General features: G+C 60.0%; 85 protein-coding genes (1 of these 85 running past the window's edge). 30 read left to right on the plus strand and 55 right to left on the minus strand.

Going from position 1 to position 102,079, the window contains the following annotated elements; translation table 11 throughout:
• The 3 genes from AC13Q5_RS30525 to AC13Q5_RS30535 all read left to right on the plus strand — a co-directional run.
• Positions 1-422, plus strand: the 3' portion of a protein-coding gene (locus AC13Q5_RS30525; RefSeq protein ID WP_075850635.1) for an acyloxyacyl hydrolase. The gene continues 187 nt to the left of window position 1, outside the view; the window shows 422 of its 609 coding nt (coding positions 188-609); its start codon lies beyond the left edge, outside the window; the stop codon is at positions 420-422.
• 171 nt (positions 423-593) lie between these two features.
• Positions 594-2,825: a phosphoribosylformylglycinamidine synthase subunit PurL gene (gene purL, locus AC13Q5_RS30530; protein WP_488504218.1), complete on the plus strand. Its 2,232-nt coding sequence runs from the start codon at positions 594-596 to the stop codon at positions 2,823-2,825.
• Positions 2,826-2,839: 14 nt separating this feature from the next.
• Positions 2,840-3,073 carry a BolA family protein gene (locus AC13Q5_RS30535; RefSeq protein ID WP_004108912.1) on the plus strand — a complete coding sequence of 78 codons (234 nt, stop codon included), beginning with the start codon at positions 2,840-2,842 and terminating at the stop codon, positions 3,071-3,073.
• Here AC13Q5_RS30535 and AC13Q5_RS30540 read toward each other — a convergent pair.
• Both AC13Q5_RS30540 and AC13Q5_RS30545 read right to left on the minus strand, forming a co-directional pair.
• Positions 3,059-4,258 carry a hypothetical protein gene (locus AC13Q5_RS30540; protein WP_488504219.1) on the minus strand — a complete coding sequence of 400 codons (1,200 nt, stop codon included), beginning with the start codon at positions 4,256-4,258 and terminating at the stop codon, positions 3,059-3,061. The genes AC13Q5_RS30535 and AC13Q5_RS30540 overlap by 15 nt on opposite strands.
• Before the next feature lie 223 nt (positions 4,259-4,481).
• The gene (locus AC13Q5_RS30545) at positions 4,482-4,784 is read right to left on the minus strand and encodes a hypothetical protein (RefSeq protein WP_457881139.1); all 303 of its coding nucleotides are present in this window, start codon (positions 4,782-4,784) and stop codon (positions 4,482-4,484) included.
• A 382-nt stretch (positions 4,785-5,166) separates the two neighbouring features.
• Here AC13Q5_RS30545 and grxD point away from each other — a divergent pair, with 382 nt between their 5' ends.
• The 3 genes from grxD to AC13Q5_RS30560 all read left to right on the plus strand — a co-directional run bounded on the left by grxD (position 5,167) and on the right by AC13Q5_RS30560 (position 8,171).
• Entirely contained in the window at positions 5,167-5,502 is a 336-nt protein-coding gene (grxD, locus tag AC13Q5_RS30550; protein ID WP_047633128.1) for a Grx4 family monothiol glutaredoxin, read from the plus strand.
• Positions 5,503-5,641: 139 nt separating this feature from the next.
• Entirely contained in the window at positions 5,642-6,874 is a 1,233-nt protein-coding gene (locus tag AC13Q5_RS30555) for a multidrug effflux MFS transporter (protein ID WP_075850639.1), read from the plus strand.
• 13 nt (positions 6,875-6,887) lie between these two features.
• Positions 6,888-8,171 (plus strand): multidrug effflux MFS transporter, encoded by a 1,284-nt coding sequence (locus AC13Q5_RS30560; RefSeq protein ID WP_488504220.1) that lies wholly within the window; start codon positions 6,888-6,890, stop codon positions 8,169-8,171.
• 14 nt (positions 8,172-8,185) lie between these two features.
• Here AC13Q5_RS30560 and AC13Q5_RS30565 read toward each other — a convergent pair whose 3' ends face one another.
• The 12 genes from AC13Q5_RS30565 to AC13Q5_RS30620 all read right to left on the minus strand — a co-directional run bounded on the left by AC13Q5_RS30565 (position 8,186) and on the right by AC13Q5_RS30620 (position 19,452).
• Positions 8,186-9,115, minus strand: a complete 930-nt coding sequence (locus AC13Q5_RS30565; RefSeq protein ID WP_488504221.1) for an adenylate/guanylate cyclase domain-containing protein — start codon at positions 9,113-9,115, stop codon at positions 8,186-8,188.
• A gap of 117 nt (positions 9,116-9,232) precedes the next feature.
• Complete coding sequence (locus AC13Q5_RS30570) at positions 9,233-10,057, minus strand: inositol monophosphatase family protein (protein WP_457889920.1); 825 nt, start codon at positions 10,055-10,057, stop codon at positions 9,233-9,235.
• Between the two features lie 16 nt (positions 10,058-10,073).
• The gene (locus AC13Q5_RS30575) at positions 10,074-10,901 is read right to left on the minus strand and encodes an inositol monophosphatase family protein (RefSeq protein WP_488504222.1); all 828 of its coding nucleotides are present in this window, start codon (positions 10,899-10,901) and stop codon (positions 10,074-10,076) included.
• A gap of 73 nt (positions 10,902-10,974) precedes the next feature.
• A complete protein-coding gene (gene ttcA / locus AC13Q5_RS30580) occupies positions 10,975-11,862 on the minus strand; it encodes a tRNA 2-thiocytidine(32) synthetase TtcA (protein WP_488504223.1) in 888 nt (295 codons plus the stop codon).
• A 61-nt stretch (positions 11,863-11,923) separates the two neighbouring features.
• Entirely contained in the window at positions 11,924-12,853 is a 930-nt protein-coding gene (locus tag AC13Q5_RS30585; protein WP_075850645.1) for a glutaminase, read from the minus strand.
• Between the two features lie 71 nt (positions 12,854-12,924).
• Complete coding sequence (gene rpsD, locus AC13Q5_RS30590) at positions 12,925-13,542, minus strand: 30S ribosomal protein S4 (protein WP_075850646.1); 618 nt, start codon at positions 13,540-13,542, stop codon at positions 12,925-12,927.
• 231 nt (positions 13,543-13,773) lie between these two features.
• Entirely contained in the window at positions 13,774-15,291 is a 1,518-nt protein-coding gene (locus tag AC13Q5_RS30595; RefSeq protein ID WP_488504224.1) for a helicase HerA domain-containing protein, read from the minus strand.
• Positions 15,292-15,421: 130 nt separating this feature from the next.
• Positions 15,422-16,567 (minus strand): alpha-hydroxy acid oxidase, encoded by a 1,146-nt coding sequence (locus AC13Q5_RS30600; protein WP_488504225.1) that lies wholly within the window; start codon positions 16,565-16,567, stop codon positions 15,422-15,424.
• Between the two features lie 72 nt (positions 16,568-16,639).
• Complete coding sequence (locus AC13Q5_RS30605) at positions 16,640-17,104, minus strand: GNAT family N-acetyltransferase (RefSeq protein ID WP_075850649.1); 465 nt, start codon at positions 17,102-17,104, stop codon at positions 16,640-16,642.
• Between the two features lie 3 nt (positions 17,105-17,107).
• On the minus strand, positions 17,108-17,908 hold the full coding sequence (gene murI, locus AC13Q5_RS30610; RefSeq protein ID WP_488504226.1) for a glutamate racemase: 801 nt from the start codon (positions 17,906-17,908) through the stop codon (positions 17,108-17,110).
• Complete coding sequence (locus tag AC13Q5_RS30615) at positions 17,889-18,731, minus strand: RNA methyltransferase (protein WP_488504227.1); 843 nt, start codon at positions 18,729-18,731, stop codon at positions 17,889-17,891. The genes murI and AC13Q5_RS30615 overlap by 20 nt, the downstream gene beginning before the upstream one ends.
• A gap of 115 nt (positions 18,732-18,846) precedes the next feature.
• Positions 18,847-19,452 (minus strand): hypothetical protein, encoded by a 606-nt coding sequence (locus AC13Q5_RS30620; RefSeq protein ID WP_488504228.1) that lies wholly within the window; start codon positions 19,450-19,452, stop codon positions 18,847-18,849.
• A gap of 229 nt (positions 19,453-19,681) precedes the next feature.
• Between AC13Q5_RS30620 and AC13Q5_RS30625 the strand changes: the two genes are divergently transcribed.
• Both AC13Q5_RS30625 and AC13Q5_RS30630 read left to right on the plus strand, forming a co-directional pair.
• Positions 19,682-20,896, plus strand: coding sequence for an NADP-dependent isocitrate dehydrogenase (locus AC13Q5_RS30625; protein ID WP_488504229.1), 1,215 nt, complete (start codon positions 19,682-19,684; stop codon positions 20,894-20,896).
• A gap of 123 nt (positions 20,897-21,019) precedes the next feature.
• Positions 21,020-21,646, plus strand: a complete 627-nt coding sequence (locus tag AC13Q5_RS30630; RefSeq protein ID WP_488504230.1) for a glutathione S-transferase family protein — start codon at positions 21,020-21,022, stop codon at positions 21,644-21,646.
• A 46-nt stretch (positions 21,647-21,692) separates the two neighbouring features.
• On the opposite strand, the gene AC13Q5_RS30635 is transcribed toward AC13Q5_RS30630, so the two are convergent.
• From AC13Q5_RS30635 to recA, 3 genes are all read right to left on the minus strand, one after another.
• Positions 21,693-22,538 carry an AraC family transcriptional regulator gene (locus tag AC13Q5_RS30635; RefSeq protein ID WP_488504231.1) on the minus strand — a complete coding sequence of 282 codons (846 nt, stop codon included), beginning with the start codon at positions 22,536-22,538 and terminating at the stop codon, positions 21,693-21,695.
• Positions 22,539-22,675: 137 nt separating this feature from the next.
• Entirely contained in the window at positions 22,676-25,336 is a 2,661-nt protein-coding gene (gene alaS / locus AC13Q5_RS30640; protein WP_488504232.1) for an alanine--tRNA ligase, read from the minus strand.
• A gap of 171 nt (positions 25,337-25,507) precedes the next feature.
• Positions 25,508-26,596: a recombinase RecA gene (recA, locus tag AC13Q5_RS30645; RefSeq protein WP_075850656.1), complete on the minus strand. Its 1,089-nt coding sequence runs from the start codon at positions 26,594-26,596 to the stop codon at positions 25,508-25,510.
• A 239-nt stretch (positions 26,597-26,835) separates the two neighbouring features.
• Here recA and AC13Q5_RS30650 point away from each other — a divergent pair, with 239 nt between their 5' ends.
• Positions 26,836-27,780, plus strand: a complete 945-nt coding sequence (locus AC13Q5_RS30650) for a carbohydrate kinase family protein (RefSeq protein WP_488504233.1) — start codon at positions 26,836-26,838, stop codon at positions 27,778-27,780.
• 46 nt (positions 27,781-27,826) lie between these two features.
• A complete protein-coding gene (locus AC13Q5_RS30655) occupies positions 27,827-28,753 on the plus strand; it encodes a pseudouridine-5'-phosphate glycosidase (RefSeq protein WP_488504234.1) in 927 nt (308 codons plus the stop codon).
• Positions 28,754-28,817: 64 nt separating this feature from the next.
• Here the strand turns inward: AC13Q5_RS30655 and trpS are convergent, their stop codons facing one another.
• Both trpS and cckA read right to left on the minus strand, forming a co-directional pair.
• Positions 28,818-29,837, minus strand: coding sequence for a tryptophan--tRNA ligase (trpS, locus tag AC13Q5_RS30660; protein WP_488504235.1), 1,020 nt, complete (start codon positions 29,835-29,837; stop codon positions 28,818-28,820).
• Between the two features lie 250 nt (positions 29,838-30,087).
• Positions 30,088-32,706 carry a cell cycle histidine kinase CckA gene (gene cckA / locus AC13Q5_RS30665; protein WP_075850660.1) on the minus strand — a complete coding sequence of 873 codons (2,619 nt, stop codon included), beginning with the start codon at positions 32,704-32,706 and terminating at the stop codon, positions 30,088-30,090.
• Positions 32,707-33,097: 391 nt separating this feature from the next.
• Here cckA and AC13Q5_RS30670 point away from each other — a divergent pair, with 391 nt between their 5' ends.
• Entirely contained in the window at positions 33,098-34,036 is a 939-nt protein-coding gene (locus AC13Q5_RS30670) for a flagellar biosynthetic protein FliO (RefSeq protein ID WP_488504236.1), read from the plus strand.
• A gap of 93 nt (positions 34,037-34,129) precedes the next feature.
• Here AC13Q5_RS30670 and dksA read toward each other — a convergent pair whose 3' ends face one another.
• On the minus strand, positions 34,130-34,549 hold the full coding sequence (gene dksA, locus AC13Q5_RS30675) for an RNA polymerase-binding protein DksA (RefSeq protein ID WP_004109001.1): 420 nt from the start codon (positions 34,547-34,549) through the stop codon (positions 34,130-34,132).
• 281 nt (positions 34,550-34,830) lie between these two features.
• On the opposite strand from dksA, the gene AC13Q5_RS30680 reads away from it, so the two are divergent.
• From AC13Q5_RS30680 to AC13Q5_RS30695, 4 genes are all read left to right on the plus strand, one after another.
• Positions 34,831-35,322 carry a SixA phosphatase family protein gene (locus tag AC13Q5_RS30680; RefSeq protein ID WP_488504237.1) on the plus strand — a complete coding sequence of 164 codons (492 nt, stop codon included), beginning with the start codon at positions 34,831-34,833 and terminating at the stop codon, positions 35,320-35,322.
• Positions 35,323-35,445: 123 nt separating this feature from the next.
• Complete coding sequence (locus AC13Q5_RS30685; RefSeq protein ID WP_488504238.1) at positions 35,446-36,921, plus strand: YcjX family GTP-binding protein; 1,476 nt, start codon at positions 35,446-35,448, stop codon at positions 36,919-36,921.
• The gene (locus AC13Q5_RS30690; protein ID WP_488504239.1) at positions 36,918-38,009 is read left to right on the plus strand and encodes a YcjF family protein; all 1,092 of its coding nucleotides are present in this window, start codon (positions 36,918-36,920) and stop codon (positions 38,007-38,009) included. Before AC13Q5_RS30685 ends, AC13Q5_RS30690 begins: the two co-directional genes overlap by 4 nt.
• A gap of 105 nt (positions 38,010-38,114) precedes the next feature.
• Complete coding sequence (locus tag AC13Q5_RS30695; protein ID WP_075850664.1) at positions 38,115-38,666, plus strand: hypothetical protein; 552 nt, start codon at positions 38,115-38,117, stop codon at positions 38,664-38,666.
• 77 nt (positions 38,667-38,743) lie between these two features.
• Here the strand turns inward: AC13Q5_RS30695 and folK are convergent, their stop codons facing one another.
• From folK to folP, 3 genes are all read right to left on the minus strand, one after another.
• Positions 38,744-39,271 (minus strand): 2-amino-4-hydroxy-6-hydroxymethyldihydropteridine diphosphokinase, encoded by a 528-nt coding sequence (folK, locus tag AC13Q5_RS30700; protein ID WP_457881121.1) that lies wholly within the window; start codon positions 39,269-39,271, stop codon positions 38,744-38,746.
• Positions 39,255-39,626, minus strand: a complete 372-nt coding sequence (gene folB, locus AC13Q5_RS30705) for a dihydroneopterin aldolase (RefSeq protein ID WP_075850666.1) — start codon at positions 39,624-39,626, stop codon at positions 39,255-39,257. Before folB ends, folK begins: the two co-directional genes overlap by 17 nt.
• A gap of 61 nt (positions 39,627-39,687) precedes the next feature.
• Positions 39,688-40,557 carry a dihydropteroate synthase gene (gene folP, locus AC13Q5_RS30710; RefSeq protein ID WP_488504240.1) on the minus strand — a complete coding sequence of 290 codons (870 nt, stop codon included), beginning with the start codon at positions 40,555-40,557 and terminating at the stop codon, positions 39,688-39,690.
• Positions 40,558-40,649: 92 nt separating this feature from the next.
• Here folP and AC13Q5_RS30715 point away from each other — a divergent pair, with 92 nt between their 5' ends.
• Entirely contained in the window at positions 40,650-41,273 is a 624-nt protein-coding gene (locus AC13Q5_RS30715) for a DUF922 domain-containing Zn-dependent protease (protein WP_488504265.1), read from the plus strand.
• Between the two features lie 444 nt (positions 41,274-41,717).
• Here AC13Q5_RS30715 and AC13Q5_RS30720 read toward each other — a convergent pair whose 3' ends face one another.
• Positions 41,718-42,038, minus strand: coding sequence for a 2Fe-2S iron-sulfur cluster-binding protein (locus AC13Q5_RS30720; RefSeq protein ID WP_075850668.1), 321 nt, complete (start codon positions 42,036-42,038; stop codon positions 41,718-41,720).
• A gap of 148 nt (positions 42,039-42,186) precedes the next feature.
• Positions 42,187-42,555: an Hpt domain-containing protein gene (locus tag AC13Q5_RS30725; protein WP_075850669.1), complete on the minus strand. Its 369-nt coding sequence runs from the start codon at positions 42,553-42,555 to the stop codon at positions 42,187-42,189.
• Positions 42,556-43,047: 492 nt separating this feature from the next.
• Between AC13Q5_RS30725 and AC13Q5_RS30730 the strand changes: the two genes are divergently transcribed.
• A complete protein-coding gene (locus tag AC13Q5_RS30730; protein ID WP_488504241.1) occupies positions 43,048-49,935 on the plus strand; it encodes an apolipoprotein A-IV repeat region-like domain-containing protein in 6,888 nt (2,295 codons plus the stop codon).
• A gap of 135 nt (positions 49,936-50,070) precedes the next feature.
• On the opposite strand, the gene AC13Q5_RS30735 is transcribed toward AC13Q5_RS30730, so the two are convergent.
• The 10 genes from AC13Q5_RS30735 to AC13Q5_RS30780 form a co-directional block, all read right to left on the minus strand.
• Positions 50,071-50,397 carry an RcnB family protein gene (locus tag AC13Q5_RS30735; protein WP_075850671.1) on the minus strand — a complete coding sequence of 109 codons (327 nt, stop codon included), beginning with the start codon at positions 50,395-50,397 and terminating at the stop codon, positions 50,071-50,073.
• 129 nt (positions 50,398-50,526) lie between these two features.
• Positions 50,527-52,137 (minus strand): glycoside hydrolase family 43 protein, encoded by a 1,611-nt coding sequence (locus AC13Q5_RS30740; protein WP_488504242.1) that lies wholly within the window; start codon positions 52,135-52,137, stop codon positions 50,527-50,529.
• An 80-nt stretch (positions 52,138-52,217) separates the two neighbouring features.
• The gene (gene mgrA, locus AC13Q5_RS30745) at positions 52,218-53,249 is read right to left on the minus strand and encodes an L-glyceraldehyde 3-phosphate reductase (protein WP_075850673.1); all 1,032 of its coding nucleotides are present in this window, start codon (positions 53,247-53,249) and stop codon (positions 52,218-52,220) included.
• Between the two features lie 69 nt (positions 53,250-53,318).
• Positions 53,319-54,452, minus strand: a complete 1,134-nt coding sequence (locus tag AC13Q5_RS30750) for a Gfo/Idh/MocA family protein (RefSeq protein WP_075850674.1) — start codon at positions 54,450-54,452, stop codon at positions 53,319-53,321.
• Positions 54,453-54,463: 11 nt separating this feature from the next.
• The gene (locus AC13Q5_RS30755) at positions 54,464-55,225 is read right to left on the minus strand and encodes a sugar phosphate isomerase/epimerase family protein (protein WP_488504243.1); all 762 of its coding nucleotides are present in this window, start codon (positions 55,223-55,225) and stop codon (positions 54,464-54,466) included.
• 78 nt (positions 55,226-55,303) lie between these two features.
• Positions 55,304-57,781, minus strand: coding sequence for a beta-mannosidase (locus tag AC13Q5_RS30760; protein WP_488504244.1), 2,478 nt, complete (start codon positions 57,779-57,781; stop codon positions 55,304-55,306).
• Between the two features lie 55 nt (positions 57,782-57,836).
• Complete coding sequence (locus AC13Q5_RS30765; protein ID WP_457881114.1) at positions 57,837-58,928, minus strand: ABC transporter ATP-binding protein; 1,092 nt, start codon at positions 58,926-58,928, stop codon at positions 57,837-57,839.
• A gap of 3 nt (positions 58,929-58,931) precedes the next feature.
• A complete protein-coding gene (locus AC13Q5_RS30770; protein ID WP_457881113.1) occupies positions 58,932-59,828 on the minus strand; it encodes a carbohydrate ABC transporter permease in 897 nt (298 codons plus the stop codon).
• Positions 59,829-59,840: 12 nt separating this feature from the next.
• Positions 59,841-60,731 (minus strand): carbohydrate ABC transporter permease, encoded by an 891-nt coding sequence (locus AC13Q5_RS30775; RefSeq protein ID WP_457881112.1) that lies wholly within the window; start codon positions 60,729-60,731, stop codon positions 59,841-59,843.
• 91 nt (positions 60,732-60,822) lie between these two features.
• Positions 60,823-62,061, minus strand: a complete 1,239-nt coding sequence (locus AC13Q5_RS30780) for an ABC transporter substrate-binding protein (RefSeq protein WP_075850680.1) — start codon at positions 62,059-62,061, stop codon at positions 60,823-60,825.
• A gap of 462 nt (positions 62,062-62,523) precedes the next feature.
• On the opposite strand from AC13Q5_RS30780, the gene AC13Q5_RS30785 reads away from it, so the two are divergent.
• A complete protein-coding gene (locus tag AC13Q5_RS30785; protein ID WP_075850681.1) occupies positions 62,524-63,555 on the plus strand; it encodes a LacI family transcriptional regulator in 1,032 nt (343 codons plus the stop codon).
• Positions 63,556-63,614: 59 nt separating this feature from the next.
• Here AC13Q5_RS30785 and gndA read toward each other — a convergent pair whose 3' ends face one another.
• Entirely contained in the window at positions 63,615-65,042 is a 1,428-nt protein-coding gene (gene gndA, locus AC13Q5_RS30790; RefSeq protein ID WP_075850682.1) for an NADP-dependent phosphogluconate dehydrogenase, read from the minus strand.
• A gap of 295 nt (positions 65,043-65,337) precedes the next feature.
• Between gndA and AC13Q5_RS30795 the strand changes: the two genes are divergently transcribed.
• Complete coding sequence (locus tag AC13Q5_RS30795) at positions 65,338-65,736, plus strand: SRPBCC family protein (RefSeq protein WP_488504245.1); 399 nt, start codon at positions 65,338-65,340, stop codon at positions 65,734-65,736.
• Positions 65,737-65,742: 6 nt separating this feature from the next.
• On the opposite strand, the gene AC13Q5_RS30800 is transcribed toward AC13Q5_RS30795, so the two are convergent.
• The 7 genes from AC13Q5_RS30800 to AC13Q5_RS30830 all read right to left on the minus strand — a co-directional run bounded on the left by AC13Q5_RS30800 (position 65,743) and on the right by AC13Q5_RS30830 (position 73,023).
• Positions 65,743-66,357 carry an ABC-type transport auxiliary lipoprotein family protein gene (locus AC13Q5_RS30800; RefSeq protein ID WP_075850684.1) on the minus strand — a complete coding sequence of 205 codons (615 nt, stop codon included), beginning with the start codon at positions 66,355-66,357 and terminating at the stop codon, positions 65,743-65,745.
• A gap of 38 nt (positions 66,358-66,395) precedes the next feature.
• Positions 66,396-67,766, minus strand: a complete 1,371-nt coding sequence (locus AC13Q5_RS30805) for an MlaD family protein (protein ID WP_075850685.1) — start codon at positions 67,764-67,766, stop codon at positions 66,396-66,398.
• A 9-nt stretch (positions 67,767-67,775) separates the two neighbouring features.
• Positions 67,776-68,639 (minus strand): ABC transporter ATP-binding protein, encoded by an 864-nt coding sequence (locus AC13Q5_RS30810; protein ID WP_075850686.1) that lies wholly within the window; start codon positions 68,637-68,639, stop codon positions 67,776-67,778.
• Between the two features lie 12 nt (positions 68,640-68,651).
• Positions 68,652-69,812, minus strand: a complete 1,161-nt coding sequence (locus AC13Q5_RS30815) for an ABC transporter permease (RefSeq protein WP_075850687.1) — start codon at positions 69,810-69,812, stop codon at positions 68,652-68,654.
• Positions 69,813-69,961: 149 nt separating this feature from the next.
• The gene (locus AC13Q5_RS30820; protein ID WP_075850688.1) at positions 69,962-71,179 is read right to left on the minus strand and encodes an MFS transporter; all 1,218 of its coding nucleotides are present in this window, start codon (positions 71,177-71,179) and stop codon (positions 69,962-69,964) included.
• A gap of 168 nt (positions 71,180-71,347) precedes the next feature.
• A complete protein-coding gene (locus AC13Q5_RS30825; RefSeq protein WP_113345589.1) occupies positions 71,348-72,154 on the minus strand; it encodes a UDP-2,3-diacylglucosamine diphosphatase in 807 nt (268 codons plus the stop codon).
• A gap of 113 nt (positions 72,155-72,267) precedes the next feature.
• The gene (locus AC13Q5_RS30830; protein WP_488504246.1) at positions 72,268-73,023 is read right to left on the minus strand and encodes a glycerophosphodiester phosphodiesterase; all 756 of its coding nucleotides are present in this window, start codon (positions 73,021-73,023) and stop codon (positions 72,268-72,270) included.
• 259 nt (positions 73,024-73,282) lie between these two features.
• Here AC13Q5_RS30830 and AC13Q5_RS30835 point away from each other — a divergent pair, with 259 nt between their 5' ends.
• Together AC13Q5_RS30835 and AC13Q5_RS30840 are read left to right on the plus strand one after the other, a co-directional pair.
• On the plus strand, positions 73,283-75,559 hold the full coding sequence (locus AC13Q5_RS30835) for an NADP-dependent malic enzyme (protein WP_488504266.1): 2,277 nt from the start codon (positions 73,283-73,285) through the stop codon (positions 75,557-75,559).
• 196 nt (positions 75,560-75,755) lie between these two features.
• Positions 75,756-76,508, plus strand: a complete 753-nt coding sequence (locus tag AC13Q5_RS30840; protein WP_488504247.1) for a hypothetical protein — start codon at positions 75,756-75,758, stop codon at positions 76,506-76,508.
• A 50-nt stretch (positions 76,509-76,558) separates the two neighbouring features.
• On the opposite strand, the gene AC13Q5_RS30845 is transcribed toward AC13Q5_RS30840, so the two are convergent.
• The 3 genes from AC13Q5_RS30845 to AC13Q5_RS30855 form a co-directional block, all read right to left on the minus strand.
• On the minus strand, positions 76,559-78,310 hold the full coding sequence (locus tag AC13Q5_RS30845; RefSeq protein ID WP_488504248.1) for an ankyrin repeat domain-containing protein: 1,752 nt from the start codon (positions 78,308-78,310) through the stop codon (positions 76,559-76,561).
• Between the two features lie 163 nt (positions 78,311-78,473).
• A complete protein-coding gene (locus tag AC13Q5_RS30850) occupies positions 78,474-79,301 on the minus strand; it encodes a TolB family protein (protein ID WP_075850694.1) in 828 nt (275 codons plus the stop codon).
• 28 nt (positions 79,302-79,329) lie between these two features.
• On the minus strand, positions 79,330-81,009 hold the full coding sequence (locus AC13Q5_RS30855; protein WP_457877781.1) for an NAD+ synthase: 1,680 nt from the start codon (positions 81,007-81,009) through the stop codon (positions 79,330-79,332).
• Positions 81,010-81,168: 159 nt separating this feature from the next.
• Here AC13Q5_RS30855 and AC13Q5_RS30860 point away from each other — a divergent pair, with 159 nt between their 5' ends.
• Both AC13Q5_RS30860 and AC13Q5_RS30865 read left to right on the plus strand, forming a co-directional pair.
• The gene (locus tag AC13Q5_RS30860; protein ID WP_488504249.1) at positions 81,169-83,130 is read left to right on the plus strand and encodes an LTA synthase family protein; all 1,962 of its coding nucleotides are present in this window, start codon (positions 81,169-81,171) and stop codon (positions 83,128-83,130) included.
• Positions 83,131-83,323: 193 nt separating this feature from the next.
• Positions 83,324-83,860 (plus strand): DUF1003 domain-containing protein, encoded by a 537-nt coding sequence (locus AC13Q5_RS30865; RefSeq protein ID WP_488504250.1) that lies wholly within the window; start codon positions 83,324-83,326, stop codon positions 83,858-83,860.
• Between the two features lie 3 nt (positions 83,861-83,863).
• Here AC13Q5_RS30865 and AC13Q5_RS30870 read toward each other — a convergent pair whose 3' ends face one another.
• From AC13Q5_RS30870 to rpiA, 5 genes are all read right to left on the minus strand, one after another.
• Entirely contained in the window at positions 83,864-84,289 is a 426-nt protein-coding gene (locus AC13Q5_RS30870; RefSeq protein WP_075850699.1) for a GFA family protein, read from the minus strand.
• Between the two features lie 155 nt (positions 84,290-84,444).
• Positions 84,445-85,818, minus strand: coding sequence for a class II 3-deoxy-7-phosphoheptulonate synthase (locus AC13Q5_RS30875; protein WP_488504251.1), 1,374 nt, complete (start codon positions 85,816-85,818; stop codon positions 84,445-84,447).
• 153 nt (positions 85,819-85,971) lie between these two features.
• Positions 85,972-87,357 (minus strand): glutathione-disulfide reductase, encoded by a 1,386-nt coding sequence (gor, locus tag AC13Q5_RS30880; RefSeq protein ID WP_488504252.1) that lies wholly within the window; start codon positions 87,355-87,357, stop codon positions 85,972-85,974.
• A 183-nt stretch (positions 87,358-87,540) separates the two neighbouring features.
• Positions 87,541-88,095 carry a DUF2059 domain-containing protein gene (locus AC13Q5_RS30885; protein ID WP_075850702.1) on the minus strand — a complete coding sequence of 185 codons (555 nt, stop codon included), beginning with the start codon at positions 88,093-88,095 and terminating at the stop codon, positions 87,541-87,543.
• Positions 88,096-88,108: 13 nt separating this feature from the next.
• Positions 88,109-88,810, minus strand: coding sequence for a ribose-5-phosphate isomerase RpiA (gene rpiA / locus AC13Q5_RS30890; protein ID WP_075850703.1), 702 nt, complete (start codon positions 88,808-88,810; stop codon positions 88,109-88,111).
• A gap of 195 nt (positions 88,811-89,005) precedes the next feature.
• Here rpiA and AC13Q5_RS30895 point away from each other — a divergent pair, with 195 nt between their 5' ends.
• Positions 89,006-89,680, plus strand: coding sequence for an HAD family hydrolase (locus AC13Q5_RS30895; RefSeq protein ID WP_488504253.1), 675 nt, complete (start codon positions 89,006-89,008; stop codon positions 89,678-89,680).
• A gap of 173 nt (positions 89,681-89,853) precedes the next feature.
• Complete coding sequence (locus tag AC13Q5_RS30900; RefSeq protein WP_488504254.1) at positions 89,854-91,032, plus strand: TIGR02281 family clan AA aspartic protease; 1,179 nt, start codon at positions 89,854-89,856, stop codon at positions 91,030-91,032.
• An 88-nt stretch (positions 91,033-91,120) separates the two neighbouring features.
• On the opposite strand, the gene AC13Q5_RS30905 is transcribed toward AC13Q5_RS30900, so the two are convergent.
• Complete coding sequence (locus AC13Q5_RS30905; RefSeq protein ID WP_488504255.1) at positions 91,121-93,019, minus strand: L,D-transpeptidase family protein; 1,899 nt, start codon at positions 93,017-93,019, stop codon at positions 91,121-91,123.
• A gap of 403 nt (positions 93,020-93,422) precedes the next feature.
• Between AC13Q5_RS30905 and fumC the strand changes: the two genes are divergently transcribed.
• The 4 genes from fumC (at position 93,423) to AC13Q5_RS30925 (ending at position 98,531) form a co-directional block, all read left to right on the plus strand.
• Positions 93,423-94,814, plus strand: a complete 1,392-nt coding sequence (gene fumC / locus AC13Q5_RS30910; RefSeq protein WP_488504256.1) for a class II fumarate hydratase — start codon at positions 93,423-93,425, stop codon at positions 94,812-94,814.
• Positions 94,815-94,934: 120 nt separating this feature from the next.
• Positions 94,935-95,495 carry a nucleotidyltransferase family protein gene (locus AC13Q5_RS30915; protein WP_488504257.1) on the plus strand — a complete coding sequence of 187 codons (561 nt, stop codon included), beginning with the start codon at positions 94,935-94,937 and terminating at the stop codon, positions 95,493-95,495.
• 162 nt (positions 95,496-95,657) lie between these two features.
• Positions 95,658-97,265, plus strand: a complete 1,608-nt coding sequence (locus AC13Q5_RS30920; protein WP_075850708.1) for a fumarate hydratase — start codon at positions 95,658-95,660, stop codon at positions 97,263-97,265.
• A 198-nt stretch (positions 97,266-97,463) separates the two neighbouring features.
• A complete protein-coding gene (locus AC13Q5_RS30925) occupies positions 97,464-98,531 on the plus strand; it encodes a GGDEF domain-containing protein (RefSeq protein WP_488504258.1) in 1,068 nt (355 codons plus the stop codon).
• A gap of 54 nt (positions 98,532-98,585) precedes the next feature.
• On the opposite strand, the gene AC13Q5_RS30930 is transcribed toward AC13Q5_RS30925, so the two are convergent.
• A complete protein-coding gene (locus tag AC13Q5_RS30930; RefSeq protein WP_488504259.1) occupies positions 98,586-99,194 on the minus strand; it encodes a pyridoxamine 5'-phosphate oxidase family protein in 609 nt (202 codons plus the stop codon).
• 58 nt (positions 99,195-99,252) lie between these two features.
• Positions 99,253-100,218: an alpha/beta hydrolase gene (locus tag AC13Q5_RS30935; protein WP_488504260.1), complete on the minus strand. Its 966-nt coding sequence runs from the start codon at positions 100,216-100,218 to the stop codon at positions 99,253-99,255.
• 45 nt (positions 100,219-100,263) lie between these two features.
• Between AC13Q5_RS30935 and AC13Q5_RS30940 the strand changes: the two genes are divergently transcribed.
• Complete coding sequence (locus tag AC13Q5_RS30940) at positions 100,264-100,749, plus strand: MarR family winged helix-turn-helix transcriptional regulator (protein ID WP_488504261.1); 486 nt, start codon at positions 100,264-100,266, stop codon at positions 100,747-100,749.
• On the opposite strand, the gene AC13Q5_RS30945 is transcribed toward AC13Q5_RS30940, so the two are convergent.
• A complete protein-coding gene (locus AC13Q5_RS30945; protein ID WP_488504262.1) occupies positions 100,743-101,942 on the minus strand; it encodes a low temperature requirement protein A in 1,200 nt (399 codons plus the stop codon). The genes AC13Q5_RS30940 and AC13Q5_RS30945 overlap by 7 nt on opposite strands.
• Between the last annotated feature and the right edge of the window lie 137 nt (positions 101,943-102,079).

Here is a 102,079-nt window from a genome sequence, read left to right on the forward strand (position 1 = left end):
ACGAGAGCGGCGTATTCCCGGATGTCCAGGTACTCTTCAATCCGTTCGGCTATAATCCTACTGCCGACTGGAAGGATCAGCTAACCCATCCGCGTATTCACGTCGGCACATCGATCGGCACTTCAGGCTCCGCGACGCAGGTGTATGGTGGCCTCTCCTGGACGCTCACCCACAGCAACGGCATCTTCACCGAACTCGGCTTTGGCGGCACGGTGCACACTGGCAATCTGGACGATTGGAGAGAACACGGGCCGATGCTCGGCTGTCGCTTGCTCTTCCACGAATATGCCGGCCTCGGCTACAATTTCGACGACCACTGGAACGTGATGGCGCAGATCGCGCACTCGTCGCACGCCAATCTCTGTGACGGACCTAACGGTGGCATGACGCGCGCCGGCATCATGGTCGGCTACAAGTTCTGATCTCGCATGGCGGTCGGCGATGGCCGCGCGCTTGATTTCCCCAGCATCAATACCGGCGTGTTGTGAGCGCCGGTGATTTTCCTGTCGCACGACAGGTTGACTTGCGCTAAAGAGACCACGATCCCCTGACCGGCCTTCAAACCCTTTCCAGGCAAGGACCCTCGAGCGCCCATGACCATTTCCAATTCGATCCAGATCACCCCCGAACTGATTGCCGCCCACGGCCTCAAGCCGGATGAATATCAGCGCATTCTGGATCTGATCGGCCGCGAGCCTTCCTTCACCGAGCTCGGCATCTTCTCGGCCATGTGGAACGAGCACTGCTCGTACAAATCCTCCAAGAAGTGGCTCCGCACCCTGCCGACCAAGGGACCGCGCGTCATCCAGGGTCCCGGCGAAAATGCCGGTGTCGTCGATATCGATGACGGCGACTGCGTCGTCTTCAAGATGGAGAGCCATAACCACCCGTCCTACATCGAGCCTTATCAGGGCGCTGCGACCGGCGTCGGCGGCATCCTTCGCGATGTCTTCACCATGGGCGCCCGCCCTGTTGCCGCCATGAACGCCCTGCGCTTCGGCGAGCCGGATCATCCGAAGACCCGCCACCTCGTCTCTGGCGTCGTTGCCGGCGTCGGCGGCTATGGCAATTCCTTCGGCGTTCCGACTGTCGGCGGCGAAGTCGAGTTCGATGCACGCTACAACGGCAATATTCTGGTCAACGCCTTCGCGGCCGGCCTTGCCAAGTCCAATGCGATTTTCCTGTCGGAGGCCAAGGGTGTCGGCCTGCCGGTCGTCTATCTCGGCGCCAAGACCGGCCGCGACGGTGTCGGCGGCGCGACCATGGCTTCGGCGGAATTCGACGAATCGATCGAGGAAAAGCGCCCGACCGTTCAGGTTGGCGACCCCTTCACCGAAAAGTGCCTGCTGGAAGCCTGCCTGGAACTGATGCAGACGGGCGCCGTCATCGCCATCCAGGACATGGGTGCGGCCGGCCTCACCTGCTCCGCTGTCGAAATGGGCGCCAAGGGCGATCTCGGCATCGAACTCGATCTCGACAAGGTGCCGGTGCGCGAAGAGCAGATGACGGCCTATGAAATGATGCTGTCGGAAAGCCAGGAGCGCATGCTCATGGTGCTGCAGCCGGAAAAGGAAGCCGTCGCCAAGGCGATCTTCGTCAAGTGGGGCCTGGATTTCGCCATCGTCGGCAAGACGACCGACGACCTGCGTTTCCGCGTCATCCATCAGGCCGAGGAAGTCGCCAACCTGCCGATCAAGGATCTCGGCGATCAGGCGCCGGAATATGACCGCCCCTGGCGCGAATCCGACAAGCGCGCCGCCCTGCCCGCCGATCTCGTGGCAGCTCCCGAAGATTACGGCCAGGTACTGCTAAAGCTCGTTGGTTCCGCCAATCAGTCCAGCCGCCGCTGGGTCTACGAACAATACGACACGCTGATTCAGGGCAACTCGTTGCAACTGCCCGGCGGTGATGCCGGCGTCGTCCGCGTCGAAGGCCATCCGAGCAAGGCTCTCGCCTTCTCCTCCGACGTCACGCCGCGTTATGTCGAAGCCGATCCGTTCGAAGGCGGCAAGCAGGCGGTAGCGGAATGCTGGCGCAACATTACGGCAACCGGCGCCGAGCCGCTGGCCGCAACGGACAATCTGAACTTCGGCAACCCGGAAAAGCCTGAGATCATGGGCCAATTCGTCGGCGCCATTAAGGGTATCGGCGAAGCCTGCCGCGCGCTGGATTTCCCGATCGTTTCCGGCAACGTCTCGCTTTACAACGAAACCAACGGTGTCGCTATCCTGCCGACCCCGACCATTGCCGGCGTCGGCCTGCTGCCGGATTGGAAGGCGATGGCTCGCATCGGTTCCGCTTCGGAAGGCGATCATGTCGTCATGATCGGCCTCGACGGCAGCCATCTCGGCTCTTCGATCTATCTTCGCGATATCATCGGCTCGACCGACGGCCCGGCTCCGGAAGTTGATCTCTTTGCCGAACGCCGCAATGGCGATTTCATCCGCTCCGCCATCCGCAATGGTCAGGTCACGGCCTGCCACGACATCTCATCCGGCGGTCTCGCACTCGCCCTGGCAGAAATGGCGATGGCATCGGGCAAGGGCCTGCGCATCAACCTCAGCGAAGGACGGACGCTACCGCATGCAGCACTTTTCGGGGAAGATCAGGCCCGCTACGTGATCGCGGTTCCGGCCGATGTCGCTGATTTCGTCTGCATCAACGCAGAAAGTGCAGGCGTACCCTTCCGCCGTCTCGGTACGGTCGGCGGTGACGCGCTCGTTGTCGATGGGCTGTTAACGCTTCCGGTTGAACAGTTGCGCGAGGCGCATGAATCGTGGTTTCCTGCCTTCATGGACGGCAGCGCGCTCGCTGCCGCTGAATAATCGAGGTACCACTCATGCCCATGAACCCCGGCGACATCGAAGACATGATCAAGGCCGGCATTCCCGGCGCCAAGGTGACGATTCGCGACCTGGCCGGGGATGGCGATCATTACGCAGCCGAAGTTGTCGCGGAAGCCTTCCGCGGCAAGAGCCGCGTGCAGCAGCACCAGATGGTCTATGATGCCCTGAAGGGTAATATGGGCGGCGTGCTGCACGCCCTTGCGCTACAGACGTCAGCGCCCGACTGAGAGCGCCTGCGCCTCTTCGCCGGGGTTGAAGCTCAGCTCCGGCATTCTCTTCGGTGAGAATTCAGCGAAATCCGAGGCCGGCAGCGGACCGGCCGTCATCAGCGTGAAATCGAAGAATGCCCTTACATCGGGGCCGAGCACATATTGCCGGTGAACCCGCAGGAAATCGCGCTTGATCTTCTTGTAATGCTTCTCCGACAACATCTGCTTGAACCGCACGAAGAGGATCGAAGCCTGCCGAGCATCCTCATGCCCGCAAACGGCGGCGACCTTTGTCTTGTAAAAATGGATCGCATCGGTCAGACAGTGCACGTCGAGCCAGAAGATCTCCTTGCAGCGCGCGATCAACCCCACGCGTGAGCGCAGCACCTGTGCCGGCCGCATGAGGGCGCATTGCAGGATAGCGCTGCCGAGCGTCGTAAACACCACGCGCTTGCCCTGCAGCAATTCCGGCTCGCGCTCAAGCAACAGGCCGACCACGTGAGCTGCCACGGACGAGCCCATGCTATGCGAGGAGATGACGAATTCTTCGACGTCGGGCTCATCCAAGGCTTGCCGGACGCTGATGGCGCTCGCTTCCAGCCATTGTTCGGCGCCGATTCCGTTCAACCCTGCCATCGCGACCGCCATCTCCCAGTCGGAGAAAAGGTGCAGAGTATGCAGCTTCTCGGCCTGCGGCAGGAAGACATAGACGAAGAAGAAGACCGCGAGCGCGATGCTGCCGATATGACTCCACGCCGGCAGCCCGAAGAGGAATGGCGTAAATGCGATCGACAGGCTGAGAATCAACCCTGCGAGCATCAGCAGAAAGGGAAAGATGAAGAACAGGCCGAAGCGCCACGCATGGCGGAAATAACCGGTCATGCCGCCCGAAATGGCAACTCTTGCGGCAGCTAGATAGCCCTGCATGAGCCGCGTGAAGAATGGCCTGCCGTTCAGGACGGCAACCAGATCATTATGGTCGATGACATGAATGCGGCTTTGGGTATGCCAGCCCGCCGCCGTCGCCATGACGTCGAAGTACGGCGCCCGACCGAAATTCTTCAACTCATCTACGGAGACGGAAAAATCCCAGGCGGCGGCACTCTGCCGGGCTGAACGCTCATAGCGAGCCCGATGCGCGGCAGCATCCAGCGGCTCGAAGCCAGGGAAGTGGAGAACCACCCTCTTCTTGATAGGATTCATATTGTAGTCTGTCCCCGGGGCGCCAGCATCAGTCATAAGAAGTGGAGATCGCCATGAACACACCCTGCCGGCTTTTTCATGGCAGACTGCAACAAATCATCCGAAAAACAAAAAGATAGGCACAAACGTTTACAACCATGTCAACCCGCATAACGGACGCACAATCGTCCCCGGCCAGCTTGCTCGCCGTGCCAAGGGGTAAAAACTCCACGGTTCCGACATGTCAGCACTCCCGGCCCGGATATGGGGAGACTTCAGCACAAGGGTCCACCGGCGGTGCCGTCATGATTTTCTCGACTATCGGCGGCATGGCTGGTTGCGGCGTCGGTGCGGTCGAGGCACGATAGCCGAAGGCCATGCTGAGAATGAGCACGATCGCACCCACGGTCACAGTGCTGTTTAGGATCGATGCCCGTGGCGTGCGCACATGCTCGTAATATTCCCGCTCGCCTTCACTCGTATCTTCAGAGCTATAAAATTCCCGCTCTTCACCAACCTGCCCGTCTGAATAGTGATGGTGGCTCATGGAGTCCGCTCCCTCAAAAATGCGAATGCAATGCTCACAAGGGACCGATACGCGCCAAACCGCATCAATCGACGAACTCTAACAAACATACCGACCGCTTGTAAATTAGATAGCAGCCTAATATTAATCATCCCTTGCTTCGAATTCATGTGTGTTGTTCAGGCATGGAGTTGAAGGGGTATTTCCAAAACGCACTGTTCAGAAAATCTGGTCAATGAGCCATTTCCATCATCATCCTTAGCCATGGATACTGGAAGTCCATTCATGCGATGAAAAAGACGGCGCGTATGTTTTGCGGCTGGAAATCTTGTCGGCCGCTTGCTATTTAAGGAACAGATGTAACGCTGCGGATCTTGACCCCGCATGTGAAAGGAACTGGACAATGAGCGGCATTCAGGAATTCATCGCCAACGAAGTTAAGAACAACGACGTCGTTCTCTTCATGAAAGGCACGCCCCAGTTCCCGCAGTGTGGTTTCTCCGGCCAGGTGGTCCAGATTCTCGACTATATCGGTGTCGACTATAAGGGCATCAATGTCCTGGCCGACGCCGAGATTCGCCAGGGCATCAAGGACTACTCCAATTGGCCGACCATCCCGCAGCTTTATGTCAAGGGCGAGTTTATCGGCGGCTGTGATATCGTGCGCGAAATGTTCCAGGCGGGCGAGTTGCAGCAACACCTCCAGGAACACGGCATCAGCGTTCGCGGCGCCGCCTGACCGGGCACCGGGCTCCTCGTCCGGTTTCCATAGTTCAATTTGATCGATAAGGCGCTGCCACCGGGCGGCGCCTTGACATGTTTATGGGAATAAAACCGTGACGACTACATCCCAGGCTATGTCCCATGGGCAGTTGCCCATGGGCAAACGTGAGTTCATCGCACTCGCGGCCTTTCTGATGGCGATCAATTCGCTCGCAATCGACATCATGCTCCCCGCACTGCAGCAGATCGGCTCCAGCCTCGGCGTCATGAATGAAAATCACCGGCAATATGTGGTGACGGCCTATCTGATCGGCTTCGGCTCGGCGCAGCTTATCTACGGCCCTCTGTCGGATCGCTTCGGCCGCCGCAAGCCGCTCCTGGTTGGCATCATCATCTACGTGATTTCGGCATTCGGCATAGCCCTCATTCCGTCCTTTGCCGGATTGCTGGCGCTCCGCTTCATCCAGGGCCTCGGCTCGGCAGCAACCCGCGTTATCACGGTCTCCATCGTCCGCGACGTCTTCGGCGGCCGCCTGATGGCCGAAGTGATGTCGCTTATCATGATGGTCTTCATGATCGTTCCGGTCATCGCACCGGGCAGCGGCCAGATCATCATGCTCGTCAGCACCTGGCACATGATCTTCGTCTTCATCGGCACCATGGCGACGCTCGTGGGTGCCTGGATGTATTTCCGACTTCCCGAGACGCTGAAGCCTGAAAATATCCGTCCCCTCACCGTCAGGTCGGTTGCCTCAGGCTTCAAGATCGTTCTGACGGACCGGGTAGCGCTCTGTTACACCCTGGCGAGCACGTTCCTGTTCGGCGCGTTGTTCGGCTTCATCAATTCCGCCCAGCAGATCTACAACAATATCTACGGCCTCGGCGTCTACACGCCGCTGGCGTTCGGCGGCGTGGCCGCGTTCATGGCCCTGTCGTCCTTCGTCAACTCTCAGTTCGTCGGCCGGTTCGGCATGCGCCGGCTGTCGCACACGGCCCTGCTCGGCTTTGTCGCCATCACCTTCTGTTGGCTGCTGGTGCAGCTCTACGGGCCTGCGCCGATGCCGTTCCCGCTGTTCATGGTCTTTTTCGCACTGGCCATGTTCCAGTTCGGCTGGATCGGCTCCAACTTCAACTCTCTCGCGATGGAGCCTCTCGGCCACGTCGCCGGCACAGCATCCTCCGTACTCGGCTTCATGAGCACGGTCGGCGGCGCATCGATCGGCGCCTGCATCGGTCAGTTCTACAACGGCACGGCAACACCGATGGTCATCGGCTATTTCACCGTTTCCCTTATTGGTGTCGTCTTCGTGCTGATCGCTGAGAAGGGAAGGCTGTTCCGCCCACATAACGCACCGCCGCCGGCCGATCAGTCCCTCGCTTTACATTGACAGGCATATTCGAATGACAACCCCGCCTCAGTCCCAGCAGCCGGCGCAGTCCGGCTCCAGCCGCATCGGCCTTGGCATCGTGGAATTCATCCTCACGATCGCCCTGATGACGGCCAGCATCTCCATGGGCATCGACAGCATGCTGCCGGCACTGCCGAATATCGGTCAGTCGCTGCATGTCGCCAATCCGAATGACACCCAGCTCGTCATCGGCGTCTATTTCCTCGGATTCGGCATCTGCCAGCTTTTCTTCGGCAGCCTGTCGGATACCTATGGCCGACGGTACATCCTTCTCGGTGGCCTGGCCTTCTATACGGTGACGCTCTTTGCCGCCGCGTGGAGCGGCAGCCTGTTTGCCCTGCTGGCGATGCGTTTTGCGCAGGGCGTCGGTGCTGCAGCCGTGCGTATCACCACGCTTGCTATCGTGCGCGATTGCTTCGGCGGCCGCGAAATGGCTCGCGTCATGTCTTATGTCATGATCGTCTTCATGATCATGCCGATGGTCGCGCCCTTCGTCGGCCAGATGATCGTCGCCTATTCGAACTGGCAGTGGATTTTCATCCTGCTCGGCATCGTCAGCGCCGGCCTTTTCCTGGTCGCCTTCTTCCGCATGAAAGAGACGCTGCCGGTTGAAGAGCGCCTGCCGCTCTCGGTCGCATCGGTTCTTTCCGGCTTCAAGACCGTGCTGACCAACCGCATCACCTGCGGTTACATGATCGGCCTGACGCTCTATACCGGCGTCATCTGCGCCTACATTGTCTCCGTGCAGCAGGTTTTCGGCGAGGTCTACGGTCTTGGGGACACGTTCCCGATCGCCTTTGCAGCAACGGCAGCCGGCACGGCCGTCGCACAGTTCGCCAATGGCTATTTCGTCCGCAGCTTTGGCATGCGCCGCATTTCCCATGCTGCCATGATCGTTTTCACCGTTTTGGGCGCCATCGGCTACATCGTCGGCATGTTCGGTCAGCCGAGCTTCACCTTCATTTACGTGCTGATCTCGGTGATGCTGATGATGTTCGCAGTGATCACCACCAACTGCATGGCGATCAGCTTGGAGCCTATGGGACACCTTGCAGGCACGGCAGCCGCCATCACCAGCTCGGTCTCCACCACGGTCGGCGTCCTGCTCGGCGGCATCGTCGGCCAGATGTTCGATGGCACGGCGCAGCCGCTGCTGGCCGGTTTCACGGTGTTCGGTCTGCTGTCGATCCTGGCGACGCTCTGGGCGGAGCGCGGCAAGCTCTTCACCCATCCCGGCGATACGCCGGCGCTGGAGCCTGGTATGGGTCACGTCTGAGCGACGTGACCTCCTTAAACACCGCTGCGCGGGCGACTGACCCAGCGCAGCGCAGCGGCAATTGCAAGGCCGAACAAGGGCCACATCGCCCAAGGCGTGCCGTGCCAGGTGAAAAGATTGATCATAACGATGCCGATGCCGGTGATGACAAGGCTGGCGATCGCCATATCGATCTGCCTGTTACTGCGAACATAGCGGAACGCCGCAACCCATAGAATGGCGAGTATGGGCCATTTCGCCCAGAACTCCCCGTGCCAGGTCAGTCCGTTGAGTATGGCAAGCCCGATACAGACGATAAGTGGCGCAGCGTAGCTCCGGCGCCAGTCCTGCAGCGCAGGCTCCTGCACCACAGGCTCAGGCGCCCGTGCAGGAGCCGGCTTCGGAGCCGAGTGATAATCGGATGTGGTATCGACAACCTGTACGCCACCGATCCGCACCGCATAGCTCGGCACGCCACCCTCGATATTCTTGACCTCGAGCTGGCCAAGGAAATCGAAACCGACCGCCACCTTGTTGCGAACCTGGTCGTAGACGGTGTTGGAGATGACGATGCCGCCAGGCACGGCGCGCGATTGCAGCCGAGCGGCAATATTGACGCCGTCGCCATAGATATCGTCGCCATCCGCGATCACATCGCCGAGATTGAGGCCGATACGGAAGAGCATCTGCTTGTCGGGATCGGTTACGGCATTGTAGCCGGCAAGCTCATTCTGCGTGTCGATTGCAGCCCGCACGGCCTCGACGACGCTTGGAAACTCGGCGAAGACGCCATCGCCCCAGGTATTGATCACCCGGCCGCCATGCGCTTCGATCAGCCGCTTCATCGCGTCGCGATAACGGCGAAGGGTCGAAAGCGTCCCTTCCTCGTCCTTCCCCATGAGGCGCGTGTAGTCCTGCACATCGGCGCAGAAGATGGTGGTCAGCTTGCGGCTCGTCTCGGACATTTGTCTCATCCTCGCGGCAAGCGCCGACCAAGGCTCTTGCCTGTTGCAGCAAAGATAGCCCTCCAGCCGTTACTTTCCAAGGGGCCACGCCGGCAATCGTAGCGCGCGCGGCTCACCTCAGAGGGTAAAAACCTCGCGCCGCAGCAATTCCCAGGTGTCCTTGTCCACGGCGATCAGCAGCCCGCCATCGAGATGATGCGGCAGATAGGCGGAACCGTCAAAGCGGCGGACATAAGCGCCGGCTTCGGCTGATATCAGCGATCCCGCCAGATGATCCCAGGGCATCAGCTTGTTGTACATGAGATAGTGCACATAGCCGCCCGCGAGCGTGCGGTATTCATGCGCCGCGCAACGATAGCAGGTCGTGTAGCGCACCTTGGCGAGATTACCCATGATCTCGGCGCGCTTTCCCTTGGGCAGGAAGCCGGTGGCCGCCATGCCGACCAGCTCTTCCAGCGCAACCGGCTGCCCTACCTTGAGACGCAACGTCTCGCCATCGGGCCGGCGCAGCCATGCACCGCTACCGCGCTCCGCCAGCACCCAATCGTCGCCCATCGGATCGAAGATGATGCCGGCAACGGTTTCGCCCTTCGAGACCACCGAGGCCATGACGCCGAAGGCCGGAATGCCGGCAGCGAAATTGAATGTCCCGTCGACGGGGTCGACGATGATGGCAAGATCGGCGTCGGCAAGCTTCGTCAATAGCGACGGGTCGGCGGCAACCGATTCCTCGCCGATGAACAAAGCTTCCGGCCAAAGCCGTGCAACCTCGGCCTTTATCATATGTTCGGCACGCTCATCGGCTTCCGTCACCAGATCCGTCGCCTCGCTCTTGGCGCGGACATCGTCGCTGCCGAGCCTGCGAAACCGCGGCAGGATCTCCGTCTGTGCCGCGCGGCGCAGCACATGAGCAAGCGTGGTAACGTCAACGAGCGATGTCATGTTTTTTCCTTTCGCGTCAGGCGCCGATAATCTCGCGACGGATCATCCGCCAGCTTTCCTCATCCGGCGCAGAGATGATGCCGCCCGTCGTTTCGCCGGGTCTGTAGGGCGTACCGTCGAATTTGGCGGTATAGCCGCCTGCTTCCTGATGCGCCAGCACGCCGGCAAGATGATCCCAGGGCATCAGCTTGGAATGACCGATAAAGTGCCACTTGCCTGAAGCCACCATCCAATATTCATAAGCCGAGCAATTCACTGAGAAAACCATGCGGGTCCTGGACAGGTTGCCGCAAATGCGCGACCGATCCGGCTCGTCCATGTGACCCCAGGATATCGCGCCCGTCATCGCGCTTAACGGCGCGGGTGCGGCAACGGCGAGCCGCCTCGCCTGCCCGGTTTGCCGGCGCAGGAAGGTGCCGCCGCCCTTCACGGCCGTCAAAGTGTCGCCGAGCACGGGATCATGGATGATGCTTGCGATCGTCTCGCCATTGGCGATGACGGCCACTATCGTCCCGAAGACCGGCAATCCCGCCGCGAAATTGAAAGTGCCATCCACCGGGTCGATGGTGAAAGCCAGTTCCGCACGCGTCAGCGCCGGCACGACGGACTTGTCGGTCTCATAGGCTTCTTCACCGACGATCAAGGCGTTTGGAAAACGTGCCTTCAGCGCCGTGGTGATGTGGCGCTCGGCCAGAAGATCAGCCTCGGTCACGAGGTCGATAGCCGACGTCTTTTCCGATATGTCGCCATCCTCCAGATTGCGGAAGCGCGGCATGATTTCCTTTGACGCCGCTTCGGCAACGATCGTCATCACATAGTCGAAATCCGTATCGGAGAAGGTCATCGGAAGCCTCTGTTTTGAAAGGGCTTCCTCTTATGCCCGATTCGATGACATCGGTGTGGCAAAAGCGCTGAATTTACGCCGGATCGCTGGACGATCCCTGTGTCATCAAGCCAGCGAAATCGAACAGCTTGGGGTCGAGCAGGTGCGACGGGTTCACATGCGCCAGAGCCCGCAGCATCGTATCCTTGCGCCCCGGCATGCGCCGTTCGATATCGGCAAGCATGTCCTTCATCGCATTGCGCTGTAGCCCATCCTGCGAGCCACAGAGATCGCAGGGAATGATCGGAAACTGCATGGCTACCGCAAACTTCGCGAGATCATCTTCCGCCGCATAGGCGAGCGGGCGCAGCAGCATCAGGTCGCCTTCGTCATTGAGCAGCTTCGCCGGCATGGAGGCCAGGCGGCCGCCGTGGAAGAAGTTCATGAAGAAGGTTTCGAGAATATCCTCGCGATGATGGCCGAGCACCAGCGCATCGCAACCTTCCTCCCGGGCAATGCGATAGAGATTGCCGCGGCGCAGGCGCGAACAGAGCGAACAGTAGGTTGCGCCTTCCGGCACCTTCTGCTTCACGATCGAATAGGTGTCGCGATATTCGATGCGATGAGTGACGCCGATCTTCGTCAGATAGTCCGGCAGAACATGCTTTGGAAAATTCGGCTGGCCCTGATCGAGATTGCAGGCGACCAACTCCACCGGCAGCAGACCGCGCCATTTGAGGTCGAGCAGCAGCGCCAGCAGACCGTACGAATCCTTGCCGCCGGAAAGGCCGACGAGCCAGCGCTTCTGGCCCTTCAGCATCTGGAAATCATCCATAGCCTGACGCACCTGCCGCAGCAGGCGCTTGCGCAGCTTGTTGAAGGAGACGGATCGCGGCGCGTCGGAAAACATCGGATGCGCGGCAGAGCCGCCATCTTCAGCCTCTATATCGATTTCGTCATTCACCGTGGTCGCGATATTCATTCCGTCATTCCTTGCATCTCGCCACGCTGATAGCAGAAAGCGGCGCGAGAAGACATGGGTCTCAATCGCCGAACACCGACCAGCCGGTGCGGGCCGCCAGCATTTCCAGCGCCACCGCGCCAAGCTGGGAATTACCGACCTTGTTCAAGCCCGGCGACCAGGCCGCAATCGAGCCGATGCCTGGCGCCACGGCGAGAATGCCGCCGCCGACACCGCTCTTGCCCGGCAGGCCGACGTGATAGGCAAAATCGCCAGACCCATCATAATGGCCGCAGGTCAGCATCAGCGCGTTGATACGCCGCGCCCGCTTCGGCGAGACCACGGAATGGCCTGTGATCGGATTGCTGCCGCGGGCGGCGAGATAAAGCCCCGCCTTGGCAAGCTGCTGGCAGCTCATCGCAAGCGCGCATTGATGGAAATAGACGCCGAGCACATGCTCGACCGGATGGTGGATGTTGCCATAGGCGCGCATGAAATTGGCGAGCGCGAAATTGCGATAGCCCGTCTGCGTCTCCGAACGCGCGACCTTGTCATCAATGCTGATCGTCTCATCGTCGGCCACATAGCGCACGAAGCGCAAAAGCTCGCCGATCGCCTCGCGCGGCTCGTGTCCCGCCAGCACGACGTCGCTGATCGCGATCGCGCCTGCATTGATGAAGGGATTGCGAGGAATACCCTCTTCGCGCTCCAGCTGGACGATGGAATTGAAGGCCGTACCGGACGGTTCGCGTCCCACCCGATTCCAAAGGCTTTCCCCGATCTTGCCGAGCGCGAGCGTCAGCATGAAGACCTTGGAGATACTCTGGATGGAAAAGGGAACCGCGGCGTCGCCGACGCTGTAGACATCGCCGCCGACCGTGGCGATCGCCATGCCGAACTGTTGCGGATCGACTTTTGCCAGTTCGGGAATGTAATCGGCAACCTTGCCTTCACCGATACGTGGCGAAAGCTCCGCATGAATGCCGTCGAGAATGGCCTGCAAATCCGTCATGAGGCGCTCCAAAGACAAAAAAGCCGCTCGAACCGAGCGGCTTTTCATTCATCAAGAAAGTTATCCGCTTATTAACGCGAATAGAATTCGACGACCAGATGCGGTTCCATGACGACGGCGTAAGGCACGTCGGCGAGAGCCGGGATGCGAGCGAAGGTCGCAACCATCTTGTTGTGGTCGGCTTCGATGTAGTCCGGAACGTCGCGCTCAGCGAGCGAAACCGCTTCCAGAACCGTTACGAGCTGCTTGGACTTTTCGCGAACTTCGATAACGTCGCCAGCCTTGCAGCGGTACGAACCGACGTTGACGCGAACGCCGTTGACCGTGACGTGGCCATGGTTGACGAACTGACGTGCAGCGAAGACGGTCGGAACGAACTTGGCGCGGTAGACGATCGCGTCGAGGCGCGATTCGAGCAAGCCGATCAGGTTTTCCGAGGTGTCGCCCTTGCGACGGTCAGCTTCAGCGAAGATGGCGCGGAACTGCTTCTCACGCAGGTCGCCGTAGTAGCCCTTCAGCTTCTGCTTGGCGCGCAGCTGCACGCCGAAGTCGGAGAGCTTGCCCTTGCGGCGCTGGCCGTGCTGGCCCGGGCCGTATTCGCGACGGTTAACCGGGGACTTCGGACGACCCCAGATGTTTTCGCCCATACGGCGGTCAATTTTATACTTGGACGATTCGCGCTTGCTCATCGCATTTCCTTTCAAACGTTGCCGCGGCCCGTTGCCGAACCGCGAAGGAAACACGCCCTCCTCTGAACTCCGTTTTCGAGCTCTGACAGGCTTCTCACGTTAGCGAACGGCGAAGCCACGGGACATGTCAAATGAAACACCGGACATTTCTGCCCGGCGTTGGCGCGGTCTGTAAGGGGTTGTCATGGAATTGTCAACAGCGCCAGGTGCGCTTTGCCGAGAATACGGCAGCTATTCCGCTGCCGCCTGCTCGCCACCGTCCAGATCGGGCGCATTGGCATCGCCAGGTGCGGTCTGAGACCCCATATCCGGGAAGGCAACGATACGCTTGCCCGAGAAATCCGTGTGAACGACAACGCTGCCCTGCTCCTCGAAATAGCTCAGCAGTCGGCGCGCGCGACGGGCGGAATGCGTGCCGTAGGCGCGGGCGATACGGGCATCGGAAGGGCACGGCTCGCCGCTGATCGCCGCCTTGGCAAGCATCAGGAAGACGCCCTGCAGATCGTCGGTAACACCGGTCGAAAGCGAAAGCGCCGTTGCCCACTGATCCGTCGCCATGACCTCTTCGTCCGCGCCGGAACGGGCGATCGCCACACGTCGGCGGAACTCGGAAAGGCTCATCGGCGCCCCGGGAACGCGGCGCATGCGCAAACGTACGAGAAATTCCTGATAAAGCACCGAATCCGTGCGGAAGCCAGAGGCCGGATCATCAAGGATCTCGGAAAGCACAGCACTCACCCTCGCCTCGCGATCCTCGCTCGATAGTTCCGGCTGGCTGACCTTCGGTTCTGTCGGCGCCGGGCTCGCGGCTGGCACGGAACGGGAAAGTTCTGCCAGAATATCGGTCGTCGGGCGCGGTGCCGGCGTGGTACGGCGGACAGCGGCGCGCGTAAACTCTTCCGGATCCGGCGTGAAAATCAGATCCTCGACATCCTGCGGCGCATCCGGCAGCGGCATCAGCTTCGGGCTGGAAGAGCGCGCAGAGGTTTCGACCGTGCCGATGGTGATCGGCAACGGCCGGCGCGAGAGTGCGGGCCCGAGCGCTACGAAATTACCGCGCTTCAGGTCGCGGAACATTTCCGCCTGCCTGCGGTCCATACCGAGCAGATCGGCGGCGCGGGCCATGTCGATATCGAGGAAGGTGCGGCCCATCAGGAAGTTGGAGGCTTCCGCCGCAACATTCTTGGCGAGCTTCGCCAGGCGCTGCGTGGCGATGACGCCGGCAAGACCACGCTTTCGGCCACGGCACATCAGATTGGTCATGGCGCCGAGCGACATCTTGCGCGCATCTTCCGAGACGTCGCCCGCGACCGAAGGCGCGAACATCTGCGCCTCGTCGACCACGACCAGCACCGGATACCAGAATTCGCGATCGGCATCGAACATACCATTGAGGAAGGCGGCGGCGGCGCGCATCTGCTGCTCGATATCGAGCCCCTCCAGCGTCAGCACGCAGGAAACGCGATGCTGGCGGATACGGTTGGCAATGCCGGCGAGTTCCGCCTCCGTGCGCTCGCCATCGACAACCACATGCCCGAACTTGTCGGCCAGCGTGACGAAATCGCCTTCGGGATCGATGATAACCTGCTGCACCCACTGCGCGGACTGCTCCAGCAGCCGCCGCAGCAGATGAGACTTACCGGAGCCGGAATTGCCCTGCACCAGGAGACGCGTCGCCAGCAGCTCCTCGATATCGAGCTGGGCGCTGGTCCCGCCGGACGCCGTTCCCATGTCGATGCCGACCTGCAATGCACTTCCCCTATGAGCGAGAATCAAACGTGGATGCGTCCCATCTTTCTGAAAGGAGGCGCATCCGTCTAGCAAAGATTTCCAAGCTTCGCGCCCGTGGATTGAGAAAACCCACAGGCGATTGCAGATGTCAGCGGAAGCGCAGGTTTGCCCGCGAAAGCTGGCTGACCGAGGTGCAGCCCATCAGCTTCATGTCGCGCTCGACTTCGGTACGCAGATGCCTAAGCGCCCGCTCCACACCCGCCTGACCGGCAGCAGCCAGCGGATAGAGATAGAAACGGCCGAGACCGACGGCCTTCGCACCGAGCGACAGAGCCTTCAGCACATGCGTGCCGCGCTGAACGCCCCCATCCATCATGACGTCGATACGATGACCGACAGCGTCGACGATCTCGGCCAGCTGATCGAACGCGGAGCGCGAGCCGTCCAGCTGGCGGCCGCCATGGTTCGACAACACAATGCCGGTGCAGCCGATGTCGACGGCGCGCTTGGCGTCTTCGACCGACATGATGCCCTTGAGGCAGAACTGACCGTTCCAGTGCTTCACCATCTCGGCGACGTCGTTCCAGTTCATCGACGGATCGAGCATCTCGGTGAAATATTTGCCGATCGACATGGCGCCGCCGCTCATATCCACATGCTCGTCCAGCTGCGGCAGGCGGAACTTCTCGTGCGTCACATAGTTCAGCGCCCAGGCCGGCTTGATGGCGAACTGGGCAAGACCCGCGAGATTGAGCTTGAACGGAATGGAAAATCCGGTGCGAAGATCGCGCTCGCGATTGCCGCCGGTAATGCTGTCGACCGTCAGCATCATCACGTTGACGCCGGCTTCCTTCGCCCGCTCCATCATCGCGCGGTTCAGGCCGCGATCCTTATGGAAATAGAACTGGTAAACCTGCGGCCCCGCATGTTTCTTACGGATTTCCTCGAGGCTGACCGTGCCGAGCGAGGAGACGCCGAACATCGTTCCAAGCGAGGAGGCTGCTGCCGCCACCGCATTCTCACCCTGATGATGGAACAGCCGCTGCAGCGCCGTCGGCGAGCAGTAGAAGGGGGTCGCGAGCTTTTGTCCCATGACGGTGACAGACATATCTATCTCGCTGACACCGCGCAGGACGTTGGGAACGAGATCGCAGCTTTCGAAGCTCGACGTGTTCCGCCGCAGCGTCACTTCGTCGTCGGCAGCGCCATCGATATAGTTGAAGATCGGGCCGGGAAGACGCTTTTTCGCGAGAAGGCGAAAATCATGGAAGTTGTGGCACTCACGCAAGCGCATGGCTGACCTCGGCATTCTCAAAAGACATCAACTATCGAACTCCCAATAAGCGGCCATTCAGCTCGGCTTCAACTAAAGCCGGTGCAGGCGTGCCTCCCATTTGTAAAGCAGATCCGGCTCCTTCTCCTCATTGCCTGCCCCGTCCGACTCGTCAACCACGAAGAAGCCGTGCTTTTCGTAAAAGCGGCGCGCTGGCTCATTTCTCTGGAATGACCAGAGCGACAGCACCGGATAGGTCGATTTGGCAATATCGAGCAGACGGCTACCGATACCGCGCCCCTGCGCCTCGGGCAGGACGTAAAGCTGGTCGATCCAGTCCTCGAGAAAGGCAATGACGCCGACGAGACGCCCGCCCTCTTCCGCACCCCAGATCTCGCAATCCTTGTAGACGACGGCGGTCCAGAAGCCGACATCCTCTTCCGGCGTATGAACCCCTGCGAGCGTCGGCAGCCTTTCGTTGAAGGACGCGCGATGGACGGCCGCGGCCGCAGGCATGTCCGCGAGATCGAGTTTACGCAATGAAATCTTGTCAGTCATTCATCAAGCCTTGAGCCCAAAACCCTGCATCAGCCGGCGGGTGGGAAAATCCGGCGCACCCGAGGTGAACACCGCAAAGTCGAGATTATCGGGATGAACGGCATCGGCCGCCTGCGGCACCAGGCTGCGGGCACGCCTCGCGATCGCCTCGGCTGGATCCAGCCAATCGACCGGCCAGGGCGCAAGCCTGCGGAAAATATTGGCCATGAACGGATAATGCGTGCAGGCAAGCACCACGATGTCGGTCTTGCGGCCGTCCATCTCGACAAAGCACTGCTCGATCTCGGTCATGATAGCCTCATCGCCGACGACATCGCCACGAATATAGGCTTCCGCAAGACGGGCGAGGTTCTGTGATCCGACAAGCCGAACATGGCATTGCGTGGCGAAGGACTGGATTAGGTCGCGGGTGTACGCGCGTTTGACCGTGCCCGGGGTCGCAAGCACCGATACCAGGCCGGAGCGGGTCCGCTCGGCGGCCGGCTTGATCGCCGGCACGGTACCGACGAATGTCATCTGGGGAAAAGCGGCGCGCAGAGCGGCGCCGGCCAGCGTGAAAGCCGTGTTGCAAGCGATGATGCAGACTTCCGGATCATATTTCACCAGCAGTTTCGCGAAGAGATCGACGATGCGCTCCTTCAGCGCCGCTTCTTCCCAACTGCCGTAGGGGAAACCGGCATCGTCGGCGATGTAGATGAAACCGCGTTCCGGCATCAGCACCCGCGCTTCTCTAAGCACGGTCAAACCGCCGATCCCTGAATCGAAAACAAGGACCGGTTTCAGCTCATTCGCCGTTGCTGTCATCGCTGGTGGTTTCCTTGGGTGCTTTAACGGACCTGGGATGCGAACCGCTGCCGCGCGGAGACTTCCGCGTGAAGCGGTCGAGAGACGAGATCACTCCGCGAAGAACGCTGATTTCCTGTTCGGTAAACGCCCGGCGCGAGAGGACAGCCCGGAGATTGTCGACCATTTTCGGCTTTTTCCCGGCAGGATGGAAATAATTGCGCGCATCCAGCGCCTCTTCGAGCTGGTCGAAGAGACCGAAAAGCTGATCCTTCGTCGATGGCCGCTGCTCGATCGCCTGGAACGGCACATCGCCCAGATCCTCCATACCCGATTTCATCCACTCATAGGACATCAACAGCACCGCCTGCGCGATGTTCAGCGATGCGAAGGCCGGATTGACCGGGAAGGTGACAATCTCGTCGGCCAGCGCCACTTCCTCGTTCGTCAGACCCCAGCGCTCGCGCCCGAAGAGAATGCCGGTGCCCTCGCCCGCCTTGAACTTTGTGCGAAGGGTCTCAGCCGCGACGACAGGCGAACGCACAGGCTTGTAGCCATCACGCTCGCGCGCCGTCGTCGCATAGACGAAATTGAGATCCGCGATCGCCTGCTCCAGCGTGTCGTAGACCTTCGTCGCCTCGATGATGTGATCTGCCTTCGAAGCGGTTGCCTGCGCCCTTTCGTTCGGCCAGCCATCGCGCGGATTGACAAGGCGCAACTCGACAAGCCCGAAATTCGCCATGGCACGCGCCACCATGCCGATATTCTCACCCATCTGCGGCTCGACGAGAATGATGGCTGGCCCTTCGGCCAGAAGTGGACGTTCGCTGTTCGTGCCTGCCATGATGCCTAAATCTCCGCGCGCGAACCCTGTCGCACCAGTTACGGGTGGCAATAGCGAGACACCGGCCGATCGGCAAGGTTTTTACGCATAAGCCGCGGAATGAAGCGCGCCCAATTTATTGCGGGTTGGCCGGCTTCTGCTGGTCCGAGGGCTGCTGCGTCTGGTCTGTCGGCTGTTGCTGCTGCTGTTTGACGAGATCCTGCATGACGCTCTTGAGCGAGCTCGGATTGCCGTTGTCATCATTGGTGATGATATCGTCGACGACGAGCTTTCCGCCTTCTTGGATGACTTCGAAGCGAACCGTCGTCGTCTTCTGATAGTCTGCATCCGAGCCCATGCAGGTGGATTTCTTGAAGGTCGCCAGCACCTCGGTCACATTGTTCTTGGGCGGCTGGGCGGCAATCTTCACATCCTCGAGCGGACAGGCATCCTGCGCATTGACGATCACGTCATAGTCGAAAGGCGAGATACCGTCCTCGTCGGCAGCGGGAAACTGCGCGGCCGCCTGATATTTCGCCCCGAAATCCTTGCTGTAGATATCCTTCAGCTTGCTCTCGTCGAAGATATCCTGCCAGTCGCTGTCGCCGCCCGCCCAGTTCGAGACGGTCGCATCCATGATGGCCTTGACCGGCGTCGTCGCATCGGCAGCGAGCGCCACATGCGCGCCAAGCGAGAACTGAAAAAGCGTAAGAGCAAAAGCGGAGGCGGCAAATTTCTGCATGACGTGATTCCATGACATGGGGCAACGGGCAAAACCTGCGCGACATTAGACCCGTGGACTGCTTTGGCAATGGCCCGATCGTAAAAAGCGGGTGATGTCGTGAATGATCAAAAACGCGACGCGCGAGGCTCTATCGGCTTTGCGTTCCGTCCTTGCGGTGCTATAGCCCTCGGGACTTCCTATTACCCACAGGACCATCCGGTCCCATCAGCTTAAACGAGGCAGAAGCATGAAGAAGATCAAGGTCGCAAATCCCGTTGCCGATCTCGATGGCGACGAAATGACTCGCATCATCTGGCAGCTCATCAAAGAAAAACTGATCTTCCCCTACCTCGACATCGACATCGACTACTACGATCTCTCGGTCGAAAACCGCGACGCCACCAACGACCAGGTGACCGTCGATGCCGCCAACGCCATCAAGAAGTACGGCGTCGGCATCAAATGCGCCACGATCACGCCGGACGAAGCCCGCGTGAAGGAGTTCAACCTCAAGGAAATGTGGAAGAGCCCGAACGGCACGATCCGCAACATCCTCGGCGGCGTCATCTTCCGCGAGCCCATCATCTGCAAGAACGTTCCGCGCCTGGTTCCAGGCTGGACGCAGCCGATCGTTGTCGGCCGTCACGCTTTCGGCGACCAGTATCGCGCCACCGACTTCAAGTTCCCCGGCAAGGGCAAGCTGACCATCAAGTTCGTCGGCGAAGACGGCACGGTCATCGAGAAGGAAGTCTTCAACGCTCCGGGTGCAGGCGTTGCCATGGCCATGTACAACCTCGACGAGTCGATCCGCGAATTCGCGCGCGCCTCGATGATGTACGGCTTGATGCGCAAGTGGCCGGTCTACCTGTCGACCAAGAACACCATCCTCAAGGCCTATGACGGCCGCTTCAAGGACATCTTTGAAGAAGTCTATCAGACCGAATTCAAGGCGCAGTTCGACGAAGCCGGCATCACCTACGAGCATCGCCTGATCGACGACATGGTCGCCTCCGCCCTCAAGTGGTCCGGCGGCTACGTCTGGGCTTGCAAGAACTACGACGGCGACGTCCAGTCCGACACGGTTGCCCAGGGCTTCGGCTCGCTCGGCCTGATGACCTCGGTTCTGCTCACCCCGGACGGCAAGACGGTCGAAGCCGAAGCCGCGCACGGCACGGTGACCCGTCACTACCGCCAGCACCAGAAGGGCCAGGAAACCTCGACAAACTCGATCGCCTCGATCTTCGCCTGGACTCGTGGCCTCGCTCATCGCGCCAAGCTCGACGACAATGCCGAACTGGCAAAGTTCGCGTCCACGCTGGAAAAGGTCTGCGTCGACACCGTCGAAGCCGGCTATATGACCAAGGATCTGGCGCTGCTGATCGGCCCCGATCAGCCGTGGCTCTCGACCACCGCCTTCCTCGACAAGATCGACGAAAATCTCAAGAAGGCCATGACTGCCTAAGCCTTGCCGTCATCTAGACATGCGAAAACCCGGCCTCTCAGCGCCGGGTTTTCTTTTGCCCGGAATCTTGCCGCCGGGGCTAACCAGTGGCAACAATGCGCGCAACAAAAGGGAGAGAGACAGATGGCCGAGGAACTCGTTTTCTATACCAATCCGATGTCGCGCGGACGCATCGCCCGCTGGATGCTCGAGGAGATCGGCCAGCCCTACCGCACCGAGTATCTCGACTACGGCACGACGATGAAGGCGCCGGAATATCTGGCGGTCAACCCCATGGGCAAGGTGCCGGCCATCAAGCACGGCGATACCGTCGTCACCGAAGGCGCCGCCATCTGCGCCTATCTTGCAGAAACCTTCCCGCAGGCGGGGCTTGCCCCGACGGCGGCCGAGCGTGGCCGCTACTTCCGCTGGATGTTCTTTGCAGCCGGACCGTTCGAAATGACGATCACCAATCGCGCCCTCGGCTTCGAAGTCCCGCCGGAACGCTTGCGCATGGCCGGCTGTGGCAGCTTTGCGAATGTGCTTGATGCCATGGAGCACGCCGTCACGACCTCGCCATTCATCGCCGGCGATCGCTTCACCGCAGCCGATGTCTATGTTGGCTCGCATGTCGGCTACGGTCTCAATTTCGGAACGATCGAAAAGCGCCCAGCCTTCATCGACTACTGGAGCCGGGTCAGCGACCGCGATGCCTATCGCCGCGGCAACGAGATCGACAATGCCGCCATGCCGAAGCCGGCTAATACCTGACAATACAAGATATTAGGAGGAAATCTTCGATCGCGCTCATATGCCGCTATTGCAGCGGCATATAGATATCGGTCAAAAGCTCCGTCGGCGGCACGTCGCGCGGATTGTTGATGTATTCCTCGAACATGACGGTATCGCGCAGTTGCCGCCCGGAAGTCGGCAGCCATTGCGCATAGAGCCATTGATAGGCCTTGTGCATGTTTGCATAGGGACCCTTGTGGCGCAGCACGGCATATTCGCCGCCCTCAAGCGAGCGTCTTTCCAGAGGCGCATCGGCAGCGACGGTCTCGCCGGCGGTGACGCAGGCGTAGGAGCGCAGCTTGTCCGCCTCAACGACATCGGGATCGTCGAGATAGATGCCGATCATGCGCATATCGGGGCCTGCAAGCCTGCGGGCAAAGATCGTGCCGAAGAGTGTTTCGAAAGCCTGGCCGATCTGCATATAGGAGCCGCGATGGGCGACACCGATCAGTGACATCGGGGAAATGGTGCGAAGCGTAACGTCGAACATGACCGTGATCCTTCCTTGGGTGCTGGGTTCGAAGATCGTATGGCTTCCCTCATTCCGATATCGCGCCGGCGGCATGCCGTAGACGGATCTGAAGATGCGGTTGAACGACTGGAGGTTGGGATAGCCCGACCGCTTTGCAATGTCGCTGACGGATAGACGGGTGTTGACGAGATCGCCGGCGGCACGGTGCAGCCGCTTGACGGTTGCCGCCGCCGTCTCGCCATAGATCGCCCGATAGATCCTGTGCCAGTGATAGCTGGACATGCAGGCGATTTCGGCGAGCTTTTCCATATCGAGTTCATCATCCAGATGCTCATGGATATAGGCCGAAACTCGCCGCAACCGGGTCTCGTAAAGCGTCCACGCCGTTCCACCACTCATGTCAAACCCCTTGCAAATCGATCGGCCCGACAAGAGCATAACCCGATTTGACAAATCCTGCGGAGTTATCCGGACAAAAGAAAATGGCGGACACCGAAGCATCCGCCATTCTTGATTACCAATCGGAAATCAACGCCTTAGCCGGCAAGGGCCGCAGCAATGGCCTCGATAGCTTCATCAGCCTTGGCGCCATCCGGGCCGCCGGCCTGGGCCATGTCGGGACGACCGCCACCGCCCTTGCCGCCGAGAGCAGCCGAGGCGACGCGAACGAGGTCAACGGCACTGAAACGACCTGTCAGGTCTTCGGTAACAGCGACGACGGCGCTAGCCTTGCCATCTTCCGACACGCCGATCAGCGCGACGACGCCCGAGCCGAGACTTGCCTTGGCTTCATCCGCCAACCCCTTGAGATCCTTGGGATCGACGCCGGAAACAGGCTTGCCGAGGAATTTGACACCATTGACCTCCCGGACAGCATCAGCCGAGCCGCCCTGGCCGCCGCCCATGGCGAGCTTGCGCTTGGCATCGGCCAATTCGCGCTCCAGCTTGCGGCGCTCATCCATCAAGGCTTCGACGCGCGAGACGACATCGGCCGCCTGGACCTTCAGCGTCGAGGCCAGGCTCTTCACGCGGTCGTCCTGCTCGGCAAGATAATCACGCGCGGATTCACCGGTCACGGCTTCGATACGGCGCACGCCGGCGCCGACGGCACTTTCGCCGAGGATGCGTACGAGGCCGATCTGGCCCGTAGCGGAGACATGCGTGCCGCCGCAAAGCTCGACCGAGTAAGGCTTACCGGACTTGGCGCCGCGAACACCCTGCCCCATCGACACGACGCGGACTTCGTCGCCATACTTTTCGCCGAACAGCGCCATCGCGCCTTCCGCGATCGCATCGTCGACACTCATGAGGCGGGTCGTGACCGGAGAATTCTGCAGAACGATCTCGTTCGCCATCTCCTCGACAACCTTCAACTCCTCTGCCGACATGGGCTTCGGATGAGAGACGTCGAAACGCAGGCGCTCGGGCGCAACCAGCGAGCCCTTCTGGGCGACATGGGTGCCGAGCACTTCGCGGAGAGCTTCGTGCAGCAGGTGGGTGGCGGAGTGGTTGGCGCGCAGGCGCGAGCGCCTGTTATGATCGACCGTCAGCACGACGGCGTCGCCGACCTTGATCTTGCCTTCCGACACTTCCGAGCTGTGAACGAAAAGGCCCTCGCCCTTCTTCTGCGTGTCACCGACGGTGAGCTTGCCGTGATCGCTCGCAATCATGCCGGTATCGCCCATCTGGCCACCGGATTCGCCGTAGAACGGCGTCTGATTGACGACGATCTGCACCTTGTCGCCGGCAGAGGCGCTTTCGACGGCAACGCCGTCCTTGACGATCGCCTGGATGACGCCTTCGGCCGTTTCCGTGTCGTAGCCGAGGAATTCGGTCGCGCCGAGCTTTTCCTTGAGCTCGAACCAGATGGTCTCGGTCGCCTTGTCGCCGGAACCGGTCCAATGCGAGCGCGCCTCGGCCTTCTGGCGCTCCATGGCATCGGTGAAGCTGGAGATGTCGACGCCGATGCCGCGGGCACGCAGCGCGTCCTGCGTCAGGTCCAACGGGAAGCCATAGGTGTCGTAGAGCTTGAAGGCGGTCTCGCCGTCCAGGCTGTCACCCTTGTGCAGGTCCGAAGTAGCATCGTTGAGCAGCGAAAGGCCGCGCTCCAGCGTCTTGCGGAAACGGGTCTCTTCGAGCTTCAGTGTCTCGGAGGTCAGCGCCTCGGCGCGCACCAGTTCCGGATAGGCGCGGCCCATCTGCTGGATCAGCGCCGGCAGCAGCTTCCACATCAACGGTTCCTTGGCACCGAGCAGCTGTGCGTGGCGCATGGCACGGCGCATGATGCGGCGAAGCACATAGCCGCGCCCTTCGTTCGACGGCAGGACACCGTCGGCGATCAGGAAGGCGGAGGAGCGCAGATGATCGGCGATGACGCGGTGGCTGGCGCGATGCTCGCCCTCGGCCTTGACGCCCGTTGCCTCTTCCGAGGCTTCGATCAGCGCGCGGAACAGGTCGATATCGTAGTTGTCATGCTTGCCCTGCAGCACGGCGGCAACGCGCTCAAGACCCATGCCGGTGTCGATCGACGGACGCGGCAGGTCGACGCGCTGTTCCTTGGTGATCTGCTCGAACTGCATGAAGACGAGATTCCAGATCTCGATAAAGCGATCACCGTCTTCCTCCGGAGAGCCGGGAGGGCCGCCCCAGATGTGATCGCCGTGATCGTAGAAGATTTCCGAACAGGGACCGCACGGGCCGGTATCCCCCATCGCCCAGAAATTGTCGCTGGTGGCAATGCGGATGATCCGATCGTCGGAAAGGCCGGCGATCTTCTTCCACAGATTAAAGGCGTCGTCGTCGGTATGATAGACCGTGACCAGCAGGCGCTTGGCATCGAGGCCGAATTCCTTGGTGATCAGGTTCCAAGCAAGCTCGATAGCGCGTTCCTTGAAATAATCGCCAAAGGAGAAGTTGCCAAGCATTTCAAAGAAGGTGTGATGGCGCGCGGTATAACCGACATTATCAAGGTCGTTATGCTTGCCGCCGGCGCGAACGCATTTCTGCGCCGTCGAAGCCGTCGTATAGGGACGCTGCTCCAGGCCGGTGAACACGTTCTTGAATTGCACCATGCCGGCGTTGGTGAACATCAATGTCGGATCGTTGCGCGGCACCAGCGGGCTCGACGGCACGATCTCGTGGCCGTTTTTCTTAAAATAGTCGAGGAAGGTCGACCGGATTTCATTCACACCGCTCATAGGGGGCCCTTCAGTCCTGCGCTCAGCAACTTGCGTCAAAGTCAGAGGCTTTTATCGTTCGCTCCCGGCGCTGTCCAGCCGCACGAACAAAACCGGCCGCACATCCCTTGGACAATACGGCCGGTTCAAGCATTCAATTCATATCAAGCCGGGAATTGCTCCCGAAATTCGTTATTCGCCGCCAGCGTCGCCGTCATCGCCAGAATCGGGACCACCGTTCTGCAGGAAGCGGTCGGCGATCAGGCCGGCGTTCTGGCGCAGAGACAGTTCGATCTCGCGGGCGAGATCCGGGTTGTCGCGCAGGAAGATTTTCGCGTTCTCGCGGCCTTGGCCGAGGCGCTGGCTATTGTAGGAGAACCAGGCACCCGACTTCTCGACGATGCCGGCCTTGACACCGAGGTCGACCAGCTCGCCGGTCTTGGAAACGCCTTCACCGTACATGATGTCGAACTCGACCTGCTTGAAGGGAGGGGCCATCTTGTTCTTGACGACCTTGACGCGGGTCTGGTTGCCGATCACCTCCTCGCGCTCCTTGACGGCGCCGATGCGGCGAATGTCAAGGCGAACCGAGGCATAGAACTTCAACGCATTACCGCCGGTCGTCGTTTCCGGCGAGCCGAACATGACGCCGATCTTCATGCGGATCTGGTTGATGAAGATCACCATGCAGTTGGACTTCGAGATCGAAGCCGTCAGCTTGCGCAGCGCCTGGCTCATCAAACGGGCCTGCAGGCCTGGCAGGCTGTCGCCCATCTCGCCTTCGATTTCGGCGCGCGGCGTCAGGGCCGCAACGGAGTCGACGACGAGAACGTCGATCGCGCCGGAGCGCACCAGCGTATCGGTGATTTCAAGCGCCTGTTCACCGGTATCGGGCTGCGAGATCAACAGGTTCTGCAAGTCGACGCCGAGCTTGCGGGCATAGACCGGATCGAGCGCATGTTCCGCGTCCACGAAGGCACAGATGCCGCCCTTCTTCTGCGCTTCTGCAATGGTCTGCAGCGCCAGCGTCGTCTTACCCGAGCTTTCCGGCCCGTAGATTTCGATGATGCGCCCCTTCGGCAAGCCGCCAATGCCAAGCGCGATATCGAGGCTCAGAGAGCCGGTGGAAACCGTTTCGATTTCGACCACGTTCTCGTTAGAGCCGAGCTTCATGATCGAGCCCTTGCCGAACGACCGCTCAATTTGAGAGAGTGCCGCTTCAAGTGCCTTGCTTTTATCCACCGATTTGTCCTCTACAAGCCGCAAAGAATTCTGAGACATTCGATCCACCTTTAGGTTATTGAAGCCGCTCTAGCAATGTCGCCGCTGATGAGAATTGTGTACTCGATTTGTTCTCATATCGCAAGAGCACAACAAGCGATTGAAAGAAAAAGGTAAAATGAATTCTGTTCTATTTTTGTTTTCTTCTTTCTTCCCAGGCACTTACATGTCCGAAACGGTGAATTGCGAGATGTTTGCGGCTCGCTCGATTCGCCTTTTCGGCTGCTGAGGATAACCCTATGGCGAAAAAGATTCTCGTTCTTGGTGGCGCCCATATCGATCGTCGCGGCCGCATCTTCGGCGACACGGCACCCGGCGCCAGCAACCCCGGCGCATGGTTCGAGGAGCCCGGCGGCGGCGGCTTCAATGCGGCCCGAAATCTTGCCCGCCTTGGCTTCGACGTAAAGCTGATTTCTCCACGCGGCGGCGACCCCTCTGGCGAGATGGTAGCGGAAGCCGCCAGCCATGCAGGCATCGATGACAAGCCCTTCGTCTTCCTCGATCGCAAGACCCCGAGCTATACGGCCATCCTCGAGAATGACGGTAATCTCGTCATCGCGCTCGCCGATATGGAGCTCTACAAGCTGTTCGTTCCGAGACGCTTGGCGATTCGTGCCGTTCGCGACGCGTTCGAAGAGACAGACCTTATTCTTTGTGACGCCAATCTGCCCGCTGAGACCTTGGCGGCGATTGTGGCAAGGGCAGCCTTTTGCGGCAAGCCGGTCGCGGCCATCGCCATCTCACCGGCCAAAGTCGTGCGGCTAAAGCCGAGTCTCGCCGGCATCAGCCATCTGTTTCTCAATGAGGCCGAAGCTGCCGCACTAACCGAAATCCGTCCGGAAGACCCGCGCGAATGGGTAAGCGCATTGCACGCGCTCGGCCTGCGCAACGGCGTCATCACCCGCGGCAAGCGCCCGCTGATTGCCTTCTCACCGGATACCGTCGTCAGCCTGCAGCCGCCTGTGGTCGAGGATGTGGCCGATGTCACCGGAGCGGGAGATTCACTTGCCTCGGGCGTTCTCTCCGCTTTGCTCGCCGGCCACGATCTCGCGGAAGCCGTCCGCCATGGCGCCGCGGCAGCCGCGATCACCGTGCAATCCCCCTTTGCCACGGCGGAAAATCTCTCTCCCGAGCTGCTAAAGACGATGCTGGCCCTTGTTCCCACGGCCGAAATTCTGTCATGAAGCCTGTTCAAAACGCGTATAATGTTTCAGTGAATTGGAAACGACAATGACCCAGCCTATCTCGCCACTGCTTCCGATCTCCTATTCAAAGGAAGTCGCCGCCGCAAAGCTGCGTGGCGCACCGCTCGTGGCACTGGAATCGACGATCATCACCCATGGCATGCCCTATCCCGGCAATATCGAGATGGCGCGTAGCGTCGAGGCAATCATCCGGCAGGAGGGCGCAGTCCCGGCGACGATCGCTGTCATCCACGGCACCCTGCATATCGGCCTCGAGCCGGAAGAGCTGGAAACCCTCGCCAAGACGCAAGGCGCGATGAAGGTCTCGCGCGCCGATATCGCCTTTGCGATTGCCGAGCGCCGCAGCGGCGCAACCACCGTTGCCGCCACGATGATCGCCGCAGCCCGCGCCGGCATCAAGGTATTTGCCACCGGCGGCATCGGCGGGGTACATCGCGGCGCCGAAGAAAGCTTCGATATTTCGGCCGACCTTGAAGAACTGTCCCGCACCGGCGTCATCGTCGTCTGCGCCGGCGCCAAGGCGATCCTCGATATTCCAAAGACTCTCGAAGTGCTGGAAACCCGCGGCGTACCAGTCGTCACCTACGACAGCACTGAGTTCCCGGCCTTCTGGTCGCGCTCCTCCGGCCTGACGAGCCCGCTGACGCTGAACAGCCCGGCTGCGATCGCCAACTTCCAGACGACGCGTGAGCAGCTCGGCATCGATGGCGGCATGCTGATCGCCAATCCGGTTCCGGAAGCCGACGAGATCCCGCGCGAAGAAATGGAAATCTATATCGAGCGCGCCCTCGACAGCGCCGAGCGGGATGAAATCACCGGCAAGGCAGTCACGCCGTATCTGCTGAGCACGATCTTCGACATCACCGAGGGCCGCAGCCTCAAGACCAACATCGCGCTTGTCGAAAACAATGCGCGCCTGGCCGCAGAAATCGCTGTCGCTTTGGCGGAATAATCAGAGCCGCAATTAAGAGAACGGCCGGGCGCTTCAAAAGATCGCCCGGCCGTTCTTTTTTGTTTCAAGCCAGGGAGAACAGGCCCAGGGCAGATCGCAGCTCCGTAAGCGTTGCCTCCGTCCGCTCCCTCGCCTTTCGCGTGCCCTCACGCACGATCCCCATCACGTAATCCGGCTCGGCGGCGTAACGCGCACGGCGCTCGCGGATCGGTGCGAGCAGCGATTGCAGGACCTCCTCCAGATGTCTCTTCAGGGTGACGTCGCCAAGGCCGCCACGGCGGTAATGTGCCTTCATCTCATCGACCAGCTGCCTATCCTCACAGAAGGCATCGAGATAGGTGAAGACGATATTTCCTTCCACCTGGCCGGGATCGCTGACGCGCAGGTGATCCGGATCGGTATACATGCGCCGCACCGCATCGCTTATTTCACCCGGCGATGCCGAGAGCGGAATGGCATTGCCCTGCGATTTGCTCATCTTCGCCTTGCCGTCGACACCAGGCAGGCGCCCTACCTTCGGCACCATGGCAGCAGCTTCTACAAGGATGTCTCGTCCGATCTGCCGATTGAGACGGCGAACGATCTCGTTGGTCTGCTCGATCAACGGCGCCTGGTCCTCCCCGACCGGAACGATCGTCGCCTTGAAGGCGGTGATGTCGGCAGCCTGCGCGACCGGATAGCAGAGAAAGCCGGCCGGTACGTCTCGCTCGAAACCGCGTAGCTGGATTTCCGTCTTGATCGTCGGATTGCGCTCCAGGCGACTGACCGTGACGAAATTCAGATAAAGCAGCGTCAGCTCCGCCAGCGCCGGCAAGGCTGATTGCACGCAGATCGTCGTCAGCGACGGGTCAATGCCAACAGCGAGATAGTCCGTTGCGACTTCAAGGACGTTGCGTCGTACTTTCTGGGGATCATGGGCATTGTCGGTCAGCGCCTGCGTATCCGCCAAAAGCAGGAATTGCTGGTGGCTATGCTGAAGCACGACACGGCTCTTCAGCGAGCCGACATAATGGCCGAGATGGAGCGGACCGGTGGTCCGGTCGCCCGTCAGGATGACGGGGCGAGTATTGGTATCGGAATGCATTTTTTAGCTCCGCAAAAGGAGCCGCCGCAATCGGGAAGGGAAAACGGAAATGGACCAATGCCTGCCGGATCACGGCGGCAGGGTCGATTTCAAGACATGACGACTGCCGCTCCTAGAAGGAGCGCCACCACATACGGTAAATGGGCTTGGCAAGGTCGATCATGCGCAGGCTGATAGCATCTTTGTGCTGCAATCGGCAACAAGAGAGGTGAAAATCGCCCCTCACCTGTACACTCTTGCGCAATACGCGTCAGTTCTTGTCCAGCGTCTCGCGCACGACGACGGCAAGTTGCTTCAGCGAGAACGGTTTCGGCAGGAAGCCGAATTGCGCATCGGCCGGCAGATTTCGGGCAAAGGCGTCCTCGGCATAGCCGGAGACGAAGATGAACTTCAGATCCGGATATTTCTTGCGCAGCTCCCGCAGCAGCGACGGCCCGTCCATTTCGGGCATGACGACGTCAGATACGACGACATCAACCTGTCCGTCGAGCTCCTCCATGATGTCGAGCGCCTCAACACCGGAGCCGGCCTCGTGGACGGTGTAACCACGCGTCTCGAGCATGCGCTTGCCGCCGCGACGCACCGCTTCCTCGTCCTCGACGAGCAGCACCACGGCGGACTTGCCGGTCAGGTCGGCCGGCTCTTCCGTCGAGGCGGCCAGACCGACGCTCTGGTCCATGAGCGCGACGTCACGGCTTTCCGGCGCTTTCGCTTCCGTCACGGCAGGCATTTCGACGATGTGGCGGGGCAGGAAGATGCGGAAGGTCGTTCCCTTGCCCACTTCCGATTCCGGCTGGATGTAGCCGCCGGATTGCTTGATGATGCCGTAGACCATCGCAAGACCGAGGCCGGTGCCCTTGCCCACTTCCTTGGTCGTGAAGAACGGCTCAAAGATCTTGTCCATGATCTCCGGCGCAATGCCGGTGCCGGTGTCGCTGACCTCGACGAGAACCATGTCCTCATGCGGCAGATAAGGATAGTTGAAGGCGCTGACATCGGACGCAAGCAGATTGCGGGTGCGCAACGTCAGCGTACCGCCGCCGGGCATGGCGTCGCGGGCATTGACGCACAAGTTGATGAGCACCTGCTCGAATTGCGAGAGGTCGGTTTTGACAGGCCAGAGATCGCGGCCATAGTCGACATCGAGCTTGACGTGCGTGCCGGACAGAAGCCGGTCCACCAGCATGCGCAAATCGCCAATCACATCGGTCAGATTGAGAACTGTCGGTCGCATGGTCTGCTTGCGCGAGAAGGCGAGCAGCTGCCGCACCAGCACGGCGGCGCGATTGGCATTGCGCTTGATTTCCATCAGATCCGCGAAGCTGGCGTCTGACGGCCGCGCCTGCAGCAGCAGATGGTCGGACGAGAGCAGGATCGCGGTCAGAACGTTGTTGAAGTCATGCGCGATGCCGCCGGCAAGCGTACCGACGGCATTGAGCTTCTGCGTCTGCGCCATCTGCGTCTCGAGTGCCTTCTGCTCGGTCACCTCGACGGCATAGACGATGGCGGCCTCTTCCGGCGCCTCGTCGGTCTGGTCGATGACGGCATTGATATAGAAGCGGAAATGCCGCGTGTCGTCCTTCGGATTGCGGGAGTCGATCGGCGGAATGTCGCCCTGTCGATCCTTGGCGGCCGCCAGGGCCTGATGCAGGCTAGGCCTGTCGCTTTCATTGACGATGGTCTCAAGAGCAGCGCCGCGCTCGATATCGTCGCGGGATACCAGTTCCGAGAAGAGTTTCAGGAAGGGTGCATTCGTCCGCAGAATGCGACCGTTGCCGTCAACAGAAGCGATCGCCATCGGCGTATTGTTGAAGAAACGGCTGAAACGCATTGCGGCTGCGGAAGCCGATTGCTCCGTGTCTGCCCCGTTCTGCCGGGTCAGGACGATGGTGCGGCTCTCACCGGGAGCGCCGTCGCGCATCGATGTTACGCTGTGAACGATCTGCACCGGCAGGCTCTGGCCGTTGGCGCGGCGCAGATCGAGATCGAGCGTGACCGTCTTCTTTAAACCAGGCTCCGCCTGAACGGACTGGATCAGCGCCAGTCCCTCGCCGGCCACCAGATCGCCGATCGTCATCGAGCCGGGAACGAATTTTGTGAGATCAAAGCCCAGCCATTCCGCGAGCGTCGCATTGAGATAGAAAATCTCGCCCTTGCGCCCGGCGGAAAAGAAGCCGGCCGGCGCATGGTCGAGATAATCGATCGCGTTCTGCAATTCCTTGAAGAATCGCTCCTGATCATCGCGCTCGGAGGTGATGTCGGTGATCTGCCAAATATGCAGCGTTTTGTTGCTATCCTGTTCCGCCGACAGCACCCGCGCTTTCAGGCGATACCAATGGGCTCCCTGACCGATCCCGTTGAAGGGACCGAGCGGCTTCAGCAACCGGAACTCCTCCGATCCCTCCTTGCCATCGCGCAAGCCATTCGCGAGCCGGTAGAGAGCCTCGTTGGACTCACGGTTTCGCGACAGCAGCATCTCCAGCGACTGTACTTCCGTCGCCTTGGTCGCACCGGTCAGGCGGCCATAGGCGGCGTTGGCATAGACGATGCGGCCCTTCTCGTCGGTAATAAGCGTCCCGTCGGGGTGGCTGTTGAGGAAGGAGCGCGCCAGGCTGTCCGACTGCGGCTGCGGCATGACCTCGACGAAACCGATGATCGAGGAGACCAGGAAGAATATGCCGACCATGGCAAGAATGCCGAGGCCGCCGAGGACGGCTTCATTATCAAGCTGGCTCTTGAAGATGACAAAGGCCGCCGCGGCAGCGACGAGAACCAGCGCAAGCAGAATGATGCGCAGCACAGTTCCCGAACGAACTCCGCGATCCACCAGCGGCACGCTATACTCGTCGGACGGACGCTGCTTCGTCATAAACCCCTCTTGTCAGCCGTTCTCCTCGCGACATGTCATACACGTTGGGGTCGCCGGAGTCGGACCTTTCGAATCTTCTTTATCAATTTGCGTCATCCGCAAAAAGCTTTGCCGGGCCAGAAAGGCTTGAATTCACAAGCAATAGAATATGACAGCCTGCAATCGCATCTTGTCTCCGGCGCAATCCTGTTCATATGATCGCCGTATAGAAGGGTCATGGTCAAAGCTTTACCCGCCGCAGTTGCGCCTACTGCATAATTCCTTAATTCGGAATCGATTTAAGGATAAAATTATGCGGTAGATTTAAAGTACTACAGCGACCTTTGCGCGTCACATGTGACGCGCGGCGCTGTAGACCGCGACATCGGGGACAATTACGGAGTATCTCGACATGTTGGACGATATCGCCGGAGCCTATGGCAGCCGTTTCTTTCTTGCAGCTGGCGGAGTTGGCATTGCCCTGCTCGTGCTGATCGGCATTTTGTGGATCATGCGCAACCGCGCTCCTTCTCCCTTCGTGCGCGGCGGCAAGAACCGCCAGCCTCGCCTGCAGGTGCTGGACGCCGCCGCCGTCGATGCCCGCCGCCGTCTCGTGCTCGTGCGACGCGATGGGATCGAGCATCTGATCATGATCGGCGGCCCGACAGACATCGTCATCGAATCTGGCATTTCCGATGCCACGCGGGCTGGAAGCACCGCGACGCCGGTCGAGATCCCCATGGTATTTGAAGAGCGGCAACAGCCGCAGCAGAAGGCGGCGGCTGTGGAAGCACCTCCAGCAGCGCTTCCGCAGCGCCAGCAATCGGCCGAGGACAAGATCGAAGCCTATTTGCGCAATGAGCCCCGCCTTGCACCTGTGGCGGAACCCGATCCGGTGCCGCAGGTGGCCGAACGCCCACAACCCGCCGCTGTCAAGCCGCCGCAACCGACCCCTCAGCCCGCTCCGTCAATCAGCGAGGCCGAAGCAGCCGACATACTGGATGCTGCTCGCCACGTCGTCCTGCCGCAGCAGCAGCCTGCTCCCGCGCGCCCGGCGCCAGTCGAACCCACCCTCGCACCGACGCCTCCTGCTGCCGAACCCGATAATGATTTCCAGCGTATACTGGAAGCTGAAATGTCGAAGAACCTGACCGCCGAACGGATCATTCCGAACGCGCCGGCACCACGGCAGGTGCAGCAGCAACCGAATGCTGCAGCATCCCCAACCCCAATCCCTAGCCCGGCAAAACGTGTCGAACCCGAACTTGCTCCGATGACGGGAGCCGACAGCGCTCTTCAGAAAGAAGTCGCTCGCATCTTCGGTGAAATGAGCGTCAGCCGCGACAAATAGGACGCGGCCTCTCAAACGCTGGAATCGAAAAAGGCACGACGGATATCTCCGTCGTGCCTTTGTTCCATGAGCTCGGTCGAAACCGAACCGCCATCACTCGTCGCGATAAACCTTCTCGCGGCGCTCGTGACGTTCCTGTGCTTCGATCGACAAGGTAGCGATCGGACGAGCGTCCAGACGCTTCAAGCCGATAGGCTCGCCGGTTTCCTCGCAATAGCCGTAGGTACCATCTTCAATACGCTGCAAGGCGGCATCGATCTTGGAAATGAGTTTACGCTGGCGGTCGCGAGCCCGAAGTTCAATGGCTCTGTCGGTTTCCGAAGAAGCCCGATCGGCAAGATCGGGGTGATTTGCGCTTTCTTCTGCCAGATGATCCAGGGTTTCGCGCGCTTCTCTAAGGATATCGTTTTTCCATGCTATCAGCTTCGCTCGAAAATAAGCTCGCTGATTCAGATTCATGAACTCCTCGTCTTCCGAGGGCACATAGTTACTAAGATCGATCTTCTCACTCAACGCGATTCTCCTGAAGAACATCTCATATGGCTGGGGTGTATATCCCAACCAATAGTGCCGATTCAAGCCAAATAGATGCTGTCAACTGATTTTTAAATTTGTCATAAAATTCGGCTAAGGGTCTATTTTTTCATCACTTCTTCCCGTCAGCCCCGATTCTCGGCGCTCGTAACCTTCCCGTGAAGGTGGGGCATTTCGCCTTCGCACGGATCGCCTCGCAGTTGACGACACATGCGAACAGACGCTACCTCATTGGAGAAATCGAGCCTCGGAATTTCGCCATGATCAAAATTTCGCCGCCGCCCTCCAGGATCTATCTTCTGCGCCATGCCGAGGCCCGACAGGCTGCGCCTGGGCAGAAGGATTTCGACCGTCCCCTGAGTGATAATGGCTATGCCGCAGCCGAGATCGTCGCAGAGAAAGCGGTCGACAAGGGCTATAAGCCTGACCTCATCATTTCCTCCACCGCCATGCGCTGTCGCCAGACTGCTGCAGCCATGCGCCGCGCCGTCACGCCCTCGACGGAGTTCCGCTTTGTCGATGCACTCTATAACGGTACGCCCGATATCTACCTGTCGCTCATCTCGGCGCAGACCGACCAGGCCTCGGTCATGCTGGTCGCGCACAATCCGATCATCGAGCTGACGCTTGCCGCGCTGGTCGGACATGAAGCCTTCGCCGATGCTCTCCCACATGGCTTTCCGACGGCCGGCCTTGCTGTGATCGATGCGACACCGTCGGGTTGGACCCTGACGGATTTTGTCACCGAATAGGGATTTCTTCGATATGGGCAGCGACCGCGCTCGCCGGTAATTGCAGACAGATATCCGCTCATCTTTTCGGCGCGAGTTTCGATCCCTATATTCACGGCCACGCTGTCATCCAGGGATCCCGCCTTGCCCCCAAGCCTGACCTCTTTTACCGACGACGCCCTCATCGCCTTTGACAATTTCGCCGATCGCGCCGCCGGCCTCGTCAATCCGACAGTTCGTCTGGGCGTTACGGGCCTCTCCCGTTCGGGCAAGACCGTCTTCATCTCCTCGCTGGTGCATAATCTCCTGAATGGTGGCCGTCTGCCGTTGTTCGAGCCCGTGCAGTCCGGTCGCGTTTCGGCTGTCCGCCTCGAACCGCAGCCGGATGACGCCGTGCCGCGCTTTCAATACGAAGATCATATCCGCGCGTTGGTCAAAGACCGCATCTGGCCGGATTCGACGCGGGCGATCTCCGAGCTACGCATCACGCTGGATTATCAAAGCGCCAGCGGCTGGAACCGCCTGTTCTCACCCGGGCGCCTCTCCATCGATATCGTCGATTATCCCGGCGAATGGCTGCTCGACCTGCCATTGCTCGCCAAGGATTTCCGCACCTTCAGCGAGGAAACGCTTGCGCTGGCAAACACCGGCATTCGCGCCGAGCTTTCACGTCACTGGGTGGCGATGACCGAGGAAGCCGACATCGCTGAAACCGCGGATGAAATGAAGGCACGTGACCTCGCCACCGCCTTTGCCGATTACCTCAAAGCCTGCAAATCCGACGAGCGCTCGCTCTCGACTTTGCCACCCGGCCGCTTCCTCCTGCCGGGCGATCTCGATGGCTCGCCCGCCCTCACCTTTGCACCGCTGAAGCTTCCGGCCGAAGGCAGCGCGCCGAAAGGGTCGCTATGGGCGATGATGGAGCGCCGCTACGAGGCTTATAAGTCCGTCGTCGTCAAACCCTTCTTTCGCGAACATTTCGCCCGCCTCGACCGGCAGATCGTTCTCGTCGATGCCCTGCAGGCCATCAATCGCGGCCCGGAAGCGGTGCAGGATCTGGAAAGGGCGCTGACGGATGTGCTGGCCTGCTTCCGCCCCGGCACGAATTCGCTCCTCTCCTCCCTGCTCGGCCGCCGCATCGACCGCGTGCTGGTCGCCGCAACCAAGGCCGACCATCTCCACCATGAAAGCCACGACCGGCTGGAAGCATTGACGCGCCGTCTGGTCGAGCGTGCCATCGAGCGCATCGGCATGGCCGGCGCCGGCATCGAGGTCATGGCCATCGCGTCGGTGCGCGCGACACGGGAGGCGACCGTGACCCGCGACGGGCAGACGCTTCCCGTCATCGTTGGCACGCCAATGGACAAGGAAACCATCGCCGGCGAGACTTTCGACGGCAATCGCAAGACGGCGGTCTTCCCCGGCGATCTCCCGGAAAATCCCCGCTGGCTGTTCGAAGCCCTTGAATCCAATGGGGCACAGGTCCATTTGCCCGAGGTGAACGTCGTGCGGTTCCGCCCGCCCGAGCTCGATGAAACCGGTGAAGGGATTAAGCTTTCGGTGCCGCATATCCGCCTCGACCGCGCCATGCAGTTCTTGTTCGGAGACCGTCTCGCATGACGAAATCGACCGAAAACGAGCCGAACGGCAACCGCCGCCCCGCCGCCTTCACGCTGGAACCGGAGCTGTCTGGCAAAGGGTCGAACAACAAGGCAGCGCCACCGGTGGTGCGTAAACCGCAAAGCTTCGATACCGACGTCGTGCTCACGCCCGATGCGGAAGACCCATTCATCAATCCGGCTCTCGGTGCTGATCCGGATGCAAATGCCATCGCCAAGCCCCGTCGCAAGGAATTCTCCTTCGGCAAGGTGGCACTCAGCGCGCTTGGCATCCTGGTGTCGCTCGCCTTCGGCCTCTGGACGGATCAGCTCATCCGCGATCTGTTCAGCCGGGCCGATTGGCTCGGCTATACCGCCCTTGCCGTCGTCGCCGTCGGCATACTTGCCGTGCTTGCCATCGTGATCCGCGAGACGGCCGGCATGATGCGGCTCGCAGCCGTCCAGACCATCAAGGCCGAGGCGGAAGCAGCCGTCCTGGAGACCAGGCCGGCCCGCGCCAAGGCCCTGGTCAAGCGCCTCTGCGCGATCCTGGAAGTAAATCCTGACACGGCCAGAGGCCGCGCAACCCTGAAGGCGGCCGAAGACGACATTATCGACCCGCCACAGCTGATCGACCTTGCTGAACGCGAACTGCTCGGCCCGCTCGACCGACGTGCCCGCGCATTGATTCTCGGTGCCTCGAAGCGGGTTTCGGTCGTAACTGCCGTCAGTCCCCGCGCCCTCGTCGATATTCTCTATGTTCTTTACGAAGCCGCGAAATTGGTTCGTGCCATGGCGGAGCTCTATGGCGGCAGGCCCGGCACGGTCGGCATGGTCAGGCTGATGCGCGATGTGATCGCCCACCTCGCCGTCACCGGCTCCATCGCCGTCGGTGACAGCATCGTCCAGCAATTGATCGGCCACGGACTAGCGTCGAAACTGTCAGCCCGCCTCGGCGAAGGCGTCGTCAACGGCATGATGACAGCAAGGATCGGAATAGCCGCGATGGATCTCTGCCGGCCGCTGCCCTTCAAGGCACTCAAGCGACCGGGCATCGCCGATTTCGCCGGCGACCTCACGCCCAGCATCACCGGTCGCAACCCGGCGTGATGACTTGCAAATTAGGGACCTCAGCACGTCCGGAAACCAAGCATTAACCATTCTAGGGCAAAAGTGACAACCAGTTTCACGGTTTCGCCTCGCTAGGGAATGTCCATGTTTTCGCGTCGAATTCTTCTTGTAAGCAGCCTTGCCGCCGCAGCCATCTCCACCGGCGTCTGGACGCAATCAGCTGACGCGGCACCCCGCGACAAGGCCTTCTTCCAGTCGATCTCGGGCACATGGAGCGGTCCCGGCGAGATCGTTGCCGGCAAGTACAAAGGCACGAAGTTCACCTGCAGTCTCACGGGCAAGCCGTCTGACGGCGGCAGCGCCGGCGTCAAGCTCGACGGTACCTGCCGCGTTGGCGTCTTCCAGCAGCCGATGTCGGCAGAAATCACGCAGAGTGGCGGTTCCTATAGCGGAAAGTTCCTCGATGGCGCAGCCGGCAAGGGTCTCGATGTCACATCGGGCACCGTCAACGACAACACCGTCGTTCTCGGCTTGAACCGCCAGAAGCTGAACGGTGCCATGATCGCCCGTGTCCCGGACAGCAAGTCGATGAACGTCACCATCTCGGTGAAGGTCGGCGAACAGATGGTGCCCGTCATCGGCGTCACGCTGAAGCGCGCCGACGTCGACCAGATGGCGGTCGGCTCGATCCAGTAAGCATCGGACAATAGTTCATAAAGAGAAAGGCCGGCAATTTTGCCGGCCTTTCTCTTTATATAATCATATCGTCCAGTTCAGGCCGACCGCCACCAGTCACGGCTTTCATCCGCGACCTCGATGCCTTCGACGTCGACATCGTGCAACCAGTCGCTGATCGTACGGCCGTTCACGATGAGGTCGGCGGCAAAATCGGCAAGCGGCATCAGCACGAAACCACGCTCGACCATTCGCGGATGCGGAATGGTAAGCAACGGCTCGGCCTGTTCCAGATCCCCATAGGTCAGCATGTCGATATCGATCGTCCGCGGCCCCCAGCGCTCGATCCGCACCCGCTTCATCTGCCGCTCTATGTCGAGGCACACATCGAGCAGCGCTTCCGGGGTGAGCGTCGTATCGACGGCAGCACAGGAATTGTAGAAGAAGGACTGGTCCGTCTTGCCCCAGGGCGGCGTGCGATAAAGCCGCGACACCGAGACCACCTGGCAATCGGCGCGCCCGTCCAGCGTGCGCAAGGCCAGCGCCATGGCACGGACCGGGTTGTCCAGATTGCCACCCAAACCGAGCGTCGTCCGCACGGCTACACCTTCAGGCAAAATGCTCAATGCTCACCTGCACATAATCGAGAACGCCCGGAACCGGGGCATTGGGCTTGCGTACCGTGATTTTGGCGCGGCGGATACTCGGAAAACGACGGCATAGCTCCTTCGCCACATCGAGCGCCAGCGCCTCGATCAGGTAGCGTCGGCGCCCGGTTACGATTTCCTCGATGACGCTGAATGCGATGCCGTAATTGACAGTGTCGTCGATCGAATCGCGCTCCAGCGCATCGCCAGCCTCGACATCGAGTTCGGCATCGACGAAGAAGCGCTGGCCGAGGAACTCCTCCTCATCATGCACGCCATGCCGGGCAAAGAAGGCGCAATTCTGCAGAGTAATGGTGTATGTCACAGCGCTCATGGCGTCTCTCCGTTTCGAACAGGCGCGATCGGGTCCGAAAACCGCTCCCTGGATTCGAGCATTATGCTTTAAGTCTCGCGCGCGTCCTCAGAATAGCATCCGCAACCGCCAGCGCGTCCCTGTTGATTGCGACATTGTGTACGCGGAATATCGCAGCCCCCTGCAGTCGCAGGATCGCGCTGGTTGCCGCAGTGCCGACATCCCGGTCAGCCGCTTCGCGACCCGTTATAGTGCCGACGAACCGCTTGCGCGAGGTGCCGACCAGCAGGGGCAGCTCGAAGCGCAGCAGAGCATTGAAACGCGCCATCAGCTCCAGATTTTCCTCGGCATTCTCCTTGGCAAAGCCAAAACCTGGATCGAGCACGATCGTCTGCCTGTCGACGCCGGCCGCGGCGGCAATCTCCAGCGAGCGATTGAGAAAGAAAAGCTGATCGTCGATCACGTCAGGCAGCTTCTGCCGGTCACGTCCCGTATGCATGATGCACAGACCGGCGCCCGTTTGCGCCGCCACGGTAGCGATATCAGGCTCGCGCTGCAGACCGAAGACGTCGTTGACGATATGCGCGCCGGCCCCGATCGCCAGCCGCGCCGTGTCGGCGCGATAGGTATCGACCGAGATCAGCGCGTCGGTCTTACCGCGCAAGGCCTCGATGACGGGCAACACCCGCCCCTGCTCCTCGCTGGCATTGACGGCGGCGGCACCTGGCTTGGTCGATTCGCCGCCGATATCGATGATGGCAGCCCCGTCCTCGACGCAAGCCAGCGCATGGGCAACGGCCGCATCCACGGCCTCATAGTGACCGCCATCTGAAAAGGAATCCGGCGTCACATTGACGATAGCCATGATGACGCTCTGACCGCCGACGTCGATGCTGCGGCCATGCGCGACATGCCAGGTTTGGCTGCGAAGCTCAGTCACGAACCGTCCCATCCCATTGAAAAGGAAAAAACCTCGCGCTTGATATTGCGCTCACAGTGGCTATGCCGCAAGGTTCACAGAAGTTCAACATGGTAGCGACACGAATGCCGCTTGCATCCCATAAGTTCAGTCTTTCGTGTGCATTGTTGCTCGCGTTCTGCATACACGATGTGGCCAACGCCGAAGTCATTGCCCGCAAATCCATTTCCTATTTCGACATCAAGGGCAGCACCGCCGACGAGCTCGATGCTGCCTTGAACCAGCGTGGACCGCTGGCGATCGGTTCCAGTAGCCACCATCCCGGTGCGACGAAGATTCGCTTCGGCGGCAATGCGACCTATAGCGAAGCAAACGGGCGTTGCTATATCTCCGGCGTCAAGGTTACCGTTGATACGGAAATCATTCTGCCGCGCTGGCGTGACCGGCGGCATGCCAGCAAGCAGCTTTCCATGATCTGGGATACCTTGGCCGCCGATATCCGGCGCCATGAGGACCGGCATGTCGAAATCGCCCGTCAGCATGCGCGGCAGATGGAAAGGCAGATCCTGTCTCTGCCATCCGCCGGCAATTGCGATGCGCTTCAGGAAAAGGCAAACGAGGTGACGTCGCGGGAAACCGAGCGACACGATGCCGATCAGGCACGCTTCGACCGCATCGAAGCGATCAATTTCACGAGCCGGATGCAGAGGCTGCTCTACTACCGCAGCCGCCAAGGTACCCAGCAGTAGCCTGTCGAAGAACTACCTTCGGCGCAAAAGGCAATGAAGAAGAGCCAACTGTGGGAAATCAGCCACTATATCCTGTGAATCGTTCGATCTCGTCGCTCTTTGAACTTTACGAGAATCTGAAATAGGTTTTTCCTATCAATTACAGAGACAAACGCACTGGTTGATTCGAAGAAGACCGGGCGGATGTCGCAAAAGGATCGATTTTGAGTACCTGCGTTGGCGGGTTTCTTCGCTCTTCGGCGCAGTCAGGGTTTGTTTTTCAAAGCATGCGCTAAGTGTTCTCCTGGCGCGTCCTGAAGCTGCAGGTGTTTCCTCCCTTGCCTGCAGTGATGCGCCCGCCTCGCCTCGCTCGCTGCACCAGCTGAGCGAGGCATCTTTTTTGGGCATTTGGCTTTCAGCCGGATTATCGCAACGGACCGGGCGGGACGTGCCCAAGGCCCGGCGTCAGGCCTGGCGTTCCGGCACGTGGACGACAAGGCCATCCAGTGCGCTCTTCATCTTGATCTGACAGGAGAGCCGCGAGTTCGGGCGGACGTCGAAGGCGAAGTCGAGCATATCTTCTTCCATGGCTTCCGGGCCGCCGACCCTTTCGGTCCATTCCTCGTCGACATAGACATGACAGGTGGCACAGGCGCATGCACCGCCGCATTCCGCTTCGATCCCTGGAACGGAGTTGCGCACGGCATTTTCCATTACCGTGGAGCCCTCGTCGACATTGAGGTCAAAGCGCGTGCCGTCGAAGGCGACGATGGTCAATTTGGTCATGTGGGTGAATTCCGAATTGCGTGAATGAAGGACGATCGGAATTTTACTTCCAACAAATCGTTGGGGCAGTCAACATTTGCGCCGCCGAAACGGTTTATCCCGTCTGGCGGCGCAAGAATGCACATCATTGATCTTCGAGCGGATCAGCTCAGCGCGAGAGCTTCAAAATGAAGTTTTCGGCCTCAATGACGCTGGTTGTGACCGCTGCCATGTGAGCGGCGTCGCCGATATTGCTTTCGAGCGCTCCAGCCGCATCAGCGACGCGGAAAGCGCCAACGGCGCTCGCAGCGCCCTTCAGCTTGTGTGATGCCGCCTCCACGCGCTTCGGATCGCCGCTGCCGATCTCCTGCAAGCAGGAACGGGCCTGCCTGGCGAACATCTGCAGCACCTCGACCTCCAGCGCCTTATCGCCCATCGTCTGCTTGCCGAGATGGACGAGATCGATCGCCCGCTCCCGAGACGGGGCCGCGCCCCGCGAATTGTCCGGAGATTCAAATGCGATGTTCAAAGCTGCCATGTGCCAATGCTCCCGTCATTTATCTATGACTGTTTTAGGGACCTGCCGCATAGTTGCGGCCCGGGCATGGCCATCCAGTTAAATTTTGGCACATTCAGGGCCGAAAACTCCAGACATGGTTAACGTGCGTTAAACATGCTCAAAATCTTGGGTTTTCATGGCGTTGAACGGGTAAATAGGGTTAATGACACCTTAATGATCCACTGGCTTTAAGGTGGAATTAATTGTCATGACTGGGGGAATGTGTCACTACGATACTAGTAAATTGGGTAGATGGCACATGCCTTTGCCCCGGAAGTGGATGATGGTAATGTTTTCATAACATCCGTTTGAAAAACCAGTTATCCACTCTGAATGTAATGGGAAATCCAAGCTCGATCTTGATCGGAGGCGGAAGACCCTACGGGAGGCAGGGTTCGTCTTTTCCGGACACGGCGGAATTACCGGAAAAGACACGGCAAGCCCGAGTGAGTTGTAACGAGGCGTAACCGCATGGCGAACAAAAAGTACATCGAGTCGGTCGAGGACAAGGCCTTTCAGGCATTGGACGAAGCTCTGCAGATCGATTTCAGTGACGAGAGCTTGGAGTCCCGCAGCGGCACTACGCCCGATGTCCCGGAGCGAAATGTGTCTGAACCGCCGAAACAGCCGATAAAGCAGACCAGGGATGATGCCGCCCACAAGAATGGCGCCGCGCGCAGCACCGCTGCCCCTGCTACGCCGCCCCGCCCCGTCGAGGCGCCAAAGAACCCGAACCTTGCAGCCGCCAATGACGGCAGCCGGGCGAGTTCCGCAAGCATATTGAGGGCGCTCGACGGCGCCTCGCAAAGCCACGCCGTGCGAAACGCCACGATCTTCTCGCTGTTCTGGATCATCGGCGGCGCCGGCCTCGCCTTCATGCTTTACGGCACCCAGATCCGAAACATCCATTCGATCGCGGATCTCGCGGCCCTTCCGGGCGTCATCGCCTGCATCGTTGGCATCATCGTTCCGGTGCTGCTCTTCTACGCTTTCGGCATGATGATCTCGCGTGCGCACGACATGCGCAATGCTGCCCGCTCCATGGCAGAAGTCGCCCTGCGCCTCGTCGAGCCGGAAACCGTCGCTTCCGAGCGCATCATGACGGTCGGTCAGGCCGTGCGCCGCGAAGTCTCGGCGATGAACGAAGGCATCGAACGCACCATTGCACGCGCCACTGAGCTCGAAACACTCGTTCATACCGAAGTCAATGCGCTGGAGCGCAGCTACGCCGACAACGAATTGCGCGTGCGCAGCCTGGTCCACGAACTGGGTACCGAGCGTGACGCCATCGTCAATCACGCCGAGCGGATCCGCTCGTCGATTTCAGGCGTGCACGATCAGATCAAGGAAGACCTGTCGCTGGCGACCGAAGAAATCGCCGTGCGCCTCTCCACCTCCGGCGAAGCCTTCGCATCGATGATCGATACGCGTGCCGCCGCCCTGATGGAGAAGTCGGATTCGGCTGTTCAAGCCCTCGGGACCCTGCTTTCCGCCAAGACCGACAGCCTGCTGCAAAATCTGAACGCTTCGGGCCTCGCTCTCAGCCATGAATTCGATACCCGGCTGGAATCCCTATCGTCGACCCTCACCGAACGCGGCAACGCGCTGCTCGGCCAGTTCGAAACCCGCGCCTCGACACTCGATGCGAACACCGAAAAGCTGAACTCCGCACTGAATGAACGTGCACGCCAGCTCAACGAGACGCTGGTCGCCCGCACGCGAGAAATCAGCGAGAGCCTCACCGGCGGCGAGCGGTCCATTACGGGCACGCTCGACAATGTTCTGTCCCGCCTCAACACTGCACTCGACGAAAAGGGCGCGAGCTTCCGTCAGAGCCTGCAATCGACGGCCGATGATGCCATCATGGATATCGACCTGCGTTCCGGCTTCTTCGACGAGCGCTTCCAGTCGACGATCGCACAACTTTCGACGACCTTCGACGAACGCGTATCGGAGTTCACCTCGGCCTTCGACAAGCGCGCCGGCACCCTGGACACCAAGCTCTCGGAGAGCCTCACCCGCATCAACCAGTCGCTCGGCAGCAATTCGGATGCGCTGGAAGGCATCTTGACCTCCAGCATCGAGCGCCTGGGTTCACACCTCACCGACCAGTCCTTCGCTCTGGCAACGACGCTGGCAACCGGCCAGGAAGTGCTGGAAAGTGCGATCGGTTCCAAGGCGAACGAGATCACCTCCGCGCTTCAGAACGCAACGACGGGCATTTCTTCCGCCCTGACTTCGGGCACGAGCGAACTCAACACCACGCTCGCCTCTCATGCCGGCGCCTTCACCTCTGCCGTGCAGGGTGTCACGCGCGACGTCTCCGCTGCCCTGCAAAGCGGCACGGAAGAACTGACCTCGGCCTTCACCGGCCGCGCCAACGACATCAACAACACGCTTTCCGCCCGCACCAGCGAGATCACGCAGGCCCTGGGTTCCGCTCATGAGCGCGTCGATGCCGTGATGGCCGCCCGCAGCAACGCCTTGTTCGGCGCCCTGGCGGAAAACCAGTCCCGTTTCGAGCAGACGCTTGCCGAGCGTTCGGAAGCGATTACAAGCGCTGTCAGCGGCTCCCACGAACATCTGACCGCCGCCCTCGACGAGCGCACGTCGATGCTGGCCATTTCGCTGGCTGAAAGCCAGCTCCGCCTCGAAAACACGCTGGCGAGCCGCTCTGACGCCATCAATAGCGCCATGGCCGATACCCACAGCAAGCTGGCCGACACGCTCGACGACAAGACGATGGCACTTGCCATCGCGCTTTCCGAAAGCCAATCCCGCCTGGAAGACACAGTTTCCGGTCATGCCGAACACGTTGCCGGAACGCTGGATGCCAAGACCAAGGAACTTGCGCGCGCGCTCGCCGAGGGTCAGGCTCGTCTCGAAAGCACTGTCTCCGGCCATGCCGAAAGCGTCACCAATGCCCTCGACGACAGGACGATGGCGCTCGCTATCGCGCTTTCTGAGAGCCAGGCCCGGCTGGAAGAAACCGTTGCTGGCCACGCCGACCGCGTCACCGATACATTCGAAGGCAAGACCAGTGCCCTCGCCGCCGCGCTGACCTCAGGCCAGTCACGTCTTGAGGAAACCCTCGCCAACCGCGCCGAGGCGATCATCAGGGCATTTGCAGGCAACCACAACGCCTTGACCGAAGCGCTGGACGACAGAACGATGGCACTCGCCATCGCGCTCAGCGAAAGCCAGTCCCGCCTGGAAAGCACCATCGCCGGGCACGCGGAAAGCGTTGCAAGCACTTTGGATGACAAGACGATGGCATTGGCCGTCGCTCTTTCCGAAAGCCAGGCCCGCCTTGAAAACGCCGTTTCCGGCCACGCGGAAAGCGTCGGCGCCACGCTGGACGACAAGACGATGGCACTCGCCATCGCGCTGTCGGAAGCCCAGGCCCGTCTCGAGGATACCGTTTCCGGCCATGCCGAGCGCGTTGCCGATACGCTCGAAGGCAAGACACGGGCACTCTCCGATGCGCTGACCTCCGGCCAGTCGCGCCTCGAAGCAACGCTTGCCAACCGCGCCGAGGCGATCACCAACGCGTTTACCAGCAACCACAATGCACTTGCCGACGCACTGGACGACAAGGCGATGGCGCTTGCGATTTCGCTCTCCGACACCCAGTCGCGGCTTGAGGATACGGTATCAAGCCGTCTTGACGCCCTCTCCGAAACCGTTGCCGGCACCCACGACAGGATCGTCAACAGCCTCGACGACCGGACGATGGCATTGGCTATCGCCCTTTCGGAAAATCATGCGAAGCTCGAAGACACTCTTTCCAGTAGCGCCAAGGCCATTGCCCATACCGTGACCAGCGGTCACGAAGCACTGACCAACACGCTCGACGATAAGAGCATGGCCTTTGCGATCTCGCTCGCCGAAAACCAGAACCGCTTCGAGAGCGCCCTGGAAGAACGCGCCAATGCGCTTCTCGACAGCGTCTCCGGCGCAGAGTCCCGCGTCGCCGGCGCCTTTGGCGACAAGGCTGATGCCATCCGTGCTGCCTATAGCGAAAACCAGGACCGCCTCGATCGCTCGCTCGCTGCCCACACGGACGCTCTCTCCGAAATGCTCGGCAGCAACAGCGATCGCGTCGAGACGGTTCTCGGCAGCACCACCCGCCATCTCGAAAACACGCTCGGCGCCGGTCTGTCGCAGATGGATCAGAACCTTGCTTCTGCCTATGAGCGTATGCGCTCCACGCTGGAAGACCGCAGCAGCGCCATCAATCTGGCCCTGCGCGACGCCCATGAGCAGATCGACAACACGCTGATGGAACAGACGACGGCCATCGGCACCTCGATTGCCACCAGCGCCAGCATGCTTGAAATGTCGCTCGAGGACCGCGAGGCTTCGCTGCGCCAGACCATCGACACCAGCGCAAGGACATTGGAAGAACGCCTGAACAGCGGCGCGGGCGACATTGCCGGCCGTATCCAGCAGGCCGCCGGCGACATCGCGCGTTCGGCCGAAACCTTCTCGTCCAACCTCAACCAGTCGATCGACGGCATGACGAACCGTTTTGCCGAAACCGGCTCGCGGGTCGAGGCCAGCCTGTCGGCTCTCGAAAATCGCATCAACGAAGGTGTCACCGGCGTTGCCGCACAGGTCGATGCGGCCGGCAACCGCCTCTCCGATACGCTGGCGAGCGGCGCGGCAAAGATCGACGACAGCGGCAGCCAGGCATCGGCCCGCATCGAAGAGCGCCTTTCAACCATGGATCGCGCTCTCAATGTTGGCCTCGAAGCCGTCAATCGCACGATCGAGGGCAAGGCCGCCAATCTTGCCACCACGCTGCGCACGGCCGTTGCCGATGCCGCGCAGGGCATGGACACGGAAGCCACACGCACCGCCGATCTGCTTGCCAACACCGGTCAGCAGTTTGCCGAAAACCTCGGCAACCACAGCGATGCCTTCGCCCGCGCCATGACCGAGCGCTCCAACGACCTCGTCAATCGCGTCTCGGAAACGCAGAACCGGTTGGCAAGCCAGGCTGCGGCCGTTGCCCAGACCTTCTCGGAGGCCGGCAACGCGATCGTCAACAAGGTCGCCGAAGCCGAGGGCCTCGTCAGCAATCAGGTCAACACGATCTCGCAGGCCCTGTCTTCGGCCGAACAATCGCTGGAAGCCCGTGGTGCCGCCATCCGCAACACGCTTGCCGGCAGCAGCGAGCAGATCGCCTCCACCATGTCTCAGGTCGAGCGTGCGCTCGAGGAGCGCAGCACGGCCATCCGCAGCTCGCTGGAAGAACGCGCCCGTGAAATCGACTCCACGCTTGCCGATGTCGACAAGGCGCTGGAAGCCCGCGGCTCTTCCATCCGCACCTCGCTCGACGAACGCACCCGCGAGCTGAACTCGATGCTCGCAGGACGCTCCACCGAGCTGTCGCGCCTGATCGACGAAAAGGCTCGACCGATCGTCGATCGCTACGCGGCAACGGGTCAGGAAGCAGCAGCCCTCATCTCGGCGGCAGCCCAGGAGAGCACCGAGCGCCTGCGCGCCGAAAACGCCGCCCTCATCAACGCGATCTCGTCGCGCACCGAGCATGCGGTCAACACGGTCAGCGCTCTCGAAAACAACCTGCTCGCCAGCGTCAATGGCATCATCGCCCGCCTGGCGGACAACAACTCGGCGATCGCCGGCCTGCTGTCCAATGCTGCTACCGAATTCGCAAACGTCGACGACCGCCTGACGGCAACCTCGTCACGCTTCGCGGAATCTGCCGCGAAGGCCGGCGAAATGGTTTCCGCCTCCAGCCGCCTTCTCGAAGGCAAGGTCGACAAGCTGTCCGAGATCACCGGCCAGACCCTGTCGCAGGTCGGCAGCATCGTCGGTCGCTTCGACGATCACTCCAAGGTTCTGTCGCAGGCTTCCCAGCTTCTGGGCGCCGCCCAGTCGAACCTCGTATCGACACTGGAAGAACGCGAAACGGCCCTGCAGAACCTGGCCGTCGGCCTCGTTCAGCGCTCGGAAGAGATCGAGAACACCATGCGCGCCCTCGGCTCGATGGTGGAAACGGCCTTCGACCGCGCAGAACAGCGGTCGAACCAGGTGACCGGCAATCTTCGCCAGAGCGTGCAGTCTTCCTTCGCGGATATCGGCCGCGTTCTCTCAGACGCCGAAAAGCGCGCCGAGGATGCGGCGGAAAATATGCGTGGCGCATTGCATAAGGCTGGCGAAGAAGCGAACCAGGCCGTTGAAAATACATTCGCCAATGCAGAACGCCGTTCCAGCGACCTCACCAATCGCTTGCGTGGCGGCCTGACGGCTTCGCTCTCGCAAGTCGAACAGATGCTGGCCGATGCCGGCAAGACCTCGGATACGGCTGCCCAGCAGCTGCGCGAAACCCTGCGTGTCGCTGTTGATGACGCGATCGGCCGCTTTGCCGGTGCGACGGACGAAATCCGCCGCTCGGCCGGCGATATCCGCCGCGAGCTCGATCTCACCCGCAGCGAACTGAAGCGCGGCGCCTTCGACCTTCCGGAAGAGGCAAAGGAAAGTGCTGCAGCCATGCGTCGCGCCGTTGCCGAGCAGATCAAGGCTCTGCAGGACATCTCGCAGATCGTCGGCCGCTCGACGCAGCAGCTGGAGATTTCCGAGCCGGCAGCCCGTGCTCTGGCCGATGCGCAGCCCGCTCCGCGCCCGCAACCCGCAGCACCTGCCCCGGTCGCCGCCCGGCCACCGCAGCCCGCGCCGCAACAGCCGGCTCCACAGCAACCGGTCGCTCAGCAACCCATGCAGCGCCCAGCACCGCAGCCGCAGCCGCCTTCGATCGAATCCCTCGGCTTGCGTGGATCGATCCCGGCCGAGCGCCAGGCAGCACAGCCGCAGCGTCCGGCCGAGACGGCAGCCCCTGCACGCCAGGAAGCAGCCGGCGGCGGCTGGATCAGCGACCTGCTGCGTGGCGCTTCGCGTGATGAAAACGCCGGTCTGCAACCCGCACGCCAGACGACGGCGAAAGCACCGGTGGAACAGGCTCCTGCTCCGGCCGCACGCAACCCGCGCCATGTCGTGGAGTCGCTGAACTCGCTTTCGGTCGATATCGCCCGCGCGATCGATCATGACGCCTCTGTCGACCTGTGGCGCCGTTACCAGCGTGGCGAACGCGACGTGTTCACCCGCCGGCTCTACACGCTCAAGGGCCAGCAGACTTTCGACGAGATCAAGCGTAAATACGACCGCGAGCCGGAATTCCGCACCGCCGTCGATCGCTACATCGCCGATTTCGAAAAGCTGCTTACCGACGTTGCCCGCACCGATCGCGACAAGACGGTCACGCAATCCTATCTCACTTCGGATACCGGCAAGGTCTACACCATGCTGGCCCATGCCGCCGGCCGCCTGAGCTGAGACAGACAGTAAGACAAATAGAAATCCCCGGCTCTTCGGCCGGGGATTTTTGATTCAAGGCGTCCCCATGTTTGCGGCACGAAAAAGGGCGACACAGCCACCCTTGCATAGTCCGGGGATCGCAGCCCGTCGTGCTTATCGGGCTTCGTGCACCTTCGAGATCAAGCCGCTGGTAATACCGACAAGGAGGAAATTGCTCTTCAGGCGAACCCAGTGATAGCCGCGCGGAGGCGCAGACAGCTGGTAGGCGCGATAGTCGATTTCCGTTGCTCGGCGTCGATCGAAGGCCGACAGGCGGCGGCCCTTGACCCAACCGCCCTTGCGGATAACGACCTTCTTCTTCACCGTCTCTTTCTGAACGACGGCCTGCTTACCGGCGGGTGCCGTCTTAACCTGTGCAGTCGCTGCCAGCGGCGTCGCCAGGATGGACGCAGCAAGAAGGACAGTGAAGATTTTTCTCATTGGTTGTTTCCTCATTTCAGAATCTGCACGCGAACTTATCGTGACAGACATGAAACGCATCTGACAGTCGAATTACAATTCCGTAATGGGCGTGATTGGTTCGGCCAGGCGCCCGCTTCGCTGCGAGTCTTATAGCTCATCGTAGTTGAACCAGTCGAAATCCGCTGTCTTTGCCCGGCCCGACGTGTCGAAGGCAAACATGCCGACGAAAGCGCCGGTGAAGGAGCCATGCTCGCCGCGGCCACCCTCGTCCGAGATAACGCCAGCATCGAGCACCGGGCCGATTGCCTGCCAGGCGCCCATGCCCTCCGCCTGCCAGAAGAACTGCAGGTCGTTGTCTCGCACCTCCATGGCAAGCTGGATCCGCCCATCCGGCACTGCGACGCCACCTTCGATCGGAAAACTCAGGCGACCGTTCGGATAGTCGCCTGGGCAGGTCATGATGGTGACGCAGCGGCCGAGCTTCTCATGTAAGGTCACAGCGATGGCATGTAGCTTGAAGCGATTGTAGTAATGTGTCAGGCCCGCAACCTGCTGATAGGTAGCGGGCTCGAACTCGATGACGGTTTCGGCGCGGAAACTGTGATGCTCCTGACGGCGGGCGACAAGCGCCTGCTCAAACCAGGAACCGATGCTTTCACGGGCAAAAAGCCGCAAATAGCCGGGTCGATCCGTCAGGCTGAAGATTCGCTCCGGCTGCGGCGTGCGCAGCCATTGGAAATCCAACGGCAAGCTGCCCTCGTCGAAATTGTAACCGCTGCGGCGCGGCTTCTCGACCGGCATCGCACCATTCAAGCCGGCCACATTTACATCGGGAACGCTGGTGCCATTTTCGAGATAGAGCCAGCCATCCTCTTTCCAGACGCATTTCTGCAGAGCCGTCTCGCGGCCGAGCGTGCAGCGGCGATGTGGCGGCAGAGGCCGCCCGCAGAGATGCGTATGATAGAACTGGCCATCATGCGTCTCAACATATTGGCCATGGCCGGCACGCTGCAACGCCGCTTCCGGGTGATCCTTCGAGGTGATTAGGTGCTTGTTCGGATGCAGCTCGTAGGGTCCGGCTATGTCGCGGGATCGCGCCATGGTCACGGCATGATCATAGCCGGTGCCGCCTTCCGCCGTGGTCAGATAGTACCAGCCGTTACGTTTGAAGAGATGCGGCCCCTCGACCAGCCCCAGTTCCGTGCCGGCGAAGATGTTCCTGATTGGCCCTTTCAGGGATTTTTCCACCGGATCCCATTCCTGCAGAAGGATGCCGTCGAAGGCCGGCGTCTTCGGCGAACCGCCATAGCTCTCCGTGCGGTGGTTCCATTGCATGTTGACGAACCATTTGTGGCCGTCGTCGTCATGGAACAGCGACGGATCGAAACCGGAGGAGTTTACATAGGCCGGCTCGGACCATTCGCCTTCGATGGTCGGAGACGTCACGATGTAATTATGGGCATCCTTGAAGTTGCCGTCATAGCGCTTGACGTCGGTATAGACGAGCCAGAACAGGCCGTCCGCGTAGGAGAGGCAAGGCGCCCAGATGCCGCAGCTGTCAGGCTCGCCGCGCATGTCGAGCTGTGATGCACGCTCCAGCGGCCGTCGGACCAGGGTCCAATTCACGAGGTCGCGCGAGTGATGGATCTGCACTCCCGGATACCATTCGAATGTCGAGGTGGCGATATAGTAGTCCTCGCCGACGCGGCAGATGGACGGATCGGGGTTGAAGCCCGGCAAGATCGGATTGCGGATCATGAAACTCTCTCCTCCAGAGACCACGACAAGCGGCAACAAGGTAAAACGCCCGGAAACTGGTTCCGGGCGTTTTAGGATAATCAATCGCGTTCGGCCGATTTGGCCCAGAGATTGATGTCCGCCTCCTTCGCGTAGACATCGATCTGCTTCAGCTCTTCGGCCGTGAAGTCGAGATTATCGAGTGCCTTGACGCAATCGACGATCTGGGACGAGCGGCTGGCGCCGATCAGGGCCGAGGTGATACGGCCACCGCGCAGAACCCAGGCGATTGCCATCTGCGCCAGCGTCTGGCCGCGCTTCTCGGCGATCTCGTTGAGCTTTCTTATGTTGTCGATGATCGACGGGCGGATGAAGTCGCGCTTCAGGAAGTGGTTCTGTGCGGCGCGGCTGTCATCCGGAATGCCGCCGAGATACTTGGTCGAGAGCATACCCTGCGCCAGCGGCGAGAAGACGATGGAACCAATGCCGAGATCTTCGAGCGTATCCACCAGACCGTCATCCTCGACCCACCGGTTGAGCATGGAGTAGCTCGGCTGATGGATCAGGCATGGTGTGCCGAGGTCCTTCAGGATGGCGGCAGCCTCGCGCGTGCGCTGCGAGTTGTAGGAGGAAATGCCGACATAGAGTGCCCTGCCCGAGCGGACGATATGGTCGAGCGCGCCGCAGGTTTCTTCAAGCGGCGTATCGGGATCGAAGCGGTGGGAGTAGAAGATATCGACATAGTCGAGGCCCATACGCTTAAGGCTCTGGTCGCAGGAGGCGATCAGATATTTGCGGCTGCCCCATTCGCCATAAGGACCCGGCCACATGTCGTAGCCGGCCTTGGAGGAGATGATGAGCTCGTCGCGCAGGCCGGCGAAATCGGTGCGCAGGATCTCGCCGAACGCGGTCTCGGCGCTGCCGGGAGGCGGTCCGTAGTTGTTGGCGAGGTCGAAATGGGTGATGCCGAGATCGAAAGCCGTGCGGCACATGTCGACCTTGCGGTCATGCGGCGTGTCGCCGCCGAAATTGTGCCAGAGCCCCAGCGAGACCGCCGGCAGCTTCAGACCGGAACGGCCGGTCCTGTTGTATTTCATTTTTGAATAACGATCGGATGCCGGTTGCCAGGCCATGATGGAATTCCTTCGAGATGAAAAAGCGCGCGGGTTGTTCACCCGCGCGCAAACTAGCTCTTCCTGCGCTTACTTCAAGAGCGCCTGTGCCTCTTCGATGCCGAGTGCCGCCGGCTGCGTGCAAGTCGTGGTCAGATCGATGAAGCGACCTTCCTCGCCCGACTTCAGGATCGAAGTCATGACGTCGACGCCGTGCAAGGTGCGGTCGAGCGAGCAACGTGCGTCGCGTCCGTCGATCAGCGAAGCCGCCATGTCGGCAAGGCCGGCCGTGCGGTAGTTGGCGCGCGCGCCGCTCGGGCTTTCCTGATTGGCGATGCCGAAAGGATGCGCCCAGTTTTCCAGCGGCTTGATGTCCTTGTCGCGGCCGCTCGCCTCGACCGTGCCACCGAAGAAGTTCGGGTCGGGCACATAGAGCGAGCCCTCGGTGCCGTAGAGCTCCATATTGGCATGGCGGTGCGACCACACATCCCAGCTCGCCGTCAGCGTGATCCGGGCTCCGCTGACAAATTCGAGCAGAGCCTGGATCGTCGTCGGCGTCTTAACGGGGATGATCTCGCCATTGCGTGGCTGGCTGGTGATCGTACGGGTGGGCGATGCCATGGAGGTCATCGCGCCAACGCGCTTCACCGGACCGATCAGATTGATGAGGTTGGCCACATAATAGGGGCCGAGGTCGAGGATCGGGCCGCCGCCGGGCAGGAAGAAGAAGTCCGGGTTCGGATGCCACATTTCCATGCCGGGGCTCATGACGTGGCACGAGCCGGAGGTGATCCGGCCGATGCCGCCGTCATCGATGAATTTGCGGGCGAGCTGGTGGGCGCCACCGAGGAAGGTATCGGGAGCGCAGCCGACGGCGAGCCCCTTTTCCTTGGCGATGCGACGCAGCTCCTCGCCCTGCTCCAGCGTCAGCACAAGCGGCTTTTCGGAATAGACGTGTTTGCCGGCTTCGAGGATGCGCTTGGAAACCGGGAAATGCGCATCCGGAATGGTCAGGTTGACGATGACGTCGAGCTCGTCATTGGCGAGCAGCTCGTCGATGGTCTGGGCCTTGACCTTGTATTCCTCGGCGCGTGCCCGCGCCGCTTCCATGTTGATGTCAGCGCAGGCCAGCACCTTCAGCCCCTTGAAGAGCGGTGCGAGCGAGAAGTAGGTGGTTGAGATGTTGCCGCATCCGATGATGCCGACGCCAAGTTCCTTAGCCATGTGGAAGTGCCTCAAAAGCTCTTGAAGGATGCGATGGAACGCGTGATCAGACGATCGACATCGCTCGGATTGTCGTGTTCGACGACGAAGTGCTTGGCCTTGGTGCCGGCCAGCGCCTTGAGCAGCTTCGCCCACGGAACCGTACCATGACCGACATCGGCCCAGCCGTCTTCGTTCTTGTTTTCGCCAGTCGGCGCGATGTCCTTGACGTGAACGGCCGTGATGCGCGGACCCAATTGTTCGATAATCCCAAAGGGATCGCCGCCACCGCGGATGACCCAGGCGATATCGGCTTCCCAGGAGATGTTCGGAGCGCCTTCGAAGATCTGCTCGATCGGCAGTGAGCCGTCCGCCTGCTTCACGAATTCGAAGTCGTGGTTGTGCCAGCCGAATTCGAAACCCGCATCCTTGTATGGCTTGCTCATTTCGTGCAGGCGCTTGCCGAATACGCGCCAGCCGGCGGCATCGCTCGGGCGCTGATCGGCGCCGATATGCGGTGCGTAGATCGAATCCATGCCGAGGGTCTTGGCGATGGTCAGCGACTTCTGCACTTCACCATCGAGGAAATCCGGGCTGAAATGGCCGCTTGCCATCCGCAGGCCGTTCTTGTCGAGCTCGGCGCGCAGGGCCTTCAGGCCGCTTTCGTCCAGGTCGGCATAGATGCCGCCGAAACCTTCGACTTCGGCATAACCGGCCTTGCCGAGCTTTACGAAGATTTCGGAATAAGGTTGGAAATTGCGGGCGCTATAAAGCTGAAATCCAAGTTTCGTCATCGATAGTCCTCCAATGGCCTCCCGGCCGTCTGTCTTGGGCTTGTGGCCCCGAAAGCACCGCCACTGCGGCGCGATAGCTCAATCCACCGGTTGGTTGGCCACCGACTGGCTGGATTGCAGATCATAGATACGGAATGCAGGAACGCCGCCCGCAACGGGCCCGGCCGGCGTAAAGATGATGCGGCGGCTTTCGCCGGCGGCAAGATCGAAGGCATTGTCGGAATAACGTCCGTCGACCTCGCTCTCGATCATCACGAACAGCGCAAGTCCCTTTGCGGTGACGGTGAGCTCCACCGTCCCGTCTTCCTCCTTCTCTTCCCTCAGAACCGTCAGGCCGGCGGGCTGAAGCTCGAGCGCCTTGTAGGTCCCGTGGACATAGTGCCCCTCACCGCCCATTCCATTCGATGCGGTGAAACGCCACGCCAGCAGGCAATCGGCCGGCACCTGATCCGCATCGATCGACAAGGCCGTAACGGCCGCATCCGGCGTGCAGACGGCATGCGCGGTGGTCAGCGGCACGCGCTCGCCGTCGAGCTTCAGGAGCGAGACGGAGATATCAGCCGTGACATCAGCATTGGTGTCGTTGACAAGAGAGAAACGGATCGTGTTGTTGTCTTCCGACGGAATGGCCGCGACGGATACCGGCTGGAAGAAGCGCCGCACCAGATAGTGCATCACCTTCCACCGGCCGCCGTAATCGAGGCTGGACCATGAGGCGACGGGCCAGGTGTCGTTGAGCTGCCAGTAGATGGTGCCCATGCAATGCGGCTTCAACGACCGCCAATATTCCACCGCCGTCTTGATGGCGAGGCCCTGCTGGACCTGGCTCAGATAGACGAAATTCGGGAAGTCCTTCGGGAAGCGGAAGTAGCGGAACATCGTGCCAGCGATGCGCTCGTTGCCGCCGGCATTCTTCTGGTGCAACTCCATGACCGGAGAGGCGATGTTCATATCCTTCGCCTCGGCATAGGTCTTGATGACAGGCAGCGAGGTATAGGACTGGAAGCCGAATTCCGAGCAGAAGCGCGGGCGCACGGACCGATAATTGTCGAAGGATTTGTTCTCGTGCCAGACAGACCAATAATGCATGTCGCCGGAGCCATCGGCATGCCACGCGTCACCGAAGTTGAGATAGCCGGAGGCAGGGCTCGACGGCCACCAGATCGCATCCGGCAGCGCCTTCTTCATCGCCTTTTCGATCGTCCTGTTCAGGCGATCGTATGAGACGAGATACCGATCGCGATCTTTACGGGATTCCTCGAACCAGGTGAGCGCGCCCACGAGTTCATTGTCACCGCACCAGAGAACGATCGAGGGGTGCGTCGCAAGCCGGCGAACCTGATAGTCCACTTCCTCCTCGACATTCTCCAGGAAGTCGCCGGTCGATGGATAAAGATTGCAGGCAAACATGAAGTCCTGCCACACCATCAACCCCAATCGGTCGCAGGTGTCGTAGAACCAGTCATGCTCGTAGAAGCCGCCGCCCCAGACGCGGATCGCATTCATGTTGGCATCGACGGCCGATTGCAGCAAATCCTCGGTTGCCGCCGGATTGGAGCGCGAAAACAGCGCGTCGGCAGGAATCCAGTTGGCCCCGCGGGCAAAGATTTCGCGACCATTGACCTTCAAAGCAAAACGGCTACCCGCCTCATCCTCGGTGGTAATCAACTCGACCGTGCGCAGGCCGATCTGCCGGGTGACGGTTTCGAAGTTGGTCTCCACGGACAAGGCATAAAGCGCCTGCTCGCCATTGCCGGCCGGCCACCATAGCTTGGGCTTGTCGACATGGAAGAAGTGAGTGATCGAAGTTTCGCCGGCATTGACGCCGACATCGAGGCGCACCCGCTCGTCATCAAGCGAGAAATAGAGCTGCGTGATCCCCGTTCCCTTGGCAAACAGCGCCACCGTCACCTTGAGGTCGACCGAGCCGTCGTCATTGTGAATCTGCTGCGTGACGACATTCTCGATCCGCGCAATTTCGAGCTTCTTCAGCGCAATGGTGCCGTAAAGGCCGAGCGGCGCAATCGCGATGTTCCAGTCCCAGCCGAAATGGCATTGCGGCTTGCGCAGCATGTTGCCATTCGGGATCGGCGAATTGCCGGTGCTGTAGGGAATGTAGAAAGGCTGCCGCGCCTGCAGCGCGGCGCCAGCCGCAATACTCGAATGCAGGACGATGCGAATGGTGTTTTCGTCCGTTTTCAGTGCCTTCGAGACATCAGGACGATAACGCTGGAAGCAGTTGTTGGCCTCCAGCACGAGCGCATCATTCACGTAGACGCTGGCGACAGTGTCGAGATAGTCGATGTCGAGATACCAGTCGCCACTGGTGTCATCGAGCTTAAAACTGCGCGTCAGCTCCCAGTCCTGCTTGGCGACCCACTGCACGATCTCTTCGTTGCGCGCGAAATAGGGATCGGGAATAAGCCCTTCCGCATGCAATGCGGAATGAATATCACCGGGCAGAGACATGGAAAGCGAATGATCGCTGTCGGGAGACGTCAGCCCCCACGACCCGGCCAGATCGACGGTGAAGTTGTCATTGAGCGAAGACGACATCGGACCTCCCGGACCGTAGTAGGACGGAGGCGGCAAGACCGCCTCCTTGCATGGATCAAATTCTGAGTTCCGTCTGCGCATCAAAGAGCGATGCGAGAGACATGTCAAAGCCGAGTTTCACAGCCGAACCGGGGCCAAAACGCCTGGCACCGTTGACGCGAACCGACATGGTGTGGCCAGCATGCTTGAGCCACAGCAGATTATCGGCGCCCATTGGCTCTTCGATATCGACGGTGGCATCATGGACCTCGGCGCCGGATGCGGCCGCTTCATTGACCTTGATGTGCTCCGGACGAACACCCAGCACGACCTTGCGGCCGGCCTGCAGCCCCTCGCCGGCCTTGTAACCATCGAGAGAAAACAGCACGTCGTTGGTTGCGAAAACGACCTTGCCTTCGCGATTGACCAACTCACCCTTGAGGAAGTTCATCGATGGCGATCCGATGAAACCGGCGACGAAAAGATTGCGCGGCTCGTTATAGATTGTCGTCGGATCATCGAGCTGCATGATGACGCCGTTCTTCATGATCGCGATGCGGTCGGCAAGCGTCAGCGCCTCGATCTGGTCGTGGGTCACATAGATCATCGTGTTCTTCAGCGACTGGTGCAGGCGCTTGATTTCCACGCGCAGCTCCGAGCGCAGCTTGGCATCGAGGTTCGACAGCGGCTCGTCGAAGAGGAAGACGTCGACATCGCGCACAAGCGCGCGGCCGATCGCGACGCGCTGACGCTGACCGCCCGAAAGCTCCGCCGGCTTGCGCTTCAGAAGTGGCTCGATCTGCAGGATCTCGGCAGCCCGTGCGATGCGCTTCTTGATCTCGTCCCCCGGCACCTTGGCCACACGGAGACCAAAGGAGAGGTTCTTTTCGACCGACATCTGCGGATAGAGCGCATAGGACTGGAACACCATGCCGATGCCGCGATCCTTGGGCTCTTCCCAGGTGACATTCTTGCCCTTGATGAAGATCTGCCCCTCGCTGATATCGAGCAGGCCGGCGATGCAGTTGAGCAAGGTCGACTTGCCGCAGCCGGACGAGCCGAGGAGCACGAGGAATTCGCCGTCATTGATCTCGAGATTGAGATTTTTCAGGACGTTGACCGCACCGAAATTCAGCGAAAGGTCTTTGATGGAAACGCTGCTGTTCATGGATCAACCTTTCACTGCGCCGGCGGCGATGCCCCGGACGAAGAGCCGCCCGGACACGAAATAGACGATAAGCGGCACCGCGCCGGTCAGTAGCGTTGCGGCCATGTTGACATTGTATTCCTTCACACCCTGCACGGCGTTGACGACGTTGTTGAGCTGCACGGTCATCGGATAGTTCTGCGTTCCGGCGAAAATGACGCCGAACAAGAAGTCATTCCAGATGCCGGTGATCTGGATGATTGTGGCGACGGCAAAAATCGGGAGTGACATGGGCACCATGATGCGGAGGAAGATTTGCCAGAATCCCGCGCCATCGACGCGCGCCGCCTTGAAGAGCTCGGGCGGAAGCGAGGCGAAGTAGTTGCGGAACAGCAGCGTGTTGATCGGCATGCCAAAGATCGTATGCACGAGCACGATGCCGCCAAGCGTCGCGAACAGGCCTAGTTCGCGCAGCACCATGACGAGCGGATAGAGCATGACCTGATAAGGGATGAAAGCGCCGAAGAGGAGGATCGTGAAGAAGACTTCCGATCCCTTGAAGCGCCAGTTGGCCAGCGCATAGCCGTTGATCGATGCGACGGCGGTCGAAACGATGACGCTCGGAACAAGGATCTTTACCGAATTCCAGAAGCCGACCTGGATGCCGTGGCAGTAAAGCCCGGTGCAGGCCTGCGACCAGGCTTTCACCCAGGGTTCGAAGGTGATTTCCATGGGCGGCGCGAAGATATTGCCCATGCGGATTTCAGGCATGCCCTTCAGCGAGGTGACGATCATCACGTAAAGCGGCAGCACATAGTAGAGTGCGGCAAGCCCGAGAATGCCGTAGAGCATGATGGTGCGCGGCGCGAAGCGGCGCTTGGGTTTTGCGCCCGAAGGCTCGATGGTGGCGGCAAGTGCCATTTGGTGCCTCCCTTATCTGCGCTTCTGGCGGAACTCGAAGAGAGCCCACGGCACGACGAAGATGAACACGGTAACCAGCATGACGGTGGAGGCGGAAAGCGCCTGGCCGAGATTGGAACGCTGGAACATGAAATCGTAGACATATTTGGCCGGCATTTCGGACGCGAATCCCGGCCCCCCGGCAGTCATGGCGACGACGAGATCGTAGACACGCACGATGCCCGAAGCGACGATGACGAGCGTGGTGACAAAGACGCCGCGCATCATCGGAATGACGACGAAAATATAGGTCCGCCAGGCCGGAATGCCGTCGACGCGGGCAGCCTTCCAGATTTCTCCGTCGATGCCGCGAAGACCCGCCAGCATCAGCACCATGACAAGGCCGGTGCCCTGCCAGAGGCCGGCAATGACGAGCGCGTAAAGCACGGTCTTCTGATTGCCGAGCAGCGCGAAATTGAACCACGTAAAGCCCATGTCCTGCATCAGCTTCGGCAGCCCGAGTGCCGGATCGAGAATCCATTGCCAGACCAGACCGGTCACGATGAAGGACAGAGCGAAGGGATAGAGAAAGATGGTTCGGAACGTATTCTCGAAACGGATTTTCTGGTCCATCAGCACGGCCAGGAAGAAGCCGACGACGAAAGCAAAAATCAGGCTGAGAATGCCGTATGTCGCAAGATTGCCGATCGAGATGTTCCAGCGATCAGTGCCCCACAGGCGCTGATACTGCATAAGGCCAACAAAGTTGGAGCTCGGCAGCAGCCTCGAATCCGTGAAAGAATAGATGACGGTCCAGAGCGTGCAACCGACGAAGACGACGATCACGGTCAGCACCATCGGAATGGCGGCGATCTTCGCATTGAGGTTGCGGAACAGACCAAAGGGCCGGACAGCGTTAGCCATCGATACCTCCGTTGGTGGCTTGCGTCAGGACAGGCGAGAAACCTCGCCCGCCCCGATGCCGGCCATCGCGATTGATAGGATGGTCGTTCGGTTACTGCGCCTGCTTGAAGATGGCGGCCTGCTTCTCGATCGCCTCATCCACGGTCATCTTGGAGGAGAAGAACTGCAGTCCGAGATCGGTCATCTGGCCGCGCGTATCCGGGTCGATCAGCTGGGTAACACCCGGCACCACATTGTCCGGGTTCTTCAGGATTTCCAGACCCTTCTTCATGCAGCTGCTGGCCGCGCTCAGATCGATATCGCCGCGCACCGGCAGCGATCCCTTGGCCAGATTGAACTTGACCTGAGTTTCCTTGGAAACCAGCATGCTCGCGAGCTCGAGCTGCGCCTTGGTGATATCGGGATTGCTGTTCTTCGGGAAATAGAAGCTGTCGCCACCGGTATCGAGCAGGCCATTGAACCCTAGACCCGGCAAGCAGTCGTAATCCTTGCCGGCAACCTGCTTGGCAACGCCGAACTCGCCCTGTGCCCAGTCACCCATGATCTGTGCGGCGGCCTTGCCTGTGATGACCATGTTGGTGGCGACGTTCCAGTCGCGGCCGGAATAGCTCTCGTCAACCAGATCGCGGGCCTGCGCGAAAGCGTCCCAGACCTTGCGGTTTTCGGGGCTCTTCACGGCGTCAGCGTCTTTCTTCTGATAGATCGCCAGATAGGTTTCCTTGCCGCCGATGCCGACCTGCATAACGCTGCGCATGCCGTCGACCTGCCATGGAGCGCCGGTTGCGAGCGGAATGATGCCCTTCTCGCGTAGCTTCGGCGCGTCGGCCACGAACTCATCCCAATTGGCCGGAACCTTCATGCCATTGTCTTCGAACACATGCCGGTTGACCCACATCCACTGCCAGGAGTGGATATTAAGCGGCACGCAATAGACGCGGCCCTCGTAGGTGCAGGAGTTCAGCAGGCTGGCCGGACGAATGATGTCCTTCCAATGTTCCTTTTCGGCAAGATCGGTCAGGTCGGTCATCAGGCCGGCCTTGACGAGCTCTTCGGCGTCGCGGCCCGTGTTGAGCTGCGTTGCGCCCATAGGATTGCCGCCCAGGATACGGCTGACGATCAACGGCGTTGCCGTGGAACCGGATCCGGCGATGGCGCCGTCGACCCAGTGATTGTTGCCGAGTGCATTATACTGATCCGCCAGAACCTTCACGGCAGCAGCCTCGCCGCCCGATGTCCACCAATGCGTCACTTCAAGATCAGTCGCATTTGCTGAGAAGGCCGGAATCGCGACAGATGCGAGCAATGCGGCGGCCACCAAACGAATATTCATGAGTTCTCCTCCCTCACTGAAACGTTGCCGGAAAAACGTAGTCGAATCATTTTCGACACGCAACCGTCAACTCGTGATTTTTTCGATATCGACTGAATATACAACCTATAGGTAAAACATCGCGCGTAAAATTAAGCCGATGACATTGGGTTTTCCAAAGAGGGCGCATAAGAAAAATATTCATTAAATAATTGATATTCCATATTTTAAATTCAAAATCAAACGTGCGGTATCTTTGATTTCGCACCAGGGATAAAAAACAGTTCGCCGCTGGCCACGAATACAACCCTTGGGACGGGCGCCGAAAGACGCATCTAAAATAGTGCTCGACAATCGTACTGTATCGTTACAGTTTCTATCTTGAGCGGAGGAGCCGTCATGTTTCGCCTATGCTTGCGACACAGGCATGGGCAATATAAGCGGATTGGTCGCCGAGGCGGCCGGGAGGCGAGCTTGAACGGAATGGACAATAAGAAAATTTCAGGGGGCGGAACGCCGTCCACCCCCGAACGGCCGACATTGAAGACGATCGCCTTCATGACGGGGCTTGGGATCACCACGGTTTCGCGCGCATTGAAGGATGCACCGGATATTGGCGCCGAAACAAAGGAACGGGTGCGCATGGTCGCCCGCCAGCTGGGTTACCAGCCGAACCGCGCCGGCGTGCGCCTGAGAACCGGCAAGACCAACGTCATCGCGCTGGTGCTGAGCATTGACGAAGAAATCATGGGCTTCACCAGCCACATCGTCTTCGGCATTTCCGAGGTTCTCGCCGGCACACAGTATCACCTGGTCATCACGCCGCATTCGCACAGCAAGGATCCGCTGGTGCCGGTGCGCTACATCCTCGACACCGGGTCTGCAGACGGCGTCATCATATCGCGTACCGAGCCTGACGATCCGCGCGTCGAGCTCATGCACGATCGCGGCATGCCCTTTTCCACGCATGGGCGGACGGATATGGGCATCGTCCACCCCTTCCACGACTTCGACAACGAAGCCTTCGCGCATGAGGCGGTGCGAGCGCTGGTCGCCAAAGGACGGCGTCGCCTAGCGCTGTTGCAGCCCTCCAGCAAACTGACCTATTACGCCCATACGCGCATCGGCTTCCAGACTGGCTTGCATCAATATGGCGCCGAAGAAATCCCCCTGCGGATAACCACCGACAACGCCCTTGCCGATATCAAGGATACGGTCGAGGCGCTGATGCGCTCACCACATGCGCCCGATGGGATCGTCTGCTCCAGCAGCGGCGGTGCGATTGCCGTCAATGCCGGCATCGAAGCGGCCGGTTTCCGCCTTGGACGCGACATCGACATGGTCGCCAAGCAATCGACCGATGTCCTAAGCTGGATCAGGCCGGAGATCATCACGGTATCGGAAGACTTCCGCCATGCCGGCCGCGAACTCGCCAAGGCGGTTATCGCCCGTATCGACGGCGTGGAGCCGGAACTGCTGCAAAGCATCAGCCCACCCGTCTGGCCAACGAGCTGACAACGAAAAGCCCGCCGGATTTCTCCGGCGGGCTTTTCGTAATCGCACTGACTGTCTTCTCAGCCTTGAGCGCCGCTGCCCCATGGGCCGTGGTGAATGTCCTTGCCATCGACGCGATCGAAACCATGTGCGCCGAAGAAGTCACGCTGGGCCTGGATGAGGTTCGCGGTGCCGCGCGCCTGGCGGTAGGCGTCGAAATAGGTCAGCGCCGAGGCTAGCGCCGGAACCGGCAGGCCGGATGCCGTTGCCGCCGAAACGATGCGACGCAGCGACGGGATCGATTCCTTGACCATCTCGGCAAAGGCCGGGGTGACAATCAGGTTTGCCGCATCCGGGGTCTTGGTGAAGGCGCTGGTGATTTCGTCGAGGAACTGCGAGCGGATGATGCAGCCTGCGCGCCAGATCTTGGCGATGACGGGCATCGGCAGCGACCAGTTGAATTCCTTCGAAGCCTCGGCCATCACGGCAAAGCCCTGCGCGTAAGCGCCGATCTTGGCAGCGAAGAGCGCAAGCTCCAGATCCTTCAGCAGATCGGGACCGAAAGCGATCGGGAACTTGTAGTCCGGCGTGCCGAAGATCTTCTCAGCTGCTTCGCGCTGGCTCTTGATGGCAGACAGGCTGCGAGCCGCGACAGCAGCCTCGATGGCGGTTGCCGGAATGCCCATGTTCTGCGCTTCGATGGCCGACCACTTGCCGGTGCCCTTCTGGCCAGCCTTGTCGAGGATGACGTCGGGCATGGCGCTGCCAGTTGCCGGATCTTTGGCGGCAAGAACCTTCTCGGTGATCTCGATGAGGTAGGAGTTGAGGCGGCCCTTGTTCCAGTCACCGAAGATCGAGCTGATCTCGGCCGCGCTCTTGCCGAGGCCGTCGCGCAGGATGCCGTAGATCTCGGCGATCATCTGCATGTCGGCATATTCGATGCCGTTGTGGATGGTCTTCACGAAATGGCCGGCGCCGTCATTGCCAAGCCAGGCGACGCACGGATCGTCATTGTACTTGGCCGCGATCGAGGTCAGCACCTTTTCGACGCGCTTGTAGGACTCTTCCGTGCCGCCAACCATGATGGAGGGGCCGTGACGCGCACCTTCTTCACCACCCGAGACGCCCATGCCGATGAAGGTCAGGCCGGTGTCCTTCAGGCGGTCGAAGCGGGCGATCGTGTCGCGGAAGTTGGCGTTGCCGGCATCGATCATGATGTCGCCCTTGTCGAGATACGGCTGTAATGCCGCCATCTGCTGGTCGACCGGCTCGCCGGCCTTGATCATGATGATGATCGGCCGCGGCGGACGGATCGCCTCGACGAACTCCTCGATCGTCTTGCAGGGAATGATCTTGTCCTTGAGTGCGCCCGCATTCGCATAGAATTCATCCGTCACCTGAGGCGTACGGTTGAACACTGCAATCTTGTTGCCTTTTTCAGCGATGTTGAGCGCCAGATTCGATCCCATCACAGCGAGACCGATCAGCCCGATTTCTGCCTTTTCCACGACAATCCTCCAATGAGTCGTTGACTGCGCCCGGCCCCACCCTGAAGACCCGGAAGACACAGCAACATCCGATGTGACGCAATGCCGCCGACGCTCGGCGCGACCGGCGACAGCCCTGCGTTGGGGGCTGTTGTTGCACTCCGGACGGAAAACGGCAAGCCTTCGAACGCGGTGAATCGTTCTCTTTGCAGGACTGTGCAACAATGTTGCGGAATTCGCGATTCATCCAATTTCGAACAAACGCTTGTTCTGCCAATCGCAGCCCAATAACGACGATATAGAGGAGGAAATCACGATGTCGACCATGAGCGCGAAGATCGTACATATCTCTATCGCTCGCGACTGGAGGGAGGTCTATGATTACGCCAGCCGCCCGGAAAACATGCCTTTCTGGGCCTCCGGCCTGGCATCAGGGCTGACGCAGGATGGCAATGATTGGATCGCCGAAGGCATGCTCGGCACTGCCCGGGTGCGCTTTGCGCCTCGCAACGACTTCGGCGTCATTGACCATTGGGTAACGTTGGAATCCGATCTGCAGGTCTACAATGCCTTGCGTGTCGTTCCGAACGGCGATGGTTGCGAGGTCATGTTCACCGTGCTTCGGCTACCGGGCATGGAGATTGAGCAATTCACGTCCGATGCCGCGCATGTCATGCGCGATCTGACGACACTGAAGGAATTGATGGAGCGCTGATCGCCCTTACAGCGACCGCAAGGTCCAATCGACGAGTTCGCCCGTCACACCGGCAAATGCGGCATCAAGCGCGCGCACGAAATCGGGATTGCTGCCGCCGCTGACCGGCACGACCTTGCGGAATACATTCTGCGCCTTCACCGTGCCGGTGCGATCGTTCAGGATTTTTTCCGAGATTTCCACGATTGCCGTCTTGTGGCCGCCGGCGGCATTGATCTCGAAGGAACGGATATCGGTGACGATCTGATAGTCGATCGCAAGCCCCTGCCCGGGCACGCCGACGCCGCCGAGCTTGCCGGTATTCTCGAAAGCTTCGACCAGCTTCGATTGCACCATCTTGCTCAGCTTGTCGCTCCATTGCGATTTGCCGAGATACTGAATTTCCGAGGGCGAGACTCGAATGACGATCTGATTGCTGTCCAGTGCCTGCAGCGCGGTCGGCGGCGGGATGAGGATCTGGCGGCTCTTGACCGACGGTCCATTCGCCTTTGCCGACGCGGAAAGATCGTAGGTGTCGCTGTTGGAGGAGGTTCCGCAACCTCCCAGCAAGGCTGCGAGCAACGGCAACGCGATCACAGCTTTCCACACCTGATGACGCTCACTCGACACGCAACCGACCATATTTCGCTTATCCCCTGGAGACCAGATATCGCTATTCATCAATGCCGCGCGCGGCCATCATAAGTCTTGACCGTATCTCCGCCGAAGATCAATCGCTGCGGATTGCGGTCGAAATTAGTGATTGTGCTATTCAGATTGTCAACCGTGCCCCGCATGTCGTTGATGAGGGTCTGTGCATCGCGCAAGCCGCCGCTGGAAAATTTCTGCAGATTGTCAGCGATCGGACCAATGCGGGAATTGAGATTGTCCGCCATCTTCTTGAAGGATTCGAGCGTGTCCTTGGCTTCTGCGAACAGCGATTTCGTGCTGTCGTCACCGAGCAGGGAATTGACCTTGGTCAGGATTCCGTCGACCTTGCCGGAAGCCGCGTTGAGCTTGGTGGAGATGTCGCGGGCATTGGCGATCGTCTGATCGATATCCTGCTGATGCGCAGCAACGGAATTGGCAACGTCACGGATCGATGCGACAGCCGTGCGCGCCTGCTTCGTCACGTCGGCAATATCGTCAACCGATCCCTTGATCTTGGCCGGATCGATCTGCGCGACGATCGCATCGACGCGATCCAAGGTCTTTTGCGCGTTCTGGCCGAACGTCGTATAGGTGTCGGCAGTCTGCTTGAAGCTCGCAATGGTCGCCTTCAGGTCGGTCGTGGCGTCGGCCACGTTCGCCGTGATCTTGTCGGCATTGGCGATGACGTCGTTTACCTTCTGGGCATCGACCGCGCGCACCAGCTTCTCAATCGCATCCAGCGTCGAGTCAACGCGGACCGAAACCGTCTTGAAGGTATCGGAAAGCTGCCCGACGCTTGCCAGGAACTTGTCGATATTGTCGGAATTGTCGGCAATGGCCTTCGAGAATTTCTGCGCATTGCGCACGGTATCGGTCAAAGGTCCGCGCGAATCCGAAACGAAGCCCTGAATGTCGCCGATGGTGTCATTGGCACGGTTCAGGATCTTGTCGGCCGTCGTCAACAGATTGGTCACGCTCGATTGATCCGCAAGCAACACCGCCCGCTTACCTGTATCGATCGAACGCTTCAAAATATTCTCGTCACCGTTGCGCCCGCCGGAAAGCTCGATATAGGCGGCACCCGTCAGACCCTGAATTTCAAGAATGGCCTTGGTCGAGGTATAGACCGGCGCATCGGCGCGCACCTGTGTGAAGGCAAGCGAATAGTTCGGATCGTCGGCATCGATCGAAAGCCCCTGCACCGAGCCGACCTGAATGCCGTTGAAGCGAACCGGAGAGCCCACGCTCAGCCCGTTTGCCGAGCCTGGAATGCGCACGACAAGCTCGACCATCGGACCGCCGCGGCCATACTCGGCCATCCAGTAGACGAAACCGAAGGCGGCCGCGATCACAAGCAGCGTGAAGAACCCGACGATCGTATAATTGGCTTTGGTTTCCATTGTCTCCAGTCACTTCTCGCGGCTGTGGGCGCTTGCGCCTTTGTCGTCGTTGTGCCCTCTGATGTCCTCGCGCGGCACGATCGAACGTGCGCGCTTGCCCCTGAAGTAGGATTGCACCCAGGGATCATCACAGGCGAGCATGTCCTCAACCGTGCCTTCCACCAATACCCGCTTCTGTCCGAGGACAGCAATACGGTCGCAGACGGAAAACAGGCTGTCGAGGTCGTGAGTCACCATATAAACGGTCAGGCCCAGCGTGTCGCGCAGCTTGGCGATCAGCTCGTCGAACTCCGACGCACCGATTGGATCGAGGCCCGACGTCGGCTCATCCAGGAAAACAAGGTCGGGGTCGAGCGCCAAGGCTCTGGCAAGCGCCGCGCGCTTGATCATGCCGCCGGAAAGTTCGGAGGGATACTTGTCGGCAGCGTCAGCGGCGAGACCCACCATGCGGATCTTCATCAGCGCCAGCTCGTCCATCATCTCCTTGGGCAGGTCCAGATATTCCCGCATTGGCACCTGGATGTTTTCCTTGACAGTCAGCGAGGAAAACAGCGCGCCCTGCTGAAAGAGAACGCCGAGCCGCATATCGAGGCGGTTACGGTCCTGCTCGTCGAGCTTGTCGTAATCCTCGCCAAGAATCTCGATCTTGCCCGATCGGCGCGGCAAGAGCCGCAGCACCGTGCGCAACAGCACGGACTTGCCCGCACCGGAGGCCCCGACGAAGCCCAGGATCTCGCCGCGATAGATATTGAGATTCAATTTATCGAGGACGATCTTCGATCCGAAGCCGACCGTGACATCCCGTGCCGACAGTACAATGTCCCTGCCGTGCTCATCTTTTTCCAACGGGATTTCCGAGTGAAGCGCGCTCATCCTTGCCGTCCCTCAGAAGTCGATTGCTGCGTAGAACATGGCGAAGAGCCCGTCCATCAGAATAACGACGAAGATCGACTTCACCACCGATGAGGTCACGTGTTGACCGAGAGACTCGGCACTGCCGCCCACCTTCAATCCCTCAACCGCCGCGACGATGCCGATAACCAGCGCCATGAACGGCGCCTTGATCATCCCCGAAATGATCGTAGAGAGGCTGACAGCCTCATGCAGGCGGGAGATGAAGGTCGCAAAGGTGATGCCGGAATATGCCCAGGACACCAGGGCAGCACCGAAAAGCGCGGCGAAGTTGGCAATGACCGTCAGCAGCGGCAAGGCAACCGTCAGCGCCACCAGCCGGGGAAAAATCAGGACGCCGATGGGATTCAGACCCATGACCTTCAGCGCATCCACTTCCTCGCGCATCTTCATCGAGCCGATTTCGGCCGTAATTGCACTGCCGGAACGGCCGGCGATCATGATCGCGGTCAGAAGCACGCCGATTTCGCGCAATTGCAGGATGCCGACGAGATCGACGACGAAGATTTCCGCACCGAAATAGCGCAGCTGGAAAGCACCCTGCTGGGCAATGATCGCGCCGATCAGCGACGACATCAGCAGGATGATCGGAACGGCGCGCACCGCCATATGGTCGATCTGATTGATGATCGAGGCCGGCGAAACACCACTGCCGCGGCCGAATTTGAGCTGCGCCCCGCGCACGGCGGAACCCAGAATATACATGGCAGCGACGAGGTTGCCCCAGATCTCGTAGACGGTTTTGCCGATGGGCGCCAGTATGCGCTCCGCCAACGATTTCTTTGGCTTTGCCGCGGCCGCCTCGTCGTCCGGATGCGCATCGAACGCCGTCAGCAATTCATCGATATGCGGGTTGGAGCCCTCGATCGTGACATGGGCCTTGTGTGCTTCCTGACTTTCCTTGAGCCGGCGGATCAGCAACGCACCTGCCGTATCGACATCCGAAAGACCGGAAAGATCGATCACGACCTCGCCGCCGGAGCTGCGCTTGGACAGCTGCTCGATCTGACGCAGCACGCCGTGCACATTGGCGCTGCGCCAATTGCCTTCCAGCCGATAGCGATGGCCTGCGCCCTCAGGCGCATCATCGATCTTCGGTGCATCGGACCTTTGCTCGGCTGCTTTCAAATTCATGCGTCTTTCAAATCTGGCACAACATACACCGACTCGGAGAGCCCGCCGGTCGATGCTTAATACACCGATTATCCACGGAATCTCCATCTCGCGCCGGCGCCAACATATGTCACGGCTATTTGATATCCAAATGAATTTGTTGCACCGCGTTAGGATACGCCGTGAGCACCGCCGCCGATTGCCGGCTTTCCGCTCTGCAAGCCATAGGCGAAAACGACCATGGCTAGCCCCAAGCCGGCGATGCCGGCCATGACATAGTAGCTCGCCAGATCAAGCCAGGCGTAGAGATAGCCAGACGCAAGCGTCATTAGACCCAGAAACATGCCATTGTAGAAATAATAGGCGCCCTGGGCCGATGATTCCTGTGCTTCATGGACGGAGGCAACAATGCGCCGCTGAACACCGGTATGGACGCAGGCGTAGGTGCAGGAATGAAAGCACTGCAATACAAAATAGCCGAAGAAGCCGAAATTGCTCGGAAACAGGACCCAGCGCAGAATGCACATCGTCGAACCGAAGAAGATGAGCGTCCACGCACTGAATCGCCTGCTCAGTTTCTTCGACAGGAAGAAAACCATCACCTCGGCCGTAACGCCAATGCTCCACAGCACTGCGATCTCGGCGCCGGAAAAGCCGAGCTTATGCCAGTAGATCGACGCAAACGTATAGAGCATCGCATGACTCGATTGCTGTATCGACACCCCGATCATGGTGATGAGCAATTGCGGCGAGCGCAGATTTCCGGTCGGCGATTGCAGATTGATCGGTTGGTTGCGCCGGCGCGTCGGGCCGATGCGCGGCGCGAAAAAGCCCATCAGCGTCGTAAGGATGAATCCCGCCACCATCACAGGCAGTACGGTGGCGCCGCCCCACATGCCAATCAGCTGGCCGCCGAGAAGGGTCGACAGGATGAAGGTGATTGATCCCCAGACCCGCATGGAGCCATAATCAAAGCCCCAGCGGCGCACACCCGACATGGCGATCGATTCGACCACCGGCACATAAGGCGCGTAGGTGGCGCCCTGAATGCCGTAGACCAGAAGCACCGGCCAGAAATCGCTGGTCCAGTAGAGCGCGATTGCCGTCAGCAGCGACAGGGCACCCGACCATAGCAACACATCGGCCCGCTCCGTCATATGATCGGCGAGTACAGCGATGATGGGCGTCACGAGGACGCGCACGACCATAGGAATGGCGATCACCAGGCCGATCTCATGATCATTGAAATTCAACCCCGCCAGCCAGACGGGAAAGAACGGTACGGCAATGCCGTTGACGAACAACGGGGCACAATAGGACAGGGCGGCACGCAAGCGGAAATATGGAGGCGCACCCTCGCCCTGGAAGGACTTGATCGCGGGAATCATGACAGACCTGAAGGGGAACTTACTTGTCCCTATCACGCTATCGAGAATACGACTATGGCGAGAAATGGCCAAAACCGTAACGTTTCGGAAAAATCCGAAGTCAGAGCCGTCCTGCGGCGATCAATAATTATGACAGGCCATTATCAGCTACGTGAAGAGGCGCAGGAATTACGCCGCCTGGGCACCGATCGGCCGCGGCAATTCTCCGACCGGAGAATCCACAGGCTGCGTCTCGAGGATAGCCCGCCAGGTGATCAGCTCGAACGTACCGTCCTCATGCTCGGCGATCGCCGTGCAGCTTTCCACCCAGTCGCCGGTATTGATGTAGCGCACGCCGTCGAGATCCTCGATGACCGCATGGTGGATGTGACCGCAGATGACGCCATCGGCATCGTTACGCTTTGCTTCTTCGGCGACGACGCGCTGAAATTCGCCGATGAAGTTGACGGCGTGCTTGACCTGCAGCTTCGCCCAGGCCGAAAAGGACCAATAGGGCATGTTCAGGCGGCGGCGTACGGCAGCAAGGCCGATATTAATCAGGATGGCCATGTCATAGGCCCAATCGCCGAGATAGGCGAGCAGGCGGGCATTGCGGACAACGACGTCGAATTCATCGCCGTGGAGCACGAGATATTTCTTCCCATCGGCCGTTTCGTGCATGGCGCGCTGCGCCACCTCGATACCGCCGAAGTGCATTCCGGGGAAGTCACGCAGGAATTCGTCGTGATTGCCAGGGATGTAGACGATGCGCGTACCCTTGCGCGCCTTGCGCAGAAGCTTCTGCACGACGTCGTTGCAATCCTGCGGCCAGTACCAGTTCCGCTTCAGTCTCCAACCATCAACGATATCCCCGACCAGAAAGATCGTGTCGGCGTCGTGGTAACGAAGAAAATCGAGCAGGTAGTCCGCCTTGGCGGCCTTCGAGCCGAGGTGCACGTCAGAAATGAATAACGTTCGGAAATGCCGGGGGTCCATGTTTTCATTCACGAACTTTATGTCCGTGCCCTATCCTACCTTGGCTATTCCAAAACCAGACTCGTGTTTCAGGAAGATGACAAACCCTGTGCTTGGCGGCTCGGCGACGATGTTCAGCCGCGTCTCGCGGCGATCGCGAGGTCAGGACGGTCGCTTGTAAAACTGGCGATACCGAGGCGAAACATGGCCCGTGCCGCCTCGCTTGTATGGGCCGCCCATCCGTGCACCTTCACGCCATTCTTGCGAAAGAGCTGCATGACCTCGCCGTCAAGCGCATCGGCACGTATTGCAATCTCGCGCACGCCGAAGCCGCGCATGGCGGCCATGACGCCGCCCCAGCCGAGTTGGCCGGCCAGCTGAGGCGAACAGAGGAAGATGAAACCGAGCAGTTCGCCGACATTCAGCCCTTGTTCGCCAAGCGCTGCACTGAATGCTTCGAGACGCGGCAGGGAGAAGCTCGTCACCATCGTACGCGTCAGCATGCCGGTCGCCGTCAGCTGATCGACAATGCGCCGCTCCATCCCCTCATAGGGCGTGCCATCCGCCCTGGTCTTGATCTCCAGTCTGAGGTCGACGGCGGATGGCCCGAAAATATCGATGGTCTCCATCAGGGTCGGAATGGTTTCGCCGCCGCTTCCGATCACGACATGGCGCATCAGTTCGTCATAGCTGAAATCGGCGATCGCGCCCTTGCCATCCGTCATCCGGTCGATCAGAGCGTCGTGATGCACGACGAGCTTGCCGTCCCGCGTCTGATGCACGTCGAATTCGACGAGATCAACATCGAGCTTGGCCGTCTTCGAAAAGGCGAGCCTGGTGTTTTCGGGCCACAAATGCGCACCGCCGCGATGGGAGGCAATCAGAGTCATCGAGGAAATCTCCGCCTGAAATATTCATAGGTCGACGCGATGAATGCCTGATGACGCGACCGCAACGTTCGACGGGCGGAAGGGTCATCGCGCGATCATTGCGGAAAAGGCAATTCAGTTTTGCCAAGACAAAAACGCTTCGCGACCTCAATTGCATACTGTGAAGGCGAAGCGATTGATGTATGCAGAAGACTCAAAGCGCAGGCAGGAATGGAGACGCGAGTTGGATACGAACGACACTTCGAAAGCAGCCAAGAATATGGCGAGCGGAAATCTCGATGAACAGGCGCTCTATTTCCATCGCTATCCCCGCCCCGGCAAGCTGGAAATTCAGGCGACGAAGCCGCTGGGCAATCAGCGCGATCTGGCGCTTGCCTATTCGCCCGGCGTCGCCGCCCCCTGCATCGCCATCCGCGACAATCCGGACACGGCTGCCGACTATACGTCCCGCGCCAATCTCGTTGCCGTGATTTCCAACGGTTCGGCGGTACTTGGCCTCGGCAATATCGGTCCCCTCGCCTCGAAGCCCGTCATGGAAGGCAAGGCCGTCCTCTTCAAGAAATTCGCCGGCATCGACGTCTTCGACATCGAAATTGCGGCTCCGACGGTCGATGAGATGGTCAACACGGTTTCGGCGCTCGAGCCGACCTTCGGCGGCATCAATCTCGAAGACATCAAGGCGCCGGAATGCTTCGACGTCGAGCGCCGCCTGCGCGAGCAGATGGAAATCCCGGTTTTCCACGACGACCAGCACGGCACCGCCATTATCGTCGCAGCCGCCATCCTCAACGGCTTGGAACTCGCCGGCAAGAAGATCGAAGACGTCAAGATCGTCGCCTCCGGCGCCGGTGCGGCAGCTCTTGCCTGCCTCAACCTGCTCGTCACCCTCGGCGCCAGGCGCGAAAACATCTGGGTCCACGATATCGAAGGCTTGGTCTACAAGGACCGCAACGTCCTGATGGACGAGTGGAAGTCGGTCTATGCGCAGGACAGCGACAAGCGCGTGCTTGCCGAATCCATTCCCGGCGCCGACGTCTTCCTCGGCCTGTCCGCAGCCGGCGTGCTGAAGCCCGAGCTTCTCGAACAGATGGCGGAAAAGCCGCTGATCATGGCGCTCGCCAATCCGACGCCGGAAATCATGCCGGATCTCGCCCGCGCCGCCCGCCCGGATGCGATGATCTGCACCGGCCGCTCGGATTTCCCGAACCAGGTCAACAACGTCCTCTGCTTTCCGTATATCTTCCGCGGCGCGCTTGATTGCGGCGCCAAGACGATCAACGAAGAGATGAAGATGGCCGCCGTGCGCGCCATCGCCGCCCTTGCCCGCGAGGAACCGTCCGACGTCGCCGCTCGCGCCTATTCGGGCGAAACGCCGGTCTTTGGCCCCAACTACCTCATCCCCTCGCCGTTCGATCCGCGCCTCATCCTGCGCATCGCGCCGGCAGTCGCCAAGGCCGCCGCCGATAGCGGCGTGGCGCTGCGCCCGATCGCCGATTTCGATGCCTATATGGACGAACTCAACCGCTTCGTCTTCCGCTCAGGCTTCATCATGAAGCCGATCTTTGCGGCCGCGAAGATCGCGGAACGCAAGCGCGTCGTCTTCTCCGAAGGTGAGGACGAGCGCGTGCTGCGCGCCGCCCAGGTCCTGCTCGAAGAAGGCACGGCTGTCCCCATCCTGATCGGCCGCCCTTCTGTCATCGAGACCCGCCTGAAGCGCTACGGCCTGAAAATCCGTCCGAATACGGATTTCGCCGTCATCAATCCGGAAGACGATCCGCGCTTCCGCGAATATGTCGATCTCTATTTCTCGCTCGTCGGCCGCGCCGGCGTCATCCCGGAAGCTGCGCGCACGATCGTCCGCACCAACACGACCGTCATCGGCGCGCTGGCCCTGAAGCGCGGCGAAGCCGATGCGCTCATCTGCGGCCTTGAAGGCCGTTATGAGCGTCATTTGCGCATCGTCCGCCAGATCATCGGCAAGCGGCCGGACGTTCGTGATTTCTCCGCGTTGAGCCTGCTCATCTCGCAGCGCGGCGCGACCTTCTACACCGACACCTACGTCACGTTTAATCCGACCGCCGAGGAAATCGCGGAGTCGACCTGGCTGGCCGCCGAGGAAATCAAGCGCTTCGGCATCGAGCCGCGCGCCGCTCTCGTCTCGCATTCCAACTTCGGTTCACGGGAGTCGGAAAGTGCCACCAAGATGCGCGAGGCGCTCGCTCTCGTCCGCAAGGCGGCGCCGGAGCTGGAAGTCGACGGCGAAATGCATGGCGACAGCGCCATTTCCGAGAGCCTGCGCCGCCACGTCATGCCGGATAGCACGCTTTCCGGCGAAGCGAACCTGCTCGTCTTCCCGAACCTCGATGCGGCCAATATCACGCTCGGCGTGGTCAAGACCATGACCGACAGCCTGCATGTCGGCCCGATCCTGCTCGGCACGGCGCTTCCGGCCCACATTCTCTCGCCGTCGGTCACGTCCCGCGGCGTGGTCAACATGGCGGCGCTTGCCGTCGTCGAGGCCTCGCAGATCGCTTAATACGGCGCCTCGCAGCCGCTGCCAGAACGGTTCCGCGCTTTATACAATCGCGGAACCGTTTTATCTTTTTGCTTTTGGCTGTTACGAGCTGCAATTTCGTGAAAATCCTCTCGAAATCCGTGCTTTTTCATGGATACGTTGTTAAGCTGCAGCGTGTAATCTTCAGCGACTTAAAACCGCTTTCGAGAGCAAAACCGTGAACCGCGGCACCAAACAAGCTTCCATTGCCCTGATATCCCTGCTGACGGCCACACCGGCCCTTGCGCAGGCAGACCTCTGCGACGAGCTGCGCGGCCGCTACGTCGACATCAACGAAGTGATCGGCGCCAGCCAGGAAACCCGCCAGCTCTCACGCGCCATCGTGCAACAAAACCTGATGATCCGCAGAACGATGAGCGATCTGCGCAACCAGGGCTGCGTCGAAGACAGCAGCATGGTGATCGTCGGGCAGGACAATCAGGGTGTCTGCGATGACATGAGGCAATCGATCGATGGGATGCGTCACGATCTTTCCCTGCTGATGGATCAGCGCGAGCAAAGCGTCGGCCGGGTCGATGCAGTTGCCATGCAGCGCCGGCAATTGCTGGATACGATGCAGCGGAATGGCTGCAGCCTGCCGGCTTCGGCAACCCCGGATATCGTCATCGACACCCACACGAAAATGGATGCCTATGCGCCGCAGGAGCAGTCGCTGGCTAAGCCGGAAAGCTCCATCACCGTTATCGAGACGCCGAGGCTCCAGAAGAATTCCAGCCTCGAACAAAAGCAGGTACCACCGACAGCGGTCCCCAAGGTATCACAGGCGCAGCCGCAGCAGTTTCCGCCGGATCGCCCTTACGATCCCTCGGCGCATAAGGTGCGCCAGGTCGGTCCGCAATTTCTCGCGACCGACCAGGGCAGCATCGACCTCAAACATCCGAAAGATGCCGGGCCGCAGCCGACGCAATGATGCGCAGCCAGACGTTTCTCATCACCGCCTGACCGCCCTGCTTTCCTGGCTCATGCCGTTCCCGACTGGCGTAAAAAGGAGACGATGGCTTCATCGCCCGCCTCCTGCGCAAGATCGCGATAGGACCGTCCAGAGGCGTCCCTGATCGAACGATCCGCGCCGTGCGCCAGCAGGAAGCGCACCGCATCGCCGCAGCGATTGACGATGGCAAAGCCAAGCGGCGTCATCCAATCGCGATCGATGGGCTGCCCATGCGGGCGGAGCTCAGCGAAGCGGATATTTATCTGTTCCGGATGCTTGTCGAGAATAGCCGCGAGCTGATCGATCTGGCCGAAGGCAGCAGCCGCGAAAATATCGAGCGGATAGGCTTTCAGAAACTCGACCATCTGGTCCTTGCCATTATATTCGGCCCAACCGATTGCCGGCGCGTGAAAATTGGGATCGCGAATGGTGGTATCGGCCCCATGCTCGATCAACAGTTTCGCCATCTCCATATGGCCATGCAGCGCCGCTTCATGCAGCGGCGTACGGCTCGTCATCGCATTCACATCGAAATCCAGCGCCAGCATGAGGCGAACAGCCCGCAAATCATTTTCACCAGCGGCCTCATGCAGCATGGCGGGATGAGCCTGGCTCATCGCTTCGGGAATATCGAGTTCTCTCGCAACTCTCTTTATGTGCTCGACGACTATCGCCGGATCGACCGCCTCGTTCCGGGCTTCCTGCTGAATCTGGATATAGACCCAATCCTCACGTTTCAGACGAACCGCTACAGCTCCCTGCTGAACGAGATACAATGCGAGATCCTTGTCATCACCTAGCCGCGCCCATTCGTAAGGCGTCCTGCCATTGACGGTCGTATTGACATCAGCACCGTGTTCCACCAGCAGACGTACGCGCTCACCCATGCGATGTTCCAGCGCCCAGGCAAGTTGATAGTCGAAAACGGTCTGCGAGTTCGCGACGAACCTGCCGTCTTCGCGCACGAGCCAATTGTTCTTGTCCCTGGCGGACAAGCCATATTCGATCAGCAATTTCAGGCATGTATCGTCCCGTTCGAACATGCGGTTGTAAAGCGCCTGACTGTCATTGGCGTCTGCACCAGCTTCAAGCAGCAGGCGCGAAAAGGCCTTGCAATCAGGGTGCTGGGGTTGGCGGTCCTTTCCCGCCTCGCCTTCGCCGAAGACGCCAGTCAAAACGGTGAAGCGATATTGTCCTGCATCAAGGAAGAAGGCGTTGACATCGGCCCCGCGCCTGACCAGCTCACGCGCAGCCAGCAGGCTGGAACGACCCGGCACGCGAGCATAGGCAGCACACATCAGCGGAGTTAAATCATGCGGTCCGCCCTTGCGATCAAGAAGCTGCGGCTGACGATCGAGCCAGCGACCTATGCGGTCAGCATCGCCGAGCGCAGCGGCGACGTGAATGCTTTCGTCGGCAATCTCCGGATTGTCTGCAAACAGCCGCAGCGCCTCATCGAAACGTGCGGGATCGGCAGGGATATTGGCAAAATACGAAACCGTCGCCAGCGACAGGAAGCGGTTGGCAAGCTGATCCCGCGGGACGTGCTTGCGATCGCCGCTTTCCAGATATGCCTTGAGCTTCGTCCAGCTGGAGAAGCCGAACTCGCGGGCAAGAACGAGCTGAATGTCCTGCAATCCCACATCGGCAATGTCAGCAAAATAGGGCGCAACGCGGCTTTGCGCCAAAGCATCGCCAGCTTGGACGGCCTTGAGGAAAGACTTGGCCTGCTTTTTCAGGGAATCGAGAGTGGCGTCGACAGCCAAAGAGCGCGTGGTCACGATAGACCTCCTTCCATTTACGTCCGGTATCCGCGCCCACAGACTGAAAAGAGGTGTGGCAGTCTCATATTCTATGCTTCAGGTGGGCCTTGCCCTTCCCGCGGATCGGATGCGCCCTGAGAACAGGTCACATCTATCGCGCGAGATACGATCTGTCCAGAGGTCAGGCTGGTTCGTAGCGGACATAGGCAAAAGCATCACCATCCGGTGACCAGTTCGGAACGTTGATTGATCCCTGCCCACCGAAGAGCTCGAACAGCGTGGTGATATTGCCGCCGTCCATATCCATCAACCGCATGCGGACATTCAGGTCGCGCGGATGATCGAAGACATCGGGATCGTAGGAAATCAGCACGACCTTGTCGTTGTCAGGCGACGGATGGGCGAACCAGTTGCCATAATTATCATGGGTCACCTGCTGCAGTCCGGTGCCATCGGGATGGATGCGCCAGATCTGCATGAGGCCGGTGCGGCTGGAGTTGAAATAGATCCATTGTCCATCGGCCGAGAAATCAGGCCCGTCATTGCGGCCTTCTCCATGCGTCAGGCGTGTCTCCTCGCCGCCATCGATCGAGATCGTGTAGATATCGAAAACGTCGTTGCGGATGCCGCAATAGGAGAAGCGCTTTCCGTCCGGCGACCAGCCATGCCAGTAGGAAGGTAGACTGGTCGTAACCTGCCTTGGTGTACCGCCCTCTGCCGGCAGAACGTAGATGCAGGCCTTGCCGTGCTCCGTCTTGTCGGAAATGGCAATCAGCGAGCCATCGGGCGAGATGCCGTGATCGTTGTTGCATCGGGTCGCAAAACCGGTGTCGACCTGAACAATCCCGGCGCCGCCATCCAAGGGTAAACGGTATAGCAGCCCGTCGCCGTTCAGCAGCAGATAGCGTCCGTCGGGCGAATAGTTCGGCGCCTCGACCAGTTCATTCGTCTGCCAGACGACGCGGTTCTCACCCGTGCGGATGTTATAAATCTCGACCGAGCTGCGCATTCGTCCTCTTCCTCTGTCGGACGCACGATCAGCGATCGCGGAACCGATTTGTGATCGGATAGCGACGGTCGCGACCGAAATTCTTCTTGGTGATCTTTACGCCAGGCGCCGACTGGCGACGCTTGTACTCTGCAAGATAGAGCAGATGCTCGATGCGATGTACGGTCGCGACATCATGGCCGCGGGCCACGATCTCCTCGACGGACATTTCCTTTTCCACCAGGCATTCGAGGATGTCGTCGAGCACTGGATAGGGCGGCAGTGAATCCTGGTCCGTCTGGTTCGGCCTGAGCTCCGCCGAAGGTGCCTTGTCGATGATATTGTGGGGGATCACCTCACCCGACGGGCCGAGCGCACCCGGCGGCACATGCAGGTTGCGCCAGCGTGACAACGCATAGACCTGCATCTTGTAGAGATCCTTGATCGGATTGAAGCCGCCGTTCATATCGCCGTAGAGCGTGGCATAGCCCACCGACATCTCCGACTTGTTGCCCGTCGTCACCACCATCGAGCCGAACTTGTTGGAGATCGCCATCAGGATCGTGCCGCGGGCACGGCTCTGCAGGTTTTCCTCGGTGATGCCGCTTTCGGTGCCTTCGAAGAGATCCGACAAGGCGGAGGCGAAGCCGGTGACGGGATCTTCGATCGGCACTATGTCGTAGCGGCAGCCGAGCGCCTTGGCGCAATCGGCCGCATCCTTCAGCGAATCCGGGGATGTATAGCGATAGGGCAGCATGACGGTGCGCACACGTTCTTCGCCCAGCGCATCGACGGCAATCGCCGCGCAGATCGCCGAGTCAATGCCGCCGGACAAGCCGAGCACGACCGACTTGAAGCCGTTCTTGTTGACGTAGTCGCGGAAACCCAGCAGGCAGGCACGGTAGTCCGCCTCCTCGCCTTCCGGAATATGCGCCATCGGCCCTTCGGAGCAGTGCCAAACGTCGCCGTTCTTCTTCCAGGTGGTAACCGCCAAGGCAGTTTCAAACTGGCTCATCTGGAACGCCAGCGTCTTGTCGGCGTTGAAGCCGAAGCTCGCGCCATCGAAAACCAGCTCGTCCTGACCGCCGAGCTGGGCGGCATAGATCATCGGCAGGCCGGTCTCGATGACCTGCTTCAGCACGACCTGATGGCGGACATCGACCTTGCCGCGATAATAGGGCGAACCATTCGGCGACAAGAGGATTTCAGCACCGCTCTCGGCAAGCGTTTCGCAAACGCCGAGTTCACCCCAGATGTCCTCGCAGATCGGGATACCCAGCCGCACGCCGCGGAAATTGACCGGACCTGGCATGGCGCCCTGATCAAAGACGCGCTTTTCGTCGAACTCGCCGTAATTCGGCAGATCCACCTTGTCGCGGACCGCGATGACCTTGCCGCCATCGAGCACCGCCACGGAATTGTAGCGCCCGGTCTCGTCCTGCCGGGGAAAACCGATGATGACGCCGGGGCCGCCATCGGCGGTATCGACGGCAAGGCTCTCGATCGCCTTCCAGCAGGCGTGAATGAAGGCCGGCTTCAGCACCAGATCTTCCGGCGGATAGCCGGAAATGAACAATTCCGTCAGCAAGACGATCTGCGCGCCTTCGCGCGCAGCCTCGGCGCGGGCTTCGCGCGCCTTGGCAAGGTTGCCTGAGACGTCGCCAACCGTCGGATTGAGCTGCGCAACGGCAATGCGGATGGTGTGGGTGATCTGGCTTTGCTCTGTCATGGCATACATTTAGCGATGGCACCTTTCTTCCGCAACCGCCTTCCTGTCCCCACACGCATCAAAGATCGCACCACGCGCATAAGCGGTATTTTTGCCCGGAAAAATACCAAGCGCTCCTTGCGGTTCATTCGCCGTTCATGACAGAAGCATGACAATTTTATGAACGACGTGCAGCATTCGGAGACATCATTGGTCGCATTGGTCATCGAGTCCGCCTTGGCGGGCAAGCTTGCCCTTTTCCAGAAGATCGGCGCGGCAAGGCAGAACTCCTCCAGCCTGCATCTACTCCTGAGCCTCGCGCTGACCCTGCTTCTCTCCCTGTCCATCGTCATGACGGTCGAATGGGTTGCGCGCGGCGAATTCGGCCCAGCCTGGACCTATCTCCTTTCGACATCCCGTCCCGGCGTCGCCACCATCGCCACTATCATGCTGGCGATGCTGACGCTGGATGCCCTGGTCGGTCGCGCACATCTGTCAGCTTTGATCGTCGCGCCGCTGCTGCTCGTCCCTGCCTTCATTTCCAGCCAGAAGCAAAATTTTCTCTCCGATCCGCTCTACCCCTCGGACTTTCTGTTCGCACGGCAAATCACGGAGCTGATGCCGGTCATGGTGAGTGATCGCCCCTGGACAGCCGCCGCACTCGCGATCGGCCTCATCGTCGGCCTGGCTACCTTGATTGTGGTCTGGCGCTATATCAGCTGCCGTAGCGCCGTGCTTTCGCGCAAGGAGCGCCTTGGCCGGTTTTCGCTCTGCGTGCCGCTAACAGCACTCTTCGCTTCGCAGATGGACCCGACCCAATATTCCTTTATCCGCGAGAAGCTCGGCATCATTCCGATCGTCTGGGATCAAACGGAAAACTACAACCATAACGGATTCGTCGTCGCCTTCGCGCTCAACCTGCCTATGGCGCACGTCAAATCGCCTGCCGGGTATGGCCCTGGCGTCATCGATGACATGCCGGCGAGAAATTACGGTTATCTTTCCGGTCCGCACCAAAAACCTGATGTCATCATGCTGATGAGTGAATCCCTCTGGGACCCTACGCGGCTTGCCAATGTCGCCTTCACGCCCGATCCGATGCCGACCATCCGCGCCAGACAATCGGGACATGTCTTTTCGCCGGAGTTCGGTGGCATGACCGCCAATGTCGAATTCGAGGCGCTGACGGGCTTTTCCAACGCCTTCCTGCCCTATGGCAGCATTCCCTATCAGCAATATGTGCGCCGCCCGATGCCGTCGCTTGCCACCTTCTTCCGCGGCGAAGGCTATACGGCGCGCGCGCTTCATCCCTTCAGCGGCTGGTTCTGGAACCGCAACGAGGTCTATCGCGCCTTCGGCTTCGAGGAGTTTCACACTCAGGAAACCCTGCCCGCCATGGACAAGCGCGGCATGTTCGCCGCCGACGATTCCCTCATGAAGGAGATCATGCGTGAAGGAGACGCCGCCGAGCGCCCCTTCTTCTTCTTTGCGGTTACCCTTCAGGGACACGGCCCCTATGAAGCCAACCGCTATGCTCAGAACACCGTCGATATCGGTGGAAATCTGAACGATGACGACCGCGCCGCACTCGCTACCTATGCGCAAGGGGTGCGCGAAGCCGATGACAGCCTGAAGATGTTGATGGACTGGGCCGAAAAGCGCGACCGCGAAACCATCATCGTCCTCTGGGGCGATCATCTGCCGCCGCTCGGTAACGTCTATCCGAACACCGGCTACATGCCGCAGCAGGTGGCGACCCGCAAAGCCCCGCTTGATGTGATGAAGCGGGAGCATGAAACGCCGCTCGTCGTCTGGTCGAGCAAGAAGGGTGTCCGCAAGGACATCGGCACCATCAGCCCGTCGCAGCTGCCGTATCACTTGCTGAAAACCGCCGGCTACGAACATCCGTTCTACACGGGCTTCCTTGGCCGCGTGCAGAAGAAGTACACCATCGTCGACCGCTATCAGCTTGCGACAAAGGACAATCAGGCCTTCCCAGATTGGGCGCGCAAGGAACAGGGCCTAGACCCGATGGTGCGCGACTATCGCTATCTGCAGCATGACATGATGTTTGGCCGCCAGTATGGGCTCGAGCGTTTCTTCCCGTCACACGCGGAGTTGGTTGACCTGGAGAATAGCTAGAACAGAAAGCACGATGGTGAACTAGCGCAGCCGTTTTGCAAGAAGAACATGCTCCGGATATGGGAGGCCGCGGCAAAGCGGCACACGCGGCGGCTCCATGCGCAATCGAGTTTGAAACCCTTCCCTCGTTGCATTTCTGCCCATTGGTCGAATAGTTGCATTCAATGCCACTAGGACCCTCGGAGCCCTCCCAATGCATAATCTTCCCAATTTCGTACATCTGCACTTCGACAAAACAGCCGATGAACTCGGCGACATCGAAAAGCGCGTTCTCAAGAAAGCGCATGAGCGGAAAATCATATCGACCGACGTCAACGCTGCTATTTCGGCGGAGTCCTCCACAGGGCAGCGGCTAGCGGACGGCATCGCCCGCGTCGGCGGCTCCTGGTCCTTCATCATCGCCTTCTTGCTGTTCCTGGTCTTCTGGTGCCTAGTCAACACGGTGGTTCTCGCCACGCAGGCCTTCGACCCCTATCCCTTCATCTTCCTGAACCTTGTTCTCTCCATGCTTGCCGCCATCCAGGCGCCAATCATCATGATGTCGCAGAACCGCCAGGCCGAACGCGATCGTTTCGAGGCCGCCAAGGACTATGAGGTCAATCTCAAGTCCGAGCTGGAAGTCCTGTCCCTGCACCAGAAGATCGATATGCAGGTGCTGACCGAGCTTGCAGTGGTGCGGGAAGAGCTCGCCAAGCTCAGCAAGCTCGTTACCGAAAAAGGCAGTATCTGAGGGTCAATCGGAGGGGCCGGCCGTCAGCAATCCCGGTCGCCCCTGCCGGTATTGCGGCAGTCCGTCGCTGATCTCATAATAGTCGCCCTTGTCGGCGCAATAGATGTGATAACCTATCTCAAGGCCGCTCGGCTGGTCGAACAAACCGGCCATGATTGATATTTCATCGGCGCTATCGGCCACCCAGAACAGCGCCGACCCACAGGTCTTGCAGAAGCCGCGGCGAGCGAATGTGCTGGCGCGATACCAGGTGATCGCTTCCTCTCCCTCGATGACGAGATTTTGGCTCGCAACATTGGTCGCCGCATAATAGAGCCCGGTCTGCTTGCGGCACTGCGAGCAATGGCAGGCCACAACCTCGCGCAGCTTGCCACGCGCCTTGAAACGTACGCTGCCGCAGAGGCAGGCTCCCGTGTGTTCGTCCGTCATCGTCACTCCCCTTTTTCAAGGAGCCTTCCCGAGAATGACAGTCGGGTCAATCTCAAAGAAATGAAGCGTTCTTTCAGTGCGATTGATCCGTGCAGCAAAAAACAAACGGGCCGACGGAAAGCCGGCCCGTTTCATCATTTCATATCCGTATCCATTCAGCCGTGAGCGCGCATGCGCTTCTCGTCGCGGCCACCCTTCATCCGCTCGGCGAGCAGGAAGGCAAGCTCGAGCGCCTGGTCGGCATTGAGGCGCGGGTCGCAATGGGTGTGGTAGCGATCCTGCAAGTCCTCGGCACCGACGGCGCGGGCACCGCCCGTGCATTCGGTCACATCCTTGCCGGTCATCTCGATATGGATGCCGCCCGGATGCGTGCCTTCGGCACGGTGGATCTGGAAGAAGCTTTCGACTTCCGACAGGATGCGCTCGAACGGACGCGTCTTGTAATTGTTGAGCGTGATCGTGTTGCCATGCATCGGATCGCAGGACCAGACGACCTTGCGGCCCTCGCGCTCGACGGCGCGGATGAGACGCGGCAGGTTGTCGGCAACCTTGTCGTGGCCGAAGCGGCAGATCAGCGTCAGGCGCCCGGCCTCGTTTTCCGGGTTCAGGATATCAATCAGGTTGATCAGATCGTCCGCCTGCAACGAAGGACCGCACTTCAGGCCGATCGGGTTCTTGATACCGCGGAAATATTCGACATGCGCATGGTCGGCCTGACGCGTGCGGTCGCCGATCCAGAGCATGTGGCCCGAGGTCGCGTACCAGTCGCCCGTGGTGGAATCGACGCGGGTGAAGGCTTCTTCATAGCCAAGCAGCAGCGCTTCGTGGCTGGTGAAGAAATCGGTTTCGCGCAGGCTGGCATTGCTCTCGGCGGTGATGCCGATCGCGCGCATGAAATCCATGGTCTCGCCGATGCGGTCGGCAAGCTTGCGGTAGCGCTCGCCCTGCGGGCTGTCCTTGACGAAGCCGAGCATCCACTTCTGCACGTTTTCCAGGTTGGCATAGCCACCCATGGCAAAGGCGCGCAACAGATTGAGCGTCGCAGCGGACTGGCGGTAAGCCATCAGCTGACGCTCGGGATTGGGAATGCGCGCATCTTCGGTGAACTCGATGCCGTTGATGATATCGCCGCGATAGCTCGGCAGCGAGATGCCATTCTGCGTTTCGATGTTCGAGGAGCGCGGCTTGGCGAACTGGCCAGCAATGCGGCCGACCTTGACGACCGGCAGCTGCGCGCCGAAGGTCAGCACGACCGCCATCTGCAGGAAGGCGCGGAAGAAGTCGCGGATCGTGTCGGCGCCATGCTCGGCGAAGCTCTCGGCGCAGTCGCCACCCTGCAGCAGGAAGCCGTTGCCTTCGGCGACGTTGGCGAGATGCGCCTTCAGGCGACGAGCCTCACCAGCAAAAACCAGCGGCGGATAGCTTGCCAGCTGTGCTTCGGTCTCTGCCAGCGCTGCCTTGTCCGGAAAATCCGGCACCTGCTGGATCGGTTTCTGCCGCCAACTGCTCGGGGTCCAATTCTGTGCCATCTCACTCACCTGCTTGCGCGCCCGATCTTGGCCGGGCGTCCCGTCTTCGTAAATAACGCGCGCTTATAAACCTTTGCCGCCCGCTTGCAAAGGCGGGCAACTACTGTGCTGATCTTTTATGCTGCAGCCGAAGTCTGCGCGAAAACGGGCGCGTTACACGCGCTCGCCGTTGCGAATGCGGTAGCTCGGCGAATACATCGTCACCAATTCTTCCGCCGCCGTCGGATGTACGGCCATAGTGCGGTCGAAATCGTCCTTGGTGCAGCCGGCCTTCAGCGTGATCCCGAGAATCTGGGCCATCTCACCGGCATCGTGGCCGAGAATATGTGCGCCAACCACCTTGCGGTCAGCAGCGTTGACGATCAGCTTCATGATCATCTTCTCGGTACGGCCCGAAAGCGTCGCCTTCATCGGCCGGAACTGGGCACGATAGACTTCAAGCTCCGGATAGCGCTTGGCTGCATCCTCCTCGGTCAGGCCGACCGTGCCGATCTCCGGCTGAGAGAAGACGGCCGTCGGAATGAGCTCGTGATCGGGCCGTGTCGGATTGTTCTTGTAAACGGTCTCGATGAAGCACATGGCCTCATGGATCGCGACCGGCGTCAGCTGTACCCGGTCGGTGACGTCGCCAAGAGCGTAGATATTCGGAACGGAGGTACGCGAATATTCATCCACGATGACAGCGCCCTGCTCGTTGATCGCGACGCCGGCCGCTTCCAGCCCGAGGCTTTCGGTATTCGGCGTGCGGCCGAGCGCCAGCATGACGGTATCGACTGTCAGGGACTTGTCATTCTTCGTCCGGACGCTGAACTTGCCCCCCACCTTCTCGACACTTTGAATGATGTCGTGGCAGAGAATGCGGATGCCCTTCTCCTCCATCGCCTCGTGCAGACCCTTGCGCAGGTCCTGGTCGAAGCGCGACAGGATCTCGGCACCGCGATAGATCAGCGTCGTCTCGACGCCGAGGCCATGGAAGATATTGGCGAATTCGACGGCGATATAGCCGCCGCCAGCAATCAGGATCGACTTCGGCAATTCCTTCAGATGGAAGGCTTCGTTCGAGGAGATGCAGAGCTCGTGACCCGGTAGTGCCGTGTGCAGGTTCGGCCGGCCGCCGGTCGCGATGACGATGGTCTCCGCCGTCACCGTCTGGCCGGTCTTTAGCAGCTTGATTGTATGGGCATCCACCAGCTCCGCGCGCGTGTCGAAGATGTCAGCCTTGGCGTTGTCGAGCCCCTTGCGATAGAGGCCCTCCAGTCGGGTGATTTCCTTGTCCTTCGCCTCGATCAGCTTCTTCCAGTCGAACGTGCTTTCGCCGACCGTCCAGCCGTAGCCGGCGGCATCCTCGAAATGCTCGCTAAATTGTGAGGCATAGACGAACAGCTTCTTCGGCACGCAGCCGCGAATGACGCAGGTGCCGCCATAGCGATATTCCTCGGCGATGCCGACCTTCTTGCCGAGCGATGCCGCCACACGCGCGCTGCGCACACCACCGGAACCGCCGCCAATCACGAAAAGGTCGAAATCAAACGAAGGCATGGGTGGCTCCTGTGGTCATGAACATGTGCGCAAAGCGCCATTGGGGGTTGGCACTCATATAGGGAGCCGCGCCGCAAAAAGAAAAGCCCGGAATCAATCCGGGCTTCGAATTTGTAACTGCCTGCCGCTCACGCCAAAAGACAAAATTTGCCTGCCGGAACGAGCACGGCAAAGACCCGTCGCTTACTGCTTCGGCGCAGTCTGAGCGGCAGCACCGGCATCCGGTGTGGTGACCGGCTGCTTGACGACCTTCTGCAGGGCATCGTTGCTCTGGTTTGCGAGGTCGCGTGAAATGCCCTGGCTCCAGATATCGGCGGCCTTATAAAGTTCGCGGGTGGCGAGCGGGCCGTCCTTGAGCAGCTTCTTGCCAGCCGGCGAACCGTAGAAATCGGCGATCGCCTTCAGTTCGTCAGCCGAGAAGGCCTTGGCATAGGTGATGGCAGCTTCGCGCTCGAGATCGGCGCGACGCGGGGCCAGCGCCAGGGCGGTGGCGTCGACGGTCGAGTTGATCGCATCGCCGAAATTCGGGTTTGCCTGGATCATCGTGCTCTTCAGCTGCTCGGCGAGGTTCGGCAGGATATTGTCGAACTGGTTGGTGATGCCGAGGGCGTTGATCGCGGCGCGCGCAGCCTTGATCTGATCCTCGGAAACTTCCTGAGCGTTGACGGAACCAAAGGCAATGCCAGAGAGAAGGATGGTTGCAGCGGCAAGACGGCCAAGACCCGCAAATTTGATCATGAGATGAGTGCTCCTATGTATTGTTCGCCTGCAACGTGCGCGCACCGGCAGGGCCGGCAATGATCGCTTGTGTCGCCATATGGATAAAGAGCCCGTGTTCGACAACGCCGGGAATCGAATAGAGCTCGCTCGACAGCGCCTCTGCATCAGGAATACGGCCGAAAGATGCGTCGACGATGAAATGCCCGCCATCGGTGACAAAGAGACTGTCGCCCGAGTGGCGCATGTTCAGAGCGCCTGAAAGCCCAAGTCGCGATGCGGCCTTCTCGATGAGGATGCGAGTGGAAACGAGGCCGAAAGGATTGACCTCGATCGGCAGCGGAAAGGCCCCGAGCGTCTCGACGACCTTGCTTTGATCCGCAATGACGATCATGCGGGCTGACGATGCCGCAACGATCTTCTCGCGCAACAGTGCACCGCCGCCGCCCTTGATCAGCGTCAGCGCGCCATCCAGCTCGTCGGCGCCATCGATGGTGAGATCAAGCTCGGGAAGTTCGTCGAGCGACTTCAGCGGCACACCGAGCTCGGTGCACAGCTTGGCCGTTCTCTCGGACGTGGGAACGCCCTGGATCGAGAGGCCTGCCGCGACCTTTTCGGCAAGCAGGCGAACGAACTCCTCCGCCGTGCTGCCGGTGCCGATCCCGAGCCGCATGCCGCTTTCGACATATGCCAGCGCGGCTCTCGCAGCCTCGATTTTCATCTGGCGGGCGTCCATGCGCCACCTGCTCCCATTGTTACGTTGGTCTGCTGTTTACACGGCTCTCCAGTCAAACGAAAGCCAAAATAACGGCGCGATATAGAAATCCCCGGCCCCTCTTCCCCAAGGCTTCAGGGTGCTTCGGTTGCAATTGCCCGCGCGATCTTTTAACTCCGGAAGACGCACTCTTTTCTATGCAAAGGCCGATTCCTCGTGAAATCTCCCCTTGTCGTATTCGATCTCGATGGCACGCTGCTTGATACGCATGCGGACCTGATCGTCAGCCTGAACCATACGATCGCCGCCCTCAAGCTTCCGCCCATCAGCTACGACGAGGTGACGCATCTCGTCGGCAACGGCGCGCAGGTGATGATCGAGCGAGCCTGCAAGCTGCATGGCTACACGCTGACATCCGAAGAATTGCCGGCTCTCCTCCAGCGCTTTATCACCCATTATTCCGAGACGATGCCGGGCGTCACACAGCCGTATCCTGGGCTTCTCGCCGCGCTCAATACGCTGAGAAGCCAAGGCTACAAGCTGGCGGTCTGCACCAACAAGATGGAATCGCTGGCGCGCACGCTGCTCGACCGACTGGAGCTGACCCATTACTTCGAGGCCATTACCGGCGGTGACACCTTCACCGTGCGCAAGCCGAATGCCGAGCACCTGATCGGCACCGTCGAACGCGCTGGTGGCGATATTACACGCACGATCATGATCGGCGACAGCATCAACGACATCCTCGTCGCCCGCAACGCTGGCGTGCCTTCTGTGGCCGTCCCATTCGGCTATTCCGATGTCGGTGTCGAAACGCTCGGCCCGAGCCGCATCATCTATCACTATGACGAGCTGACGCCGGAACTGGTCGAGGGGCTGCTCGCAGCCTGAGATCACCAAAATCTCTGTTGGTTCGAATGGTGGGGTTGTAGTGGGTCTTGCGCGATTCACGCGCTTCGGCCACAACTTATCGACGTCCTACTATTGGCATCGCGATCGCAAGAGAGAGGCGCTTCTTGCGCGCTGTCGCTGAGCTGGACGATGACTCGATAGTGGAGCCCCCCTTGCTCGCAGCAGACCCAGACGACCGCAATGCCGGTAGATTGCCAAACCGCCGAGGATGGTTTGCTCCAATCGTTCGGACACTCCTTATCTGCGCAGTGCTATGCGCGGGTATCTGGTTCTACCTCTATGGTGACCGTGTCGTCGGATATGTCGAGACAGCAACTTCTGCGGCAACCGATCCCGCGCTGATGGCTGTTTACCAGCATTTCGATATCACCCCCTTGCCGAACGTCGTTGCCGGCAGGGCGACGATGGCGGCCTATCTCGATATGCTGCGGCGCGAACCTTGCGACTGGAACGCCGTCTACAAATTTGCCGGGGAACTGCAGAACCAGGGTTATCGTCGCGAGGCGGCCAAGGTGTTCATCGCCTTTTCCAACAAATGCAAGCCCTCTAATGTCGCGCTAAGTGCCGCCACCAACATACTTGGAGATCTCAGCGATTTCGATGAAGCGTTAAAGACTGCCAATGACCTGATTGCGATGTCGCCGGCAATGCCCGACTTCTATTATCAGCGGGCTCTCATTCGTCAGAGCGCCAAGAAATATCGCGACGCTATTGATGACTACTATTCGGTCATCGGCCTGACCGACAACGTCGCCACGTTGAACAGCACCGTCTTTGAGGGAATCTCCACCAGTTACCGCGAGCTTGGAGAATATTGCGAGGCGATTGGGCCGCTTCAGCTTTGGGTTTCCACCAATCCCGATCGCAACGACACAGCGGTCGTGCGCGGGATCATTAAGCTCTATGAAACCATGGGAAAATGCGCTTCGACCTATGCCACCGGCAGCGATCGGTTTCCGACGCAGGGCAAGAACGTCATCCTCGCCAAGGTTTCTGTCAATGGCACGGAAGGCGTGTTCATCGTCGATACCGGCGCCAGCTTCGTAGCCGTGAGCAAGGCCTTTGCCGCACGAGCCAAGCTGCCGATCGACAGCAACAATGGCATATCCCTTCAGACGGCGAACGGCGTCTCCCAAGCCACGCATACCACGGCGGCCACCGTGAAGGTCGGACGTACCCAAGCCAGTGACATCACGGCCGTGGTTCTCGACGATAACGCCGCGCTGGGCAACGAAGTCGACGGGTTGCTTGGCCGTTCATTCCTTTCGCGCTTCGACGTTACATTCGGCAGCCGGGAGTGGCGGATCGAAGCTAAGGATTTAGCTGGATAGCCGACCGCGGGGCGGTCGTCTCATAATAGCAAGATAACAAAAGGGCGGCTGAAGGGCCGCCCTTTTTAATTCAGGGATCGAACCGAACTCAGATTTGAGCCGTACGCGCCTTCGAGGTCGCATCGAGCGCCTTTTGCGTGGCCGCATCGCGGTCATAGACGTCGTTGAAATACTGGATGACGCCGTCCTTGTTCGGCCATGCGGTGAAGTAGGCGATGTAGATCGGGAACTTCTGCGGCACCGAGACACCCTTGTTCTGGCCGGTCGCGATCTGCTTGGCGACGTCGTCGACCGTGGTGTTCAGCACGGCGGCAGCCATTGCGCGCGGATCGGCAAGACGGACGCAGCCGTGGCTGAGCGCGCGCATATCCTTCTTGAAGAAGCTCTTCTGCGGCGTGTCGTGCATGTAGATCGCATGCGAGTTCGGGAAGAGGATCTTCAGTTCGCCGAGTGCGTTGTCGCTGCTCGGCGGCTGGCGAACCGAAATGCTCTTCGTCGAGCCATACCAGTCGACGCTGGATGATGCGACGGCGCGGCCGCCGACTTCGACCTGGTAGCCCATGCGGTCGAGATAGTTCGGATCGGAACGCAGCTTCGGCAGCATCTCGTTGATGATGATCGACTGCGGAACGCCCCAGAACGGGTTGAATTCGACCGTCTGCACCTGGTTTTCGAAGAAGAAGGTCTGGTGCTGCTTGCTGCCGACGACGACGCGCATCGACAGCTGCTCCTGATTGTTATTGTAGTAATAGACCATGAAGGCCGGCTGATTGATGAAAACATAGCGCGGTCCGAGCTCGTCCGGCAGCCAGCGCAGCTGTTCCATGGCGATGACCAGCTTCTGGATCTTCACATCATTGTTCTCGCCGACCATGGCGCGAACGGAGGACGGGCCGATCACGCCGTCGGCCGTCAGGCCCTTCTCCCGCTGGAAGTCCTCGACCAGCGATACGAGTTCTGGCGTATAGCTCGGCGTACCAAGATAGGCTGAGAAAAGATCGGCGTGAGCTGCCTTCAGCGCATCCGAACCGCGATGTTCGATCGCCTTGACGATATTGGCCATTTCCGGCGAGCTGTCGCCCGGCTTCAGCGTACCGGTCAGCGAAATGGAAATGTGGCTGCCGTCCGTTCCGGACTCGGAACGCAGCTTGGCCAGTTCCGCCTTCAATTCCATGAATTGCGAATTGGATGGGCTGCGGCTGTTGATATAAGCGGCGACATCGGGGCTGGCGCGCAATACATCGAGCATTGCCGTCAGATTGACGTCCTTGCGCTTGAAGTCGTGATAGCCGGAGATCTTGTTCGGGTCGAGACGACCGCGAACCGTATCCTGAACGAACATCAATATCTTGCCCGACAGCGCGAGTTCGAACTGCATGAGTGCGCGATCGCGCATCACCGGGTCGGCATTCGCAGCATCGGCGCTCGGCAGCGTCACCGCATAATCGGCAGGATCGAGACCGACGGAACCGGCATCGGCAAGAACCGCCATGGCAGCCTTCGCCTTGTCGCTGACGGCATGATCGGCAACCCACAGAAGCGGCTTGCTCTGATCGGCGTAATAGGCTTCGATCGCCTTGGCGATATCGTTGGTGGCCATGACGCGCGCATCCGCCAGATAGCGGCGCTGAGAAACTTCGGTATCAACCGCAACCGGCGTCGGGGACGCATCGGCAACAGCGCCGGTCACCACTGGGTCGGCAAAATGCGCGGTCGAGACCAACCGCATCGCATCCGCCTTATAGGTATAGTATTTCGGCGCATCGACGGTGGGCAACGGCTGCTTTGCCCGCGGAGGCTGGTCGGCATTCAGCGTCTGCGCCGGATTGACAGGAACCGGAGCCGAAACCTGCGTGCTCTGCTGACGACCCTGACCGCCACGGATGAAATCCATGAGCGTCATAGCATTAGCGGAGGTTGCGCCAATCGAAGAAAGGCAGCAGGAAAGAGCCAGGACGGATGCTGTGGCTTTGGAGGCAAGTTTCATTCTCTAATCAGTCCCTGTATCGTGCGGTAACTTCGAGCTTGACGGTGCTGTCTTCAACTCGGCCGCGATGCCATCGACATCGTACACCCAACATAGTGAAAACGGCGAGACCCGCCTTTCGTTCAATGCCTCAACTTCATGTTACGAAGCAGGGGCGTCTTCCGCGCTCAGTCCACACCGAATTATGAAATTATTGGTTAATCTTTTATTGAAATTTCCGGGACTTTTTAAGCGCCGGAAAATGTGCCCCCATTAATATATGCGGGGCGTGTTAAAAAGAGCACGCCGCCTTAGCAGAAAACTTGAATAACAAAGTCACCAAATGGCGCTTTGATGTTTTCTTGGGTGCCGTTCGGGCCTATATGGGCTGCTATCTGTCTCAATGGAAAGCAGGACCAGGAAGATGACCTCCACCCGCACCGAAACCGATACCTTCGGCCCGATCGAAGTCGCCAGCGACCGCTATTGGGGCGCGCAGGCACAGCGATCGCTCGGCAATTTCAAGATCGGCTGGGAAAAGCAGCCGCTCTCGGTCGTCCGCGCCCTCGGCATCGTCAAACAGGCGGCCGCACGCGCCAATATGGAGCTCGGCCAACTGGATCCGGCTCTCGGCAAGACGATCGTCGAGGCGGCGCAGGAAGTCATCGATGGCAAGCTTAACGATCATTTCCCGCTTGTCGTCTGGCAGACCGGCTCGGGCACGCAATCGAACATGAATGCCAATGAGGTGATCTCCAACCGTGCAATCGAGATGCTCGGCGGCGCCATGGGCTCGAAGAAGCCCGTGCATCCGAACGACCACGTGAACATGAGCCAGTCGTCGAACGATACTTATCCGACGGCCATGCACATCGCCTGCGCCGAGCAGATCGTTCATCACTTGCTGCCGGCCTTGCAACATCTGCATGCCGCGCTGGAAAAGAAGGTGGCCGACTTCGCCCATATCATCAAGATCGGCCGCACCCACACGCAGGATGCGACACCGCTGACGCTTGGCCAGGAATTTTCCGGCTATGCCGCCCAGGTCGCCTCCTCGATCAAGCGCATCGAGCTGACCCTGCCGGGCCTTTGCGAACTCGCCCAGGGCGGCACAGCGGTCGGAACCGGGCTCAACGCGCCGATCGGCTTTGCCGAAAAGGTGGCAGACGAGATCGCCAAGATTACCGGCCTGCCCTTCGTCACGGCCCCGAACAAGTTCGAGGCGCTGGCCGCGCATGATTCCATGGTCTTCAGCCATGGCGCCATCAATGCGGCCGCAGCGGCACTCTTCAAGATCGCCAACGACATCCGCCTCCTCGGCTCCGGCCCGCGCTCCGGCCTCGGCGAACTGTCGTTGCCGGAAAACGAGCCAGGCTCCTCGATCATGCCGGGCAAGGTCAACCCGACCCAGTGCGAAGCGCTGACGCAGGTCTGCATTCAAGTCTTCGGCAACAATGCCGCCCTCACCTTTGCCGGCAGCCAGGGCCATTTCGAGCTCAACGTCTATAATCCGATGATGGCCTACAATTTCCTGCAGTCGGTGCAGTTGCTTGGCGACGCCGCCGTCTCCTTCATGGACAATTGCGTGGTCGGCATCGAAGCGCGCGAGGACAACATCAAGGCTGGTCTGGAGCGTTCGCTAATGCTGGTCACCGCACTGGCTCCGAAGATCGGCTACGACAATGCCGCCAAGATCGCCAAGACGGCGCACAAGAACGGTACGACCCTGAAGGAAGAGGCGCTGGCGAGCGGGCTGGTTTCGGCCGAAGATTATGATGCGATCGTTCGCCCGGAAACAATGATCGGGCCAAAGTAGTATCACCGGATGGAGACACTTCGCCCCAGCGATGGCTGGGGCGTCCTTACTGGAAATTCCTCTTTCTATTGACGAGACTCACTAGCGCACAGAACATAAAGCGAACGAATGGAGGCACTGATGCCGATAACGACGTCCGACTTTGTTGCGCATGTGCTGGAGAACGAGATCAACAGAGAATTGCTTGTTCGCCTTCCTCCCCTCAAATTACCGCAATGCGTCCTCACCGCCGGATGTCTGTTTCAAACACTATGGAATTATAGGAGCGGGCGTCCCCCGACCTGGGGTGTCAAAGACTACGATATCTTCTATTTCGACGATCGAGATTTGTCGTGGGAAGCCGAAGACGACGTCATTCAGACGGTAAAGCAGGCTCTCGGAAGTCTGTCGGATCGGATCGAGATTCGAAATCAGGCTCGCGTGCATCTTTGGTATCCGGAAAAATTCGGAAAGCCCTACCCGCCTCTCAAGCGCGTGGAAGAAGGCATTGATCGCTATCTGATTTCCTGTACTCGCGTCGGCATAAGAGTTGACGACGGAAGCGTGTATGCGCCGGATGGCTTCGATGACATGTGGAACGGCGTATTGCGCGTGAATCCTGCCAATGTGCAGCCTGATCTCTTCAAGCGAAAATGCGTTGATTTCCGGGCTAGATGGCCATGGCTATCTATAAGTGATTGAAGAGCGCTGCAAGTTGGATCAAGCGCAGACCTCCTCCTCGTCTGAATAGATCGAGTGACGCTCCGAACAACCAAGCCGCCAACAGCAATTGCTTTTGACGCAAGCCGGATTTAGATCGTTTCCAAACATCTTCCCCGCCCATACGGCTTGAAAGGTTCCCACATGGCTGACGATCTATTTCCCCTCGGCGACGACACGACCCCCTATCGCAAGATTTCCGGCGATTATGTTTCCGTCGACACGTTCAAGGGCCAGGATATTCTGACCGTCGATCCCGAAGGCATCCGCCTGCTGGCTGAAACCGCTTTTGCCGATATCAACCACCTACTGCGCCCCGGCCATCTGAGACAGCTCGCCTCGATCCTCGAAGACCCCGAGGCGACCGACAACGACCGCTTCGTCGCCTACGATCTGCTGAAGAATGCCAATATCGCCGCCGGCGGCGTGCTTCCCATGTGCCAGGACACCGGTACCGCCATAATCATGGCAAAGAAGGGCCGCCGCGTCTGGACCGAAGGCGGCGACAGCGGCGCGATGGCCAAGGGCGTGCTCGACGCCTATGAGAAGAAGAACCTGCGCTACTCGCAGCTCGCGCCAATCAAGATGTTCGAGGAAAAGAACACCAAGAACAATCTTCCGGCGCAGATCGACATCTATGAGGAAGGCACCGACGCCTATGAATTCCTCTTCGTCGCCAAGGGCGGCGGCTCGGCCAACAAGACCTTCCTGTATCAAGGCACGCCGTCGCTGCTGACCCATGACCGCATGCTGGATTTCCTGAAAGAGAAGATCCTGACGCTTGGCACGGCAGCCTGTCCTCCTTACCATCTCGCCATCGTCATCGGCGGTACCTCCGCCGAGATGAACCTGAAGACGGTCAAGCTCGCCTCCACACGATATCTCGACTGTCTTCCCACGGAAGGCTCCGAAAGCGGGCATGCCTTCCGGGATATCGAAATGGAAAAGGAAATCCACAAGCTCACGCAGAGCCTCGGCGTCGGCGCGCAGTTCGGCGGCAAGTATTTTTGCCATGACGTGCGCGTCATCCGCCTGCCCCGCCACGGCGCCTCGCTGCCGATCGGCCTCGGCGTTTCCTGTTCCGCCGACCGCCAGGCCAAGGGCAAGATCACCCGCGACGGCATTTTTCTCGAGCAGCTCGAGACCGATCCGTCGAAATACATGCCCGAAATCGACGAAGCCAAGCTTTCGGAATCGATGGTCCGCATTGATCTCAACCGGCCGATGGCCGATATCCTGGCGGAGCTGTCTACACATCCCGTCAAGACTCGTCTTTCCTTGACCGGCACCATCATCGTCGCGCGTGATCTGGCACATGCCAAGATCCGCGAGCGCCTGGAAAAGGGCGAAGGCATGCCGGACTATCTCAAAAACCATCCTGTCTATTATGCCGGTCCGGCCAAGACGCCGGCTGGCTACGCCTCCGGCTCCTTTGGCCCGACGACCGCAGGCCGCATGGATAGCTATGTCGACCAGTTCCAGTCCTTCGGCGGCTCCATGGTCATGCTCGCCAAGGGCAACCGCTCGCGTGCAGTGCGCGAAGCCTGCAAGAAATATGGCGGCTTCTATCTCGGCTCGATCGGTGGGCCGGCAGCACGCCTTGCTCAGGATTGCATCAAGAAGGTAGAGGTTCTCGAATATCCGGAACTCGGCATGGAAGCCGTCTGGAAGATCGAGGTCGAGGATTTTCCCGCCTTCATCGTCATTGACGACAAGGGCAACGATTTCTTCCAGGAACTCAATCTAGGATAGAAATCACCACTTGCGATCGAACATATCGAAAGGGGCGCATCGGCGCCCCTTCTGTAAAACCGTCCTTCAATTGTAATTATTTCCGAATAAAACCGTAATCACAGAGGATTTTTCACAATCACGCCCTTAATATTTTCTCAAAGAATCTTTGTATAGATAAAGAAGGGATTTAACCAATACATGTTACGGAGCTCACCGATGAGTACGGCGATTGCGCCCAAGGCGCAAATTCCCGACGTGGCAGGGCAGATTACATACGCCATGCGATCCATGGGTGTCGCACCTATTCCGCGCAATTACGAACTTTTCTACGAAGCCTATATCGGCTCCAATCTCGCTCTTACCCGTGAACTGGCAGCTCTTGGCAAGAGCGCCACCCAGGAAGAGCTGGACGAGATCGGCGCCAAATATTTTCCGCATCACGCAGGTCGCGTCTTCGATGATGCGCATGCTCGCCTGACCTCCGAGCTTGACGCGGTCCTGCGCGCGCTGCGCCAGGAGCAGACGACGCTCCTGAGCTACAATCGCCTGCTTGGCGAGACCTGCGAGAGCATAAGCTCCAGAAGCCATAACAGCGCCGAACTGCTGCGCGGCGCCATCGACATGCTCGCCGCAGCGACGGGCGACACCATGGCTCATGGTGAAAAGACGGTCGAGAACGTCGCCCAGCGCAGCCAGGAAATGGAGCTGGTCCGCAGGGAACTGGACGAATACAAGCGCATCGCCAACACCGATGCGCTGACCCGGCTTTCCAACCGCCGCGCCTTCGAGGACCGGTTGATCTCCATCTTCGACAATCATTTGACCCGCCCCACGACAGCGCTGGTACTCGCCGACATCGATCACTTCAAGCGGATCAACGACTCATTCGGCCATCCGGTCGGCGACAAGATCCTCGCGACCGTCGCCTCCATCATCCGCGCCAATGTGCGCCGCGATGTCTTCGTCGCCCGTATCGGCGGCGAGGAATTCGCTCTGATTCTCGAAGCCGCCAGCGTCGAAGACGTCACGACGGTCTGCGAAAGAATCCGCCGCACGCTGGAGATGACGCCTTTCACGAATTCCCGCACCAGGGTCGACTACGGTCCGATCACCCTTTCGCTTGGCATCTGCATGGCTTCGGAAGCAGCCGATTCGGGACAGCTGTACAACAAGGCCGATCTGGCGCTTTACTGCGCCAAGAATGCCGGCCGCAACTGCAGCAGCGTCTATCAGGAAGGCATGCAGAAGGATTTCACCAAAAGTTGGCTCATCTACAAGAATTAGAAGCCGAGCCAACCAACCGCCGGCGCTGCTTTCCCAAGCATGCCGGCGGCTTGTTTACCACAGCGTCTTGGCCGCCCGCGCCGGCGCCTCGCGATCATAAGTTTCCTGATCGAAATCGGCCTTTGCAGCCTTGAGCATCATGCCCGGGCTCGGCAGGCTTGTCGGATCGATGAACCGTTCCGCATTCCAAAGCTCGGCTCGCATCACCGCCCGCGCGCACTGGAAATACACTTCCTCGATCGTGATGACGACGACGCAGCGCGGATGCTTGCCATCCATCTCGAAACTGTCGAGCAAAGCCGGCTCGATCGAAACAACCGCACGGCCGTTGAGCCGCATCGTCGTATTCGATCCCGGGATGAGAAACATCAGCGCTACCCGCGGATCACGCACGATATTCGCGAGAGAATCGACGCGGTTGTTGCCGCGCCAATCCGGCAGATGCAGGGTCTTCTCATCCTCGACGCGGACGACGCCGCCCAAATCACCGCGCGGTGAGCAATCCAGCCCCTCCGGCCCGACCGTTGCCAATGCCATGAAGGGCGATGCTTCGATCATCCGGCGATAGAGCGGCGTCAGAACGCTCGTTACCTTGGTGATCGACGCCGCGCCGGCATCTCCATAGAGCCCCTTCAGTTCCTCGACTGAGGTAACGATACGCATGCTGCCTCGCGCCTCCTTGTGGCGATCTGCCCCAAAAGCCCGCGCGACGCAGATATTGCTATGACGAGCGACGCAGCGGGGTTCGGTAAAACGATAGCACCGTCCCGTCATGGTTTTCGAGCGGATTTTCCTCTTCGACATCTTCGGCAAGGAAACTCTGGATGGCGTCAAACACGGATGCGGCGCTGACGATACGCCGGTGCCCAAAGCCATTGGCCCAGAAGAGACGGACATGCGCGCCCTCGGCAGCATAGCCGCGCGCATGATCGGCGCCCACTTCCTTGTCGTCCTCGGCATGGATGACGAGAACCGGCCGGCTCGGATCGAGCCGGCCATGCTTCTGGTCATAGGAAGCAAGCGTCCTGCCCGTTATCCGGCGAACCTCGTCTTCCAGAGCCGCCTGCGTCGCCGGCCCAAGCCCCATCAGGCGGCCAAAATCCTTGAACAGCCAGCCCATGGCGCTCGGCGCGCCGATCAACACCAGTTTGCCCGGCCGAAGCGGCTCGATATCAGGCAGAAAGCCCGCAGAGGCCAGCGTCAAAGATGCCCCGCCAAAAGAATGCCCGATCGCGGCATCAAAGGCTCCGAAGCGGGCCGAGGCGGCGACGATGGCGGAAACTGCCAAGCGCACATTCAGGAATCGTCCGTCCGAACGGCCATGCCCGGGAAGATCGAGCGAGATCACTTCCGCCCCTCCGTCGGCAAGGAAAGCAGCAAGCTCGGACATGTATTCACTGCTGGAACCCCAGCCATGCACAACGAGATAGCGCTTGCGCGATCCTTTGGCTCCACCGTTGAAACGATAGGCCATGGCACGACCGCCCGGAAACGGCAGCATCACCCGCTCTGCCGCCAGAAGACGCTGCCTGCCCTCCATATACGCCGCCTTGGCCTTCGAGCCACGCGGCCGACGCGATGGCGTCAGACAGAAAAGCCGGAAGGCCGCCTTGCCGGCAAGCCGCGGAGACAGCCTTTCGAGGCCGGACAAACCCGACCGGGTGACCTTGAGCGCAAAGGATGGCATAGTGGGAATCCAATAATGTTCAACTATGAACAATAAAGTACAACGATGAACAAAAATCAATCCCTTCCCTGGGACCATCCGCGTTTTCGAAGCTGGATCGCCGTGGCGCGCGCCTGTCAGCTCATGCAGCAATCACTGGCGCGGGAATTGGCATATCTCGACATAAAGCCGCCGCACCTCGACATCCTGGTCAACCTGTTTCGTTTCGAAGCGATTTCCCAGCAGGAGCTTGCCCGCAAGCTGCTGGTCGGTCGCTCCAACATGAGCATGCTTCTGCCGCAGATGGAAAAGCGCGGACTGATCGAGCGCCGCGGGGACAAACAGGACAAGCGTGTGCTGCGACTCTATCTGACCGAAGAGGGTCGACGCGTCACGGAAGAGGCCATGACCATCCAGACCGCCCTCATCGACCGCATGCTCTCGGATGCGCCGATCGAAGAATGCGAGGCGATTACCGTGCATATGGAACGCGTCGTCAGCCTGCTGATGCAGGAAGAGCGTGAGCCGCTGGAGCCCGTCGGCGATCAGTGATCGCCGGTGGAGCGAGCCGGGGGAACCACCCGGCTCAGAGAGGCGAACTCCCAGATCGCAACGACGATCAGCACGGCCGTTGCGAGAATGCCGAGCTGGTAAACCACGACCATCGGCAAGGTGAGAAGCAGCAGCGCCAGCCCGACAAGCCCCACCATATGCGACAGCGGCGGTCGGCCTGTCGTCACACCCTTGAACCACAGGTTTCCGAGCAGGAAGACAAGGGGGCCGCCTAGAATGGCGGCGGCCGCGTGCATATCGGCAGGATCATGAGGATGCGCAAACAGGAATTCGTCGCCGACGACGCTCAGCATGATCCCGGCAAGAATGGCAATATGTGCGTAGGTGAACGCCAGCCGCGCCATGCTTCCGGGCACGTCGTCGTGCTCGATACGGTGCGCAGCCCTTTCGTGGCCGAACTGAAAATAGATCCACCAGAGCGCGACCGTGCCGACGAAGGCAGTGATGAACACCGTGACGATCAAGGGCGTGACCGGCTGTTCGGCAAAGACCTTGCCCGCCTGTAGAACGGCCTCGCCGAGGCAGATGATGATGAAAAGGGCACAACGTTCGGCCAGGTGGGCGCCGGAGACATCCCAGTCGGCGGTTGTGGATTGACCGAGACCGGGAACCCGAAACCCGAGCGCGGGAGCCGAATATTCGATGACGAGCGCTATCAGCCAGAATACGAGCCGCGTCTCACCTTCCATCAGCGCACCGGCAATCCAGAATATGCCCGAGAATATGAACCAGCTGCTGATGCGCAGGAAATTGCGATAGTTGGACCGGCTGGCGTTTCTGAGGGCATAGACCGTGAAGAGCGAGCGCCCGACCTGCATGAAGACGTAGGCACCGGCAAAGAAGATAGCCTTCTCGCCAAATGCTTCGGGGATCGCAGCCGAGAGAATGAGACCCGCAAACATCAACGTGAACAGCATGATGCGCACCGGCATGCGATCGGGATCGAGCCAGTTCGTAACCCATGCCGTGCAGACCCAGACCCACCATACCGCAAAGATCAGCATGATCGCTTCCAGCGCGCCCAGCACGGTAAAATGCTCTGCCAGCGTATGTGCAAGCTGCGAAATCGAGAAAACGAAAACCAGATCGAAAAACAGCTCGACGAAGGAGACCTTGCTCTCGTTCTTGCTGCCCTTGGCGCGAAGCCAATTTTCCCTACCCCCAAGGATCATGCTGCGCCCCCGTTGCCGTTGCTGAAGATTGTACCAGAGCGTGATGCCGAAAAGTGTACGCGGTTTTCGGACGACATCACGCTCTACTTCTTTGATGCTAGAGCGGATTCAGATTTTAGGTCGAACAGACCTAAAAT

The sequence above is a fragment of the Martinezella sp. CNPSo 3964 genome, assembly GCF_057784375.1.

Excerpts from the sequence above, each read along its gene's own strand:
- purL (WP_488504218.1), top strand. The coding sequence starts at position 594 with ATGACCATTTCCAATTCGATCCAGATCACCCCCGAACTGATTGCCGCC.
- trpS (WP_488504235.1), bottom strand. The coding sequence starts at position 29,837 with ATGCATTCCGATACCAATACTCGCCCCGTCATCCTGACGGGCGACCGG.
- AC13Q5_RS30560 (WP_488504220.1), top strand. The coding sequence starts at position 6,888 with ATGACAACCCCGCCTCAGTCCCAGCAGCCGGCGCAGTCCGGCTCCAGC.
- AC13Q5_RS30630 (WP_488504230.1), top strand. The coding sequence starts at position 21,020 with ATGGCCGAGGAACTCGTTTTCTATACCAATCCGATGTCGCGCGGACGC.
- AC13Q5_RS30730 (WP_488504241.1), top strand. The coding sequence starts at position 43,048 with ATGGCGAACAAAAAGTACATCGAGTCGGTCGAGGACAAGGCCTTTCAG.
- AC13Q5_RS30785 (WP_075850681.1), top strand. The coding sequence starts at position 62,524 with ATGGACAATAAGAAAATTTCAGGGGGCGGAACGCCGTCCACCCCCGAA.
- AC13Q5_RS30620 (WP_488504228.1), bottom strand. The coding sequence starts at position 19,452 with ATGCAGAAATTTGCCGCCTCCGCTTTTGCTCTTACGCTTTTTCAGTTC.
- folB (WP_075850666.1), bottom strand. The coding sequence starts at position 39,626 with ATGAGCGCTGTGACATACACCATTACTCTGCAGAATTGCGCCTTCTTT.
- cckA (WP_075850660.1), bottom strand. The coding sequence starts at position 32,706 with ATGACGAAGCAGCGTCCGTCCGACGAGTATAGCGTGCCGCTGGTGGAT.
- AC13Q5_RS30605 (WP_075850649.1), bottom strand. The coding sequence starts at position 17,104 with ATGACTGACAAGATTTCATTGCGTAAACTCGATCTCGCGGACATGCCT.
- AC13Q5_RS30920 (WP_075850708.1), top strand. The coding sequence starts at position 95,658 with ATGGCTGACGATCTATTTCCCCTCGGCGACGACACGACCCCCTATCGC.
- AC13Q5_RS30725 (WP_075850669.1), bottom strand. The coding sequence starts at position 42,555 with ATGGCAGCTTTGAACATCGCATTTGAATCTCCGGACAATTCGCGGGGC.
- AC13Q5_RS30740 (WP_488504242.1), bottom strand. The coding sequence starts at position 52,137 with ATGATCCGCAATCCGATCTTGCCGGGCTTCAACCCCGATCCGTCCATC.
- AC13Q5_RS30905 (WP_488504255.1), bottom strand. The coding sequence starts at position 93,019 with ATGAAACTTGCCTCCAAAGCCACAGCATCCGTCCTGGCTCTTTCCTGC.
- AC13Q5_RS30655 (WP_488504234.1), top strand. The coding sequence starts at position 27,827 with ATGACCCAGCCTATCTCGCCACTGCTTCCGATCTCCTATTCAAAGGAA.
- AC13Q5_RS30720 (WP_075850668.1), bottom strand. The coding sequence starts at position 42,038 with ATGACCAAATTGACCATCGTCGCCTTCGACGGCACGCGCTTTGACCTC.
- AC13Q5_RS30865 (WP_488504250.1), top strand. The coding sequence starts at position 83,324 with ATGCATAATCTTCCCAATTTCGTACATCTGCACTTCGACAAAACAGCC.
- AC13Q5_RS30555 (WP_075850639.1), top strand. The coding sequence starts at position 5,642 with ATGGGCAAACGTGAGTTCATCGCACTCGCGGCCTTTCTGATGGCGATC.
- AC13Q5_RS30860 (WP_488504249.1), top strand. The coding sequence starts at position 81,169 with ATGAACGACGTGCAGCATTCGGAGACATCATTGGTCGCATTGGTCATC.
- AC13Q5_RS30820 (WP_075850688.1), bottom strand. The coding sequence starts at position 71,179 with ATGATTCCCGCGATCAAGTCCTTCCAGGGCGAGGGTGCGCCTCCATAT.
- AC13Q5_RS30545 (WP_457881139.1), bottom strand. The coding sequence starts at position 4,784 with ATGAGCCACCATCACTATTCAGACGGGCAGGTTGGTGAAGAGCGGGAA.
- gor (WP_488504252.1), bottom strand. The coding sequence starts at position 87,357 with ATGCCTTCGTTTGATTTCGACCTTTTCGTGATTGGCGGCGGTTCCGGT.
- folP (WP_488504240.1), bottom strand. The coding sequence starts at position 40,557 with ATGGGACGGTTCGTGACTGAGCTTCGCAGCCAAACCTGGCATGTCGCG.
- AC13Q5_RS30735 (WP_075850671.1), bottom strand. The coding sequence starts at position 50,397 with ATGAGAAAAATCTTCACTGTCCTTCTTGCTGCGTCCATCCTGGCGACG.
- rpiA (WP_075850703.1), bottom strand. The coding sequence starts at position 88,810 with ATGGACGCCCGCCAGATGAAAATCGAGGCTGCGAGAGCCGCGCTGGCA.
- recA (WP_075850656.1), bottom strand. The coding sequence starts at position 26,596 with ATGTCTCAGAATTCTTTGCGGCTTGTAGAGGACAAATCGGTGGATAAA.
- AC13Q5_RS30535 (WP_004108912.1), top strand. The coding sequence starts at position 2,840 with ATGCCCATGAACCCCGGCGACATCGAAGACATGATCAAGGCCGGCATT.
- AC13Q5_RS30795 (WP_488504245.1), top strand. The coding sequence starts at position 65,338 with ATGTCGACCATGAGCGCGAAGATCGTACATATCTCTATCGCTCGCGAC.
- AC13Q5_RS30915 (WP_488504257.1), top strand. The coding sequence starts at position 94,935 with ATGCCGATAACGACGTCCGACTTTGTTGCGCATGTGCTGGAGAACGAG.
- AC13Q5_RS30755 (WP_488504243.1), bottom strand. The coding sequence starts at position 55,225 with ATGACGAAACTTGGATTTCAGCTTTATAGCGCCCGCAATTTCCAACCT.
- AC13Q5_RS30765 (WP_457881114.1), bottom strand. The coding sequence starts at position 58,928 with ATGAACAGCAGCGTTTCCATCAAAGACCTTTCGCTGAATTTCGGTGCG.
- AC13Q5_RS30935 (WP_488504260.1), bottom strand. The coding sequence starts at position 100,218 with ATGCCATCCTTTGCGCTCAAGGTCACCCGGTCGGGTTTGTCCGGCCTC.
- grxD (WP_047633128.1), top strand. The coding sequence starts at position 5,167 with ATGAGCGGCATTCAGGAATTCATCGCCAACGAAGTTAAGAACAACGAC.
- AC13Q5_RS30780 (WP_075850680.1), bottom strand. The coding sequence starts at position 62,061 with ATGAATATTCGTTTGGTGGCCGCCGCATTGCTCGCATCTGTCGCGATT.
- AC13Q5_RS30885 (WP_075850702.1), bottom strand. The coding sequence starts at position 88,095 with ATGATCAAATTTGCGGGTCTTGGCCGTCTTGCCGCTGCAACCATCCTT.
- AC13Q5_RS30615 (WP_488504227.1), bottom strand. The coding sequence starts at position 18,731 with ATGGCAGGCACGAACAGCGAACGTCCACTTCTGGCCGAAGGGCCAGCC.
- AC13Q5_RS30635 (WP_488504231.1), bottom strand. The coding sequence starts at position 22,538 with ATGAGTGGTGGAACGGCGTGGACGCTTTACGAGACCCGGTTGCGGCGA.
- AC13Q5_RS30850 (WP_075850694.1), bottom strand. The coding sequence starts at position 79,301 with ATGCGCAGCTCGGTCGAGATTTATAACATCCGCACGGGTGAGAACCGC.
- AC13Q5_RS30830 (WP_488504246.1), bottom strand. The coding sequence starts at position 73,023 with ATGACTCTGATTGCCTCCCATCGCGGCGGTGCGCATTTGTGGCCCGAA.
- AC13Q5_RS30835 (WP_488504266.1), top strand. The coding sequence starts at position 73,283 with ATGGCGAGCGGAAATCTCGATGAACAGGCGCTCTATTTCCATCGCTAT.
- AC13Q5_RS30600 (WP_488504225.1), bottom strand. The coding sequence starts at position 16,567 with ATGCGCTTGCGTGAGTGCCACAACTTCCATGATTTTCGCCTTCTCGCG.
- AC13Q5_RS30925 (WP_488504258.1), top strand. The coding sequence starts at position 97,464 with ATGAGTACGGCGATTGCGCCCAAGGCGCAAATTCCCGACGTGGCAGGG.
- AC13Q5_RS30570 (WP_457889920.1), bottom strand. The coding sequence starts at position 10,057 with ATGACATCGCTCGTTGACGTTACCACGCTTGCTCATGTGCTGCGCCGC.
- AC13Q5_RS30695 (WP_075850664.1), top strand. The coding sequence starts at position 38,115 with ATGTTTTCGCGTCGAATTCTTCTTGTAAGCAGCCTTGCCGCCGCAGCC.
- alaS (WP_488504232.1), bottom strand. The coding sequence starts at position 25,336 with ATGAGCGGTGTGAATGAAATCCGGTCGACCTTCCTCGACTATTTTAAG.
- AC13Q5_RS30760 (WP_488504244.1), bottom strand. The coding sequence starts at position 57,781 with ATGTCGTCTTCGCTCAATGACAACTTCACCGTCGATCTGGCCGGGTCG.
- fumC (WP_488504256.1), top strand. The coding sequence starts at position 93,423 with ATGACCTCCACCCGCACCGAAACCGATACCTTCGGCCCGATCGAAGTC.
- AC13Q5_RS30690 (WP_488504239.1), top strand. The coding sequence starts at position 36,918 with ATGACGAAATCGACCGAAAACGAGCCGAACGGCAACCGCCGCCCCGCC.
- AC13Q5_RS30585 (WP_075850645.1), bottom strand. The coding sequence starts at position 12,853 with ATGACGGATTTGCAGGCCATTCTCGACGGCATTCATGCGGAGCTTTCG.
- AC13Q5_RS30625 (WP_488504229.1), top strand. The coding sequence starts at position 19,682 with ATGAAGAAGATCAAGGTCGCAAATCCCGTTGCCGATCTCGATGGCGAC.
- AC13Q5_RS30805 (WP_075850685.1), bottom strand. The coding sequence starts at position 67,766 with ATGGAAACCAAAGCCAATTATACGATCGTCGGGTTCTTCACGCTGCTT.
- AC13Q5_RS30815 (WP_075850687.1), bottom strand. The coding sequence starts at position 69,812 with ATGAATTTGAAAGCAGCCGAGCAAAGGTCCGATGCACCGAAGATCGAT.
- AC13Q5_RS30575 (WP_488504222.1), bottom strand. The coding sequence starts at position 10,901 with ATGACCTTCTCCGATACGGATTTCGACTATGTGATGACGATCGTTGCC.
- AC13Q5_RS30875 (WP_488504251.1), bottom strand. The coding sequence starts at position 85,818 with ATGGCACAGAATTGGACCCCGAGCAGTTGGCGGCAGAAACCGATCCAG.
- AC13Q5_RS30715 (WP_488504265.1), top strand. The coding sequence starts at position 40,650 with ATGCCGCTTGCATCCCATAAGTTCAGTCTTTCGTGTGCATTGTTGCTC.
- AC13Q5_RS30945 (WP_488504262.1), bottom strand. The coding sequence starts at position 101,942 with ATGATCCTTGGGGGTAGGGAAAATTGGCTTCGCGCCAAGGGCAGCAAG.
- ttcA (WP_488504223.1), bottom strand. The coding sequence starts at position 11,862 with ATGAATATCGCGACCACGGTGAATGACGAAATCGATATAGAGGCTGAA.
- AC13Q5_RS30930 (WP_488504259.1), bottom strand. The coding sequence starts at position 99,194 with ATGCGTATCGTTACCTCAGTCGAGGAACTGAAGGGGCTCTATGGAGAT.
- AC13Q5_RS30680 (WP_488504237.1), top strand. The coding sequence starts at position 34,831 with ATGATCAAAATTTCGCCGCCGCCCTCCAGGATCTATCTTCTGCGCCAT.
- AC13Q5_RS30650 (WP_488504233.1), top strand. The coding sequence starts at position 26,836 with ATGGCGAAAAAGATTCTCGTTCTTGGTGGCGCCCATATCGATCGTCGC.
- AC13Q5_RS30810 (WP_075850686.1), bottom strand. The coding sequence starts at position 68,639 with ATGAGCGCGCTTCACTCGGAAATCCCGTTGGAAAAAGATGAGCACGGC.
- AC13Q5_RS30565 (WP_488504221.1), bottom strand. The coding sequence starts at position 9,115 with ATGTCCGAGACGAGCCGCAAGCTGACCACCATCTTCTGCGCCGATGTG.
- AC13Q5_RS30855 (WP_457877781.1), bottom strand. The coding sequence starts at position 81,009 with ATGACAGAGCAAAGCCAGATCACCCACACCATCCGCATTGCCGTTGCG.
- mgrA (WP_075850673.1), bottom strand. The coding sequence starts at position 53,249 with ATGGCCTGGCAACCGGCATCCGATCGTTATTCAAAAATGAAATACAAC.
- AC13Q5_RS30670 (WP_488504236.1), top strand. The coding sequence starts at position 33,098 with ATGTTGGACGATATCGCCGGAGCCTATGGCAGCCGTTTCTTTCTTGCA.
- AC13Q5_RS30940 (WP_488504261.1), top strand. The coding sequence starts at position 100,264 with ATGAACAAAAATCAATCCCTTCCCTGGGACCATCCGCGTTTTCGAAGC.
- AC13Q5_RS30775 (WP_457881112.1), bottom strand. The coding sequence starts at position 60,731 with ATGGCTAACGCTGTCCGGCCCTTTGGTCTGTTCCGCAACCTCAATGCG.
- AC13Q5_RS30750 (WP_075850674.1), bottom strand. The coding sequence starts at position 54,452 with ATGGCTAAGGAACTTGGCGTCGGCATCATCGGATGCGGCAACATCTCA.
- AC13Q5_RS30825 (WP_113345589.1), bottom strand. The coding sequence starts at position 72,154 with ATGGACCCCCGGCATTTCCGAACGTTATTCATTTCTGACGTGCACCTC.
- AC13Q5_RS30870 (WP_075850699.1), bottom strand. The coding sequence starts at position 84,289 with ATGACGGACGAACACACGGGAGCCTGCCTCTGCGGCAGCGTACGTTTC.
- AC13Q5_RS30770 (WP_457881113.1), bottom strand. The coding sequence starts at position 59,828 with ATGGCACTTGCCGCCACCATCGAGCCTTCGGGCGCAAAACCCAAGCGC.
- AC13Q5_RS30800 (WP_075850684.1), bottom strand. The coding sequence starts at position 66,357 with ATGGTCGGTTGCGTGTCGAGTGAGCGTCATCAGGTGTGGAAAGCTGTG.
- murI (WP_488504226.1), bottom strand. The coding sequence starts at position 17,908 with ATGACAGCAACGGCGAATGAGCTGAAACCGGTCCTTGTTTTCGATTCA.
- rpsD (WP_075850646.1), bottom strand. The coding sequence starts at position 13,542 with ATGAGCAAGCGCGAATCGTCCAAGTATAAAATTGACCGCCGTATGGGC.
- AC13Q5_RS30540 (WP_488504219.1), bottom strand. The coding sequence starts at position 4,258 with ATGAATCCTATCAAGAAGAGGGTGGTTCTCCACTTCCCTGGCTTCGAG.